At 57.5% G+C, this 115,343-nt stretch carries 102 protein-coding genes, 4 tRNA genes and 3 pseudogenes (1 of these 109 running past the window's edge); 65 read left to right on the forward strand and 44 right to left on the reverse strand.

Translation table 11 applies throughout. From position 1 onward, the window contains the following. Nucleotides 1-91: 91 nt before the first annotated feature. The 3 genes from tnpA (at nucleotide 92) to tnpC (ending at nucleotide 2,385) form a co-directional block, all read left to right on the forward strand. On the forward strand, nucleotides 92-424 hold the full coding sequence (gene tnpA / locus GNF76_RS19160) for an IS66-like element accessory protein TnpA (RefSeq protein WP_155584700.1): 333 nt from the start codon (nucleotides 92-94) through the stop codon (nucleotides 422-424). Then, nucleotides 421-756, forward strand: coding sequence for an IS66 family insertion sequence element accessory protein TnpB (tnpB, locus tag GNF76_RS29615; protein WP_155584701.1), 336 nt, complete (start codon nucleotides 421-423; stop codon nucleotides 754-756). The genes tnpA and tnpB overlap by 4 nt, the downstream gene beginning before the upstream one ends. Before the next feature lie 81 nt (nucleotides 757-837). Beyond that, nucleotides 838-2,385, forward strand: a complete 1,548-nt coding sequence (gene tnpC / locus GNF76_RS19170; protein ID WP_155584815.1) for an IS66 family transposase — start codon at nucleotides 838-840, stop codon at nucleotides 2,383-2,385. Nucleotides 2,386-2,398: 13 nt separating this feature from the next. On the opposite strand, the gene GNF76_RS19175 is transcribed toward tnpC, so the two are convergent. Beyond that, nucleotides 2,399-2,701: a putative quinol monooxygenase gene (locus GNF76_RS19175; RefSeq protein ID WP_155584702.1), complete on the reverse strand. Its 303-nt coding sequence runs from the start codon at nucleotides 2,699-2,701 to the stop codon at nucleotides 2,399-2,401. Between the two features lie 401 nt (nucleotides 2,702-3,102). On the opposite strand from GNF76_RS19175, the gene moaA reads away from it, so the two are divergent. From moaA to GNF76_RS19305, 26 genes and pseudogenes are all read left to right on the forward strand, one after another. Next, nucleotides 3,103-4,101 (forward strand): GTP 3',8-cyclase MoaA, encoded by a 999-nt coding sequence (gene moaA / locus GNF76_RS19180; RefSeq protein ID WP_178123420.1) that lies wholly within the window; start codon nucleotides 3,103-3,105, stop codon nucleotides 4,099-4,101. Nucleotides 4,102-4,131: 30 nt separating this feature from the next. Then, nucleotides 4,132-5,412 carry an aromatic amino acid transport family protein gene (locus GNF76_RS19185; protein ID WP_155584704.1) on the forward strand — a complete coding sequence of 427 codons (1,281 nt, stop codon included), beginning with the start codon at nucleotides 4,132-4,134 and terminating at the stop codon, nucleotides 5,410-5,412. 217 nt (nucleotides 5,413-5,629) lie between these two features. Next, complete coding sequence (locus GNF76_RS19190) at nucleotides 5,630-6,253, forward strand: thiol:disulfide interchange protein DsbA/DsbL (RefSeq protein WP_155584705.1); 624 nt, start codon at nucleotides 5,630-5,632, stop codon at nucleotides 6,251-6,253. A gap of 150 nt (nucleotides 6,254-6,403) precedes the next feature. Beyond that, complete coding sequence (locus tag GNF76_RS19195) at nucleotides 6,404-7,312, forward strand: fimbrial protein (RefSeq protein WP_178123422.1); 909 nt, start codon at nucleotides 6,404-6,406, stop codon at nucleotides 7,310-7,312. 116 nt (nucleotides 7,313-7,428) lie between these two features. Further along, nucleotides 7,429-10,248 (forward strand): response regulator, encoded by a 2,820-nt coding sequence (locus GNF76_RS19200; RefSeq protein WP_155584707.1) that lies wholly within the window; start codon nucleotides 7,429-7,431, stop codon nucleotides 10,246-10,248. Next, entirely contained in the window at nucleotides 10,235-11,428 is a 1,194-nt protein-coding gene (gene pvrR / locus GNF76_RS19205) for a response regulator cyclic di-GMP phosphodiesterase PvrR (RefSeq protein WP_178123434.1), read from the forward strand. The genes GNF76_RS19200 and pvrR overlap by 14 nt, the downstream gene beginning before the upstream one ends. A gap of 79 nt (nucleotides 11,429-11,507) precedes the next feature. Further along, nucleotides 11,508-14,732, forward strand: a complete 3,225-nt coding sequence (locus tag GNF76_RS19210; protein WP_155584709.1) for a hybrid sensor histidine kinase/response regulator — start codon at nucleotides 11,508-11,510, stop codon at nucleotides 14,730-14,732. Between the two features lie 54 nt (nucleotides 14,733-14,786). After that, complete coding sequence (locus GNF76_RS19215; protein WP_155584710.1) at nucleotides 14,787-15,434, forward strand: response regulator; 648 nt, start codon at nucleotides 14,787-14,789, stop codon at nucleotides 15,432-15,434. A 122-nt stretch (nucleotides 15,435-15,556) separates the two neighbouring features. Next, nucleotides 15,557-16,162 carry a fimbrial protein gene (locus GNF76_RS19220; RefSeq protein ID WP_155584711.1) on the forward strand — a complete coding sequence of 202 codons (606 nt, stop codon included), beginning with the start codon at nucleotides 15,557-15,559 and terminating at the stop codon, nucleotides 16,160-16,162. A gap of 67 nt (nucleotides 16,163-16,229) precedes the next feature. Next, entirely contained in the window at nucleotides 16,230-16,991 is a 762-nt protein-coding gene (locus tag GNF76_RS19225) for a fimbrial biogenesis chaperone (protein ID WP_155584712.1), read from the forward strand. A 177-nt stretch (nucleotides 16,992-17,168) separates the two neighbouring features. Next, nucleotides 17,169-19,685: a fimbria/pilus outer membrane usher protein gene (locus tag GNF76_RS19230; protein WP_155584816.1), complete on the forward strand. Its 2,517-nt coding sequence runs from the start codon at nucleotides 17,169-17,171 to the stop codon at nucleotides 19,683-19,685. Nucleotides 19,686-20,053: 368 nt separating this feature from the next. Continuing rightward, the gene (locus tag GNF76_RS19235) at nucleotides 20,054-21,292 is read left to right on the forward strand and encodes a molybdopterin-dependent oxidoreductase (protein WP_155584713.1); all 1,239 of its coding nucleotides are present in this window, start codon (nucleotides 20,054-20,056) and stop codon (nucleotides 21,290-21,292) included. A 1-nt stretch (nucleotide 21,293) separates the two neighbouring features. Continuing rightward, complete coding sequence (locus tag GNF76_RS19240) at nucleotides 21,294-21,656, forward strand: hypothetical protein (RefSeq protein ID WP_246211942.1); 363 nt, start codon at nucleotides 21,294-21,296, stop codon at nucleotides 21,654-21,656. Continuing rightward, nucleotides 21,653-22,159 carry a c-type cytochrome gene (locus tag GNF76_RS19245; protein WP_155584714.1) on the forward strand — a complete coding sequence of 169 codons (507 nt, stop codon included), beginning with the start codon at nucleotides 21,653-21,655 and terminating at the stop codon, nucleotides 22,157-22,159. The genes GNF76_RS19240 and GNF76_RS19245 overlap by 4 nt, the downstream gene beginning before the upstream one ends. Then, the gene (locus GNF76_RS19250) at nucleotides 22,152-23,609 is read left to right on the forward strand and encodes a cbb3-type cytochrome c oxidase subunit I (protein WP_155584715.1); all 1,458 of its coding nucleotides are present in this window, start codon (nucleotides 22,152-22,154) and stop codon (nucleotides 23,607-23,609) included. Before GNF76_RS19245 ends, GNF76_RS19250 begins: the two co-directional genes overlap by 8 nt. A 2-nt stretch (nucleotides 23,610-23,611) precedes the next feature. Then, complete coding sequence (locus GNF76_RS19255; RefSeq protein WP_155584716.1) at nucleotides 23,612-24,898, forward strand: cbb3-type cytochrome c oxidase subunit II; 1,287 nt, start codon at nucleotides 23,612-23,614, stop codon at nucleotides 24,896-24,898. 3 nt (nucleotides 24,899-24,901) lie between these two features. Beyond that, nucleotides 24,902-25,066 (forward strand): hypothetical protein, encoded by a 165-nt coding sequence (locus GNF76_RS19260; RefSeq protein WP_155584717.1) that lies wholly within the window; start codon nucleotides 24,902-24,904, stop codon nucleotides 25,064-25,066. A gap of 96 nt (nucleotides 25,067-25,162) precedes the next feature. Then, a complete protein-coding gene (locus tag GNF76_RS19265) occupies nucleotides 25,163-25,918 on the forward strand; it encodes a heme ABC transporter permease (protein ID WP_155584718.1) in 756 nt (251 codons plus the stop codon). Continuing rightward, nucleotides 25,915-26,091, forward strand: coding sequence for a heme exporter protein CcmD (gene ccmD / locus GNF76_RS19270; protein ID WP_155584719.1), 177 nt, complete (start codon nucleotides 25,915-25,917; stop codon nucleotides 26,089-26,091). Before GNF76_RS19265 ends, ccmD begins: the two co-directional genes overlap by 4 nt. Beyond that, entirely contained in the window at nucleotides 26,088-26,543 is a 456-nt protein-coding gene (ccmE, locus tag GNF76_RS19275; protein ID WP_008052305.1) for a cytochrome c maturation protein CcmE, read from the forward strand. Before ccmD ends, ccmE begins: the two co-directional genes overlap by 4 nt. Nucleotides 26,544-26,546: 3 nt before the next feature. Further along, on the forward strand, nucleotides 26,547-28,535 hold the full coding sequence (locus GNF76_RS19280; protein WP_150716473.1) for a heme lyase CcmF/NrfE family subunit: 1,989 nt from the start codon (nucleotides 26,547-26,549) through the stop codon (nucleotides 28,533-28,535). After that, nucleotides 28,532-29,068: a DsbE family thiol:disulfide interchange protein gene (locus GNF76_RS19285; protein WP_155584720.1), complete on the forward strand. Its 537-nt coding sequence runs from the start codon at nucleotides 28,532-28,534 to the stop codon at nucleotides 29,066-29,068. Before GNF76_RS19280 ends, GNF76_RS19285 begins: the two co-directional genes overlap by 4 nt. Further along, the gene (locus tag GNF76_RS19290) at nucleotides 29,065-29,532 is read left to right on the forward strand and encodes a cytochrome c-type biogenesis protein (protein WP_155584721.1); all 468 of its coding nucleotides are present in this window, start codon (nucleotides 29,065-29,067) and stop codon (nucleotides 29,530-29,532) included. Before GNF76_RS19285 ends, GNF76_RS19290 begins: the two co-directional genes overlap by 4 nt. Before the next feature lie 376 nt (nucleotides 29,533-29,908). Continuing rightward, the gene (locus GNF76_RS19295) at nucleotides 29,909-30,271 is read left to right on the forward strand and encodes a type 1 fimbrial protein (RefSeq protein ID WP_155584722.1); all 363 of its coding nucleotides are present in this window, start codon (nucleotides 29,909-29,911) and stop codon (nucleotides 30,269-30,271) included. 289 nt (nucleotides 30,272-30,560) lie between these two features. Continuing rightward, a pseudogene (gene ccmI, locus GNF76_RS19300) lies at nucleotides 30,561-31,370 on the forward strand (c-type cytochrome biogenesis protein CcmI); the annotation flags it as partial. Between the two features lie 123 nt (nucleotides 31,371-31,493). After that, a complete protein-coding gene (locus GNF76_RS19305; protein ID WP_178123424.1) occupies nucleotides 31,494-32,456 on the forward strand; it encodes a fimbrial protein in 963 nt (320 codons plus the stop codon). Between the two features lie 474 nt (nucleotides 32,457-32,930). Here GNF76_RS19305 and GNF76_RS19310 read toward each other — a convergent pair whose 3' ends face one another. Continuing rightward, nucleotides 32,931-33,263: a phage holin family protein gene (locus GNF76_RS19310; RefSeq protein ID WP_047598490.1), complete on the reverse strand. Its 333-nt coding sequence runs from the start codon at nucleotides 33,261-33,263 to the stop codon at nucleotides 32,931-32,933. Between the two features lie 425 nt (nucleotides 33,264-33,688). Between GNF76_RS19310 and GNF76_RS19315 the strand changes: the two genes are divergently transcribed. From GNF76_RS19315 to GNF76_RS19350, 10 genes and pseudogenes are all read left to right on the forward strand, one after another. Beyond that, nucleotides 33,689-34,156, forward strand: coding sequence for a hypothetical protein (locus GNF76_RS19315; RefSeq protein WP_155584724.1), 468 nt, complete (start codon nucleotides 33,689-33,691; stop codon nucleotides 34,154-34,156). Between the two features lie 284 nt (nucleotides 34,157-34,440). Then, a pseudogene (locus GNF76_RS19320) lies at nucleotides 34,441-35,635 on the forward strand (tyrosine-type recombinase/integrase). Between the two features lie 84 nt (nucleotides 35,636-35,719). Continuing rightward, nucleotides 35,720-35,842, forward strand: a pseudogene (locus GNF76_RS29620) (disulfide bond formation protein DsbA); the annotation flags it as partial. 240 nt (nucleotides 35,843-36,082) lie between these two features. Continuing rightward, the gene (locus GNF76_RS29355; protein WP_178123426.1) at nucleotides 36,083-36,256 is read left to right on the forward strand and encodes a hypothetical protein; all 174 of its coding nucleotides are present in this window, start codon (nucleotides 36,083-36,085) and stop codon (nucleotides 36,254-36,256) included. After that, nucleotides 36,256-36,861: a hypothetical protein gene (locus tag GNF76_RS19325; protein ID WP_155584725.1), complete on the forward strand. Its 606-nt coding sequence runs from the start codon at nucleotides 36,256-36,258 to the stop codon at nucleotides 36,859-36,861. The genes GNF76_RS29355 and GNF76_RS19325 overlap by 1 nt, the downstream gene beginning before the upstream one ends. Nucleotides 36,862-37,026: 165 nt before the next feature. Further along, nucleotides 37,027-37,458 carry a TIGR03757 family integrating conjugative element protein gene (locus GNF76_RS19330; RefSeq protein WP_155584726.1) on the forward strand — a complete coding sequence of 144 codons (432 nt, stop codon included), beginning with the start codon at nucleotides 37,027-37,029 and terminating at the stop codon, nucleotides 37,456-37,458. After that, on the forward strand, nucleotides 37,455-38,396 hold the full coding sequence (locus GNF76_RS19335; protein WP_155584727.1) for a TIGR03756 family integrating conjugative element protein: 942 nt from the start codon (nucleotides 37,455-37,457) through the stop codon (nucleotides 38,394-38,396). The genes GNF76_RS19330 and GNF76_RS19335 overlap by 4 nt, the downstream gene beginning before the upstream one ends. 22 nt (nucleotides 38,397-38,418) lie before the next feature. After that, nucleotides 38,419-39,780 (forward strand): integrating conjugative element protein, encoded by a 1,362-nt coding sequence (locus tag GNF76_RS19340; protein WP_155584728.1) that lies wholly within the window; start codon nucleotides 38,419-38,421, stop codon nucleotides 39,778-39,780. A gap of 79 nt (nucleotides 39,781-39,859) precedes the next feature. Continuing rightward, a complete protein-coding gene (locus GNF76_RS19345) occupies nucleotides 39,860-40,168 on the forward strand; it encodes a hypothetical protein (protein ID WP_246211943.1) in 309 nt (102 codons plus the stop codon). Further along, nucleotides 40,165-41,679, forward strand: a complete 1,515-nt coding sequence (locus tag GNF76_RS19350) for a conjugal transfer protein TraG N-terminal domain-containing protein (RefSeq protein ID WP_155584730.1) — start codon at nucleotides 40,165-40,167, stop codon at nucleotides 41,677-41,679. The genes GNF76_RS19345 and GNF76_RS19350 overlap by 4 nt, the downstream gene beginning before the upstream one ends. Nucleotides 41,680-41,713: 34 nt before the next feature. On the opposite strand, the gene GNF76_RS19355 is transcribed toward GNF76_RS19350, so the two are convergent. After that, entirely contained in the window at nucleotides 41,714-42,034 is a 321-nt protein-coding gene (locus GNF76_RS19355) for a hypothetical protein (protein WP_155584731.1), read from the reverse strand. A 324-nt stretch (nucleotides 42,035-42,358) separates the two neighbouring features. Next, nucleotides 42,359-43,735, reverse strand: coding sequence for an APC family permease (locus GNF76_RS19360; protein ID WP_155584732.1), 1,377 nt, complete (start codon nucleotides 43,733-43,735; stop codon nucleotides 42,359-42,361). A 165-nt stretch (nucleotides 43,736-43,900) separates the two neighbouring features. On the opposite strand from GNF76_RS19360, the gene GNF76_RS19365 reads away from it, so the two are divergent. The 4 genes from GNF76_RS19365 to GNF76_RS19380 all read left to right on the forward strand — a co-directional run bounded on the left by GNF76_RS19365 (nucleotide 43,901) and on the right by GNF76_RS19380 (nucleotide 49,325). Beyond that, nucleotides 43,901-44,665, forward strand: coding sequence for a LuxR family transcriptional regulator (locus GNF76_RS19365; protein WP_155584733.1), 765 nt, complete (start codon nucleotides 43,901-43,903; stop codon nucleotides 44,663-44,665). A gap of 94 nt (nucleotides 44,666-44,759) precedes the next feature. After that, complete coding sequence (locus GNF76_RS19370; protein ID WP_155584734.1) at nucleotides 44,760-45,650, forward strand: proline iminopeptidase-family hydrolase; 891 nt, start codon at nucleotides 44,760-44,762, stop codon at nucleotides 45,648-45,650. A 559-nt stretch (nucleotides 45,651-46,209) separates the two neighbouring features. Next, a complete protein-coding gene (gene mobH, locus GNF76_RS19375) occupies nucleotides 46,210-48,054 on the forward strand; it encodes a MobH family relaxase (RefSeq protein ID WP_484573249.1) in 1,845 nt (614 codons plus the stop codon). Continuing rightward, entirely contained in the window at nucleotides 48,051-49,325 is a 1,275-nt protein-coding gene (locus GNF76_RS19380) for a site-specific integrase (RefSeq protein ID WP_155584735.1), read from the forward strand. The genes mobH and GNF76_RS19380 overlap by 4 nt, the downstream gene beginning before the upstream one ends. A 205-nt stretch (nucleotides 49,326-49,530) precedes the next feature. Here GNF76_RS19380 and GNF76_RS19385 read toward each other — a convergent pair. The 7 genes from GNF76_RS19385 to rluD all read right to left on the reverse strand — a co-directional run bounded on the left by GNF76_RS19385 (nucleotide 49,531) and on the right by rluD (nucleotide 54,741). After that, nucleotides 49,531-49,607 (reverse strand) — tRNA-Pro (locus tag GNF76_RS19385). Nucleotides 49,608-49,794: 187 nt separating this feature from the next. Then, nucleotides 49,795-49,870, reverse strand: a tRNA-Lys gene (locus tag GNF76_RS19390). A 5-nt stretch (nucleotides 49,871-49,875) separates the two neighbouring features. Next, nucleotides 49,876-49,952, reverse strand: a tRNA-Pro gene (locus GNF76_RS19395). A gap of 9 nt (nucleotides 49,953-49,961) precedes the next feature. Continuing rightward, nucleotides 49,962-50,037 (reverse strand) — tRNA-Asn (locus GNF76_RS19400). 300 nt (nucleotides 50,038-50,337) lie between these two features. After that, nucleotides 50,338-52,902, reverse strand: coding sequence for an ATP-dependent chaperone ClpB (gene clpB / locus GNF76_RS19405; protein WP_155584736.1), 2,565 nt, complete (start codon nucleotides 52,900-52,902; stop codon nucleotides 50,338-50,340). 154 nt (nucleotides 52,903-53,056) lie between these two features. Beyond that, nucleotides 53,057-53,782 (reverse strand): peptidoglycan editing factor PgeF, encoded by a 726-nt coding sequence (gene pgeF / locus GNF76_RS19410; protein WP_155584737.1) that lies wholly within the window; start codon nucleotides 53,780-53,782, stop codon nucleotides 53,057-53,059. Then, nucleotides 53,779-54,741, reverse strand: coding sequence for a 23S rRNA pseudouridine(1911/1915/1917) synthase RluD (gene rluD, locus GNF76_RS19415; RefSeq protein WP_155584738.1), 963 nt, complete (start codon nucleotides 54,739-54,741; stop codon nucleotides 53,779-53,781). Before rluD ends, pgeF begins: the two co-directional genes overlap by 4 nt. Before the next feature lie 149 nt (nucleotides 54,742-54,890). Between rluD and GNF76_RS19420 the strand changes: the two genes are divergently transcribed. After that, the gene (locus GNF76_RS19420) at nucleotides 54,891-55,916 is read left to right on the forward strand and encodes an outer membrane protein assembly factor BamD (protein ID WP_155584739.1); all 1,026 of its coding nucleotides are present in this window, start codon (nucleotides 54,891-54,893) and stop codon (nucleotides 55,914-55,916) included. Between the two features lie 322 nt (nucleotides 55,917-56,238). Further along, the gene (locus GNF76_RS19425; protein WP_155584740.1) at nucleotides 56,239-56,475 is read left to right on the forward strand and encodes a PP0621 family protein; all 237 of its coding nucleotides are present in this window, start codon (nucleotides 56,239-56,241) and stop codon (nucleotides 56,473-56,475) included. A gap of 6 nt (nucleotides 56,476-56,481) precedes the next feature. Here the strand turns inward: GNF76_RS19425 and thiO are convergent, their stop codons facing one another. The 5 genes from thiO to pilV form a co-directional block, all read right to left on the reverse strand. After that, entirely contained in the window at nucleotides 56,482-57,585 is a 1,104-nt protein-coding gene (thiO, locus tag GNF76_RS19430) for a glycine oxidase ThiO (protein WP_155584741.1), read from the reverse strand. Between the two features lie 62 nt (nucleotides 57,586-57,647). Beyond that, the gene (locus GNF76_RS19435) at nucleotides 57,648-58,049 is read right to left on the reverse strand and encodes a type IV pilin protein (protein ID WP_155584742.1); all 402 of its coding nucleotides are present in this window, start codon (nucleotides 58,047-58,049) and stop codon (nucleotides 57,648-57,650) included. A 12-nt stretch (nucleotides 58,050-58,061) separates the two neighbouring features. Then, complete coding sequence (locus GNF76_RS19440; protein WP_246211944.1) at nucleotides 58,062-58,601, reverse strand: pilus assembly PilX family protein; 540 nt, start codon at nucleotides 58,599-58,601, stop codon at nucleotides 58,062-58,064. Nucleotides 58,602-58,605: 4 nt separating this feature from the next. Further along, nucleotides 58,606-59,313, reverse strand: coding sequence for a PilW family protein (locus tag GNF76_RS19445; protein ID WP_155584743.1), 708 nt, complete (start codon nucleotides 59,311-59,313; stop codon nucleotides 58,606-58,608). Further along, on the reverse strand, nucleotides 59,310-59,792 hold the full coding sequence (pilV, locus tag GNF76_RS19450) for a type IV pilus modification protein PilV (RefSeq protein WP_155584744.1): 483 nt from the start codon (nucleotides 59,790-59,792) through the stop codon (nucleotides 59,310-59,312). Before pilV ends, GNF76_RS19445 begins: the two co-directional genes overlap by 4 nt. 236 nt (nucleotides 59,793-60,028) lie before the next feature. On the opposite strand from pilV, the gene GNF76_RS19455 reads away from it, so the two are divergent. After that, a complete protein-coding gene (locus GNF76_RS19455; protein ID WP_155584745.1) occupies nucleotides 60,029-60,610 on the forward strand; it encodes a GspH/FimT family pseudopilin in 582 nt (193 codons plus the stop codon). On the opposite strand, the gene ispH is transcribed toward GNF76_RS19455, so the two are convergent. The 6 genes from ispH to murJ all read right to left on the reverse strand — a co-directional run bounded on the left by ispH (nucleotide 60,564) and on the right by murJ (nucleotide 67,969). Beyond that, nucleotides 60,564-61,511, reverse strand: coding sequence for a 4-hydroxy-3-methylbut-2-enyl diphosphate reductase (gene ispH, locus GNF76_RS19460; RefSeq protein ID WP_155584746.1), 948 nt, complete (start codon nucleotides 61,509-61,511; stop codon nucleotides 60,564-60,566). The genes GNF76_RS19455 and ispH overlap by 47 nt on opposite strands. Before the next feature lie 67 nt (nucleotides 61,512-61,578). Next, the gene (gene fkpB / locus GNF76_RS19465; protein WP_003215879.1) at nucleotides 61,579-62,016 is read right to left on the reverse strand and encodes an FKBP-type peptidyl-prolyl cis-trans isomerase; all 438 of its coding nucleotides are present in this window, start codon (nucleotides 62,014-62,016) and stop codon (nucleotides 61,579-61,581) included. Between the two features lie 7 nt (nucleotides 62,017-62,023). After that, entirely contained in the window at nucleotides 62,024-62,536 is a 513-nt protein-coding gene (gene lspA / locus GNF76_RS19470; RefSeq protein ID WP_155584747.1) for a signal peptidase II, read from the reverse strand. Continuing rightward, the gene (ileS, locus tag GNF76_RS19475) at nucleotides 62,529-65,360 is read right to left on the reverse strand and encodes an isoleucine--tRNA ligase (protein WP_155584748.1); all 2,832 of its coding nucleotides are present in this window, start codon (nucleotides 65,358-65,360) and stop codon (nucleotides 62,529-62,531) included. The genes lspA and ileS overlap by 8 nt, the downstream gene beginning before the upstream one ends. Before the next feature lie 13 nt (nucleotides 65,361-65,373). Next, nucleotides 65,374-66,312, reverse strand: coding sequence for a bifunctional riboflavin kinase/FAD synthetase (gene ribF / locus GNF76_RS19480; protein ID WP_178123428.1), 939 nt, complete (start codon nucleotides 66,310-66,312; stop codon nucleotides 65,374-65,376). A 118-nt stretch (nucleotides 66,313-66,430) separates the two neighbouring features. After that, nucleotides 66,431-67,969, reverse strand: a complete 1,539-nt coding sequence (gene murJ / locus GNF76_RS19485; RefSeq protein WP_155584750.1) for a murein biosynthesis integral membrane protein MurJ — start codon at nucleotides 67,967-67,969, stop codon at nucleotides 66,431-66,433. A gap of 253 nt (nucleotides 67,970-68,222) precedes the next feature. Between murJ and rpsT the strand changes: the two genes are divergently transcribed. Beyond that, nucleotides 68,223-68,501, forward strand: a complete 279-nt coding sequence (gene rpsT, locus GNF76_RS19490; protein ID WP_003215870.1) for a 30S ribosomal protein S20 — start codon at nucleotides 68,223-68,225, stop codon at nucleotides 68,499-68,501. Nucleotides 68,502-68,707: 206 nt separating this feature from the next. Here rpsT and GNF76_RS19495 read toward each other — a convergent pair whose 3' ends face one another. The 5 genes from GNF76_RS19495 to rplU all read right to left on the reverse strand — a co-directional run bounded on the left by GNF76_RS19495 (nucleotide 68,708) and on the right by rplU (nucleotide 72,473). After that, complete coding sequence (locus GNF76_RS19495) at nucleotides 68,708-69,172, reverse strand: CreA family protein (protein WP_155584751.1); 465 nt, start codon at nucleotides 69,170-69,172, stop codon at nucleotides 68,708-68,710. A gap of 16 nt (nucleotides 69,173-69,188) precedes the next feature. Beyond that, entirely contained in the window at nucleotides 69,189-70,307 is a 1,119-nt protein-coding gene (gene proB, locus GNF76_RS19500) for a glutamate 5-kinase (protein ID WP_155584752.1), read from the reverse strand. A gap of 123 nt (nucleotides 70,308-70,430) precedes the next feature. After that, on the reverse strand, nucleotides 70,431-71,654 hold the full coding sequence (cgtA, locus tag GNF76_RS19505; protein WP_155584753.1) for an Obg family GTPase CgtA: 1,224 nt from the start codon (nucleotides 71,652-71,654) through the stop codon (nucleotides 70,431-70,433). Between the two features lie 194 nt (nucleotides 71,655-71,848). Further along, the gene (gene rpmA, locus GNF76_RS19510) at nucleotides 71,849-72,124 is read right to left on the reverse strand and encodes a 50S ribosomal protein L27 (RefSeq protein ID WP_003215862.1); all 276 of its coding nucleotides are present in this window, start codon (nucleotides 72,122-72,124) and stop codon (nucleotides 71,849-71,851) included. A 34-nt stretch (nucleotides 72,125-72,158) separates the two neighbouring features. Further along, on the reverse strand, nucleotides 72,159-72,473 hold the full coding sequence (rplU, locus tag GNF76_RS19515) for a 50S ribosomal protein L21 (RefSeq protein WP_003176051.1): 315 nt from the start codon (nucleotides 72,471-72,473) through the stop codon (nucleotides 72,159-72,161). A gap of 240 nt (nucleotides 72,474-72,713) precedes the next feature. On the opposite strand from rplU, the gene GNF76_RS19520 reads away from it, so the two are divergent. The 3 genes from GNF76_RS19520 to GNF76_RS19530 all read left to right on the forward strand — a co-directional run bounded on the left by GNF76_RS19520 (nucleotide 72,714) and on the right by GNF76_RS19530 (nucleotide 74,661). Next, nucleotides 72,714-73,682, forward strand: coding sequence for a polyprenyl synthetase family protein (locus GNF76_RS19520; protein WP_155584754.1), 969 nt, complete (start codon nucleotides 72,714-72,716; stop codon nucleotides 73,680-73,682). Nucleotides 73,683-73,863: 181 nt separating this feature from the next. After that, entirely contained in the window at nucleotides 73,864-74,205 is a 342-nt protein-coding gene (locus tag GNF76_RS19525) for a zinc ribbon domain-containing protein YjdM (RefSeq protein ID WP_178123430.1), read from the forward strand. Between the two features lie 198 nt (nucleotides 74,206-74,403). Then, complete coding sequence (locus tag GNF76_RS19530) at nucleotides 74,404-74,661, forward strand: PA4570 family protein (RefSeq protein WP_155584756.1); 258 nt, start codon at nucleotides 74,404-74,406, stop codon at nucleotides 74,659-74,661. A gap of 147 nt (nucleotides 74,662-74,808) precedes the next feature. Here the strand turns inward: GNF76_RS19530 and bamJ are convergent, their stop codons facing one another. Further along, nucleotides 74,809-75,426, reverse strand: a complete 618-nt coding sequence (gene bamJ, locus GNF76_RS19535; protein WP_155584757.1) for a BamJ family beta-barrel-assembly machinery protein — start codon at nucleotides 75,424-75,426, stop codon at nucleotides 74,809-74,811. A gap of 115 nt (nucleotides 75,427-75,541) precedes the next feature. After that, a complete protein-coding gene (locus GNF76_RS19540) occupies nucleotides 75,542-76,030 on the reverse strand; it encodes a TIGR00645 family protein (RefSeq protein ID WP_010174946.1) in 489 nt (162 codons plus the stop codon). 166 nt (nucleotides 76,031-76,196) lie between these two features. Between GNF76_RS19540 and GNF76_RS19545 the strand changes: the two genes are divergently transcribed. Then, nucleotides 76,197-78,032 (forward strand): hypothetical protein, encoded by a 1,836-nt coding sequence (locus tag GNF76_RS19545; RefSeq protein WP_155584758.1) that lies wholly within the window; start codon nucleotides 76,197-76,199, stop codon nucleotides 78,030-78,032. A gap of 138 nt (nucleotides 78,033-78,170) precedes the next feature. Here the strand turns inward: GNF76_RS19545 and GNF76_RS19550 are convergent, their stop codons facing one another. Together GNF76_RS19550 and GNF76_RS19555 are read right to left on the reverse strand one after the other, a co-directional pair. Continuing rightward, the gene (locus GNF76_RS19550) at nucleotides 78,171-78,497 is read right to left on the reverse strand and encodes a PA4575 family protein (protein ID WP_155584759.1); all 327 of its coding nucleotides are present in this window, start codon (nucleotides 78,495-78,497) and stop codon (nucleotides 78,171-78,173) included. A 214-nt stretch (nucleotides 78,498-78,711) separates the two neighbouring features. Then, a complete protein-coding gene (locus GNF76_RS19555) occupies nucleotides 78,712-81,150 on the reverse strand; it encodes a Lon protease family protein (RefSeq protein ID WP_155584760.1) in 2,439 nt (812 codons plus the stop codon). Between the two features lie 267 nt (nucleotides 81,151-81,417). On the opposite strand from GNF76_RS19555, the gene GNF76_RS19560 reads away from it, so the two are divergent. The 4 genes from GNF76_RS19560 to GNF76_RS19575 all read left to right on the forward strand — a co-directional run bounded on the left by GNF76_RS19560 (nucleotide 81,418) and on the right by GNF76_RS19575 (nucleotide 85,011). After that, nucleotides 81,418-81,906 (forward strand): DUF3015 domain-containing protein, encoded by a 489-nt coding sequence (locus tag GNF76_RS19560; RefSeq protein ID WP_155584761.1) that lies wholly within the window; start codon nucleotides 81,418-81,420, stop codon nucleotides 81,904-81,906. 93 nt (nucleotides 81,907-81,999) lie between these two features. Next, nucleotides 82,000-83,853 carry an Lnb N-terminal periplasmic domain-containing protein gene (locus GNF76_RS19565; RefSeq protein WP_155584762.1) on the forward strand — a complete coding sequence of 618 codons (1,854 nt, stop codon included), beginning with the start codon at nucleotides 82,000-82,002 and terminating at the stop codon, nucleotides 83,851-83,853. A 233-nt stretch (nucleotides 83,854-84,086) separates the two neighbouring features. Continuing rightward, a complete protein-coding gene (locus GNF76_RS19570) occupies nucleotides 84,087-84,443 on the forward strand; it encodes a hypothetical protein (protein WP_155584763.1) in 357 nt (118 codons plus the stop codon). Between the two features lie 70 nt (nucleotides 84,444-84,513). Beyond that, complete coding sequence (locus GNF76_RS19575; RefSeq protein WP_155584764.1) at nucleotides 84,514-85,011, forward strand: GreA/GreB family elongation factor; 498 nt, start codon at nucleotides 84,514-84,516, stop codon at nucleotides 85,009-85,011. Here GNF76_RS19575 and gdhA read toward each other — a convergent pair. Then, nucleotides 85,008-86,345: an NADP-specific glutamate dehydrogenase gene (gene gdhA, locus GNF76_RS19580; protein WP_155584765.1), complete on the reverse strand. Its 1,338-nt coding sequence runs from the start codon at nucleotides 86,343-86,345 to the stop codon at nucleotides 85,008-85,010. The two genes, GNF76_RS19575 and gdhA, sit on opposite strands and share 4 nt — an antisense overlap. Nucleotides 86,346-86,693: 348 nt before the next feature. Next, nucleotides 86,694-88,358, reverse strand: coding sequence for an energy-dependent translational throttle protein EttA (gene ettA / locus GNF76_RS19585; protein WP_155584766.1), 1,665 nt, complete (start codon nucleotides 88,356-88,358; stop codon nucleotides 86,694-86,696). 285 nt (nucleotides 88,359-88,643) lie between these two features. Here ettA and GNF76_RS19590 point away from each other — a divergent pair, with 285 nt between their 5' ends. Both GNF76_RS19590 and glyA read left to right on the forward strand, forming a co-directional pair. Continuing rightward, entirely contained in the window at nucleotides 88,644-92,495 is a 3,852-nt protein-coding gene (locus tag GNF76_RS19590; protein ID WP_155584767.1) for a sensor domain-containing protein, read from the forward strand. 230 nt (nucleotides 92,496-92,725) lie between these two features. After that, nucleotides 92,726-93,979, forward strand: a complete 1,254-nt coding sequence (gene glyA / locus GNF76_RS19595; RefSeq protein ID WP_155584768.1) for a serine hydroxymethyltransferase — start codon at nucleotides 92,726-92,728, stop codon at nucleotides 93,977-93,979. Between the two features lie 178 nt (nucleotides 93,980-94,157). Here the strand turns inward: glyA and yjiA are convergent, their stop codons facing one another. The 3 genes from yjiA to GNF76_RS19610 form a co-directional block, all read right to left on the reverse strand. Beyond that, nucleotides 94,158-95,123, reverse strand: a complete 966-nt coding sequence (gene yjiA / locus GNF76_RS19600; RefSeq protein WP_155584769.1) for a GTPase — start codon at nucleotides 95,121-95,123, stop codon at nucleotides 94,158-94,160. 179 nt (nucleotides 95,124-95,302) lie between these two features. Continuing rightward, a complete protein-coding gene (locus tag GNF76_RS19605; protein ID WP_003182142.1) occupies nucleotides 95,303-95,500 on the reverse strand; it encodes a YbdD/YjiX family protein in 198 nt (65 codons plus the stop codon). A 15-nt stretch (nucleotides 95,501-95,515) separates the two neighbouring features. Beyond that, nucleotides 95,516-97,582: a carbon starvation CstA family protein gene (locus GNF76_RS19610; protein WP_155584770.1), complete on the reverse strand. Its 2,067-nt coding sequence runs from the start codon at nucleotides 97,580-97,582 to the stop codon at nucleotides 95,516-95,518. Nucleotides 97,583-97,756: 174 nt separating this feature from the next. Between GNF76_RS19610 and GNF76_RS19615 the strand changes: the two genes are divergently transcribed. Continuing rightward, nucleotides 97,757-98,125, forward strand: coding sequence for a PilZ domain-containing protein (locus GNF76_RS19615; protein ID WP_155584771.1), 369 nt, complete (start codon nucleotides 97,757-97,759; stop codon nucleotides 98,123-98,125). A gap of 205 nt (nucleotides 98,126-98,330) precedes the next feature. Here GNF76_RS19615 and radA read toward each other — a convergent pair whose 3' ends face one another. The 3 genes from radA to katB form a co-directional block, all read right to left on the reverse strand. Continuing rightward, nucleotides 98,331-99,698: a DNA repair protein RadA gene (gene radA / locus GNF76_RS19620; RefSeq protein WP_155584772.1), complete on the reverse strand. Its 1,368-nt coding sequence runs from the start codon at nucleotides 99,696-99,698 to the stop codon at nucleotides 98,331-98,333. A 35-nt stretch (nucleotides 99,699-99,733) separates the two neighbouring features. After that, nucleotides 99,734-100,273 carry an ankyrin repeat domain-containing protein gene (locus GNF76_RS19625; protein WP_155584773.1) on the reverse strand — a complete coding sequence of 180 codons (540 nt, stop codon included), beginning with the start codon at nucleotides 100,271-100,273 and terminating at the stop codon, nucleotides 99,734-99,736. Nucleotides 100,274-100,336: 63 nt separating this feature from the next. Continuing rightward, the gene (gene katB / locus GNF76_RS19630; RefSeq protein WP_155584774.1) at nucleotides 100,337-101,878 is read right to left on the reverse strand and encodes a catalase KatB; all 1,542 of its coding nucleotides are present in this window, start codon (nucleotides 101,876-101,878) and stop codon (nucleotides 100,337-100,339) included. A gap of 287 nt (nucleotides 101,879-102,165) precedes the next feature. On the opposite strand from katB, the gene mscL reads away from it, so the two are divergent. Beyond that, on the forward strand, nucleotides 102,166-102,579 hold the full coding sequence (mscL, locus tag GNF76_RS19635) for a large-conductance mechanosensitive channel protein MscL (RefSeq protein ID WP_155584775.1): 414 nt from the start codon (nucleotides 102,166-102,168) through the stop codon (nucleotides 102,577-102,579). 45 nt (nucleotides 102,580-102,624) lie between these two features. Here the strand turns inward: mscL and GNF76_RS19640 are convergent, their stop codons facing one another. Then, nucleotides 102,625-103,401: a ferredoxin--NADP reductase gene (locus GNF76_RS19640; protein WP_155584776.1), complete on the reverse strand. Its 777-nt coding sequence runs from the start codon at nucleotides 103,399-103,401 to the stop codon at nucleotides 102,625-102,627. 446 nt (nucleotides 103,402-103,847) lie between these two features. On the opposite strand from GNF76_RS19640, the gene GNF76_RS19645 reads away from it, so the two are divergent. Together GNF76_RS19645 and GNF76_RS19650 are read left to right on the forward strand one after the other, a co-directional pair. Further along, nucleotides 103,848-104,558 (forward strand): helix-turn-helix transcriptional regulator, encoded by a 711-nt coding sequence (locus GNF76_RS19645; protein ID WP_155584777.1) that lies wholly within the window; start codon nucleotides 103,848-103,850, stop codon nucleotides 104,556-104,558. A gap of 162 nt (nucleotides 104,559-104,720) precedes the next feature. Next, the gene (locus tag GNF76_RS19650) at nucleotides 104,721-105,845 is read left to right on the forward strand and encodes a methyltransferase (RefSeq protein WP_155584778.1); all 1,125 of its coding nucleotides are present in this window, start codon (nucleotides 104,721-104,723) and stop codon (nucleotides 105,843-105,845) included. A gap of 62 nt (nucleotides 105,846-105,907) precedes the next feature. Here the strand turns inward: GNF76_RS19650 and GNF76_RS19655 are convergent, their stop codons facing one another. The 3 genes from GNF76_RS19655 to GNF76_RS19665 are packed head-to-tail and all read right to left on the reverse strand — an operon-like array spanning nucleotide 105,908 to nucleotide 108,536. Further along, entirely contained in the window at nucleotides 105,908-106,075 is a 168-nt protein-coding gene (locus tag GNF76_RS19655) for a DUF2474 domain-containing protein (RefSeq protein WP_003215809.1), read from the reverse strand. Nucleotides 106,076-106,087: 12 nt separating this feature from the next. After that, entirely contained in the window at nucleotides 106,088-107,095 is a 1,008-nt protein-coding gene (gene cydB / locus GNF76_RS19660) for a cytochrome d ubiquinol oxidase subunit II (RefSeq protein WP_155584779.1), read from the reverse strand. A 1-nt stretch (nucleotide 107,096) separates the two neighbouring features. Next, nucleotides 107,097-108,536, reverse strand: coding sequence for a cytochrome ubiquinol oxidase subunit I (locus GNF76_RS19665; RefSeq protein WP_155584780.1), 1,440 nt, complete (start codon nucleotides 108,534-108,536; stop codon nucleotides 107,097-107,099). Between the two features lie 329 nt (nucleotides 108,537-108,865). On the opposite strand from GNF76_RS19665, the gene GNF76_RS19670 reads away from it, so the two are divergent. Further along, the gene (locus tag GNF76_RS19670; protein WP_155584781.1) at nucleotides 108,866-110,104 is read left to right on the forward strand and encodes an MFS transporter; all 1,239 of its coding nucleotides are present in this window, start codon (nucleotides 108,866-108,868) and stop codon (nucleotides 110,102-110,104) included. Between the two features lie 141 nt (nucleotides 110,105-110,245). Continuing rightward, the gene (locus GNF76_RS19675; RefSeq protein ID WP_246211945.1) at nucleotides 110,246-112,738 is read left to right on the forward strand and encodes a membrane-targeted effector domain-containing toxin; all 2,493 of its coding nucleotides are present in this window, start codon (nucleotides 110,246-110,248) and stop codon (nucleotides 112,736-112,738) included. Nucleotides 112,739-112,824: 86 nt separating this feature from the next. Here the strand turns inward: GNF76_RS19675 and GNF76_RS19680 are convergent, their stop codons facing one another. Further along, a complete protein-coding gene (locus GNF76_RS19680) occupies nucleotides 112,825-113,271 on the reverse strand; it encodes a DUF4879 domain-containing protein (protein ID WP_155584782.1) in 447 nt (148 codons plus the stop codon). A 209-nt stretch (nucleotides 113,272-113,480) separates the two neighbouring features. On the opposite strand from GNF76_RS19680, the gene GNF76_RS19685 reads away from it, so the two are divergent. Continuing rightward, the gene (locus GNF76_RS19685; protein ID WP_155584783.1) at nucleotides 113,481-114,776 is read left to right on the forward strand and encodes an NCS2 family permease; all 1,296 of its coding nucleotides are present in this window, start codon (nucleotides 113,481-113,483) and stop codon (nucleotides 114,774-114,776) included. After that, nucleotides 114,773-115,343: the 5' portion of a tRNA (uridine(54)-C5)-methyltransferase TrmA gene (trmA, locus tag GNF76_RS19690; RefSeq protein WP_155584784.1), read on the forward strand. It continues 509 nt past the right edge of the window; 571 of the gene's 1,080 nt are visible here — the first part of the coding sequence; its start codon is at nucleotides 114,773-114,775; the stop codon falls past the right edge of the window. The genes GNF76_RS19685 and trmA overlap by 4 nt, the downstream gene beginning before the upstream one ends.

Consider the following 115,343-nt stretch of genomic DNA (forward strand, 5'->3'; position numbering starts at 1 on the left):
CAAAGTCATCTAGTCCGCCCTGCAAAACCAAGACATGGTGTGCACTTTAATTTAAGTGGACACCAGTTCTAGCCTTTTAAGCGGGTCTTTCATGCAGCCACAACGCCGTTCCTACTCCAAATCCTTCAAGGCCCAGGTCATTCAAGAGTGCGCCCAGCCCGGGGCCTCGATAGCCAGCGTTGCGCTGAGCCACAGCCTCAACGCGAACCTCGTCCATAAATGGATTCGAGTCCAAATGCAGAAAACCATGGCGCTGCAACCTGCTTTCATTCCGCTGCCCTTGCAACCTATCGGGGCAAGGTCGGAAGCTACGTCGTCTACTATCTGCCTCGAAATCCCACACCCGCGCGGCACCGTCAAAGTGAACTGGCCGACCGAAAGCGCTGCCGCCTGCGCCACCTTTCTGCGAGATCTGCTGCGATGATCCGCATCGACGCCATCTGGCTCGCTACCGAGCCCATGGACATGCGCGCAGGCACCGAAACCGCGCTGGCGCGGGTGGTCGCGGTGTTCGGTGCGGCGCAGCCGCACTGTGCTTATCTGTTTGCCAACCGCCGCGCCAATCGCATGAAAGTGCTGGTGCACGATGGGCTGGGCATCTGGCTGGCGGCCCGCCGCCTGCATCAGGGCAAGTTCTTCTGGCCGGGTTCTCGACACGGCTCTCAGATGGAATTGGGTGCCGAACAACTACATGCCCTGGTGCTGGGTTTGCCATGGCAAAGAGTCGGGCCTGGCAACGCGATTTCCATCGTATAACACCTGCCATGACCACCCAGGCCGTGCAATTGTCCGATGAGCCTATCGTCGGTTTTCGCCTGTTCTGGCAAAATCGGCGGCATGACTTCGCTGCCCAATCTCGACCAACTAAACCCTGAACAACTGCGCGCTCTGGCGGCGCAGTTGATGCAGCGTGTCGAGAGTCTCGATCAGACAGTCGAGACAATGGACAAAAAAATCCACCGCGACCAAACGGTTATCGAGAAGCTGACCCACGAAATTGCACAGCTCAAACGTTTGAAGTTTGCCAAGCGTAGCGAACAGTTAAATCCGCAGCAGGCTAGCTTGCTGGACGATTTGATCGATACCGATATCGCGGCGATGGAGACTGAGCTTCAGGCATTGCAAACAGCTCTGCCTGCGACCGATAAAAAGCAAAAGCCCAAGCGCACGGCGTTGCCGGCGGAGTTCCCACACACGCTAATCCACCACGAACCGGACAACACTCATTGTCCTTGCGGGTGCGCACTCAAGCGTATCGGCGAGGATGTCAGCGAGAAACTCGACTACACGCCGGGCGTATTTACTGTCGAGCGCCATGTCCGTGGCAAATGGGTCTGTGATGACTGCGAAACACTGATCCAGGCGCCAGTGCCGGCGCAGGTCATCGACAAGGGCATCCCGACCGCCGGGTTGCTGGCCCACGTCATGATTGCGAAGTATGCCGACCATTTGCCTCTCTACCGTCAGGAGTCAATTTTTGGTCGAGTCGGTTTGGCCATCCCACGTTCAACTCTGGCCCAATGGGTTGGCGTAACTGGCGTGCAGTTGCAGTCTCTGGTCGATGCCTTGCGCGACGCGGTGCTTGGGCATGACGTGATCCACGCCGATGAGACGCCGGTGCAGATGCTCACCCCGGGCGCGAAGAAAACCCATCGTTCCTATGTTTGGGCCTACGCCACCAGCCAGTTCTCGGACTTGGCGGCGGTCGTTTACGACTTCAGCCCCAGCCGAGCCGGAGAACATGCCCGCAACTTCCTGCAAGACTGGAAGGGCAAGCTGGTCTGCGATGATTTTGGCAGCTATAAAGCCAGCTTTGAACTCGGCGTCATCGAGATCGGCTGCATGGCCCATGCACGGCGCAAGTTCTTCGAATTGCACGCCACCAATAAGAGCCAGCTCGCCGAACAGGCCTTGCGTTACATCCAACTACTGTACGAAATCGAGAGCGAAGTCCGAGAGCTGGAGCCGGATCTACGCCACCGAATACGGCAAGAAAAAGCGGTGCCGGTGATGGACGCCTTGCATGCCTGGATGATCACCCAGCGCCTACTTGTGCACGATGGCTCGGCTATCAGCAAAGCATTGGATTACAGCCTGAAACGCTGGACGGCGCTGTCGCGTTATCTTGATGACGGGGCCGTACCCATTGACAACAACTGGGCAGAGAACCAGATCCGGCCGTGGGCGTTAGGTCGCAAGAACTGGCTCTTTGCAGGTTCACTGCGCAGCGGCAAACGGGCAGCGGCGATCATGAGTTTGATCCAGTCGGCGCGACTCAGCGGGCATGATCCATATGCTTATTTGAAGGACGTCCTCACGCGCCTGCCGACGCATCGAGCGAATAAAATTGCCGAGCTGCTGCCACATAGGTGGCAGCCTGCGTGATGACAAATGGGATCTAAGCTGGGATCGTTGATCCAAGGTGCAAAACGGTCGCTGGGCCTGCCCTGAAGGTAGGACTGTATGCGTCAGCTGCAATCATATGAGGAGTAATATCATGAGCTTCTAGGGCTGATTTCGACGCCCATCGCTCAATCAAAACAAATTGGTCTTCATCGTCAGTGACCCTATGAAGGTCGTATTGCAGGCACCCATCTTCATTTCTGACAAGTGGGGCAAGTTTTTCAAATGCATCAATTTGCTCTTGTCCCCGCCCCGCCTGCGTAGAAATCAAAATTACCAGCTTCACTTCACTAGACATAAACATGCTCCATGCTGGTGTTCAGAAATTTGATTGCACATTGCTGTAGACCACCAGTGTGATGGTCATGGCAGGAAAGCATGATTTTGCCTCATGCCGCAAGCTAGAGCGGTTACTCGCCCTCGGTCTTGTGGGAAGGTGTGTTCGCCAGTCGCTTACGCTCATGCTTATTTGTAGCGCACCAAAGCGCGGGCAGAGCAAGCGTTTAAAGCTAATTTACGGATTTATGGGTAGGGAGCTATTTCTCTAAAAAATGACCATTCAAAGCCACCACAAACAGTTTGAATGCTACTTACCGGTTTAAGAATCGTCTGATTTTTCATGAAGATCGACATCACACACACTCCCCAACCTAAATAGGCACGCAAAACAACGAGCCTAAGCGGTAACTGGAGATAGTAGTGTCCAAACAAACTTTGATAGATAACTTTTCTCGTCAGATTGACTACCTAAGATTGTCGGTCACTGATCGGTGCGATTTGCGATGCGTCTATTGTATGGCCGAGGACATGACGTTCATACCGCGCAAGGATGTTCTGTCGCTCGAAGAACTCTATCGAGTAGCAGCACGGTTTGTCGCGCTGGGCACTCGAAAAATCCGCATAACCGGTGGCGAGCCGCTGGTTCGGCCGAATATTGTCGGTCTGTGTGAACGCCTGGCCGCACTGCCGGGACTGCGCGAGTTGTGCATGACCACTAACGGGACACAGCTCGCGAAGCTAGCGACGCCCTTGTTTGCCGCAGGCCTCAAACGGCTCAATATCAGCCTCGACAGCCTCGATGCAGAGCGCTTCAACGTACTGACTCGCAACGGCAATTTGAACGAGGTGATCGCTGGTATCGGCGCCGCGTACCGCGCAGGCTTTCAGCACACCAAACTCAATTGCGTGGTGATGAAGGGACGCAACGATCACGAGATCAACGATTTGGTGGCGTTTGCCATCGATCACGGACTGGATATTTCCTTCATCGAGGAAATGCCCCTGGGCAACATCAGCGAGCACAGGCGTGGCGATACGTTTTACTCAAGCGCCCAGGTGCGCGAGCGCATTGCCGAGCGCTACACCCTCGTCAGTTCCGACGAATCGACCCAGGGCCCGTCACGCTATTGGCGCATTGCCGAAGCGTCCCATATCCGCGTCGGCTTCATCTCACCCCACAGTCAAAACTTCTGCGCAACCTGCAACCGCGTGCGGCTCACCGTGGAGGGGCGGCTGTTGCTGTGTCTGGGCAACGAGCACAGCGTTGACCTGAAGCCGGTGCTCCGCGATTACCCCGGTGATAACCGACACCTAGAGCAGTCGATCATCGACGCGATGTTGCGCAAGCCGCAGCGCCACCACTTCGTAATCGATGACACCGTGCAACTTGTACGTTTCATGAACGCCACGGGCGGCTGACGCCCGACTGCATTGCGGAGATCCTTACAGATGAACGATCCGGTCAATACCATCGGCGAACGTGCCGGGCTGAGCACGCCCGTCGACGTCGAACGCTGGAACCATCATGATACGACCTGGATGTTGGGCCTGTTCGGCACGGCGGTGGGCGCTGGTACGCTGTTCCTGCCAATCAATGCGGGCCTGGGCGGTTTCTGGCCGCTGCTGATCCTGGCCCTGCTGGCTTTCCCCATGACGTTCTATGCGCACCGGGCGCTGTCTCGCTTTGTGCTGTCCGGCACACGGGTGGTCGATATCACCGAAGTGGTAGAGGAGCACTTCGGAATCAAAGTCGGCACGCTCGTGACGGTGCTGTACTTCTTCGCGATTTTCCCGGTGCTACTCATCTACAGCGTGGCACTCACCAACACCGCGAACAGCTTCCTCGAACATCAACTGCACGTAACGCCACCGCCCCGCGCCGTGCTGTCGTTAATACTGATCCTCGGCCTACTCTTGGTTGTCAGATGCGGTGAGCGGGTGATCGTCAAAGCCATGAGCCTGATGGTCTATCCATTCATCACTTCATTGGTGTTATTGGCGGTGTACCTGATCCCGCACTGGAATGGTGGCATCCTGTCCACCGCTGCAACGCCAGCCACGCCGTCGGCCCTGCTCCACACGCTGTGGCTGGCGATTCCGGTCATGGTGTTCTCCTTCAATCATTCACCGGTCATTTCCGCGTTTGCAGTGGATCAGAAGCGCCGTTATGGCGCGCAAGCCGAAGAACGCAGTTCGCAAATCCTGCTACGGGCTCATGTGATGATGGTGGCAACGGTGTTGCTGTTTGTCTTCAGCTGCGTGTTGACCCTGTCGCCCGTCCAACTAGCGCAGGCGAAGGCACAGAACCTGTCGATCCTTTCCTACCTGGCCAATCACTTCAGCGACCCGCTTATTGCGTTTGTGGCCCCGTTGATTGCCTTCGTGGCTATTTCCAAGTCGTTCCTGGGGCATTACATAGGTGCCAGCGAAGGCTTCAAAGGGCTGCTCTTCAACCGTGGCGGCCGCCCGGACGCGAAAACCCGGGATCGTCTGACTGCCCTGTTCATGCTTCTCGTGTGCTGGATTGTCGCCACGCTGAATCCGAGCATCCTGGGCATGATCGAAACCATCGGCGGACCGATCATCGCCGCCATCCTGTTCCTGATGCCGATGTACGCCATTCACAAAGTTCCAGCGTTGGCGAAGTATCGGGGGTACGCATCCAACGTGTTTGTTACTGCGGTGGGATTGGTAGCAATAACGGGGTTAGCCTATTTACTGGCAGCCTGAATCAATTGAATCGTTTATTCCGCCCCACGACTTTCAACAGCAAGACTTACAAAGATAATGAGTATTTTTAGAATTATTTTTTTATGTGTCGTACTCGGCTGTCTTTTAGGAGTATTACTCGGGACAGTCGTATCCTCTCTGTTTATCCGAGACTGTGCAGTACTGATCGAAAAACAACATTGAAAGCAAATTCGTATTGACTCAATAAAGGTACTCCATGAAGAAAATATTGCTTACCCTGATCGCTCCCGCGTTATTTACCGCCCCGCTGGCAATGGCGAACTCCAGCACTGCTCCAGTAGCTGGAAAGAATTACAAAATCACCGAAGAGAAATTGAGTGAGTCACCCAAAGTAATCGAGTTTTTCTCGTATTTGTGCGGGCACTGCCGGGATTTTGATCCAGCCGTGGCTGCATGGGCGGCGGGGCCTGGCAAAGATGTAGCGATCAAACAGGTTCCGGTTTCTTTTGGCAACAAACAATGGACGGGTTATGCGAAGGCGTTTTATGTTAGTGAGGCGCTGAACATGAGGGCGGTTACGCACAAGGCGCTATTTGATCTGGCAAACAACGGTGTAAAACTGGATAACGATGAAGCGATCGCTGCGTTTTTCATTGGGCTCGGCGCTGATAAAATTTTGACGAACCAAACCATCAAGTCGTTTGCTGTTAACAGCAAGATTGCCGAAGGTGATCGGCTGGCCATGCATTACAGGATTCGCGAGGTGCCTAGTTTCGTGGCGAACGATAAATTCGTCACCAGCCCAAGCATGTCGGCTTCAAATGAAGCTATGTTAGATATGCTATCCGCACTGTGCGCGCTTCACGATACAGAAAAATGAAGCCCCAAAGAATAATCACGCATCGCTACTCAACACCAAATTATTATTTAAGCATCGTGCTTTTTTCCCAAAGTTTTAAAACCTAACTCGTCGCCCACCCTTAAATCGAATAACTTAAACATGCTATTTTATAGAAATCTAATATTCCCCATGACTGCGCTACTCCTCTGCAGCTCTGGCGCGCAGGCACTTTGCCGAGTAAAATTGGTGCCGGGGCTACAACATATTAATTTCACGCCGCCAGCAAGCTTGACAATCCCACGAGACACTCCGAATGGCACTGTGCTTTATTCGGAAAAACAACAACTGCAATACACTGAATACGTATGCGATACCGATTCACCAGTAGGACTGATAGTTGACTCTTCTCGCGGTGAGCAACCTGCAAGCGGTAACGAATTTCCGCTTGGCACTGACGGACTTGCTGTACGTTTCTCGACTTTACAACTCGGGTACCACGACGCAGCACACTTAGTTCCAAAGGGTACAAGATCCAATTGGGGGCCCGAAGTCATCGAAGTTATCAAGCGCGGAAATCTTTCATCAGCGAGCACTATCAAGCCTGGAAGGCTAGCAACATATGTTTTTGGTGAGGCGGTGGTATTTACCCTTAACTTGAACAACTCGATAAATATTGTTGCTGCTTCGTGTGAAATACCAGATATATCTGTTGAAATGGGAAGCTATACACGTAGTGATTTCGACTCAGTAAATGGGAGCACCTCAAAGCCTACAAGCTTCAACATAAAACTGAACAACTGCCCTCCAGGCATTACAAAAGTATCCTACAAGCTCATGCCCTCCACCAATACGATAGATTATAGAAATGGTGTTTTCAAATTGAGTCCTGACTCGACCGCCAAAGATATCGCCCTTCAAATAAAAAAACCGGATGACACGCCTGTCGTGCTAAAAGATTATCAGCATTTCAATGGCTATGACACCAATGGTGGAAACTTTGAAATTCCCTTGACTGCCCGCTACTATCGACTTGGCAAAGAACCCATCAAGGCAGGCTCCGCAAATGGCGAGCTAACAGTAGTCATGGAGTATTTATGAACGCCTATTCGATTGAAACCTTGGAATCGGCGAAAGTTCGCCCACCTTCGCTCCCCAAATCGCGTTTAAGAATCGTCTGATACCCTTACGCCGCACCGCATAGCTAAAATCGATCGATGCGATTACGACGACACCTGCTGCAAATCAATGCCATTTCTTCCACCCCCGAGGCTGCTCGCTGGTTGCTTCGGGCATTTGCCATCGTATTATCGATCGGTATCTTGAGTGGCGTTTACAACTTTCTGTTGTTCACCTTCAACAACGACCTTTCCCAGCGACGCGGCTACATGAGCAGTGCGATCGCCGAAGCCCATACCTTTTTCACTAATCGTCAGGTACTGCTCGAGAGCCTGAGCCTCACGGCGCTTCGCACCTCCGCGCAATCCGTCCCCCAATCGCCGACGCCTGGCGACGAGGAAACCCACCTGCTGCTGAGCAGCGACCCCGCCCATGCGTGGAGCCTCTGGATGACGCGCCGGCTGGAAGATTACTTGCGTGAAAAGCAGGTCAGCCTGCTCTACGTAAACACTGGTGAACGACCGCAGATCAAACGGCTATACAACGCGGCTGCGCAAACTCCGGTCATCCCATCCGACATCCTCGATCAACTGAGGGCACTCGAGTCCCGCAACGCCCCCGTCAACGAGCTGTGGTTGAGCGGTCGGACCGGGCTCCGCGCGCATCTGTACCTTTTCACCCGTCTCGACGAGCACGACGCGCAGGCAGGTTGGCTCGGCCTGGAAATCGACAGTCACGAGGTGTCCACTGCGCTGAGCGATCAAAGTGCGGGCACTTTCCTGATGGTCACGGCCGATGGCATGCAGGTTTTCAGCAACAGTCCAGCGCCGGATCAGCAGATGTGTCGCCCGGGAAATGACGGTTTTTTCGGTTTTATCGGCAACGGCTTGCTGCCCGAACGCTTGGTGATTCGCAAAGATTTGACGTCCTCGGAATGGCAGCTAGTGTACTCAATTGACTTGCAATCGGTACTGCGCGGCCTGTGGAAACAACTGCTCGGCTCAATGGTTTTCTGCCTGCTCAGCCTGAATCTGATCCTGCTGCTGACCCGGCGCTTCGAACAGCGCTTGATCATCCCAGCCATCCAGCGCATTCAGGCGCTGGTGGAAAGTGAGGCGTTCAGCCGCGATGTGATCCAGACCGCGCCGGTCGCCCTGTGTGTATTGCGCCGCAACGACGGCCAGGTGGTCCTCGAAAACCATCTCGCACAGCAATGGCTTGGTATGGGGCCGGCGCGTGACCTGATGGGAATGAGCTGGGTTCGTGAGGCGTTCATGCCTACCGGCCGAAAGGGCGATGATCATGTCACAGTCGATGGACGACACCTGTGCCTCAGCCGGGCGACCACTCGCTACAAAGGTGAGGATGTGCTGCTCTGTGCCTTTAGCGATATCAGTACACGCAAACAAGTCGAAGCTACATTGATCGAAGCGCGGCGTTCGGCCGATGCAGCCAACGAGGCCAAGACCCTATTTCTAGCGACGATGAGCCATGAGATTCGCACTCCTTTGTATGGCGTGCTCGGCACCCTCGAGTTGTTGTCGCGCACCCGTTTGGATGCCCGGCAAACCGAATATTTGCAGGTCCTTGAAGGGGCGAGTGCGACGCTCCTGCAACTGATCTGCGACGTGCTTGATGTCTCAAAGATCGAAGCGAATCAACTCACTCTTGAGTTGAGCGAGTTCTCACCATTGGAACTGACCCAAGACGTGATTCATGCCTACAGCGCCGCGGCGATGAGTAAAGGCTTGCAACTCTATGCCTGCCTTGATCCACAGCTTCCCAAGCGGCTGATCGGTGACGTGAATCGCATCCGACAGGTGCTTAATAACCTGCTAGGCAATGCACTGAAATTCACCGATTGTGGCCGCGTGGTGCTGCGGGTGCGTGCTACGCACCTTGAGGGGGATCATTCGGAGTTGCTGTGGCAGGTATGCGACACGGGGAAAGGCATTGCCGAAGACGATCAGCCGTTAATTTTCCAACCGTTCTATCAAACCCAGGGCAACCAGTTTGCTATCGCTGGCAGCGGCCTCGGACTGCCGATCTGCCAACGCCTGACCCAGTTGATGCACGGCCAGATGCGTCTGGTCAGCGAGCGTGGACTTGGTACCAGTGTCAGCCTAACGCTACCACTGGAGGTCGTGGCCAGCACTGGTAGCACAACGCTGCCGCGCAATTTGCTGGCCGAACCGGTTTACATCGTCTCCCCCATCCGCGAGCTTGCGCAAACCCTGTCCGGTTGGTTGCATCGTTGGGGCGCCCGGCCGCATATCGGCCCTCCTCCGGACACCGCCATGCTCCACGGCCAACTTTTACTCGAACTGCATCCCGGCCCACTGCGCCGGCGCTTGGTGGAAGATTGGCACGGCCCGCAGATCCTGGCCAGTGCCGATGGCCGCAGCGAACGTTTGCCGGAAGACCGCGTGTGGCACGTAAACCTCAATAACCTCACTGCCCTGCACGAGGTGATAAGCCAGGCTCAAGGGCTTGGAGGCATACGCAAGGATGCTCAAAACCACGACAGCGACATGCGTCGACTCGACTTGCGAGTGCTGGTGGCCGAAGACAACGCCGTCAACCGAACGATCCTCAAGGACCAGCTCGAAGCCCTCGGTTGCAGCGTGGAACTGGCGGCTGACGGCGAACAGGCGCTGGGGCGCTGGCAGCCCGGCCGCTTCGATGTGGTGCTGACCGACGTGAACATGCCTGGTCTGGACGGGTACGCACTGACCAAGGCCCTGCATCAACGCGACAAAACGCTGCCAATCATCGGCGCCACGGCCAACGCGATGCGCGGCGAACTGGAGCGATGCCTGGCAGCTGGCATGAATCACTGCCTGGTCAAACCCTTCACCTTGCTCGACCTTTACAACTGCCTGGCGCCTTACCATGGAAACCGCTGTGACGCCCTATAACATCCTGATTGTCGAAGACCATCCGTTCCAGCGCATGTACTTGGTGCATCTGTTCAGCGAGCTGGGCGATTACAACCTGCATACCGCAAAAGACGGCAATGAGGCCCTGGAGTGCCTGCGGTTGAATGAGTTCAACCTGGTGCTTACCGACCTGTTGATGCCAGGCATGGACGGTGTGCAATTCATCCAGCAGTTCGCGAATCTTCGCCACAAGCCGGATCTGGCGATCATGAGTGCCGCGTCCCGGCGCATGCTGACGGGGGCCAGTCTGGTGGCGAAAAACCTCGGCATCAAGGTGGTCGGGGTGATCTCAAAACCCGTGACCCGCGCTACCCTGCGCGCTCTGATCAAACAACTGCTGACCTGCCAGCACCGCGAGTTGGGCCGGCGGCCAGAACCGACAACATTCGACGGTCGTACACTCGAACAGGCCCTGGATTCGCAAGCCTTCCAGGCCTGGTTCCAGCCGAGGATCTCGGTACAGGATGGTCGTATTGTCGCGGCGGAAACGTTGGTGCGCTGGGCCCACCCAGAGCACGGGATCCTGTTACCCAGTGCATTCCTGTCGAGCCTCGAATCCAGTGGACTGGAAGAACGCTTGCTCTGGCGAGTGTTGAAACAGACCATGACGGCCCAGGCACGCTGGCGCGAACGCTGCTACGATATTCCGGTCTCAATCAACCTGCCCACGCACCTGCTCGACCTCCCTGACCTGGCGGACCGACTACTGGATTTCGTCCTCCAGCATCAGGGTGAACTCGGCAAGTTATGCTTTGAGTTGCTGGAATCCTCGATGCCCCGGGAGCTCAGCAACTACTACGCCGGTGCCTGTCGCCTTCGCATGATGGGCTTTGGTCTGGCTCAAGATGACTTTGGCCAAGGCTACAGTTCCTACCTCAACCTGGTGTCGACCCCCTTCAGCGAACTCAAGATCGATCGAGCGCTGGTCCAGGGTAGCCAGGATAATGAATGCATGGCCTCGGCACTGAACAGTCTGATTGCCTTGGGTCGCAAACTGGGTCTCACCGTGGTAGCCGAAGGTGTTGAAACCCCGGCTCAGCTCGAGGCACTACGCGAGGCAGGTTGCAACCAGGCACAGGGGTTTCTGGTTTCCCGCGCACTGCCCGTGGATCAGTTCGAACAACTGCTCATGCGCAACTGGCCGGCTAATCTGCACTGAGGCCCCAGGCCTTATGTCGCTGACAGCGGTAGGATGTCGGTGCCGACTTCAACCCATCCATGCACTACGAGCCGTTTTTATGAAGCACAACAACGACCGCTTGAAAAACCTTGCTCGCAGCTCATCGCGCTTGAACAAGGGTATGACGTTGTTGGTAGCGATCGCCTTGTTGCTGATCGGTTTGAGCGTCTGGTCGCTGCAACGGTTGATCGAAGAAACCCAGGTCACGATGCGCCTGCACTCCGCCCGCCTGATGGATAACATCAAGGAGCAGGAGGAGTTTCTTGCAGCTCTCACCCATCACGGTGTCCAGGGCGACCTACTCAGCGACGGCAGCCATCAGGTGCGCGTGTTCACTCCCTTACCTGAAGAAGGGCCGAATATTTATCGGGGCCAGGCGTTTTCCTTTTCCATGCCGTTCAGTGTCAAGGTCGAACCGGCTGCGTTCACGTCCGGCGTGTCCTCCGGAATTCTCGGCTTGGGTGCCAACCTGGCGGATTTCTACAGTACCTTTTGGGCAGGGTCTTACTACCGCTCGCCGCAAGTGTTTCTCTTCAACCCCAAGGGCAACTACGACATCACCGTGCCGGCCGCCGGACGCGGGCGCGGTAAAGTGATGAGTACCCGCGAACGCTTCATCGATGTGTTCAATACGGTACTCGCACGACGACCGCAGGAAGGAGTGCAACCAGCCAACACAGTCATCTGGAAAAGCTACGCCGAGCAGACGGGCGGTACGACCCCAGCTCGCCTGCTGGCCTACGTCAATCTCGACCTGGAATCCGAGCAATTGACCATCAAGGGGGCTGGCACACGCGTGATCCTCGCCTTGCTGCTTGATCTGGCCCAGCTCAATGATTTCGAACGCGTCATGGACTGGTCGATCTATGACCGGTTCACACTGGTGAGCCCTACCGGTGAAGTGTTGATCGGAGCCATCGATCCTGCGTCGCCGTTGCACACGGGATTCAACCTCAGGTCGGAGGGACTGGTGTTCAAGCTGGAAAACTCCGGCTGTCATGGCTGGACGACCATCTACACCGTCGGTTTCGCGCATTTCTTCCGTACCGCGCTCGGGCCGTTGAGCGGTTTGGCGATGGCGTTCCTGGCGGTAATCGGCCTGAGCTGGCTGGCCAGTCGCTGGTATCAGAAAACAGTAATTCAGCCGGCACGCCAGGCCCATGAAAGCATCGCCGAAAGCATCGCCTTCAGCCGCGTGGTGATCGATACCGCACCCACCGGCTTGTGCGTCGTGCGCCGGGACAATCAGCAGGTGCTGATGGAGAACCCGCGCGCCCGAAACTGGCAGGGTACCGCCCGACTGATCAGTGCCCTCCAAGATCGGCACGACAACGACCGAGCTACCGAACTGCCGCTGGAGATCGACGGGCGTTATCTGGAAGTGAGTATCGTATCAGCTCGCTATCAAGGCCAGGATGTTCGCCTGTTTGCATTCAATGACATTACCCGCCACGTCGAGGATGGCCGCGCACTAGAGCAAGCCATGCGTGCTGCGGATGCAGCCAACGAAGCCAAGACTTTGTTTCTGGCAACCATGAGCCATGAGATCCGCACGCCGCTGTACGGCGTGCTCGGTACACTGGAATTGCTCGGGCTGACCCAACTGATGCCCCGTCAGCAGGCTTACCTGCAGACGATCCAGCGCTCTTCGGCCACGCTGTTTCAATTGATCAGCGACGTGCTTGACGTGTCGAAAATCGAATCCGGCCAGTTGACCATCGAACCGGTGACGTTCGCCCCGCTCGATATGATCGAGGACACCCTGCGCACCTATGCGGCCTTCGCACAAGGCAAGGGGTTGTTGCTGTATGGCTGCACCGATGCCGGCCTACCCGACCGACTGAAGGGCGATCCGTTACGGATCCGGCAGATCCTCAACAATCTGCTCAGCAATGCCATCAAGTTCACTGACGCCGGGCGGGTGGTGCTGCGTACCCGAGTGCTGGCGACAAGCGCCAACGAAGTCAGCCTTGAGTGGCAGGTCACCGATACCGGAATTGGTATCGATCAGATCGAACAGAGCCGGTTGTTCGAGTTGTTCTACCAGGCCCGCGAAGGCTCCAGCGAGGGAGGCGCCGGCCTGGGTCTACCGATTTGCGGATGGCTCAGCGAAATGATGGGCGGGCAATTGAGCGTGGTCAGTGAGTCGGGGTTGGGCAGCAGTTTTTCCCTGCGCATGAACTTGCTCGTTCTACCGCCCGGCCCCACGGCCAAAAGCGTCATCGATACTTCGCTGGCGCCGATTCAAGTTCGTGCACCGATCCTGGAACTGGCGCAAAGTCATTGCAACTGGCTCAATCGCCTGGGCATCCCGGCAACACTCGCGACGGAGTCGATGGAGCACATGCGGGACGACACCTTACTGGTGGATCTGCAGCCCGATGAGCGCGCACCCCATTGGCATGGGCCACAGGTTCGTTGCATCAACGGTGGCCCCAACCCGGCCCAGCCAATCGAGGGTGGCCTGGAGGTGGAGCTGCATGACCTGCGTGCGATAACCCACGCCATCCTCCAGACCCGGTCGGCCATGCCGCAAGCGTCCAGCAGCGCCTCGCCCGGCAACCCGGCGCTGAACCTGCACATCCTGATCGCCGAAGACAACCCGATCAACCAGGCCATACTCCAGGAGCAGATGGAGGCGCTGGGCTGCAGCGCCGTGGTCGCCGCCAACGGTGAGTTGGCCTTGCACCTTTGGCAGCCTGCGGAATTCGATCTGGTACTGACCGACGTCAACATGCCGGTCATGAACGGCTATGAACTGGCAATGGCCCTGCGCGAACACGACGTTCGGCTGCCGATCATCGGCGTCACGGCAAACGCCATGCGCGAAGAAGGCCGGCGCTGTATCGCCGCCGGGATGAACGCCTGGCTGGTCAAGCCGCTGAGTTTGCAAACCCTGCGTGAACAATTGATCAAGCTGTGCGATCCACCGCTACCCGACAAACCCGCAGTCATCCCTCGGGAAAGTCCAACGCTCGCAGCCATGCCTGATGCTGCCGACAGCGTCTTCCTGCCACCGGTGATGAAGCCGGTGTTCATCAGTACCATGCAGGACGACCTGCAACGCTTCGAAGACGCTCTGCAAAGAGGCGACGCAAAGACTCTCGGCGAACGCTTGCACAGCATTGCCGGGGCCTTGGGCGCTGTGCAGGCAGTCGACTTCGCCGACGATTGCGCACGCCTGGAGACCGATCTGGCGCGCACCGGGCTGGATGCGCGGCTGGCGCTCAAGGTGCGAGAAGTCATGGACAGGCTCTCGGCAATTCTCAGGGGCCTGACATAAAATCAACCGATCCTGAACTCTCTTCATCCTACGTAAAGGTACCACGGATTTTTTATGCAGAAACTTAAGGTCATCATTGCCGACGATCATCCCATTGTGCTGTTGGGTGTACGGGAGCTAGTTTCGCGCGATCCACGCTTTTGCATTGTTGGCGAAGCGGCCTGCTCCAACGGCCTGGTCGAGTTGCTGGAAGCACAATCGGTAGACCTCGTCATCACCGATTACAACATGCCCGCCGACTCGCCGTATGGAGACGGTCTCAAACTAGTCGACTATCTTAAGCGTCACTACCCTGCAGTCAAAGTACTGATACTAACGATGATCTCCAACTCGTTAATCCTTACTCGCCTGAATGAATTGGGAGTCGTCGGAGTTCTTCTCAAGAACCAGTTGCATACTGAAATAGAACGCGCACTCAATGCTGTAGTACAGGGGAAGCTTTACCAGCCTTTGGAAGTTGTGCGTCATTCTGTTCTGGAAAACAATACCGACCTGGATGAACGCTTGAAAAGTCTATCACCCAAGGAACTTGAAATCGTTCGCCTTTTCGTCTCTGGCACCAGTGTCGGTGATATTGCCCGTCGGCAGAACCGAAGTATAAAAACCATCAGCTCACAAAAAGTTTCCGCCATGCGCAAGCTTGACGTCGCCAGCGATCAGGACTTGCTGACTTATTGCCTGGATCGAGGCGTTTTCAACTAATATCATACTAAGGCGCCCGAAGGGTTTTCTAAGAATCGTCTGATATTTTCAGCAGGCCCGCGTCGTTATCGTGAGCTAGCTGTACTTGATGGACCTCTTATCAAATCAACGACGGGCAACACATGAAAAAGATATCTTCCGCTGTTCTGGCACTGGCAATGATCGCCTCTACTGGCTACGCATTCGCAGGAGAAGACCCACCAACACCACAACCCGTTCAGGGCGGTAGTGGCAAGATCAGCTTCACCGGCACCATTAACAATGACGCTTGCACCATTGACGGTTCCAACAATGACCGTGTGATCGCCATGGACATGGGTAACGTTGCGATCAAGGACATGGGCACCGCTGAAAATCCGGCTTCGGGTCGCGTCAGCGCTCAGGATTTCAACCTGAACGTCAACTGCAACACTGGCACCAAAGTCTCCATGCTCTTTGATGCCAACAGTGGCGGATCCGGTCTGGTGCCGGGCAAGAAAGTCCTGGCCCTGAACACCGGTAACGGCACCGCTACCAACGTCGGTATCGCCTTGCTCGACAGCAAAGGCGCCCTCATCGACCTGACCTCCAAGTCCACTGCCAAACTGCAAGGTGACTTGCACGGTACCGGCACCGGTGGCGAATCCACCCTCAGCTTCTCCGCCGCCTACGTCACCACCGGTGCTGAAGGCAGCGCCACCGCCGGTCGTGGCGACGCGACCCTGCCATTTATCCTCGAATACGAATAAGTCTTCGTAGGATCCATCGTGCGCAGCCCTTCGGGGCTGCCTTCAGGTTTTATTCAAGGGTGTTCGCATGTTGCGTCGTTCTATTCCCACCTGCCTGGGATTGCTGGGCATGCTGCTGGCTGGCCAGGCGAGTGCCAGTATTTCCCTGAGCGCTACACGGGTCGTTTTTGACGGAGCCCACAAGGAAGCCAATATCACCGTGCGCAATGGCAAGCAGGAAGTGCTTGTCCAGTCGTGGATCGACAGTGGCGAAGACTCCGCGCAAACCGCCCCGTTCGCCGTCACCCCGCCGCTGGCCAAGGTTCAGCCCAGCGAACAGCAGCTATTGCGCATTCTGTATGAAGGCAAAGGCATGCCCGCCGACAAAGAGTCCGTGGTCTGGCTGAGCGTTCAGGAAATCCCCCAGACAATTGATGCGGCCAATACCTTGCAGTTGGCCGTGCGCCAACGCATCAAGATCTTCTTCCGTCCCGCACACTTGCCGGGGGATCCCCTGAAAGCGCCCTCGCAATTGTTGTGGACATTGTCCCCAGACAATGTCGGTGGCGAATTGAGCGTGAAAAACCCCACACTCTTTCACGTTTCGATGGGTGATGTAACGCTGCAGGCTGGCGGGCAGAAGGAAGTTGCTGCCGACTCGACCATGATTGCTCCCAGTGAAACAAAAACATTTAAGTTACACAAACTCAAGGGCAACTCAACAGCGCAGTTGACCTTCAACAGCATCAATGATTATGGCGCGCAAAACAAACACCAACTGACCGTCAGTCGCGCAGGCAATAACAGTGAAGAATCCAGCCACAAAGATTCCACTCCGACGCCTAATTAAAACCCAGAAGGACGCGCGTCGCACTTTCAGTTGAAGTTTCAGGATAAAGGTCTTTGCATGCCGTTTATTTACAACAATAAGCAGATTGCCAACCCTGCTGGAGAGCTGCGCCCGTCCATATCTGACCGTAGCGCCAGTTTATTGCGACTGAACGGTTTGTACTGGCTCGTTCTCGTCATGCCCGCCAACATCACACTGGCATCCGACGAATTTGGTGACCCGCAACTTCTTGCATTTAACACGCACTTTCTACAAGGCGCACAAAGCGATGTCGACTTGCAACTTTTGCTGGCTAAAAACAGTGTTTTGCCGGGCACTTATCGAGTTGACTTGTATATCAACGAAGTGCTGAGCGGCCGCCGTGACATTACTTTCAATCGTAATCCGGCCACGGAGCGAGTTGAGCCATGCCTGAGCCTGGAGTTGCTCACGCAACTGGGCATCGACATTGGCAAACTGCAAGCAGAGGGCAAAATCGACCCGGCCGCACCTCAAGCGTGCTACGACTTGCCCGCCATGATCGAACAGGCCAGCCTGCATTACGACGCCAGCCGCTTGCGCCTGATGGTCAGCGTGCCGCAATTGGCGATGCAACGTGGTATGCGCGGCTTCGTGAACCCCGAGCTATGGGACGATGGCGTCTCGGCAGCGTTCATCAACTATCAGCTCAACGACAGTCGGAGCGCCAGCTACGGAGAGACCCGTTTCACCAACAACTTGGGTTTGCGCAACGGCATCAACCTCGGTGCATGGCGCTTACGCAACGAGTCCAACTTCAGCAACGGCACCGGTCGGCCGAGCACGTACAAGAGCAACCGCAGCTATCTGCAGCACGACGTCACACCGCTCAAGGGACAGTTCAGCGCTGGCGATATCTTCACCGACAGCGATCTGTTCGACAGCGTGCGTTATCGTGGTCTGAAACTGGCGTCCGACGAAGGAATGCGAGCGGACAGTGAGCGTGGCTATGCGCCCGTGATTCGGGGCGTGGCGCAGTCCAATGCGACTGTGGAAATCCGCCAGAACGACTATATTCTATACACCACCAACGTGCCTCCTGGCCCGTTCGAGATCAGCGATATATACCCCAGCGGTTCTAACGGCGACCTGGAGATCACCATCATTGAAGCCGATGGACGTCGCCGGGTGAGCAAGCAGGCGTTTTCCAGTTTGCCGATCATGGTTCGTAAAGGCCAGTTGAAGTACAGCGTTTCCGCCGGCCGCTATAGCAGCAACACCGAAGGCATGGCCGAACCGAAGATGCTCAGCACGACACTGGCGTACGGATTGGGCAGTAACCTGACCGGCATCCTCGGTGTGCAGACCAGCGACGACTACAAGGCGCTGGCCATGGGCTTCGGCCGCAATACGGCATTCGGCGCGGTGTCGCTTGACGTAACCCACTCAACGAGCCAGATCAACGGACTCACGACACAGGGTGACAGCGTGCGCGCCCTGTATGCTAAGACCTTCAGCGGCACCGACACCAGTTTCACCCTGGCGGCCCACCGGTATTCCACCGAGGGCTATCGCACCCTGACCGACCACGTTGAGGACCTCAGCGAAGGTACCGTTAAGCGCACCGGCAACGCGAAGACCCGGACCGACCTGACCATCAACCAGAGTCTGGGCCGCGACCGCGAATGGGGCAGCCTTTATCTCAACGCGAGCGATCAGCGCTACTGGCGCCAAGGCGGTAGCAGGAGTTTTTCCGCCGGATATGGCAACAATTGGGGCAATGTCAATTACAGCTTCGATGTCACCCGAACCGAGGATTTCAGCTACAAAGGTATGCCAAGCAGGGATACCCAGTTCAACCTGTCGCTGTCATTCCCGCTTGGGAGCCAGGCAAGGGCACCGCGTGCGTTCGTCACCACGACCTCGCAACAAGGCAGCAACAGCACTCAGATGGGCATCAATGGCTACGTTTCGCCCACCAGCGATACTTCGTATTCCTTACAGGCCGGCAATAGCAGTACGAGTGGCAACTCGGGGTCGGCGAACCTCAACTTCCGCACCGCCGTCGCGGATATCAATCTGGGCTACAGCCAGGGGCGTAGCTACGATTCGCAGAACGTCAACGTCGCTGGCTCCGTGGTCGCCCATGCCGGAGGTATCAACCTTGGTCAGTCGGTGGGTGAAACCTTTGCCTTGGCGCAGGTGCCGGGTGTCAGCGGGGCCGGCATCAGCAGCTACAGCGGTGTCGAAACCGGCTACAACGGCTATGCGATCATCCCTAGCGCGCAACCCTATCGCGTCAATTGGGTCAGCTTGGACACCCGCGAACTGGGTGGCGACATCGAAATCGAAAATGCCACCCAGCAACTGGTGCCACGGCGCGGCGCCATCGCCCTCGCCCGCTACAAGAGCAGAACCGGCCGCCGAGTCGAATTCGAATTGTTCGATGCTCAGAACAAACGGATCCCCTTCGGTGCGTCAGTGGAAGACTCCAGCGGCAAACAGCTGGCTATCTCCGACCCCAATGGCAAGGCGCTGGCGCTGGTCGAGAAGGATCAAGACCGCTTGTCAATCAAGTGGGGGCACCAGGAATGCTTGGCCACGTATTCGCTGACCGCAATCGAACCGGGCGTTAACTATGAGCGTTACCGCCTGGCGTGCACAGCCGAAACGACTACTCCCCACGAGCCCCTTGCGCCGAGAGCAGATAAGCCACAAGCGGATGGTGAACAGTGAGCGGTTGGGACTTGGCTGCACCACGGCGGGGATCGCGGTATTTGTGTTCACTGCCATGCCCCTTTCACCCGGTCGAGCCCTATAAGAATCGTCTTATTTCATCCGCAGGTCAGCCTGATTATCGTTGTCTGGCATCACTTGTTGGGCGTTTTAGCCAATCCGGCGCTCTCGCGTAAGCCATTAATGCAACCGAACCCGGCGTGGGTCGGGTCGAATAGCTCGATGCCTGCCCCCTGAGTCCCTTTGCCACCCGCGATCAACCCGAGCCTGAACGATGAGTGATATCGATTGGGGTGCATACCCCATGGACTTTTTCCGAACCAGCCTCATGCGGGGCGCCCAGACACTCCACAACCAGGTGATGAAAAATGAACGGTAATGAAGATTTCTGGAAACTGAATCGTCGTCGGCTGCTGGGCTTGGCTTCTACAGTAAGCCTGGCGAGCCTGTTACCCCGCCCCTCATTTGCCGGAAACAGCTCAGCTTCGGCCGCGCTGGACGAAATGCCCCACTCCGACCGGCGTCTGGTGCGCCTGCCGGAAAAAACCAGCCTCATTCAGCTGGCCGACCGACCGCCGCAACTGGAAACCCCACTGCATTACTTTCGTCAGGATCTGACGCCCAATGAGGCGTTTTTCGTGCGCTGGCACCTTTCCGGTTACCCGACCCATGTCGATACGCGGACATTCCGTCTGCGCCTCGATGGTCAGGTGGCGAAACCCCAATCTTTCACACTGCAGGATCTGGTCAACGATTTCGAGCCGGCAACCATGGTCGCCATGAACCAGTGTTCGGGCAATGCCCGCAGCCTCTTCACCGGTCCCACGCCGGCCGGTTTGCAGTGGCAGTTCGGCGGCATGGGCAACGCCCAGTGGACCGGCGTTCGCCTCAAGGATTTGCTCGACCGTGCGGGGGTCAAGGCCGGTGCGGTCGAGGTGGCTTTCTCGGGTCTGGACGAATCGCCGATGCCCGGCCTGCCGAAGATCGTCAAGTCGCTGAAGTTCGATCACGCCAATGCCGGCGACGTCATGGTCGCCTACGCGATGAACGGCACTGCGTTGCCCATGCTCAATGGTTTTCCGCTGCGACTGGTGGTGCCCGGCTGGTACGCCACTTACTGGATTAAGTCACTGGCGCATATCGAGGTGCTGGACAAGCGCCTCAGCAACATCTGGATGGACGAAGCCTACCGGATTCCCGACAACACCGAGATCAGCGAAGAACCGGGCAAGCTGGCCCCGCGAACTGTGCCGATCAACCGTTTCGCGACCCATTCGCTTTTCGTGCGACCAGAGCCTGAAGAGGCACTGCTGGTCAATCATCCCTACATGCTCGAAGGCCTAGCCAACGACGGAGGCGACGGTATCGCCCGGGTCGAGGTATCCCTCGATGGCGGCCGCACCTGGACCGACGCGAAACTCGATCCGGAAATCGGACGCTACTCCTGGCGGCGCTGGCGGTTCGTCTGGACCCCGACCCAAAAAGGTCGCTACACGCTGAAGGTGCGCGCCACCAACCGCGCTGGCGAAGGGCAGCTGACGAGCCAGTGGAACCGTGGCGGTCTGGCGCGCCGGGTCATCGAGCAAACCACAGGCATGGTGATCTGACATGAAGCGTTATCTGCGTTTTCCGCACCTGTTCATCCCCCTGCCGTGGGTTCTTGCTCTCGCGACGTCGAGTGGCTGGGCCGCTGAGGCGCCGAAGGTCGACTTCGGCCCTCCGATACACACAATCACGGTGCCGGCCGATGAACCTTATTTGCCGGAAGGCCCCGGACGCAATCAGTTCATGGGCTTCTGCACAATGTGTCATTCACCTCGCTTCATTACCCATCAACCGCCGTTTCCACGGGCGACCTGGACGGCTGAGGTGGCCAAAATGCGCGGCGAATACGGCGCGCCCATTCCAGAAGCGGCCGTGGAACCGATCGTTGATTACCTGATGTTCTTCAATGGCAAGGAAACACCATGAGTGACCCCACCCCTAACACGTCCGGCCACGGCGTTTCGCGAGCCGCGCTCAGCATTACGATCGGCGTGATGCTGTTGGGCACCATCATCAGCTGGACGGTCATTCGTACCCAAGCGACCGCGGACGTCACCAGGCGTGGTGACGCGCCCCCTGCGCAAATCAGCGCGGTGGTCGACAGTGCACAAGCGACGGCGCTGATCGATGTCGGCGCCGCCGTGATCCAGCGGCAATGCGCTGGCTGCCATGACGTGACCGAACGCCTTGTTGCGCCTTCCTGGAAGGCCGTGCTTGAGCGCTACAAATCAATCATCGGTACGCAGCCAATGAATGCCGATGCGCTGGCCTTGATGATCGCCGCCATCACCCACCCCCGGCCCGGTTGGGACGGGTACGCCGCAGGTCCGACGAATATTTCACTCAGTGATGAGGAGGCCACCGGCACTGCCGCGTGGGTACTCAAGAATTCCGATTCATCTGCAATAAAGGAATCGTTCCATGAATAATCCGGTCGCTGGTCCAGCGCCATCCTCCCAAACCGTTGAGCCACTCTCCCCCCTTGCGCGAATCGATTACGACCTGGTCAAGGCCCACGCCCTGGCAGCGGTCATCACCTTGTTCCTGTCTGGCGTGGCCGGACTGCTTGTCGCATTGAAGCTGACCCTGCCCGACCTGCTCGGCAGCCATGCGGCACTCACCTGGGGTCGTCTGCGCTACGATCACACTCAGGGCATTTTCTTCGGCTGGCTGGGCAACGCGTTTTTCGCTTGCTGCTATCATATGGTCCCGCGCTTGGCGGATCGCCCGATCCTCAGCCGCAAGCTCGGCTGGGCGATTTTCTTCCTGTGGAACCTCGGCGTGCTGTTGCCCGGCTGGCTGCTGGTATCCCTGGGCCTGGACAACCCATGGCTGGCCATCCAGTCGATCGAGTGGGCCGAGTTCCCGATGGCCATCGACGTACTGGTGGTGATCGGCCTGCTGCTGGTCTGCGCGCAGTTTGCCGGACCATTCCTGCTCAAGCGCCAACAAGGTGGCTTGTACATATCGGCGTGGTATCTGATTGGCGGCGCGATCTTCAGCCTGTTGGCCTACCCCATGGGCAACTTCGTTCCGGTCTTCGTACCAGGCGCCCAGGGCGCTGCGTTCAGCGGCCTGTGGATTCACGATGCTGTCGGATTGTTCGTCACACCGTTCGTACTGGCGATTGCGTATTACATCATCCCGGCCGCGACCAATCGCCCTATCTACAGCCACTTTCTGTCGATGATCGGCTTCTGGTTCCTGTTCTTCTTCTATCCCCTGAATGGCACACACCACTACGTTTACTCCGCCATTCCGATGGATGCGCAGAAGGCGGCGATCATTGCCTCGGTGTACCTGGGCATGGATGTGATCCTGGTGGTGTTCAACCAACTGATGTCACTGCGCGGGCAGTCCGCGAAAGTGGCGAGCGACGTGCCGCTCAGGTTCGTCTGGACCGGCATCGTCATGTATCTGATCGTCAGCCTGCAAGGCGCTTTCCAGGCCCTGATGCCGGTGAATAAACTCACCCACTTCTCTGACTGGGTGATCGCTCACTCTCACCTGGCGATGCTCGGTTTCGCCACCTTCGTGGCGGCCGGCGGTATCGCCCATGCCTGGCAACGGATGCCGAATGCACGCTACGACGCGGCGGCCATGAACTGGGCGTACTGGTTGATCACCACCGGACTGTTGCTGATGTTCATCACCCTGACGGCTGGTGGTCTGGTGCAGGCGCACCTGTGGGAAAGTCCTGCGCCTTGGATGGATTCGGTTCGTGCCTCGCTGACCTACTGGTGGATCAGGGACCTGAGTGCCTTGCCACTGCTGTTGGGTTTCATCGCGTTTTACCTGGGTCTGACCACCGGGCCGCGTAATCACTCGCCGGTAGTCCTGACGGCTCCCGTCACACAATCCAATTTCGCTGGAGCCTAACGATGCAAAGAATCGTCAAACATCGTCTGTTCAACAGCGCATACCTCATTATCTTCGTCGCTGGCATCGGTTTCTTCATTCTGTCATTCATGTTGCTGGGCATCCTTCCGGGCAAAGAGCTACAAAAATCCATTGATGCACGTGCCCCTGCCAACATGCGCGACTACACCGCCCAGGAGGAACGTGGTCGGGCGGTATATGGCCGCGAGGGTTGTGGTTATTGCCACACCCAGCAGGTACGGTTCGTCGAGCAGGACGTGGCTCGCTGGGGCGCGCCGACGGAGGCATGGGAGACCAAATACGATTACCCGCAACTCTGGGGTACCCGCCGTATCGGCCCTGACCTGGCCCGGGAAACCGGCGTGCGTACCAACGATTGGCAGCTGACTCACCTGTTCAACCCTAGGTACGTGGTTAGTGACTCAGTCATGCCGGGGTATCCGTGGCTGTTCGAAGGTGGCGCCGACAAACCAACGTCGGACGCCCTCGCCCTGACGGCATACCTCCAATCGCTTGGCAGAGCGAGAAAAGTCTCCGGCTACGATGATCCGAGCGCCGCCGAGCCCCCCATGCCTGACGCGCCAGCAGCGGATGCCGGCGACGCGCATGGCAGCATAATGGTCAAAGAGATGGCTGCCTCGCTCAATGCCCGCCAGAACCCTATTGCCGCCACTCCGCAACTGGATGGCGTGGTTCCGGGCCTGACCATGCCGACCAATGAGAGTGACCGTGCGATTGCATTGCGTCAGGGCGCCGCCGCGTTTGCCTTGAACTGCGCAAGCTGTCACGGCAGTGAAGGCGCCGGCAACGGACCGGCAGCGCCGTCGTTGCTGCCACGCCCAGCCAATCTGAGAGACGCGGCCTTCACCACCGAGCGCCTAGCAGATGTGCTGTGGAATGGACGACCCGCGACGTCAATGCCGGCTTGGCGTGACCTCGACAGCGCGACCCTGGCCGCACTGGCGCTGTATGTACAAAGCCTGCACGTGCCTGAGGCTGTTCCCGTGCCACCTGCCGATGTAATGCTGGGCAAATCGCTGTTTGATGCCAACTGCGCCAGCTGCCACGGGGCCAACGGCAAGGGTGATGGCCCTGCGTCCCGTGGTCTGTCGCCACGCCCCACCAACTTCCAGATCAAGCAGGGCAACACGACTTATCTGCAGGAGATCCTGCGCAACGGGGTTCCCGGAACGGCCATGCCTCCGTGGGATTCGATGCTTTCCGATGGGCAGAGAACCGCGATCGTCGCCTATCTCCGCACTCTCTACCAGCCTTCGAAAAAGGAATAGTCCATGTTCGCTGCAATGGTTATCAGCATGACCCTGATGGTGTCCGCGTTCATCGTCGCCTGGTGGTTCAGTCCCGAACTGCAACGTTGGAGCGAAGCGCCGAAACAGACAATGCTTGAGCGTGAACGCCGTTACTCGGCCGCAGCGCACACAGCGGGCCATCCTTAAGAAAAGTGCTTGGGAGCGCTGTCGTCGAGGCCAGCGGGGCATGCTCCGGCGGATCTTCGGCGATCGCACTCCGAGCTGTTTTCCAACGGAAAGAGTATGAACTGGACGTGGTTTCACAAGCTTGGCTCGCCCATATGGTTTTACGGCATCAGCGGCAGAATGCTGCCCTGGCTGAGCGTCGCGGCGTTGCTGTTGATCAGCGTTGGCGTGGTCTGGGGCCTGGCCTTCGCGCCGCCGGACTATCAGCAGGGCAACAGCTTTCGCATCATCTATATCCACGTTCCGGCCGCCATGCTGGCGCAGTCCATCTACGTGATGCTGGCCGTGTGCGGCATCGTCGGGCTGGTGTGGAAAATGAAACTGGCCGACGTCGCCCTTCAATGCGCGGCGCCCATCGGTGCCTGGATGACCGCCGTGGCGCTGGTCACCGGGGCGATCTGGGGCAAGCCGACCTGGGGCTCGTGGTGGGTCTGGGATGCACGCCTGACGTCCATGCTTATCCTGCTGTTCCTGTACTTCGGTCTCATTGCGCTGGGCAACGCGATCAGCAATCGTGACAGCGCCGCCAAGGCCTGTGCGGTGCTGGCGATCGTCGGCGTGATCAACATCCCGATCATCAAATATTCGGTGGAGTGGTGGAACACCCTGCACCAGGGCGCGACCTTCACCCTCACCGAAAAACCGGCGATGCCCGCCGAGATGTGGCTGCCATTGCTGCTGACGGCGCTGGGGTTCTACTGTTTCTTCGGCGCGGTGCTGTTGCTGCGCATGCGTCTTGAAGTGCTCAAGCGCGAAGCCCGGGCCAGTTGGGTGAAAGCGGAAGTGGAAAACAGCCTGGAGGTCGCTCGATGAGTTTTGCTTCATTCGGCGACTTCATCGGCATGGGTCATCATGGCCTGTATGTCTGGTCAGCCTATGGCATCTGCCTGGCGGTATTGGTCCTCAACGTGGCGGCGCCGATCCTGGCCCGCAAGCGGTATCTGCAACAAGAGGCGCGTCGTCTGCGCCGGGAGAACGGCAAGTGAATCCGCTGCGCAAAAAGCGTCTTATCATCATTCTCGCGATCCTGGTCGGGGTCGGCGCTGCCGTCGGCCTGGCCCTGAGCGCCCTGCAGCAGAACATCAACCTGTTTTACACACCGACCCAGATCGCCAACGGCGAAGCGCCGCAAGACACGCGCATCCGCGCCGGTGGCATGGTCGAGGCCGGTTCCTTGCAGCGTTCCGGCGACTCGCTGGACGTGAAATTCGTCGTCACCGATTTCAACAAATCCGTGACCATCACTTATCGCGGCATCCTCCCGGACCTGTTCCGCGAAGGGCAGGGCATCGTCGCCCTGGGCAAGCTCAACGCCGACGGCGTGGTGGTGGCCGATGAAGTGCTGGCCAAGCACGACGAGAAATACATGCCGCCGGAAGTGACCAAGGCGCTGAAAGACAGCGGCCAGTCGGCACCCACTCCCGCGAAAGAGGGCTAACTGATGACAGCTGGAATCTTCATCCCCGAATTGGGCCACCTGGCCATGATCCTGGCGCTGTGTTTCGCGCTGGTTCAGGCCGTGGTGCCATTGGTCGGTGCCTGGCGCGGCGACCGCTTCTGGATGAGCCTGGCCCAGCCGGCCGCGTGGGGGCAGTTCGCGTTTTTGCTGTTCGCCTTCGGCTGCCTGACCTACGCCTTCATGGTCGATGACTTCTCCGTGGCCTACGTGGCCAACAACTCCAACAGCGCCTTGCCGTGGTACTACAAGTTCAGCGCCGTGTGGGGTGCCCACGAAGGTTCCCTGCTGTTGTGGGCGTTGATTCTCGGCGGCTGGACCTTCGCGGTGTCGGTGTTTTCCCGGCAGTTGCCGCAGGTCATGCTGGCTCGCGTGCTGGCGGTGATGGGCATGATCAGCACCGGTTTCCTGCTGTTCCTGATCATGACCTCCAACCCGTTCAAGCGCATCCTGCCGCAAATGCCCACGGACGGCGCCGACCTCAACCCGCTGCTGCAGGACATCGGCCTGATCGTGCACCCGCCGATGCTGTACATGGGTTATGTCGGTTTCTCGGTGGCCTTCGCCTTCGCCATCGCTGCGCTGATGGGCGGTCGCCTGGACGCCGCGTGGGCGCGCTGGTCGCGGCCGTGGACCATCGTGGCCTGGGCGTTCCTTGGTATCGGCATCACCCTCGGCTCGTGGTGGGCTTACTACGAACTCGGCTGGGGTGGCTGGTGGTTCTGGGACCCGGTGGAAAACGCCTCGTTCATGCCATGGTTGGTAGGCACTGCACTGATTCACTCGTTGGCGGTCACGGAAAAACGTGGCGTGTTCAAGAGCTGGACCGTGCTGCTGGCCATCGCTGCGTTTTCGCTGAGCCTGCTGGGGACCTTCCTCGTGCGTTCCGGCGTGCTGACCTCGGTGCATGCCTTTGCGTCCGATCCGGAGCGCGGCGTATTCATCCTGATTTTCCTGCTGTTCGTCGTCGGCGGCTCATTGACGCTGTTCGCCCTGCGTGCGCCGGTGGTCAAGAGCCAGGTCGGCTTCAACCTCTGGTCCCGGGAAACCCTGCTGCTGGGCAACAACCTGGTGCTGGTGGTGGCCGCGTCGATGATCCTGCTCGGCACGTTGTACCCGCTGATTCTCGACGCCATGACCGGCGCCAAGCTGTCGGTCGGCCCGCCGTACTTCAACGCGCTGTTCATTCCGTTGATGGGGTTGCTGATGGTGGTGATGGCGGTCGGCATGCTCGTGCGCTGGAAAGACACCCCGGTGAAATGGCTGGTGAGCATGCTCACTCCGGTGCTGCTGGGCAGTGCGGCCATGGCCGTGGTGGCTGGCGTCGCCTACGGTGATTTCAACTGGGCCGTGCTGGCGACCTTCATGCTCGCCGCCTGGGTGTTGCTGGCCGGTGTGCGTGACATCTTCGACAAGACCCGCCACAAAGGTCTGATCAAAGGCTTGCCGACCCTGACCCGCAGCTACTGGGGCATGCAAGTCGCGCACCTGGGCATTGCCGTGTGTGCGCTGGGCGTGGTGCTGTCGAGCCAGAACAGTGCCGAGCGCGACCTGCGCCTGGCACCGGGCGAGTCCATGGACCTGGCCGGTTATCACTTCATCTTCGAAGGCGCCAAGCACTTCGAAGGCCCGAACTTCACGTCCGACAAGGGCACCGTGCGGGTGATCAAGGGCGGCAAGGAAGTCAGCGTTCTGCACCCGGAAAAACGCCTGTACACCGTGCAGAATTCGGTGATGACCGAAGCCGGCATCGACGCCGGTTTCACTCGCGATATCTACGTTGCCCTCGGCGAACCCCTGGGTGACGGCGCCTGGGCCGTGCGCGTGCACGTCAAACCGTTCGTGCGCTGGATCTGGTTCGGCGGTTTGCTGACAGGTTTCGGCGGCTTGCTGGCGGCGCTGGATCGGCGTTATCGGGTCAAGGTCAAAAGCCGTGTGCGTGAAGCACTGGGCATGTCGGGAGCCACTGCATGAAGCGTTGGTTGATGTTGTTGCCACTGGCGATTTTTCTGGTGGTCGCTGTATTCCTTTACCGTGGGTTGTACCTGGATCCGGCCGAGCTGCCTTCGGCCATGATCAACAAGCCGTTCCCGGAGTTTTCACTGCCGTCGGTGCAGGGTGACAAGACCCTGACCAAGGCGGACATTTTGGGCAAACCGGCGCTGGTCAATGTCTGGGGCACCTGGTGCATTTCCTGCCGGGTCGAACACCCGGTGTTGAACAAGCTGGCCCAGCAGGGCGTGGTGATCTACGGCATCAACTACAAGGACGTCAACGCCGATGCCTTGAAGTGGCTGGCGGACTTCCACAACCCGTATGCGCTGGACATTTGTGACGATGAAGGCTCGCTGGGCCTGAACCTCGGCGTGTACGGCGCACCGGAAACCTTCTTCGTCGATGCGAAGGGCATCATCCGTGACAAGTTCGTCGGCGTGATCGACGAGCAGGTCTGGCGGGAAAAACTGGCAGGCAAGTACCAGGCGCTGGTCGACGAGGCCAAGCCATGAAGCGCTGGTTTGCAGCCGTTGTGCTGGGCTTGAGCCTGGCCGGTGTGGCCCATGCGGCCATCGACACTTATGAGTTCGCCAAGGAAGGTGACCGCGAGCGATTCCGTGAACTGACCAAGGGTTTTCGTTGCCTCATGTGTCAAAATCAGGACATCGCCGACTCCAACTCGCCGATTGCCGCCGACCTGCGAAAAGAGGTTTTCCGCATGCTCGGCGAAGGCAAGGACAATCGGCAGATCATCGACTTCATGGTCGAGCGCTACGGTGATTTCGTCCGCTACAAACCACCCCTGAACGCCAAGACCGCCGTGCTCTGGTTGGGCCCGTCCGCCTTGTTGCTCGGCGGTTTTGGGGTGATTATGCTGGTCGTCCGTCGTCGCGGGAGGCGCACCGAAATGCCCGATTGCCTGTCCATTGACGAGACCCGGCGCCTCGACCAGTTGTTGGATAAACACCAGAGATGATTGCTTGATTCCCACTCTGCGTGCTCAGCGCGCCCAGCACAAAAAAGCTGCGGCTGCGCTGGCAATGCACCCTCACCGCCGCTCCTGACAATAGCGCAATCACTACCCTGCCCTCCGTTGCCTCTCACAGACTGCTCAGTAATTCCCATGCCCGATGCACCGGAGCTGGCGGCGACATCTGCTAATTCCTGCTCCTGTCCCTCATCCCCAATGACTCCAGACAGGGTTGATTATCCTCCGCCTGCCCCCCGCGCCCCCCAAACCACTAGACGTTGAGCCTTGAGCTACGCTGACGAAGCAATCTGCAGCATCTCGATGCAGCAGTTTCAGGCCATTCGTGCCGCCGCAATACCTACAATAAAAAAGGAATGTCCGCATGAAGATCAAACGTCTACCTGTCGCCATCAGCCTTTACTTCGTCCTCAGCGGTGCGTGCTACGCCGCTGCAACCATTGCGCATGGCGTCATTCGATTTGAAGGTAGCATCATTGATCCACCTTGCACTACAGACATAAACGCACAATCGCGAATTGCATTGAGCAACTGCCCAAATGCAACTCGCACCATGGTACTGAAGGCACACAGCGTCGCTACGAGTAGTGCTAAAGCTAAGGTCAAGGTCGAGTTGCTTTCCGATACGACTCAGGGTCATTACTATGATCAACAGTATCGGTTGGTGGACGACACAGGCTCGCCGATACGTTCCGGAATGTTTTTAATAACGATGAGTCTGCCCTGAGCGTTGACCACTGTTTTCTGTGGCAGAAAGTGCAAAACAGCCGTCAGCTTCGCGCTGACGGCTTCGCCGCTGTTCCAGTGTCCTTCATCTTCTTGATGTGAGCTAAATCCAAGGGGCTAAAGTACGACCGCGGGACTTCTAAGAATCGTCTGATTTCGCAACTAACCCCACTCAAATAACCTGCTGCACTGAATACCAATACAGAACTCCTCTGATCTAGCCCCACCGGCTTGCTGCTCGGTAGTTATTTAGATCATCGCCTCGATCAACCATTGGACAAAAATCAAGAATGATTGATTTCTGGCTCGCCGCAGGGCTGTTGCTTTTGGTCGCCCTGAGTTTTCTGCTGATCCCCGTGTTGCTTGGTCGTCGTGCCAGGCGCGAGGAGGATCGTACCGCCCTGAACATCGCGCTGTATCAGGAGCGTGTTGCCGAACTGCACTCGCAGCAGTCCGAAGGTGTCCTCAACGCCGCACAATTGGACAGCGTTCGCGCGGAAGCTGCGCGTGAGTTGCTCCTCGATACCGAAGGCGTTGCCGTGACGCGGGTTTCCCGACTTGGTAAACCCTTGCCGTTGTTGGCCGCCGCATTAGTGCCGGCATTGAGCTTGGGGCTGTACCTGCACTTCGGTGCTGCCGACGAGGTCGAACTGACCCGCGAATTCGCGCAGGCTCCGCAGTCGATGAAAGAGATGACTCAGCGTTTGGAGCGAGCGGTTGCCGCACAACCGGATTCTGCGGAAAGCCTGTATTTCCTTGGCCGTACCTACATGGATCAGCAACGTCCGGCGGACGCCGCGAAGATGTTCGAGCACACGCTGAACCTGACCGGTCGCCAACCGGCACTGCTCGGTCAGTGGGCACAGGCGCTATATTTCGCAGATGGCAAGAAGTGGTCGGCCAAGATCCAGGCGCTGACCGATGAAGCGCTGAAGGCCGATCCAAAAGAAGTCACCAGCCTCGGTCTGCTCGGTATCGCCGCGTTCGAAGGTGAGCGTTATCAGGAAGCGATCGATTACTGGAACCGTCTGCTCGCGCAACTCCCGCCGGACGACAAATCCCGCGACGCACTGCAAGGCGGGATCGATCACGCCACCGAACTTAATACCGCCGATACAAAGTTATTGCCGCACAAACAACCACGTTAATCAGCAGTTGGAGCTAAAGAACCAATGCGCCCAGTTATATATACAGCCCCCCCGCTGAACCGATTGGTGAGTTACATGACTATCGGAGTGACCGGACTGTTAATTTGTGTCCAAGCAACAGCCGGCGAACTGATTTTTCCTTGGTCCAAAACCACCACGCAACCTTTCACAAAATCAACCCTTATTGTACCGCAGCAACACTCCGTCGGTACTATATTAGACGACGCAGGACTTAACGTCGGATTAGAGCTCATTGATGTCGACTGTGCGATGCAACGTACCACCGTGATCAACAACGGGGTTCTTGTACCAGGCTATACAGATGTGTATCAGACGGGGGTCTCCGGCATCGGCGTGAAATATACTCAGACACAGGGCTATGGTAGTGGTACATGGGATACCGTACCGATCTCATATAGTCTCGCAGCCCCCTTGTCCCCCTCCAAGCTATTTGGAAGTTTCGTCAGGGCTCAACTCGTTATTACCGGGGAGATTGGGAGCGGAACCATTACCAGTGTGCCAACGATGACTCAAACCTGGAGCGGGGCTTGTATTACGCCATCAGCAGTCGGGGCGACCTTTAACTTTCCTGTCAACGCGACAGTCGAAGCCAGTAGCTGCAGGGTGACGACGCCAGCTCTTCATGTGACGCTGCCGGACACCGAGCTACACGAGATACAACCGCTCGGAACGACGAAAGGCAACACGACGTTCAACATTGGGCTGGAGTGTCAAAGTGGCTCGTCTGTATACATCACACTGAGCGACGCCAACAACCCGAACAACCGCACCGACAACCTGACGCTGAATTCGAGCTCGACAGCACGGGGCATAGCCCTACGGATCCTGAACAGCGATGGTAAAGCAGTTTCCTTTGGTCCGGAGTCGTCGGTGGCAGGTAATCCGAACCAGTGGCTTGTTGGTCCTTCTTCGGATACCAGCAATGTGCCGCTCACCGTGCAGTATGTGTCGGTGAGGAGCCCTTTGACAGCAGGCAGTGTATCGGCCGAGGCTACGTTCACGATGAGTTATCAGTAATCTAGTGAGTCTGAAATTTAAATACTGCTATTGACCTAGAGTTGTAAAACTGCCCCCCCAATGAATCGATTAATTCCTTGGGCGCAGCGCGTTGGCTCGCAGCAGTGATGAGCAAGGCAAAAACTTTTTTAGTGTGCTCGTGCATGCCCATTCTTTTTAAGTAGTTTTTCAATGACCCATTTCAAGATTTCAATGCTTGAAATTTCAGTAGGCTGGCGAGTCTGCCACTAACACGATCCCGCGGGTTTCCGACCCCGTACCCTTCGAAAGTCCCCAGGGTCCCCGGCGGTTTTCTGCCCGGTCCGGTCGATCGATTCGGCATCCGACTGCCATGCCCAGCCCCATCCCTTTGGAAAGACGGACATCCCGGCGAAGGTTTCAGCTAGAGAGATTCCGCGAGTTCGATAACCCGTGTAGGGGGGGCGGCCCTCGGGGAGGACCCGTGAAATCTGCGCCCCGTGCGGCCTCCCCGGCTCATGCCTTTGGTTCCGCCTCGTTGAGATCGAGCCGCTTGGCTACCCAGCGTTCGTACAAACCGATGGCGACATCTGCGCCGGCCATCGCGGTCAGGCAACCCAAGGCACCCGCTGTCCAGATCGACAGACCCGCGCCGAACAGCAACATCATCGCTGACACACCGCAAACGATGCAGGCACCGGACCGAAGTGCGAGGCGGCGCAGTAACGCCCAGCCTCGTGCCCCATCCTTGTCAGCGCGCCACATCTCGCCAGATACACCGCCAACCAGGGACAGGGCAATTACCAACCAGATCGGCATCTCTGCCAGTGCCTGTTGCTCGTTCGTCATTACCCTGCCCCTTAAACAAAAAGACCCGGCGCAATGGCCGGGTCTGGTGGTGGGTGGCCTGCCGCGCTTTGCGGTCGCACCCATCGAAGATGGCCCCTTTTTACAGGTCGATTCTGGTGGCAGCAAGACCGGTTTAATGCCATCCGGTGAATGTGTGGGTGATGCCCGGTGAACGGCTGACGAATGTCGGTGAATATCTCATCCCGGCTGGCTTTTGCTTCTGTTGCTTCAGTGGCGTCCCATGCGTCCCACCTTCTAAAAACAAGGTGGGACGTCTGAAAGCCTCGCAGACTGGGGCTTTGCCCCACCGTCCTACTTCTTTATCTCTTTTCTCGTGTAAAGAGAGAAATTTAATAAGCACGCGTGCGCGTGAACGCGTGTACCTGTGTCAGCACCGGCCAACAACAATCCCAGGAGCACACCACATGATGACCTCAATGCAAATAGGTGCACTCGTCATCCTGATAGTTCTAGCCGCCCTGCTGCTCTGGGGCGGTTACATCATGGGCCGCAGCGATGGCCTGGAGACCGGCCTGCGCGAGGGTGAAGACCTCCAGCGCGCAGCAAGCGCCAAAACCATCCGTGAGCTCCGGGCCTCCTTGCAATTCATCCGAGCCGATCACACGCGCCTGGCAAAAAGCTGCAAAAGCCTTGAATCGGATCCGCTCTTCGGCCCGTCCGAGCACCAGACGCTGGTCGCCATCAGCGAGCTGCTGCGGATCGCCGCAGAGACCTTCAGCGCCTTTCGCACCGGCAAGAAGCTCGAGCGTGATGCCCGATCTCTGCGCGAACAGGCACTTGCAATGGCAGCGCAGTTGCAACCAGGAATCCAGGGCAGTTTCGTAGGACAACCACCCAGCACCGCCAGCAAATTCAATGTCGAGGCTGCGTGATGCGGTTACTTTTCCCTCAATCGCAGTGGAGCGAACGTCCGGCTCCGGGCTCATTGGAAGAAGTAACTTGCTCACACAAAAGGGAAGGCTCAGGAAATGACGAATAGCAGCTTGGAATCCTTGCCTCACCCTGACGTAGACAAGGTGTCGGAAGACGTTATGGCACATTTCTTAGGCATTTCGTCTAGAGCTCTTGCGACGCGACGCGCACGCAAACAGATCCCCGAAGGGGTCTGGAACAAGCAAGGACATCGCATCATGTACAGCAAAAGAAGGTACGAGGAATGGCAAGAAGCACAATGGATTTGCCCAGTGGAGTGGAAATCTTCCGCAAATCCCTCCGGATTCGTTTTACTTGGAATGGGGTCCGAAGATGCGAAACGCTCCCCTACCCCGCAACGCCGAAAGGCATTAAAGCTGCATCCCAGCTACGCGATCAAGTAAGAAGCCTGATCAAGCTCGGCCTCTTGGATGATACCAAGTACACCGAGCTGTTCCCCGGCTCGGTCGTTCTGCTGAACAGCATTCCGACGTTTCACGAGTACGCCCAGCTTTGGCTAGATGGTCGGGTTATTACTACCGGTACGCGCAACAACTACAAAGGCGCGCTCAACCTTTACTGGATTCCGCCTCTGGCACTGATCCGTCTCGATCAAATCACCCCCACACTCCTACGCCGCATTATTGCGGCCACGGATTGGACATCGCCAGGCGTTCGGCGTAACGCCCTGGTCGAAACTGTCGACGATTCTGGAAGCGGCAGTAGCTGAAGAATTGATCAAGAAGAATCCGGCCGCAACGATAGACCGACCCAAGCGATCGCGAAAGGAGATCAGTCCATTCTCCTTGGACGAAGCGAACCGCATCATTGCCCACCTGTACCAAACAACGCACTGGCCCAGCGGGATCTACGCCGCATTCTTTGAGTTCGCATTCTTCACGGGGCTTCGGCTGTCGGAGGTCACGGCGTTGCGCTGGGATGCTGTCGACTTAGTGAAACGCCAGGTACATGTCTGCCGAACCGTCGCGCTTGGTGTGGTAGAAGAGCGCACCAAAACAGGCAAAGACCGGTTCGTACTGCTGAATGAGCGAGCGCTGCACGCGCTTGAGTTCGCCCGCCTATACGCAGCGCGTCGTGCTAACGGAATCGGCAAGATCAAAACCACGCCCTACGTGTTCCCGCCTTCGAAGAACGGCGAGTACATCAAGCAGACGTCAGACCTTCACAAACAATGGAGGCCAACGCTGGAAGCTTTAGCGATACCTTATCGTCCGCCGTACAACTGCCGTCATACTTATGCGACAATATGCTTAATGTCCAACATGAACCCCGCATTCATCGCTCAGCAGCTTGGCCACAGTGTCCAAATGTTGCTGACGACGTATGCGCGTTGGCTCAACTCAAGCTCAGACTGGGGGGAGCTGGAAAAGCTCCAGATTGGTATCAAATCGGTATCAGGCAAAAAAGACCAGCTCTAACCCATTGATAGGTAAGGTAATTGATCTCCACAGCTAACATCCACGATGCATGTTAGCCAACAAGCAGAAGAAGCCGTCAAAGCTGGGTTCAGCGCAACTCCAACCCTGCGGATTAGAGACAATACAACAGGTAGGTCTATAAAACTTGAAGACCCAGCAGATGGAGTAATGTTGCTTTCTGCTATTGACTGGTTAGTTCAGAAGTGAGGTTCTGCAAGCTTTCCTCATAAATAAGTGGAAGCGTTCACTTTATTTGTCAGGTGACGCGTCTACAGGGGCTGGAGCTGTTGATCGAACGCTTAAACGCATGCCCGAAGGTGCTGCAAATGCCCTTTCGCGGACGTTCAAATGCAGAACACTGAAAGACACCAAAAGTCAGCCTGACAAACCTTTCAATTGTCTATAAAATGATCGTGTATCCGACTCCGATCCTTCTAGGAGGTCGACATGATTGCAAAAGCCAAAAAGACCAGCAAGACTGATAATCCGCATATCGAAGCTGCTGAGCGCTTTCGTCAGCTGGCTCAGATTCTGGCTGGGGATCCCGCTGAAGCCAAGGCTTTTCGCGTAAAAACTGGCGTCTATAACGCCAAAGGCCAGCTCAAAGCTGCCTATCGCTGATGTATCAACAGCTCCCCTCATTTGTCCTGGGCTTTCACGGATGTGATCGCATAACCGGGGAAGCGGTCCTCGCTGGTGAGCATGTTGCGCAGAGCGTCAATGACTATGACTGGCTGGGCGAAGGTTCGTATTTCTGGGAAAACAGTCCAGAGCGTGCATTGAGCTATGCCAAACACATCAAAAAGCATTCCAAACGAGGAAAAGGAGCGATCAAGGATCCATTTGTCGTAGGCGCCGTCATCGATTTGGGCTTATGCCTAAATCTGACGGACGAAGGCGCTCTCGACGAACTGCGAGGCGCTTACGACATTCTGGTCGCTAGTTCCGAAGAAATACCGACGAATATTCCTGGGTTTAATGGCGATCAGGATAACCTTAAGCGTCATCTCGATTGCGCAGTGTTCCAGACCCTGCACCAAGCTCGAAAAGCTGTAGGGCTCCCAGATTATGCCTCAATCCGCTCTCCCTTCCTGGAGGGCCCGGAGCTTTACCCAGGCACTTTCTTCCGCAAGCAGACGCACGTACAGCTCTGCATACGTGACATGTCCTGCATCAAGGGCTATTTCCTTCCAAGAAACGTTGACGGCTCGCTCTTCCAGCTCTAGAGCGGCCTAAGCCGATTTTACTGCTGAGTCGAGTCAAAAGAAGGTCAGCCGCGTTGTAGCTACTTTGACTAGCCGAAATACCAGCTCTCTCTAAATCCTATTTCCTGCTGCACCCATAGCCGTCGTAAGGCTTCCTGTACCTGAACTCACTTCAGGTACGGTGCCATGACCGACATCTGCTCCAGCGTCAGTCAATTTTTACACAAGCTTTTGCTTACAAGCCTGCTAGCCGCGTCCACTGCTGTCCAAGCCGAAACCTGGGTGATCACCAATCAAGCACATCCGGTATCCGCGCCTGCCGGCGTTCGCACCATTCGTCTCGATGACCAACAACGTCTTGAAGAACAGCTGACGGCTCAGCTTCCAGCAGACCCACGTCAGGCAGAAGCAACTATTCAACGCTACTTGGCCAGCCCCGCTGGCAAGCGCCTGCAAAGCGATCTGGCTCAAGCTCAGCAAGGTGTCACGGACGCCTGGAGTCTGGGTGTGGAAAAACTCCCGGCCGTAGTGGTCGACCGCCGCTACATTGTATATGGCGAACCGGACGTAGCTAAAGCCGTCGCGCTGATTGATCGCGCACGGAGTCAGTCACGATGAGACGCTCACGGTTTGCGATCCGCCCACTGTCGCTGGCCATCGCTTTCAGCCTGTCGTTCAGCGCATCAGCTGCGATCACCTCGGCCGCAATAGTTGCCTCGACCCTTTCACCAACCTGCCTGGAGTACAAGGTCGTCGGCATTTGCTATTGGCTGCTCTGCACGCCTTTTGGCTGCAAAGTCAAAACCTCGACCAAGGTTCGCCACTACGTGCCGGACGCCGTGGTTTCGGCATACGCGAATACGGGCTCAAACCCGTGGATAGAGATGTCGCCTCTGGGCACACCGAATCCGGTGGCCCAAGCGGGTAACGACGGCACTACCAATCATGTTGCCGAGAACAACATCATCAAATTTAAGGAAGCCGATGTCATTGGCCACCCAGGTGGCGCGGCGCTGAGTCGGTTCGCCAGCGCCTCGGGCTACGTCTGCAAGGGTGCAACGTTACCGTTAGTGCCATACTTCCTCAGCACCCTTGACCCCATTGCTTGGCGATACGGCGTTCCGGAGTCCGTATACCCCGAAGCGCTGATTCCGGGTATGCGGGAAGTCGGTAGCCTGCTCTCAGCAAGTAGTTGGGGAAACGTCTACCCACGTAGCGGCTTCCTTAACCAGACTGACGACTACAAAACGGGCGCAGTTATTGCGCAGCGTGCCGGTGACGTGACTACTCGACTTGGCCAGGTTCATGTCTACCTGCCAATGCTTGCCCTCCCCCAGCCCGGTTACTGGCCGGCAGGCGCGTTGCGCGAAGGTGATGCGTCCACCGGGAAGTGGCAAGAGCTCACCCCGGTCCTCAATCCAACCTGCGCGACCTTCCCCAGTATCGGACCCAAAATCGATGCACAAGATGGCGCCTACGCGTGGGCACTTTGGCGCCCGTACTCATGCTGCCAACGCCGCGGGCAAACCTTCCTCGGCAGTACGGACTTCCAATGAATTTCAGTGATCGGAGAGCACGATGAAACTCACTACTTTAGCGATCGGACTCACCTGCTGCTTCGGCAGTACGCTGGTCCTTTCTGCTGCCCCTATCAATGTCTCATCCTCTGGAAATGTTATTGGGGACGACGTCCTGTACAGCATCGGCGGTGGCAACGCAGTGACCATGGGCAGCGCGGGCAACATGGATAGCATTTCCGTGGGTGGCGGTTGGAACAACAACTTGGTCTGCGGAAACATGAGCCTGAACCATACGCTGGAGAACCAGTTAAATGGTGCCACTTCGGGCTTCAAGAACATCATGAGTTCGGTGGTACAAAACGCGACTGGCGCCGTTGCCTCTCTGCCGGCACTGATTCTCCAACGTGCAAATCCAGCCCTGTATAACCTGATTACGAATGGCATCCTGCAGGCCCGTCTCGACTTCGACCGCTCCAAAGGCACCTGCCGCGCCATTGGTGATCGCATGGCGGATATCGCAGGCAACCAAATGGGTTGGGGCAAGCTGGCTGAGGGCCAAGCAATGAGCCAGACACTGGCCTCCAATTCGGATGCAGTATCTGCCGTTGAGCAAGTCGAAAAAAAAGGTGGCAACGATGGTGTCACGTGGGTCGGTGGTGATCGAGCGGGGGGCTCCGGCCAGAAGCCGATCCGCATCGTTGGCGATGTCACCAAGGCAGGCTACAACCTGTTGAATAAGCGTGCCACTGGCGACACGTCATCGATCAGCAAGGACACCTGCAGCAATGGCATGGTGTGCAATGTGTGGTCATCGCCCCAGGAAGCTACCGCCTTTGCCAATCGTGTATTGGGGGAACAGCAACAGCAGACCTGTGACAATTGCCCCAAAACGGTGACCGCTGCCGGGGTTGGTCTAACACCCCTGATTCAGGAAACCTACGACGTCAAACTCAAAGCGCTGAAGGAGATGTTGACCGGCAATAAATCGTTGTCGGCAGAAAATCTGGAAGCAGCCAGCAGCAGCTCACTGCCAATTACCCGAGGGGTTGTCGCAGCTCTCAAGGATGAACGCGACCAGGACGTACTCGCCCGTCGCCTGGCCTCAGAAGTTGCCCTATCCGAGGTGCTGGAGAAAGCCTTGATGCTTCAGCGTACGTTACTGGCGGGCAGTCGTGAGCCCAACGTTGCCGCGAATGATCTCGCCGTCCAGGCAGTCGATCAGCAGAGCTCCTCGCTGCAACAGGAAATTGGCAATCTCAAGATTGAGTTGGACATGCGCCAACAGCTCGCGAAGAACTCACCCATGACCATCATCGAGCGCGGTAAAGCACGTACAGAAAGCTCACGTGGCGTGCTACCGGGCGGGCCTGAAACCGACCGTTTGAATCAGTTGCAATCCCCCGCCAAAAGCAAACCGTGAGGAATAGACCATGACGAATATACAGGAGCCTGTCGTTGCACCCAATCGCTCGCTGGCTCGACGAGTCGGGAGAAGCATTATGTTGGTTCTAACCGCGTTGCTCTCAGCTATCGCCATCATGGTACTACTCAGTGCCGTCTTGATGAGCGTGTTCGACAGTGCTGAACAATGGCGAGCATGGCGTACCGACCATTACTGGACTCTCGCCACCTGGCGCCTAGTGGTTTACGCCGTCCTGGTCGCAAGCTGGCTCAAGCTCAAAGCACGATTACCTCAATCTAAACGGACTGAAGCCCGCGAGCTAAAGAGGCTGGAGATTATGGTTATCTTGCTATTCCTCATGATCGAACTGAGCAAAGCCTTTATCCCCAGTGGAGGCATCCAATGACGCTCTACACCAATGACTACCTGGAGTACTACCTCACGCTGGTGGGCTGGATCATCAACAACGGCATCTGGGACATGATTTCTGACACCGGCCTGTACGCCCTGCCCTTCTGCATCATCGTTATTCGAGAGTGGCTGAAGGTTCGTGGAGAAGGCGCTGATGAGGGCAACAAGGGTGTGCTCTCACTCGCCCGCATCGAGACCCACATCTATGTGGGTTACATCGTCGTCGCATTCTTCGCAGTCCCTGCCGTCAATGTGAGCTTCGATACCTTGGCCTTTGATCAAAGCAGAGCTCAGCAATGTCAGTACACCCTGCCTAAACCTTCGGACACAGGCTGGAATACTTCATTCAGTTCACTGGCTGGAAAAAGTGCCCAGATGCCCATGTGGTGGGCCTTTATGCATGCGCTGTCAAAAGGATTGACCAGTGGCGCTGTAGCAGCCATTCCATGTGGCACCGACCTACGGCAAGTGCGCATGGAAGTGAGTAACACCAAGATCAATAACCCCCTGCTGGCTCAGGAAATCGGGGACTTTACCCATGATTGTTATGGGCCGTCTCGGGCTCGATTATTTATGCGTCAGCCCGACTTGGGAGCGAAAGCCGATGATCCAAAGTTTGTTCAGGACCTTAGCTGGATCGGTTCGCATTTTTTCCTGAACAGCTCGGGGTACTACGACACCGACTACTCCAAAACACCTCGAACATCCTGGCCATATGACGCAGGCCGAGATGTGGGTTTGCCCCAAGTCAGCGGAGGTGGTGGATACCCGACCTGCAAGCAATGGTGGTCCGATAGCGGAGTGGGCTTACGAGATCGCATCAAGGCCCAGGTGTCACCCGACCTGATGACCAGAATGCTCGGCTGGGCCAAATGGCTGTCACCGGAAGACGTAACCGACTCGCTTGTTCGGCAACTGGTCTCTCCATCCAACCAGGTTAAAGGGGACGTTTATACGGACTACGGTGGACAAATCAATGGGACCGTCTGGAACGGTGCCGCCCGCGTAACAGGCACCCTTGGCGTGGCACTGGGCTCATTGGCGTACTTTCCAGCCATGGACATGGTTCGCCAGGCACTCCCAATGGTCATGGCGTTCTTGAAGATGGCATTGGTGATTTGCATCCCGCTGGTTTTGATCGTCGGGGCATATCAACTGCAGGTGGCCATGACACTGACGGTTGTGTTTTTTGCGCTGATCTTCGTGGACTTCTGGTTCCAGTTGGCGAGATGGATTGATACCACGATCTTGGACGCCTTGTATGGCTCAGGCTCACCGCATTTGTCATTTGACCCAGTGATGGGACTGAACGCTACGGCTCAGGATGCGATCTTGAACTTCGTCATGGGGGCAATGTTCATCATCCTGCCAGTGTTCTGGATAGGAGCGCTGGGATGGGCAGGGATTAGTGCGGGGAAAGTGCTGGAAGGGCTTACCAGTGGAACGAAAGATGTAAATCAAGCAGGTCAAGAGGCTGCAGACACTCTAAAGCGTAAAATACTCTAAAATGTAATGGATGAGTTACTTATAGCTGAGCTATTTAGTCATCTACACGCCTACCGGCTTTGTAGTAACCATAACCTTGCGAGCCATAACCTCGCCCATATTCGACCCGCTTACTTGGCGGTTCTGAAATACGGCTGCTCAACACCCAGAGCCCGCCACCAAAAGCCAGTGCAAAAACTGCAACGCTGACAATCCCGCTGAGGATATCTGCAGAAAAATATAGCAGTACTAATGCCAGGACCAGACGCTTTGCCAAACGCAGTGTGCGGTTCTGACTGAACCAAACGAGACGCACGATCTTACCGAGCCCATAGCCCAAGCGGCTCGCTATTCGCTGAGAGGTCTGTGCGGTCATTGTGCGTCTCCTTCCCGCCCGATCAAAAGGCGATTTGACATTATTTATAATCCTGATTTCGCTCTGCCGCAAGATCACAGTACAAACCGCTTCGAACCGCAAGCAACTTTCAGCGACAAGGACAACATCCCGGATTGGTGAGCGTTATAAGCTAGGAGACATTGCCTAGTTATTACTGTCCTGGCTCAGGAATTTCGTCCAAGCAGAATACGCTCAGATGTCCGACCACACCGTCGGATATCAGAAGTCTGCCATCGGTGGGATTAATATTGCTTGCACCCACCGTGATGCGGCTACTGACACAGTCACTCGCAGTGTTTCAGTTTAACGCGTCGTCACCTTGAACTCGGTAGAACGGCCGGTAATCTTGAAAAACACCACGACAGCGAGCCCTAGAACCGTCCAGCAGGCGCCTCCGACCTTGGCGTATAAGTCGGCGTTGATTAATACATAGCCGATTATGACGCAGCCAATCAGCGGCACCGCTCCATGTACAATGCGGCGACCGGCATGGCGGTAGTGCCAAATGACTGCAACATGAAGGAGCATGAAAGCCGAAAGCGCTCCAAAATTGCACATCGATGCAAGCAAATTGATCTGACCAACGAAAAACAGGCCCAGCACTAGGCTCAACCCCGCTACAAGTAAGATCGCCCGTTGCGGCACCCGATTAACCGGATGGATCTGCCGTAGAAACTTTGGTAACTGCCGGTCGCGTGCCATCGCAAACAACAGGCGCGAGGTAGCTGCCTGGGCCACCAGAGAGTTTGCTATAGCGGAACTGATGGCGACGGCCAGCGCAATGACCACCTGCAACCACGGCCCAGCGACTAGGCGACCAATTTCGTAGAAAGCGTTATTGGATGCATCGGCGTCAGGATACTGGACAAGGTTCGGTTGTAGCAGCGCTGCCAGCCAAGTCTGCAGAATAAACAAAACCGCGACTAAGGCTAAAGACAACAATGTCGCTCGGCCGACGACGTGACTGCCACCCTGAGTTTCTTCTGAAAGGGTGGAGATGGCGTCGAACCCCAGGAATGACAGGACTGCAACCGACAGGGCACTAAAAATCATCGGTAAGGAAAACTCATGCGGATTGTATAGCGGCCTCAAGCTCCAGGTAGCACCGTTAACACCTTGATTGATGGCGATACTGGCCAGCACAACAAATACAAGCAATACAGAAAGTTGAGCATATAAAAATAGACGACTTGCACGAGCGGTTGTCTGAATGCCTCGCAGATTCACATGGGTGTTCAGTATCACAAAAAACACAATCCAAAACGGCTGGGAGATGCTGGGCAAAACGTTAGCCATGGCATTGGCGCCGATGACATAGAGCAACGTAGGCACCAGTAGATAATCAAGTAAAATCGCCCAGCCGGCGAGAAACCCCAAACTGCTATTCAGACCACGACCAACATACGTATAGACCGAGCCAGACATAGGGAAAGCTCGGGACATTTGCTGGTAACTTACAGCAGTGAACAGCATGCCGACAAAACCGATCATATAGGTCAAGGGAACCATGCCATGGCTCGCATCGAACACGCCACCGAAGATGGAGAACGGTGCAATCGGAACCATAAATACCATACCGTAGATCAGCAGATCCGTAACGTTTAGCTGTCGCTTGAATTCCTGCTTATAGCCGAAATGTGCAAGTTCAGCATCTTGGCTGAGAGTGGAGGTATCAATCATGGCGCGCACTCCAAAAAAAGGCAGGAGCCTTGACTCTAGAATGTGCCGCTTCAGGACTCCACCCTAAAAAGTAATAGGGCTTTGTCTTACTCTCTGAATAATCACCTTAGTGGCATAGGCTTTGCTCAAATACTTTGAGATTTTTAATCTTTCTGGAGACATCTGATGCGGATCGACTTGATGACGCTCAGCGACGAACTCGCTCGCTTGGCCAGCCTTGATGATTGTGTGGATTATATCCAAACAATGACCGATACGCTCGGTTTCCAAACACTGATCTATGATTATGTGCCGGTCCCTCTAAGCCATGAAGGAGCCCTGATTAACCCGTCGGTATTCAAGGCCCGCAATGTGCCCAGCGACATGCGCGCCTTCTGGTTTGAGCGAGGCTACTGTCAAATAGACCCCGTTCAACAATGCGCTGTGCGTCGGACCGCCCCCTTCGCCTGGTCATATCGTCCCAACACCTGCAGTGTTTTACACGGGTGTTTAGGTGAGCCTTACAAACCAGTGATCGACTACATACTAGATAACGGACTAACCACAGGCTTGACGGTACCGCTGCACTTACCGGGAGGCGCTTTTGCCACACTAACCAGTATTATTACAACTACTGAGCGTGATGCCGAGCAGCACGCCCAGACAAGCCTGGGAGATCTGATGCTACTCGCGCATGCCTTCCAAACACGAGCGAGTGAGTTATTGGCCCCTACCGAATGCTTTTGCAACCATGCCCACCTGACTCGCCGAGAACGTGAATGCCTACAGTACTCAGCTGAGGGATTGACGGCCAAAGGTATTGCAGCAGCCCTCAACCGTTCCCAGGCCACTGTAAACCTGCACTTGAGCAGTGCCATCCGCAAACTCGGAGCCCGTAATCGCGTGGAGGCAATAGTGAAAGGATTGCATTACCGCTTGCTGAAATTCTGACGCTAATGGCAAAAACCTATTATTTTCACCAGTGATTCCTTCGGTATTTTCCAAGTTAGCCTGCCCTCATCTATTCACGGCGAGGAACAACATCATGCAGGTTCACGAAGGTTATGCCGATTTTCGCGATTATCGCACTTGGTACAGGGTCACCGGCGACCTGCACACCGGGCGATTACCCTTGATTGTTGCCCACGGCGGCCCTGGTTGTACCCACGACTATGTGGATAGTTTCAAGGACCTAGCCGAAACCGGACGGGCAGTGATTCACTACGACCAGCTCGGTAACGGCCGCTCTACCCACTTACCTTCTGCCACCCTCGAGTTTTGGGCCGTTAGCCTGTTTCTTGAGGAGTTGACCAATCTGGTGAACCATCTAGGCGTCGCTAAATACGCGCTGCTCGGCCAATCCTGGGGCGGTATGCTCAGTGCTGAGCATGCCGTGCGCCAACCCTCCGCGCTCAAAGCGCTGATCATTGCTAATTCTCCCGCCTCGATGACCTTGTGGCGAGCAGCAGCACAATCGCTACGTGAAGCACTGCCGGCTGACGTGCAGGCAATACTCAAACGACACGAAGCCACCGGCACCACCGACAGCGTGGAATATCGCTCCGCCTCCGACGTGTACTACGCCCGCCATGTCTGCCGAGTGCAACCCATTCCGCCAGAGGTAGCTAGAAGCTTCGCGGCAATCGATGATGATCCTACTGTCTACCACGCCATGAACGGCCCCACTGAATTCCACGTCATCGGCAGTCTGAGGGACTGGAGCATCGTTGATCGTTTGCCACGCATTCAAATACCTACCCTCTTGATTTCCGGCCATTTCGACGAGGCCACTCCAGCCACTGTACAGCCGTACGCCGATCTAATTCCAAACGTGCGCTGGCGCATTTTCGAACATTCCAGCCACATGCCTCACATTGAGGAGCGCGAAGCTTGCATAGCTGAAGTGGCGGCTTTTTTAGAAAAGTGCGAAGAGTAAAATTTCGAAAGATGTGACCAACGTAGGCCTCTTGCATTGAACATGAGAGGCCTTGCTGAGTTATAGCCCACGTCGACAGTATTAAGTAGGCTGGTTTCTCTTTTCAAATCAAGGAATCAAACCAAACACCCGCTTCTCGCAAAGAATAGGGGATGCACTCATGTGGTTTGCCTCAGAAACGCCGAGTTACTTAACCAGATGGAACCTGCACCAGTGCCATGGTGCCCGGCTGCTTCTCGACGCAAGCAAGTTTTTTATTTTCCTCTCGAAAATGGCCCAAAAGGAAAAGGGGTCGCAAAGACAATGGAAGGGGATCATAAGAGTAAAAGCCTTATCTGAAAGGGCCGCCTGGCGGCGGAAAAAGGCTGTGGTGGCGCACCGTTGCGACAAACCGAACCACACGCCTGCTACCTCTAAAAAGGCGAATCACCATCGGCTTACCCTGTGGCCCAAAAACCCGTACCGCGGTGCCATCAAAAAAATACATGCGCGCACCATTACTGTTTTTCCCTTGTGCTTCAAACCCTTGATACTGGAAAAGACCGCCCATGAATCCCTCATGGAGCATGCTATGTTTTCCTTTCTGCGCCGGCCATCCCAGGCAGCGCCCAACCCACCCGATACGCCCAGCGGTGACTACCTGTTACCACTGTCCTGTCAGAGGCTGCTGTCACCGCCACGACGTCAGCTGCTTCTGGAGAACATCTGGCAGCGCGCATCGCTATCCCGCGCACAGTTTGTGGAGCTTTACCGGCGGCCACTTAAGCGCTACGCAGAGTTGGTCCAGCAGCTCCCTGCCTCGCAGAACCACCACCATGCACACTTGGGCGGCATGCTGGATCACGGACTTGAAATCGTCGCCTATGCCTTGAAGATCCGACAAACCTACCTGCTCCCCATAGGCGCACCACCAGAGTCTCAATCGGCACAGGCCGAAGCGTGGACTGCCGCAGCAGCTTATGGCGCGCTAATCCACGACCTCGGCAAGATTGCCGTCGACGTACATGTCGAGCTGGAGGGAGGGAGGACCTGGCACCCTTGGAATGGCCCGATCAAATGCCCCTATCGTTTTCGTTATGTGAAAGGACGTAACTATCAGCTGCACGGTGCCGCCGCCGCACTGATCTATGCGCAGATCCTCTCCCCGGAAATTTTAGACTGGCTCAGTGACTTCCCTGAAGCCTGGTCACAGTTGATCTTCATCTTGGCTGGTCAGTACGAACACGCCGGCATATTGGGTGAGATCGTGATCAAGGCTGACCAAGCCTCCGTCGCGCACGAGCTCGGCGGAAATCCAGCCCGCGCACTGTCCGCCCCCAAACAATCTTTGCAGCGGCAATTGGCAGATGGTTTGCGCTACTTGGTACGTGACACTTTCAAGTTGAATCAGCCCGATGGACCGTCGGATGGATGGCTGACACATGACGCTCTGTGGCTGGTGAGCAAACCCATCTCGGACCAGCTACGGGCGTATTTGTTGAACCAGGGGGTTGATGGGATACCCAGTACAAATGCGCCTTTCTTCAACATGCTGCAGGACCAAGGTGTTATCCAGACCAATGCCCAGGACAGGGCCATCTGGAAGGCCACGATAGACAACGGTCGAGGCTGGCGAAATACCCTCACCCTACTCAAACTCTCGCCGGCGCTCATCTGGAACGATCCCAACGACCGGCCTGAGGCTTACTCAGGCACCGTCGAAATGGAGATCAGTGATTCAGAAGACACCGTTCCAGACATCACGCCATTTACCACACCCGGTCCCGCAATCAGTCAAGGGGAAGAGCCTGGTGCTACCTCTGTAGTCGCCCCCTTTGTCCAGTCACCTGCGCAGGTCACCGGCGGTGACGCTGGCAACTTCGATGACTTGCTGGCATTGCTGGGCAACATTAATGAACCGTCACAACCAGAAGATCTGCCGCGCACTCACGCTCACAGCGGCAACGATCAGGCGCAAGCAATCGTCGAAAAAATTGACCCAATGCCTAGCACCACAACGGAACTAGGTCAGGCATTTATGCAATGGCTCAAAGACGGTATCGCCGCACGCAAGATCGTGATTAACGACACCAAAGCGCTGGTCCACACAGTGGCGGGCACCGCGATGCTGGTAACCCCCGGTATCTTCAAACGCTACATCCAGGAATTTCCTCACATAGAGCGGCTGGCCAAAGCGCAGCAGGTGAATGCTTGGCAATTGGTCCAACGCAGTTTCGAAAAACAGAAGCTTCATCAAAAAACGCAAAAGAGTTTGAACATCTGGACTTGTGATGTCGTTGGGCCTCGGAAATCGAAGCAGCTTAAGGGCTACTTACTTTTGGACCCGCATACGATTTTCCCCGAGCCACCCTTTGACAACACCAGCTTATCGCTGAGATCCGAAACTATGGAGTCCTCTCAATGACTATGCCGCTCAAACTCACTGAGGACTACATCCTTGCGCGCGATTTACGAGCCGCCAGTGCGAAAATCTACAACGCGTCGACCAAGGCTTTGGTTAAGCATTTTGGAGCGACCCCGATTGAAGAGATCGATCACAGGGCCATACTGGCATGGCGCAGGGAGTTTCTGACTACGAACAAATCCAAACGTAGCTGGAACACGTATTCGAGTCACCTGCGTACTGTATGGGGGTATGCCATAAAACATGGCATGTTGACTCATACAGAAATTAACCCGTTTGCAGAAACCTGCGTGACGCCCGCAAAGCGAGCACACAAGACCGTTCAGGGCAGGGCTATCCAGCAAGCACGTACGTGGCTCAACGCTCTGGAGGGAGAAGAACGCTGCACTCACGAGCGTAGCCACATAACTCCGGCGTGGTTCTGGCTTGCTGTGTTCGAGATGTTTTATTACACCGGCATTCGGCTCAATGCCTTATTACACATACGTTACAAAGATGTGGATTGGGACGAGCAAGTGATACTGATACGGGGAGAAACGGAAAAAACCCACCGAGAATTCTCAGTCCCCATCATGGAGGGTCTGGCTCCTCACATACAACTCATCCTGGGCAAAGCCGAACGTGCGGGCTTCTGCGCGGACGATCAGCTGTTCAATGTCAACCGTTTCTCAAGGTACTACCGAGGAAAGGAGATGACTCTGGACCAGGTCGAAGCGATGTACCGCAAACTCACAAAAAAGGTGGGCGTACGTGTCACCCCGCACCGCTTTCGACATACGTTGGCCACCGATCTGATGAAACTACCAGACCGCAACATCCACCTGACCAAATACCTGCTAAACCATACGAACCTCTCGACGACAATGGAATACATCGAAGTCGACTACGACCATATGCGAACCGTTTTGCATGAGCGCAGCGTCGTACAAGGGGCCTTGAAGCGTATCAGGCGTGAAGATACGAGTAGCGCCTCAGCCCAGCCAGAACCTTATAGATTAACGAATGACACTCAGAGGCCTATACCAGCGCCCAAAGCGCTGGATCAGATCTCAAGGGCCATGGGCTTATCCTGCGGCCAGGAGCTGGAACAGGTATTCAATTATGTAGCGGGTATTTTTGGTCGTCCGCACGAGCCGAAAAGTAGCGAAGTGCTGCCGCCGGGGGAACTAAACGCTATCACCACCCTGTTGGCTTCATCGTTTAAAAACACAGCGATGAGAACGTCAGGAGGAAAGGTCTATGGGGCAGGGACAAAAAACGGCCGACGATGACCGCTCGTCGGATTTACAAAAATATTCCTCAGTACCAAAGAGATTTCGCGTGCGTCACTGCAAAGATTGAAACACTGACCACGGAGACTGCACGGTTTTTTTGAATAATGGACGCCTTAATACGCCGAATGCGCATCCCCACCGCGCATTAAGTAATTGTGCGCAAACAAAAAAAGACGCCCGAGGGCGTCTTTTTTCTTGAAGCTGGTCGGGGTAGGGGGATTCGAACTCCCGACATCCTGCTCCCAAAGCAGGCGCGCTACCGGACTGCGCTATACCCCGGAATACGCACCAAAAATCAATGCATATTGACATCATGCGGCAGCGAAACTAATGTTTGCTGCAGACGGCTGCATGTCTACGAAGATATCTATGTAAGCAAAATCTTCAAAAACCGTTCCGCCTTCCTCGATCAGAGCTTTTGCCTCTGACCTTAAGATTCGATTCCAGCGTTAACTGGTCTCAAAAATGGTGGGTCGTGTGGGATTCGAACCTACGACCAATTGGTTAAAAGCCAACTGCTCTACCAACTGAGCTAACGACCCAAATATGGTCGGGGTAAGGGGATTCGAACTCCTGACATCCTGCTCCCAAAGCAGGCGCGCTACCGGACTGCGCTATACCCCGGTTTGAAATTGGCTCCGTGACCAGGACTCGAACCTGGGACCCAATGATTAACAGTCATTTGCTCTACCGACTGAGCTATCACGGAACTACATATTTCAAAGTACAACTTTACTGCTTGTTACCCTCTCTTCAACCCGTCCGTATCGCTACGTTCGCGTCTCTGAGGCGCGCTATTCTACAATCTTAAAAACCCCTGTCAACCCTTTAAATTGCTTTTAAGACAATGATTTGCGCTTCTTTCTGATTTCTTCTTGGGGAGAAGAAACCCGTGGGCTGACGTTGCTGCGGGGCGCACTTTACAAGCCTTTGCCTTACAGTTCAACGCCCTATCGAAAAAAAAGGCCCCGCAATGCGGGGCCTCTTCTTATAACGGCACAACCTGGGCTCAATGAAAGACGATTTCGTCGTTCTCCACGGTCGCCATGACACTGGTGCCAGGCATAAAGCTGCCCGACAGGATCAACTGCGCCAACGGGTTTTCGATCCAGCGCTGAATCGCACGCTTCAACGGCCGCGCGCCATATACCGGATCGTAACCCACAGCAATCAGCTTGTCCAAGGCCTCGCTGCTCAGTTCCAGCGACAGCTCGCGTTCGGCCAGACGACTACGCAGACGACCCAATTGGATCTCAGTGATGCCGGCGATCTGATCCCGCGCCAGAGGCTCGAAGATCACCACTTCATCCACCCGGTTGATGAACTCCGGCCGGAAGTGGCTGGTCAACGCATCCATCACCGCCGCCCGCTGGGCTTCACGATCCCCTACCAGTTCCTGGATCTGCGACGAGCCCAGGTTGGAGGTCATCACGATCACCGTATTACGGAAGTCCACGGTACGTCCGTGACTGTCAGTCAGGCGGCCGTCTTCCAGCACTTGCAGCAACACGTTGAACACATCCGGGTGTGCCTTCTCGACCTCGTCCAGAAGAATCACCGAGTAGGGCTTGCGTCGTACGGCTTCGGTCAGGTAACCGCCCTCTTCGTAGCCCACGTAGCCTGGCGGCGCCCCGATCAAGCGAGCCACGGAGTGTTTCTCCATGAACTCGGACATATCGATTCGCACCATGGCCTCTTCAGTATCAAAGAGGAACTCGGCCAACGCCTTGCACAGCTCGGTTTTACCGACACCAGTCGGGCCGAGGAACATGAACGAGCCGCTCGGACGGTTCGGGTCAGACAGCCCGGCCCGGGATCGCCGTACCGCATTGGACACCGCAACCACCGCCTCTTCCTGGCCGATGACACGCTGGTGCAACAGGCTTTCCATCTTCAGCAGCTTGTCGCGCTCGCCCTCGAGCATTTTCGACACGGGAATACCGGTCCACTTCGACACGACTTCGGCTATTTCTTCCTCGGTCACTTTACTGCGCAGCAACTGGTTCTCGCTTTTACCGTGCTGATCAACCATTTGCAGGCTGCGCTCCAGGTCCGGGATCACCCCATACTGCAACTCCGCCATGCGGCTCAGGTCGCCCTTGCGGCGCGCAGCTTCCAACTCCTGACGGGACTGCTCGATCTTTTGCTGGATCTGCGCCGAGCCCTGGACTTCGGCTTTTTCCGAGGTCCATATTTCTTCGAGGTCCGAGTATTCACGCTCCAGGCGAACAATTTCTTCCTGAAGTTTTTCCAGGCGCTTGATTGCCGCCTCATCCTTTTCTTTTTTCAGGGCCTGGGATTCGACTTTCAGTTGAATCAGGCGCCGCTCCAGACGATCCAGCACTTCCGGCTTGGAGTCGATTTCCATACGAATACGGCTGGCCGCTTCGTCGATCAAGTCGATAGCCTTGTCCGGCAGCTGACGATCGGTGATGTAACGATGGCTCAATTTGGCCGCCGCAATGATCGCGCCGTCAGTGATCGCTACCTTATGGTGGACCTCGTACCGCTCTTTCAGGCCCCGCAGGATCGCGATGGTGTCTTCTTCGCTCGGTTCTTCCACCAGCACTTTCTGGAAACGTCGCTCAAGGGCCGCATCTTTCTCGATGTACTGACGATATTCGTTGAGCGTGGTGGCGCCGACGCAATGCAACTCACCCCGTGCCAATGCCGGCTTGAGCATGTTGCCCGCATCCATCGAGCCTTCGCCTTTACCGGCGCCGACCATGGTGTGCAGTTCGTCGATAAACAGAATGATCTGCCCTTCCTGCTTCGACAGTTCATTCAGCAGGGATTTGAGGCGTTCTTCGAACTCACCACGGAACTTGGCGCCGGCAATCAGAGACCCCATGTCCAGGGACAACAGACGCTTGCCCTTGAGGCCATCCGGCACTTCACCATTGATGATGCGCTGGGCCAGGCCTTCGGCAATCGCAGTTTTACCCACGCCAGGCTCGCCGATCAGTACCGGGTTGTTCTTGGTACGGCGTTGCAGTACCTGGATGGTGCGACGAATCTCGTCGTCACGGCCGATCACCGGGTCCAGCTTGCCTTCTTCGGCACGCTTGGTCAGGTCGACGGTGTATTTATCCAGTGCCTGGCGGGACTCTTCATGGTTGGGGTCGTTCACCGCTTCGCCGCCACGCAGATTGTTGATGGCGTTTTCCAGGGCTTTCTTGCTCACGCCCTGACCCAGCAACAATTTGCCAAGCTTGCTGTTGTCGTCCATGGCCGCGAGCAACACCAGTTCGCTGGAGATGAACTGATCACCCTTTTGCTGAGCCAGGCGGTCGGCCTGATTGAGCAAGCGCGCCAAGTCCTGGGACATATTCACGTCACCAGTGGGGTTCTGGATTTTCGGCAGTTGGTCGAGCTCTTTGCTCAACTCCTTGCGCAGGCTGTTGATATCAAAGCCCACCTGCATCAGCAAAGGCTTGATGGAGCCGCCCTGCTGCTCCAGGAGTGCCTGCATCAAGTGAGCAGGCTCAATGGCCGGATGGTCGAGGCCAACCGCCAGGGATTGAGCATCCGATAATGCCAACTGTAATTTGCTGGTTAAACGATCAATACGCATTAGTCACCTTCCTTTTGAGCAGGCCGGAGCTATGTATGAGCGAGCTTGCTCGCGAGTAACACATCCTGAATGATGAAACCTGCCAGATGCCCCTATAGATGCGGTCGATTCTGGAAGATTCAAGCAGTCAACGATTGATGCAGGTCAGAAGAGTCTAGCGTTCGAGCCAGATAAGGGAAGCAAACCGCCCCGTGCGCGGGCTGCGCCGGTAGGAATAGAAGCGGGGATCGGTCACCGTGCAAAAACCACCACCGTATACGGCGGTGACACCACGCGCAGCCAGGCGCAGACGTGCCAACTGATAGATGTCGGCCATGAATTTGCCCGGATTGTGGCTGGGAACAAACGCTTGCGCCGCTACCGAGTGTTGCTGCGTAAAGGCTTCACGCACTTCCGGGCCAACCTCAAAGGTTTGCGGGCCGATGGCCGGCCCCAGCCAGACAAGTACGTCGGCCGGCGCAACATCCAGGCTTTCGAAGGCCGCTTCCAACACGCCAGCTGCCAACCCACGCCAACCGGCATGGGCTGCGGCAACGCGCGTACCGTCCCGATTGCAAAACAAGGCAGGTAAACAATCAGCCGTCATCGCCGTGCAGGCGATGCCAGGAGTGCTGGTCCAACTGCCATCAGCTTCGGCAATCCGACCTGGATCAGCCTCGACCACGGTCACACCGTGGACTTGGCGCAGCCAGGCTGGCTGGATGTTGAAGGCATCGGTCAAGCGTCGGCGATTTTCGCTGACAGCTTCAGGGCTGTCCTCGACATGATCGCCAAGATTGAGGCTGTCGAACGGCGCCAGACTGACGCCGCCCGCACGTGTTGTGACGCAGGCTTTCACCCCGGCCGGCGCGGGCCAGTCAGGAATCAGCCAGTCACTCATCCGATAAATGCCTCGCGATCTTGCTTGAGCAACGACAACAACCAGACAAAATCGTCTGGAAGTGGCGATTCCCAGCTCATCCGCTTACCGCTCGTCGGATGATCCAGCTCCAGGAAGCGTGCATGCAGCGCCTGACGCGGGAAAGTTTTCAGGGATTCGACCATCGTTACACTGGCCGCCGGCGGAATACGGAAGCGACCACCGTAGGCCGGATCTCCGACCAACGGGAAGTTGATGTGCGCCATGTGCACCCGAATCTGGTGGGTACGGCCGGTTTCCAGCTTGACCCGCACGTGAGTGTGGGACCGGAAACGCTCCAGCACACGGTAGTGGCTGACGGCCTGCTTGCCGCCTTCCATAACCGCCATGCGCTGGCGCTGCTGGCCGTGGCGACCGATGGGTGCATTGATCTTGCCACCCGCCACTACCACACCGATCACGATACATTCATAGATGCGGCTGACACTGCGGCTCTGCAACTGTGTGACCAGTTGCGTCTGCGCCTGAATGGTCTTGGCCACCACCATCAAGCCGGTGGTGTCCTTGTCCAGACGGTGCACGATGCCGCAGCGCGGGACATTGATGATGTCCGGCACATGGTGCAGCAGGGCATTGAGCAAGGTGCCATCAGCGTGCCCGGCCGCCGGGTGAACCACCAGGCCTGCGGGTTTGTTGATCACCAGGATGTCGTCGTCTTCATAGACGATGTCCAGTTCAATGTCCTGGGCGATCCATTCTCCCTGGGCTTCCTGCTCGGCAGTCAGCTCAAGAATCGCACCGCCATGGACTATGTCTCGCGGGCGGATAACCGCTCCATCCACAGTCAGGCGGCCGTCTTTGATCCAGGCGGAAAGGCGCGAGCGCGAGTGCTCAGCGAATAATTGTGCGGCGACTTGATCGAGGCGTTGGCCGCCCAATTCGGACGGCACCTCTGCGCGAAGTTCAATTTTATCGGACATGCTCAGACTAGGCGTGGCACAGCCTTTGGTTTCGGCTGCGCGCTTGTGGTTAAATACGGCGTCTTTTGCCCCGAGGCTTTCAACGGGGCGCTCATCATAACAGGACGGCCCCGCCCAAGACAGCGGCCGTCATAGGGACGCAAGCCGCCATGCAAGTGAAACACCTGCTGCTGATCGCCATCCTCGCCATGACTGCTGCTTGCTCGTCAACAAAGGAAGTCGTCGACGAAAACCTGAGCGAAGTCGAGCTGTACCAACAAGCTCAGACCGACTTGGACAACCACAGCTACACCAGCGCCACAGCGAAGCTGAAGGCACTGGAGTCGCGGTATCCGTTCGGCCGCTATGCCGACCAGGCCCAGCTCGAACTGATCTACGCCAACTACAAGAACGCCGAGCCGGAAGCTGCCAAGTCCGCCGCCGAGCGTTTTATCCGCCTGCACCCGCAGCACCCGAACGTGGACTACGCCTACTACCTCAAGGGCCTGACCTCGTTTGACCAGGACGTAGGCCTGCTGGCGCGCTTCCTGCCACTGGACATGACCAAGCGTGACCCGGGCGCTGCCCGCGACTCCTACAACGAGTTCGCCCAGTTGACCAGCCGCTACCCCAACAGCCGCTACGCGCCGGACGCCAAGCAGCGCATGATTTACCTGCGCAACCTGCTGGCCTCCTACGAAATCCACGTGGCTCACTACTACCTGACCCGTCAGGCCTATGTAGCAGCCGCCAACCGTGGTCGCTACGTGGTGGAGAACTTCCAGGAAACCCCATCGGTAGGTGATGGTCTGGCGGTGATGACTGAGGCCTACCAGCGCCTGCACCTGGACGCCCTCGCCGCCACCAGCCTGGAAACCCTGAAGTTGAACTACCCGAACCATCCAAGCCTGGTGGACGGTCAGTTCGTGCCAACCGTTGCCGAAGCGGATAACCGCTCGTGGCTGAGCAAGTACACTCTGGGTCTGATCGAGTCCCGTCCACCGCTGCCGCCGGGCGAAACCCGCGCCAACCAGGACGTGATCAAGCAGTACCAGGATGCCAAGGACGCCATTCCTTCGGACCTCAAGCCTCATGACGAGAACGGTGACGTGATCGAAGAGCAGGCTCCTCAAGCCTTGGGCAACAACGAAGATCGTTCGTGGTTCAGCTACATGACCTTCGGTATTTTTGACTGATGGGTTGATGCGGCACAAAAAAGGAGCCCCTCGGGCTAATGCCGATCAGTTAAGGAGTGGGGATCCAGCAACCGAAGCAGATTCAGTGTGGGAGCTGGCTTGCCTGCGATGCAGACACCTCGATACTTCAGGTATATCGAGTTGATCCAATCGCAGGCAAGCCAGCTCCCACATTCGTTCTTCTCTGCCTTGAGCACCGCGTTCGCTTAACTGACTGGCATTAGCCCCTCGGGCTCCTTTTTTATTGCACGCCTTTATTCCGCTGTGCGCCTGTCATGTCCTTGGCTAAACTGCCCTATTCCTTGTCGAGAAGCTGCCCACCATGGTTCGTTTACTGTTCTGGATTGCCCTGATTGCTGCCGCCGTATGGCTCTGGCGCAAATTCAAACGCCCTGTGCCGACACAACAGCGTCCCAGTGAGCAAGGTGCAACCCCTATGGTTCGCTGTGCCCACTGTGGCGTGCACTTGCCACAGGATCGCGCCCTGAGTTCACGTCAGGAATGGTATTGCACACAGGCGCACCTCGAGCAGGGGCCGACGCCTATCGAGCGTCGGTAACTGCCGCTAAATCCGTCCTGCCGGCGCATAAGGCGCCGGATCAATGATCGGCTCACGCTCCAGCAACAAATCGGCAAACAACTGACAGGATGCGGGGGCTAGAACCAGCCCATTGCGATAATGCCCGCAGTTAAGCCACAACCCTTCAAACCCGGGCACTTTACCAATATACGGAATGCCTTCGGGCGACCCAGGTCGCAACCCCGCCCAGTGCCCCACCACTTGTGCATCCGCCAACGCCGGAATCAGCTCCACAGCCGAGGCTTTCAGGCTTTCCAGTGCCGACTCGGTAGGCGTCTTGTCAAAACCCTCATGCTCCAAGGTGCTACCAATCAGAATATGCCCGTCTCGCCGGGGAATCGCATAGCGGCCTTTGGCCAAGACCATGCTCGACAAAAAGTCCGAAGCACATTTGTACAAGATCATCTGGCCCTTGACCGGCTCCACGGGCAGCACCAAACCCAGATTACCCAGTAACTCGCCGCTCCAGGCACCGGCGGCGAGCACCACATGATCACCACGGACCGGGCCAAGTGCAGTATTTACGCCGACAACCTTTCCGTCTTCCTGAATGAAACCTTCTACTGCGCACTGCTCATGAACCGTCACACTGGGTAAAGCCAGCAAGGCTGCCTTGAGGGACTTGACCAGGCGCGGATTGCGCACGTTGGCCACATCGGCCATGTAAATGGCCTGGGAAAAACCGGAGCCCAGTACGGGGACCGCGTCATGGGCTGCAGAAACGTCCACCTTGCTCAATGGACGACCTTCGCGGGCAGCCCAGGCAAGCGCTTCGGCTTCATCATCCAGGTCCAGCCAAAACAGGCCGGTGGTATAAACCTCGGGGTCGACCCCGGTAGCGGCAAATAAACGCTCGCCCAACTGCGGGTAGAAATCCTGGGACCAATGGGCCAGCGCGGTAACTGCAGGGCTGTAGCGCCACGGATAGAGCGGCGACACAATGCCACCGCCAGCCCAGGAGGACTCCTGCCCCACCGCCGAACGGTCCAGCAGCACCACCGCCTGCCCTTGGGTTGCCAGGTTGAAGGCAGTCAACAAGCCGATCACCCCGCCGCCGACAATCACTACTGTCTGTTGCTGATTAGCCATCTTTCGATCCAGCCGATAAAAAGAAAAAGACGCATCTGGAGCCCAATCGCTCACGATCCTCATCATCGCCCCCAGCAGGCCTTGCGCGACATCTCGGGCGCAGCCGTCGGATTACTTCCAACACCGCTACTGGTCAGCCTGAAGTCACCACACAAATCCCCCATCATCACTGAGCCAATGATGGGCGTAGCCACCAGATTGAAATCCTGAGGGTTCAGTACCACCGCGATTCTATAGTGATCATTGCCCGCACTGACGCCACCTGCATCAATAAAGGTACCGTTCCTCGCGTAATAACGCTCAAGGTACTGGGCCTGCTCTGTCAGCAAACTGGCTATTTCCGTGCGATACACCCTTTTCATATGGTTGGTGTATCCGGGATACGCAACACCGGCCAAGGTGGCGACGATCGCCACTGCGATCAATAACTCGATCAGGGTAAAGCCTTTACTGCATCTGCTCATCGCGCCGCTCGCCTACAGAAGTTGTCGCCACATGATTCGTCGGAAGCGGACCCCCTGCCCGTCACCCAGCGCCACTCGCGCATACACCGCCTCCAGCACCGTCCGTGAGTGACCACTGATGCCCACTGCGGTCACCCGGTACAACGTCGCCGAGATGTCGGGTGGCAGATGAGCCAATCCAACACCACTCCCCAGGTTTTGAATGCCATAGACGCCATCCTTCATGCCTATCCAAGTGATCGTTGAGGCAGGATCAGTCCCTGGAACTGTCACCCAAATGGACTCACGTGGAGGACCGCACGTCGCAACGGAGCCGCATAGTCGCAAATCAAAACCCGGAGTCTGCACCGCAGACTCGCCCAGCCTCAGGCCACTTTCAGCACTTTGAAATGACTGGTTGCGTAACCGGACGCCGCCGGCGATCTTTTCCTGGGAGATTGCTCCCTGCATCGAAGACAGCCCAATGAGTGCCAACAGCAGCAGGAACACCAGACTGATCGGCAGCACCATACCGGCCTGCCACGAATGAAGCCGAAATTGACGTCGCGACATGAGGCTACTCCAGACGATTACGCAACGCCGCTACGACGCTGTACGTCTGATCCCTCACCCGCCCGCCGGGATCCTGGAGCGTCAGGAGGATGCGCACGCTGCGTATCAAGGCTTCGTCAGCGGGGCTGGCGTCATACCGTGTCACAACGCTTGACTCCGCCTTCCCGGCCACCCCGAAACTGAGGTCGAATTCCCGCACGTTATCCACCAGGACCGCCTTGGCCGGAGCGGCTGGTGTGCTCAGCCGTAACTGCCCACCTTCAAAGGTGTATGTCAGCTTGCGAACAGGGAAGCGGGTATGTCCCTGCGCAGGCTCCGGAGCGGTTCCGGCATAGGCCTGGGCAACGCTGATGCAATCGGAAAGCACCATCCAATCGGCTTTACTGCCACTGTTTCCAGTATCCGCAGTGACCAGTGTCAGCGTCTTTGAACTCCCGCTGGCGCTCCAGCCAACAGGTCGCGCAAAGTCCGTCGGCGCGTTGACGATAGACTCAACGGACAGGCAACCAAACATGCCCGCGAGGCGGATTTCCTGAATCATCTTACCCAGGATAAACCGCGCGTCGTCCTGCAACAGCGCAGACGCATTCTGGCTGGCATATGTACTGCGAGCGCTGATAGATATCTGGACCAGCCCTATCACCAGCACCAACCCAAGGGTCAACGCCAACAGCATCTCGACCATCCCGAAACCGCGATCACGGCGAGTCATTGCAACGCCCTATCGACTGCAACGCGACTGGTCAGCGTGAACGTTTCTCGGGCACCGCTGGCATTCGCCCCCCGGGAGTCGTCCCAACTGATACTGACGGTCACCTCTCGCTGATTGATAGAGACTGAGCCTTTGGCGCTTTCACCAGCAAAACCGAGGATATTGGCCTCAAAATCATGCAGGTCCTGGTCACGAACACTGGCCATTACGGTATTGGCAGGAGCACTTTCCAGCTGCCCCCATGAATAGTCGGCTCCCGAATTGGCGCGAATTCGGTCCAGCATGTCATAGGCGATAAAGCTGGCCTGGCTGGTCATCCTTGAGCTGTCGGTGTACTTCAAGGCCTTGAGTTGGATCAGCGCCGCTCCCAGCAAGCCAACGGCGAGGATCAACACCGAAACCAGGACCTCGATCAAGGTCATACCGATTTGCGATGCTGGGGAGGGTTGGGCGTAAGACGTCATTGGGCCGGCGTGCATACCATCGTCATCCGTGTCGAAGGGTGTCAAAAGGCAGGAAGGAATCTCCTCTGCGGCCCAAGACTAGCGCCTGTCCTGAAGCTGCGCCGCACCTCGGAACAAAGCGAAATACTTTGGACAGGAAGGCCACCATTCATCACTTCGAAGCCGACGCTATAACTATGCCTGCCAACTGGCCGCCTGAGTTCCGGCGAGTGGGGCCAGCCACGACAATAACGTCCACGGAGGGGCGACATATGAAACAGCATGGTTTTACATTGATCGAGCTATTGTTCGGCCTGATCCTGAGCGGCGTCCTGGCCCAGTTGGCGATGCCCAGTTTCAAGGGACTGCTTGAGTCGCAGCGCCGTCAGAGCGCCGCCGAGTCCCTGGCTGGAGGACTGCGCTATGCCCGCACCGAAGCCATCGCGCGCAATCGTTCGGTCATCATCCACGCACTGGACGATGACTGGAGCCTGGGGTGGAGGGTCATACTCGACCTGAGCGGCCGCGGTCATCTGGATAACAGCAATCCAGTGCTGCTGGAGCGCCAGGACAGCGGACAGATACCGATTGTGGGCAATACACCCGTCAAAACCCAGATACGCTTCAGCGGACTGGGCGAACCATTGCTGTCAGCAGGTGGTTTTCGGGCCGGCACCGTACACGTCTGCGCAACAGACCAGCAACTGAGCGTGCACCAAGTGGTGCTGGCACCCACCGGGCGCATCAGCCTGCGCAGTGACAAGACCGAACAGGCACTATGCCGGGGTTACACCGGCACGTTGGGGCTTAGAGCAGCGAACGAACCCGCAGCTCCTTGGGCATGGAGAAAGTAATGTTTTCTTCACGACCGGCCAACTCATCCGCGCCGGTGGCGCCCCAGGCTTGCAGTTGCTGAATCACGCCACGCACCAGGACTTCCGGGGCCGAAGCGCCAGCGGTGATGCCGATGCGCTCGACACCATCGAACCAGCTGCGCTGCAAGTCTTCGGCACCATCGATCAGGTACGCCGGGGTGGCCATACGCTCGGCCAGCTCCCGCAGACGGTTGGAGTTGGAACTGTTGGGGCTACCGACCACCAGCACCACGTCGCATTCGTCGGCCAATTGCTTGACGGCGTCCTGACGGTTTTGCGTGGCGTAGCAGATATCGTCCTTGCGTGGCCCGCCAATCGCCGGGAAACGTGTGCGCAAGGCATCGATGACACGACTGGTATCGTCCATGGACAAAGTGGTCTGGGTGACGAAGGCCAGCTTCTCCGGGTTGTGCACCTGAAGCGCGGCCACATCTTTTTCGTCTTCCACCAGATAGATCGCGCCGCCATTACTGGCATCGTACTGACCCATGGTGCCTTCGACTTCCGGATGACCGGCGTGGCCGATCAGAATGCACTCACGACCGTCACGACTGTAGCGCGCGACTTCGATATGAACCTTGGTCACCAGCGGGCAGGTGGCGTCGAACACTTTCAAGCCACGGCCGGCCGCTTCGGTACGAACAGCCTGGGAAACACCGTGAGCACTGAAAATGACAATGACGTCATCCGGAACCTGATCCAGCTCTTCGACGAAAATAGCACCGCGCGCGCGCAAGTCTTCAACCACGAATTTGTTGTGGACCACTTCATGGCGCACGTAAATCGGCGGCCCAAAGACTTCCAGGGCGCGGTTGACGATTTCAATCGCCCGGTCCACGCCGGCGCAGAAGCCACGGGGGTTGGCGAGTTTGATTTGCATGCTGTGCCTCGTGTCTTGCCCTGTAGGAGCGAGCTTTCTCGCTCCTACAGTAGGCCGGTTTCGTTAGTTACAACGCTTTAACGTCGATGATTTCAACATCAAAGGTCAAGGTTTTACCGGCCAACGGATGATTGAAGTCAATAGTCACTTGCGCATCATCAAAGGCTTTGACCACACCCGGCAGCTCGGTATTCGCCGCATCGTTGAAGATCACCAGCAGGCCTTCCGACAACTCCATGTCCTGGAACTGCGAACGCGGGATGATCTGTACGTTTTGCGGGTTTGGCTGACCAAAAGCGTTTTCCGGCAGGATCTGCAGGTTGCGCTTGTCGCCAGCCTTGAAACCGAACAGTGCCGCTTCGAAACCCGGTAGCAGGTTGCCATCGCCAACCTTGAAGGTCGCTGGGGCCTTGTCGAAGGTGCTGTCGACCGTGTCGCCGTTCTCCAGGCGCAGTGCGAAATGCAAGGTGACTTCCGTGTTCTGGCCGATGCGTTGCTCAGCCAATACCTGTTCAGTCATGAACGGTCTCTCCGGTTTTCTTGCTTTTGAACATATCCAGCGCCAGCATGATTGCACCGACGCTGATGGCGCTGTCGGCAAAGTTGAACGCCGGGAAATACCAGCGGTTTTGCCAATGCACCAAAATGAAGTCGATCACATGGCCCAGGGCGATGCGGTCGTACAGATTGCCCAGCGCGCCACCGAGCACCAGAGCCAGCGCAACCGCCAGCCAGGTATCGTTACGCCCCAGGCGCTTGAGCCAGACCACCAGAACCGCGCTGACGACTACTGCAATCAGGGCAAACAGCCAGCGCTGCCAGCCGGAGCTGTCAGCCAGAAAGCTGAAGGCAGCACCGGTGTTGTAGGCCAAGGTCCAGCTGAAGTAGTCAGGAATGACCACAATCTGCTGATACATCGACAACGAGCCCTCGAAGTGAGCCTTGCTGAGCTGGTCAATGACCAGCACCAGCACGCTCAGTACGAGCCAGCCCAGGCGTCCGAAACGACCGGCTGCATTAGGCATAGTGACGAACCTCGCCTGCGCCGCTGATGTTGTCGACGCAACGGCCACAGATTTCCGGGTGCTCCGGGTTCACGCCGACGTCTTCACGGCAGTGCCAGCAACGGGCGCACTTGGCGAAGGCCGACTTGACCACCTTGAGCTTCAAGCCCGGCACTTCGGTAGCCACTGCATCGGCCGGAGCCTGGACGAATGGTGCCAGGCTGGCAGTCGAGGTAATCAAGACGAAGCGCAGCTCGTTGCTCAGCTTGGCCAGGTCGGCGGTCAGGCCTTCTTCGGCAAACAACGTGACTTCGGCCTGCAGGTTGCCACCCACGGCCTTGGCCGCACGCTGGTTCTCCAGTTCCTTGTTCACGGCAACCTTGACGGCCATGACACCTTCCCAGTACTCGCGGCCTAGCTCGAAGTCAGCCGGCAGTTCGGTCAGGCCTTCATACCAGGTATTGAGCATGACGGACTCGTTACGCTCGCCCGGCAGGTATTCCCACAGCTCATCGGCGGTGAAGGCCAGAATCGGAGCGATCCAGCGCACCAGCGCTTCAGAGATGTGGTACAGCGCGGTTTGCGCCGAACGGCGGGCCTTGCTGTTGGCACCGGTGGTGTACTGGCGATCCTTGATGATATCGAGGTAGAAACCACCCAGCTCCTGCACGCAGAAATTGTGGATCTTCGAGTAGACGTTCCAGAAACGGTATTCGCCGTAGTGCTCTTGCAACTCGCGCTGCAACAACAAAGTACGGTCCACGGCCCAACGATCCAGGGCGAGCATGTCCTCGGCCGGCAGGATGTCGGTGGCCGGGTTGAAGCCGGTCAGGTTCGACAGCATGAAGCGCGCGGTGTTGCGGATACGGCGGTAAGCGTCAGCGCTACGCTGCAGGATCTGCTCGGACACGGCCATCTCGCCCGAGTAATCGGTGGAGGCAACCCATAGGCGCATGATGTCAGCGCCCAGCGTGTCATTGACCTTCTGCGGAGCGATCACGTTGCCCAGGGACTTGGACATCTTGCGACCGTTCTCGTCGACGGTGAAACCGTGCGTCAGCAGCTCACGGTACGGTGCGTGATCGTCGATGGCGCAACCCGTCAGCAAGGACGAGTGGAACCAGCCACGGTGCTGGTCCGAACCTTCCAGGTACAGGTCGGCACGAGGACCAGTCTCGTGGCCCATTGGGTGCGAACCGCGCAGTACATGCCAATGCGTGGTACCCGAGTCGAACCAGACGTCCAGTGTGTCGCTGATCTTGTCGTACAGCGGCGCTTCGTCGCCGAGCAGCTCAGCAGCGTCCAGTTTGAACCAGGCTTCGATACCTTCCTGTTCAACACGCTGGGCCACAACTTCCATCAGTTCGACGGTGCGCGGGTGCAGTTCACCGCTTTCCTTGTTCAGGAAGAACGGGATCGGCACACCCCAGTTGCGCTGGCGGGAAATGCACCAGTCCGGACGGTTGGCAATCATCGAGTGCAGGCGCGCCTGGCCCCAGGCCGGGACAAACTGGGTATCTTCGATGGCCTTGAGCGCGCGTTTGCGCAGGGTTTCACCACTGGTCGGCTGTTTGTCCATACCGATAAACCACTGCGCGGTGGCGCGGTAGATCAACGGAGTCTTGTGACGCCAGCAGTGCATGTAGCTGTGGGTGATGGTTTCGGTGTGCAACAGCGCACCGACTTCGGTCAGCTTGTCGATGATCGCCGGGTTGGCCTTGAAGATGAACTGGCCGCCAAAGAACTCCAGCGATGGCACGTACACGCCATTGCTCTGCACCGGGTTAAGGATGTCATCGTTGACCATGCCGTAAGCCTTGCAGGTCACAAAGTCGTCCACGCCGTAGGCAGGCGAGGAGTGAACCACACCGGTACCCGCACCCAGTTCGACGTAATCAGCCAGGTACACCGGCGACAAACGGTCATAAAACGGATGGCGGAAGTTGATCAGCTCCAGGGCCGAGCCGGTAGTGGTCGCAATCACCGAACCTTGCAGGTTGTAGCGGCTCAGGCACGACTCAACCATCTCTTCAGCCAGCACCAGCAGCTTGTCACCGACATCCACCAGGGCATAGGTGAATTCCGGGTGCACGTTCAGCGCCTGGTTGGCCGGAATGGTCCACGGGGTGGTGGTCCAGATCACGATAGAGGCTGGCTTGGCCAGGCTCGCCAGGCCGAATGCGCCCGCCAGCTTGGCTTCATCGGCAATCGGGAAGGCAACATCGATGGTCGAGGACTTCTTGTCTTCGTACTCGACTTCCGCTTCCGCCAGGGCCGAACCACAGTCAAAGCACCAGTTCACGGGTTTCAAGCCCTTGAACACGAAACCGCCCTTGACGATTTCGGCCAAGGCACGGATTTCACCGGCCTCGTTTTTGAAGTTCATGGTTTTATACGGGTTGGCCCAGTCGCCCAAAACACCCAGGCGGATGAATTCGGACTTCTGCCCTTCGATTTGCTCGGTGGCGTAGGCACGGCACAGTTCGCGGGTTTTGTCCGCGCCCAGGTTCTTGCCGTAGGTCACTTCGACTTTGTGTTCGATCGGCAGGCCGTGGCAGTCCCAGCCCGGAACATAAGGCGCGTCGAAACCCGAAAGGGTTTTCGAGCGGATGATCATGTCCTTGAGAATTTTATTCAGCGCATGACCGATGTGAATCGTGCCGTTGGCATAAGGAGGGCCGTCGTGCAGGACGAATTTCGGACGATCCTTGCCAATCTCGCGCAACTTTCCGTACAGGCCAATACTGTCCCAGCGCTGCAGAATCTGCGGTTCGCGCTGTGGCAGGCCGGCCTTCATTGGGAAGGCGGTGTCCGGAAGGTTTAGCGTGGCTTTATAGTCGGTCATTTAAGGCTCTTCATTAGCGATGGGCGCTAGGTGCGGCTAGTGCACGGGCGGCGGCGACATCCGCATTGATCGCCGTTTTCAACGCCTCAAGCGAGGCGAAACGCTGCTCTTCACGCAGCTTTTGGTGGAAAACCACCGTCAAACGCCGGTCATACAAATCCCCGGCAAAATCCAAAAGGTGAACCTCCAGGTGGGCCTTGCCATCACCTGCAACCGTGGGTCTGACGCCTATATTGGCGACTCCTGGCCACGATTGGCCGTCGATGTCGACACTCACCAGGTAAACCCCGGTCAGTGGCACGCGACGGCGCTTGAGTTGCACGTTGGCCGTTGGCGTGCCCAATTGGCGCGCCAGCTTCTGACCGTGCAAGACCCGCCCGGCAATCCGGAACGGGCGACCGAGCAGTCGCTCGGCCAAGGCGAAGTCGGCAGCGGCCAGTGCATTACGCACCTGAGTACTGCTCACGCGCAGGCCGTCCAGTTCAACGGTTTGCGCGGCTTCGACAGTAAAACCTTGAGTAACGCCAGCCTGCTGCAGGAAATCAAAGTCCCCTACCCGATCGCACCCGAAGCGGAAATCGTCTCCGACCTCCAGATGCTGCACACCAAGGCCATCCACCAAAATACGGTCAACAAACTCGCAGGCACTGAGACTGCGTAAACGCTGGTTGAAGGCCAGGCACAGGACACGGTCCACGCCCTCTTCTGCCAGCAACTGCAGTTTGTCTCGCAAGCGGGCCAAACGTGCCGGCGCGGTCTCCGGGGTGAAGAATTCACGGGGTTGTGGCTCAAAAATCACCACGCAGCTGGGCACGCCCAACTCAACCGCACGCTCGCGCAGCCGGGCCAGGATAGCCTGGTGGCCACGGTGAACACCGTCAAAGTTGCCAATAGTGGCGACGCAGCCCCGATGCTCAGGGCGCAGGTTGTGGAGACCTCGAACCAGCTGCATAACGCGCTTCTTGCTCATAAAGTGGTCGATTATAACCACACCCGGCCCCGGACGACAGGCAACAGCGCAGGCCAATTGCTCGAATCGATAAAACAACCGCCTTATCGACGAAAACTCCTTAACTCAGCGACTTGCGATTGAAATCCCGCAGACGGAAACCCATCAGCAGCAACATCCCGAAGTACACCACTACCCCGGCGACTACCAATGCCCCCAACCGCATGAATCGCTCCAGCATATGGCCCTGATCCCATGCAGGCATCAGGTGCATCAACCCCAGCAGCACGGCCGACATCATCGCCACCGCCACCAGGAGCTTAAGGGCAAACAGACCCCAACCCGGCTGGGGCTGGAACATCTGCTGTTTACGCAATTGATAAAACAGCAAGCCCGCGTTGATGCAGGCGCCAACACTGATGGCCAATGCCAGGCCGGCATGGGCCAGAGGACCAATAAACACCAGGTTGAGCAGTTGCGTGACAATCAACGTGAAGATGGCGATTTTCACCGGAGTGCGAATGTTTTGCTGGGCATAAAAGCCCGGAGCCAAGACCTTGATCACGATGATCCCCAGCAGACCGACAGAATAAGCAATCAGGGCACGCTGGGTCATTGAGGCATCAAATGCGCTGAATTGACCGTACTGGAACAACGAAACGGTCAACGGCTCGGCCAGGATTCCCAGGGCCAGGGAGCATGGCAGCACCAGCACGAAACAAAGGCGCAGGCCCCAATCGAGGATTCGAGAATACTCGTGGCGATCTTTACTGGCGTAAGTGCGGGCCAAGGTCGGCAGCAAAATAGTGCCCAAGGCCACGCCCAGCACGCCGGATGGCAGCTCCATCAGGCGATCGGCGTAGTACATCCAGGACACCGAGCCCGAAACCAGCAGAGAGGCGAAAGCCGTGTTGATGATCAGTGAAATCTGACTGACGGAAACACCGAGAATCGCCGGCAGCATGTTTCTCATCACGCGCCAGACCCCAGTGTCTTTGAGGTTCAGGCGCGGCAGTACGAGCATGCCGATCTTTTTCAGGTGCGGCAGCTGGTACAACAACTGCGCCAGACCACCGGCCAGTACCGCCCAACCCAGGGCCATGACCGGCGGATCAAAGTACGGCGTAAGGAACAGGGCAAAAATAATCATGCTGACGTTGAGCAAGGTCGGCACGAATGCCGGTACCGAAAAACGGTTCCAGGTATTGAGGATCGCGCCTGCCAGGGACGACAGGGATATCAACAAGATATAAGGAAACGTCACCCGCAACAGGTCGGTAGTCAGCGCAAATTTTTCCGGCGTATTGGCAAAACCGGGAGCTGTTGCCCAGATCACCCAGGGCGCCGCGAGCATGCCGGCAATCGTCACCAGCATCAGCACGAGGGTCAACAAACCTGAAACGTAGGCAATAAAGGTACGGGTCGCCTCCTCGCCCTGCTGGGTCTTGTACTCCGCCAGAATTGGCACGAAAGCCTGTGAAAATGCGCCTTCGGCGAAGATCCGCCGCAGCAGGTTGGGCAATTTGAAGGCAATGAAGAAGGCATCCGTGGCCATGCTGGCGCCGAAAATACGCGCCAACAGCGTGTCACGCACAAACCCCAGAACCCGGGAAATCATGGTGATGGAGCTGACAGCGGCCAACGATTTGAGCAGATTCATTGAAAGAGTTTTTGCCTATAGATAAAGAGCAGGCGAACAAAGCGCCCACATATGCGATACTCCGCGCCTGCAACAGCACAGAGCCAAAGCTCGCGAGTTTACAGGTCAAGCGCCGGAAATAAATCACCCGCCTCTTAAGATCGACCACTCAGCAGTTCGCATCAGCCGCCCTTGACAAGACTTCAACTCATCGGCATGATTCGCGGCCTATTTTGTTTGCTATTTCCTAAAAAGTCTTTCGAGGAGCTCGACGGTGGCCAACACACCTTCCGCCAAAAAACGTGCAAAACAGGCTGAGAAGCGTCGCAGCCACAACGCCAGCCTGCGTTCCATGGTTCGTACCTACATCAAGAATGTAGTTAAGGCCATTGACGCAAAAGACGCTGAAAAAGCTCAAGCTGCTTACGTTCTGGCCGTGCCAGTTATCGACCGTATGGCCGATAAAGGCATCATCCACAAGAACAAAGCTGCTCGCCATAAAGGTCGTCTGAATGGCCACATCAAGGCTCTGAACCTTGCTGCTGCAGCCTAAGCGATAAGCTTGTTAAAAAACCGACCCCAGGGTCGGTTTTTTATTGCCTGCGATTTGAGCCACACGCAACCCACCAGGCACTACAAACAACTGTGGGAGCTGGCTCGCCTGCGATAGCGACCGACAGTCAACATATAGGCCGACTGTCACGCCGTCATCGCAGGCAAGCCAGCTCCCACATATAAAGCAGAGCGGCATTGTCGAGCTTATTGCGCAGTCGGCCACGGCAAGATCGGAATCGCCGTCACCGCATTCTGCGGGCTACCTTCAATCAAACGGTCGCTGTAGACCAGATACACCAGAGTATTGCGCTTCTTGTCGAGGAAACGCACCACCTGCATGGTCTTGAATACCAGTGACGTGCGCTCCTTGAACACCTCGTCACCGTCCTTCAATTCACCCCTGAAGCGAATCGGCCCCACCTGACGACAAGCAATCGACGCCTCAGCACGATCTTCAGCCAGGCCGAGACCACCCTTCACCCCGCCCGTCTTGGCACGAGACAAGTAACAGGTCACACCATCAACCTTCGGATCATCAAACGCCTCAACGACGATCCGATCATTGGGACCGACGAACTTGAACACCGTCGACACGCGACCAATCTCTTCAGCAGACGCCAGCAACGGCACCGCCAACAGCAACCCGAGCAACCCCTTCATTACGCGCATCCAGACGTCCCTTCACTTAAACCAGAATCAGGTTATCCCGGTGAACCAACTCTGGCTCAGCCATATACCCCAACAAACTGACAATCGCCTCGGACGACTGACCAATGATCTTCTGCGCCTCGAGCGCACTGTAGTTGGCCAGTCCACGAGCAATCTCACGACCGTCCGGCGCCACACACACCACCATTTCGCCACGACGAAAGCTGCCCTGGACCAACTTTACACCTACCGGCAGCAAGCTTTTGTTGCCCTGAGACAACGCCGACACAGCCCCCTCATCCAGCACTAAAGTGCCGCGCGTCTGAAGATGACCGGCCAACCACTGCTTGCGCGCCGCCAGCATGCCGCGCTCAGGTGACAGCAAGGTGCCAATACGCTCGCCGGCCTTGAGGCGATCCAAAACCCGCTCGATGCGACCACCCACAATGATGGTGTGAGCCCCAGAACGTGCCGCCAGCCGCGCCGCGCGCAGCTTGGTCTGCATACCACCACGCCCCAGCGCACCACCAACACTGCCAGCCACCGCATCCAGCGCAGGATCATCGGCACGCGCTTCGTAAATCAGCCGGGCATCAGGATTATTGCGCGGATCAGCATCGAACATGCCGTCGCGATCCGTGAGGATCACCAGCAAATCAGCCTCGACAAGGTTGGCCACCAGCGCCGCCAGAGTGTCGTTATCGCCAAAACGGATTTCGTCAGTGACCACAGTGTCGTTCTCGTTGATCACCGGAATCACTTTCAGCTCGACCAAGGCACGCAAGGTACTGCGAGCATTGAGGTAGCGCTTGCGGTCGGACAGGTCATCATGGGTCAGCAGAATTTGTGCCGTATGACGACCGTGCTCGGCAAAGCTGGACTCCCAAGCCTGCACCAACCCCATCTGACCAATGGCTGCAGCAGCCTGCAATTCATGCATCGCGCTGGGTCGCGCGGTCCAGCCGAGGCGGCTCATCCCGGCAGCAACCGCCCCGGACGACACCAACACCAACTCGACGCCAGCCTCATGCAAGGCCACCATCTGGTCTACCCAGACACTCATGGCTGCACGATCCAACCCTTTGCCATCTGCCGTCAGCAGCGCACTACCGATCTTAACGACCCAACGCTGCGCACCTGTCACCTTGCTCCGCATCATCTTCAACCTTAGATAGAGGGCCGCGCGACCCAGCGCCGCCCAAAACGTTATTCGTGACTACCGATTTCCAGATACCAAAACGCCGCTCAATTGAGCGGCGCTTAAGTTTACTGCAACGAATCAGTCGCGCACGTAAATGATTTCCGGACCATCTTCATCATCCACGTCTTCTTCATCCCAATCATCGTCACCGATATCATGGACCGACTTGACGCCACTGCGACGCAGGGCACGCTGATCATCCAGCGCCTGCAACTGAGCACGCGCTTCGTCTTCGATGCGCTGATCCAGCTCCGCCAGCTCCGCCTTGAAGACAGGGTCAGCAGCCAGGCGATCAGCGCGATCTTCCAGATAGCGCATGATGTCGCGAGTCAGGCGCTCGGTGCCTTCTTTGGCAATGGCCGAGATCACGTAGACCGGACCCGTCCATTCCAGACGGTCAACGATCTCCTTGACGCGCGCTTCGTGCTCTTCTTCAAGGATCTGGTCGCACTTGTTCAACACCAGCCAACGATCACGCTCAGCCAAAGACGGGCTGAACTTGCCCAACTCGCTGACGATCACTTCAGCAGCGTCGGGAGCACTGGTGTCATCCAGCGGCGCCATGTCGACGAGATGCAACAACAGACGAGTACGGGACAAGTGCTTGAGGAAGCGAATACCCAGGCCGGCACCATCGGAAGCACCTTCGATCAGACCCGGAATGTCGGCAACCACAAAGCTTTTCCAGCGATCCACACTGACGACGCCCAGGTTCGGAACCAGGGTAGTGAACGGATAATCGGCGACTTTCGGCTTGGCAGCAGAGACCGAGCGAATGAAAGTGCTCTTGCCAGCGTTCGGCAGGCCCAACAGGCCAACATCAGCCAGAACCTTCATTTCCAATTTCAGGTCACGCTGCTCACCCGGCTTGCCCGGCGTGGTCTGACGCGGCGCACGGTTGGTACTGGACTTGAATCGGGTGTTACCCAGACCGTGCCAGCCACCCTGAACCACCATCAAGCGCTGGCCAGCCTTGGTCAGGTCGCCGATGACTTCCTGGGTAGCGGAGTCGATGATCGTGGTACCCACCGGCACCCGCAGGACCAGGTCTTCCCCTTTTTTACCGGTGCAATCGGTGCTGCCACCGTTGGAGCCACGCTCGGCATCGAAGTGCCGGGTGTAACGGTAGTCCACCAGGGTGTTGAGGTTTTCGTCGGCCATCATGTAGATGGAACCGCCGTCACCACCGTCGCCGCCGTTAGGACCACCGTTTTCGATGAATTTTTCCCGACGGAAACTCATGCAACCATTACCGCCGTCGCCAGCTTTTACTCGGATCGAAACTTCATCAACGAACTTCATAACAAAACGCCTCTCGTCGCACGGACGAGCTTAAGAAACCAAGACATAAGACTCTTGCAAAAATGAGCGCAGCGACCTCAAGCAACGACCGCAAATCCAGCTGCTTTCGCCCATCACAAACAGCTTTGCAAGAGACTCACCCCACAAACGAAAAAGCCCCGTCGCGAGACAGGGCTTTTCCAGCAACTACGTAATTATGCCGCGACGACTTCAGTCTTCGGGACAATGCTCACGTAACGGCGGTTGAAAGCGCCTTTTACTTCAAACTTGATCACGCCGTCGATTTTAGCGAACAGAGTGTGATCTTTACCCATGCCAACACCGTAACCGGCGTGGAATTGGGTGCCGCGCTGACGCACGATGATGTTGCCCGGAATGATAACCTGGCCGCCATACATCTTCACGCCAAGGCGTTTGGCTTCTGAGTCGCGACCGTTACGGGTACTACCACCAGCTTTTTTGTGTGCCATGAGTCAATTCTCCTAGTGAGGAATTAGGCTGAAATTAAGCCTGAATACCGGTGATTTTGATCTCGGTGTACCACTGGCGGTGGCCCATACGCTTCATGTGGTGCTTACGACGACGGAACTTGATGATGCGGACTTTATCGTGACGACCTTGGGAGATCACTTCAGCCACAACGGTAGCGCCAGCAACAACTGGAGCGCCGATGTTCACGTCATCGCCATTGGCGACCAACAGAACGCGATCAAAAGTAACGGATTCGCCGGTAGCGATTTCCAGTTTTTCGATCTTCAGGTATTCACCTGGGGCGACCTTGTATTGCTTGCCACCAGTAACAATTACTGCGTACGACATGGTATTTCTCCGATAATCCTGCTCACCCAGCGCTTTATAAGAAGAGGTATTGGCTGGCATGGCTGCATAGGGCTGGAAGGCCTGATTGCAATTGCGTAAGGCAGGTGCTGCCCAGGAAGTTCAGGGTGCGCGATTGTACGCAAGCTAAAGAGGTGTTGCAAGTAGCCGTCTATCGCGCCTTGACACTGCGGGACGTGGGTCCTAGCATGCCGCGCAACCCTTCTGGAGCGACTGTCGCTGATGCAACCCCAAGCTTTCTACCGCGCGGTGGCGGACGATTTTAGCGCCGTCGACGGCATCATCAAGAAGCAGCTGACTTCTAAAGTGCCGCTGGTCTCCAAAATTGGCGACTATATTACCTCGGCGGGCGGCAAGCGCCTGCGTCCTTTATTAGTGCTGCTGTGTGGCAAGGCCCTGGGCCGCGAAGGCGATGACCTGCGCCTGCTGGCCGCCACCATCGAATTCCTGCACACCGCCACCCTGCTGCATGACGACGTGGTCGACATGTCCGGTATGCGCCGTGGCCGGGAAACGGCCAACGCCATGTGGGGCAACGCGCCAAGCGTGCTGGTGGGCGATTTCCTGTACTCGCGCTCGTTCGAAATGATGGTCGAACTGGGTTCGATGCCGGTGATGAAGATTCTTTCACAGGCCACTCGCATCATCGCCGAAGGCGAAGTGCTGCAACTGTCGAAAGTACGCGACGCCAGCACCACCGAAGAAACCTACATGGAAGTGATCCGCGGCAAGACCGCCATGCTCTTCGAAGCCTCGACCCACAGCGCTGCGGCCCTGTGTGAGGCGACACCCGAGCAAAGCGAAGCCCTGCGCACCTTCGGTGATCATCTGGGCGTGGCGTTCCAACTGGTCGACGACCTGCTGGACTATCGCGGCGATGCCGAGACCCTGGGCAAGAACGTCGGTGATGACCTGGCCGAAGGCAAACCGACACTGCCGCTGATCTACACCATGCGTGAAGGTACGCCGGAACAGGCTGCCCTGGTGCGCAAGGCGATCCAGAAAGGCGGGATCGAAGACCTGGAAAGCATCCGCGAAGCCGTGGAAGCCTCCGGCTCACTGGAATACACCGCCCAACTGGCCCGTGACTACGTGGCCCGTGCCATCAAATGCCTGGAAGCCCTTCCAGCCAGCGAATACCGGGACGCCCTGGTTGAGCTGAGTGAGTTCGCGGTCGCGCGCACTCACTAAAGCCACTTTATGTGGGAGCTGGCTTGCCTGCGATAACCTCGCCTCGGTATCCCTGAAATACCGAGTCGCCTGCATCGCGGGCAAGCCCGGCGCCCACAGAGTTCCGGCTAGCCCGCCCTTCCTGCGTTAAAACCCTATACAATGTGCGCTTTTTAGCCATCCTGAAACTCAAGGAGCCTTAGTGAGCATGTTGCCACCCTGCCCGAAATGCAATTCCGAATACACCTACGAAGACGGCGCCCAGCTGATCTGCCCGGAATGCGCCCATGAGTGGGCCATCGGTGGCGAAGCCGAAGCTGCCAGCGATGAAACCGTGAAGAAAGACTCCGTGGGCAATGTCCTGCAGGACGGCGACACCATCACCGTGATCAAGGACCTCAAGGTCAAGGGCACGTCTCTGGTGGTCAAGGTCGGCACCAAGGTCAAGAACATTCGCCTGTGTGATGGCGACCACGATATCGATTGCAAGATCGACGGTATCGGCCCAATGAAGCTCAAGTCCGAGTTCGTCCGGAAAGTCTGATAGAGCTGCCGCCATCTCGTGCCTTGCACGAGATGGCGCTTCACCCTCCCCGCGCCAACCCCTCCCCCGATAGCAAAAGGCCAGCCCTTTTGACCGAAAACAATATCCACACAGAAAAAACCGGAAACCGCCAATAGGCACTTGCTATTCTACGAATAAGAATTATTCTCATTGAAACCCATCAAGGAGATGCGACCCATGACTTATTTGATCGATGCCTGGCTGGACCGCCCACACCCTTACCTGCGGATCCTTCATCGGGAAACCGGAGAAGTTTGCGCTGTGCTGGAAGAAGAAGCCTTGAATGAACTGCAGGATCAGGGCGACCTGGACGTCAATGGCTTGAGTTCCAGTGAGCCTGGGGTGCTGAAGGAGGTGGTCCGTAACTTGTTTCTGTTTTGCTATGCCCGGGCGTTGCGCCCGGTGACGGATCTCAATGGCAAGTTTCATCCATGAAATACCAGCAGACCCTGGCTGCACCGGCCTCACGTGAGAGCTGGCTTGCCTGCGATAGCATCACCTCGGTATGACTTCAGACCGAGTCGTCTGCATCGCGAGCAAGCCCGACTCCTACATGAAAGCCGGTGCAACAGTCAGCAGATCTTACAGAACGTCGAGCAACTCGACGTCGAACACCAGAACGCTGTGCGGCGGAATGCTGCCAACGCCTTGTGCGCCGTAAGCCAATTCGCTCGGCACATACAGACGCCATTTGCTGCCGGCATTCATCAGTTGCAGGGCTTCGGTCCAGCCCGCGATCACGCCGCCAACCGGAAACTCTGCAGGCTGGCCGCGCTCGTAAGAGCTGTCGAACACAGTGCCGTCGATCAGGGTGCCGTGGTAATGGGTACGTACCTGATCTTCACGGGTAGGCTTGGCGCCTTCGCCTTGGGTCAACACTTCGAACTGCAGACCGGAAGCCAGAGTGGTAATGCCGTCACGCTTGGCGTTATCCGCCAGGAAAGCCAGGCCTTCGCCCGCCGCCGCTTCAGCCTTTGCAGCTGCTTCGGCTTGCATGATTTCACGGATCACTTTAAAGCTGGCAGCCATTTGCTCTTGGTCAACACGGCTTGGCTTACCGGCGAAAGCGTCGGTCAGGCCGGCCAGGATGGCGTCAAGGCTCACGCCCGGCGGCGGGTTGTCGCGCAGTTGGTCGCCCAACTGACGGCCAATGCCGTAGCTCACGCGGGTTTCGTCGGTGGACAAGTTAACTTCGGACATGGAACTGCTCCGCTATAGGACGACAACACACGCCGTCCAAACTAAAAGGGCGAGCAGCCTAGCACACAAGCCGTGCCCTTGATGAGCCCCGCGCGGGAGAGCGCCAGGGGGGTAATTAATGCTTGGTGACTTTGTCCAGGTAGCCCATGGCAAACGCCGACACCACAAAAGTCATGTGAATGATCACATACCATTTCAGGTGCTCGGGATCGACGTTCTTGGCGTCCATGAAGACCCGCAGCAAATGGATCGACGAAATCGCCACGATGGACGCCGCGACCTTCATCTTCAGCGACGAGGAGTCCATGGTCCCCAGCCAGTTGAGCTTCTCCTTGCTTTCGTCGATGTCCAGTTGGGAGACGAAGTTCTCGTAGCCGCTGATCATCACCATCACCAGCAAGCCGCCCACCAGCGCCATGTCGATCAACGACAGCAGCACCAGGATCACATCCGACTCACTCATGGAGAACACCATGGGAATCACATGGAACACTTCCTGGAAGAACTTCAGCCCCAGCGCCAACAGCCCCAGGGACAACCCGAAATAGATCGGCGCCAGCAGCCAGCGTGAGGCGTACATTGCATTTTCGATAAAACGTTCCATTGAATCTCACACAGCTTGGCCAGAAATGGCGGCGAGTATATCAGCCGTGCCCAAAGGCCAGAAACCACTGAGAAAACTGATCTGCACCGCATCTGTTAAAGACTTTTTCTGCTAGTGTCGAGGTCATCAACTCGGCTCGATGATGTCGGACAGGAAGACTCAGATAATGGATGTACGATCTCCTTTGGCCAGCTTTGGCCTGTTTGCGGCGTTGCTGATGGGCGGCGGCTGCTCCCCCAGCGAAGAGCAGAAACAGACCAGCCTCGAAGAACGAACTGCAAAATTCGAACAATCCCTGGACACGATTCAGGACCCCAGGCTCAAGGACGCCGTGGCTGACCTTGGTGGCTCGCTGCTATTACTGGAGCGTGCGCGGGTCAAGCTCAGCACCAAGCCCATCGAGACCGAGTACGGCGAAGACTCCCTGGCGTTGCTCAAGCACTACCCCACGCCCCAGGCACTGGTGGACACCTACATCAACGGTCTGTTTGTCCTGCGCAAGGCATCCCATTCGGACTACCTGACGGATCTGCAGCCGGTCTTCCCCTTCAGCTTCAACATGCCCGACCAGTTTCCCTTCCCCCACGGCCTGGAATGGCAGTCGGTGACCTTGAGCAACAATAAGATCATCCCCTTTCAGCCGGAATGGTCAGAAACCGATCCCGGCATCCAGTTGAGCCCCACCAGCTCCAACCTGACCAACCCGGATGACCTGACGGTGACCTACCCGTTCATCGAAGGCATCGAGACCGAAAACAAGAGTCAGCCGCAACCTGTCACCCTCAAGGGCAAGATTGAAGTGATTGCCCCGCGCAAGGTCTTCACTTTCGATCTGTCGAAAAAGGACGTGGGACGCAAACGCACCGAAGAAAACGTCACCGTCACCCTGCTGACCCTGGAAAAGAACTACGCCGAGATCGAGCTGACCAATAGCGCACCCTTGGCGCCGGACGTCGGAGAAGAGTCCCCCAACCCGCTGCTGGTGCAAGCCCAGGACACCACAGGGCAATTCCTGTCGCGCTCGGGCTCGATCAACGAGAACGCCGCCCAATTGGCGTTCTATGAGAAACAACTGGCCGAGATGCAGAAGCAGAAAGCCTGGTCCGACGCGTTTGAGAAGCAGCTGGAAGATGAACAGAAAGCCTTCGAACACAAGCAAAGCAGTCATTACACCAAGGTGTACTTCAACGGCCAGATCGACAATGTGCAGGTCAGCGTCCTCGATTTCTCCCAAGCCACAGTAACCCGCAAGGACCTGGAGCTGCCGATCCGCCGCTTTGAAAAGAACAGCCTGGAAAAAACCGTACAAAGCCTGCCCATGCCGGTAACGGTGTATGACGACCAGATGCCCGACTGGCTCAAGGATGCCACGCTGTCCGAAGATCAGTTGAAAAACAGCGTCAGCGTCAACCAGTCTGTGGAAGACGCCAGCGCCGCACGCATCGAGTTCGATCACCCCTTCACCTTCAACGACGACCTGCTGGGCAACTCGCGCAATGGCGGCGACGCACCGATCACCTTCTTTACCGCCGATGACGCGGGCAAGCGTGGAGAGCCGATCGAATTGCCCACCGAGGCCTTCGAAGTCGATCCGGGCCGCGGCACGATCACCTACGACCTCAACCTGTTTCCCGAAAACCCGGCCTTTGTGGTGGGTTCAATACCGCTATTCCTGGCCAATATCGAGAAAGGCACCCTCAACGCCGGGCAACTGCCCAAAGGCCTGGAACTGCAAGGCAATGCATTGATTGTCGATCAGAAGCTGTTCCCCTCCGATAGCTGGCGCTTCTTTGCCAAGGACGCCAGCGGTAACTACTTGAAGGAGATTCTTGCTGTCAGCCACCGTGCCGAGGAATACGGCACCGAGTTGTTTGACGTGCATTACTTCTACGGCCAGCCGACTACCCTGGAAACCTACCAGCGCACCGATTTGAATACCGTGGAGTATGGCTTTGAGGTCAAGCTGGATAAACCTGAGGCAGCGCCCGTTGCCAAGCCATAGGCCCGACAGCGGGACTGTGTCGATCACCTGTAGCCGCTGGCGCAGCCTGCAATCGGCTGCGCAGCAGTCGCCAGGATCTTGAAGCTGGCGAAGGTCCTTCGGCCCTTATCGCAGCCTCGTGCCTCGGCAGCGGCGTGCTTATCGAATATCGCTGAGCACCTGATGACGCCCACCATTGAGCTGACGCAGATGCGCCTGCAAGTGCAAGCACCAGATTTGCGGGTCATCAGCCAACTGATAGCCATGCAACGTCAGGCTTTCAACGATGGATTCAAGGATGGTTTCAGCGACGAAGGGCCCATGAAACGGGCCTTGGGACTTGACGGTCGAGGGTTGCTCGCCGTTCATTCCGGCGGCAAACAATAAGGTCCACATCCCGGTATCCCCCGCAAGCGGGCGAATGGAGCATTCGATGCGGGTCACCAGGCCCAGGCACTGGCGGGTGAGGCAAAGGTTGCGCGTCATGGCGGCGCCCCTCGGTAGATCGGTGTTCAGCCTCAAGAAGGCGAGACTGTTTCTATCCAGCGACTCCTGTTGATATCCCTTGAGCTGAGAATAGAAGAAAACCGCTACAAACCAAGGCGGCAGGGACCAACGGGCATTTGCCCCTGATCGCTGAGTCAAAATTGTGGCAAGGGGCTTGCCCCCTCGCCACAAAAGCCCCCTTACACCATCAGGATCAGCTCGGCTTGGCCTCGGCCAACGCCTGTTGTGCCAGCTCCTTCTCCGCTTCCTTGAGATCATCCTCGCTGATCATCTCGGCAATTACCCGCAGGCGCTCCACCACCCGTGCATTGACGCTGCCTTCCGGGAATTGCCCCTCCTCGTCGGGCGCACCGGCCGGCTCGCCCACCAGCAGGCTCAGGGCCTCGTCAGCCTGGCGCACGGCGTAGACATGGAACATCCCATCCCGCACCGCCTGCAACACCTTCTCGTCGAGCATCAGCGTCGCGACGTTGGCCTGGGGAATGATCGCCCCTTGCTCCCCCGTCAAACCACGGGCCTCGCAAAGGCGGAAGAAGCCTTCGATCTTCTCGTTGACCCCACCCACCGCCTGCACTTCACCAAACTGGTTGATGGAGCCGGTGATGGCAAAGCATTGCTTGAGCGGCGTCTTCGACAGGGCCGAGATCAAGGTGCAGGCCTCGCCCAGAGACGCGCTGTCACCGTCGACATAACCGTAGGACTGCTCCAGGGCGATACTCGCCGAGATCGCCAACGGGAATTCCTGGGCATAACGGCTGCCCAAATAACCCGTGAGGATCATCACACCCTTGGAGTGAATCGGCTGCCCGAGGTTAACTTCACGCTCGATGTCGACGATGCCGCTGCCGCCCGGGTACACCGTGGCGGAAATCCGCGCGGGCACGCCGAACGCCGAATCACCGACCTCCAGCACCGTCAGCCCGTTGCACTTGCCCACGGCCGCGCCGGCGGTGTCGATCAGGATCACGCCGGCCAGCATGTCATCGAGAATCCGCGCCGATACCCGCCCGGTGCGCGTGGCCTTGGCCTTGAGCGCACGCTCGATATGCCCGGCATCGGTCCGCTCATCGCCCGCCAGGTGACGAATGAAATCCGCCTCACTGACCAGTTGGAACAGATCACCGATGCGCGCCGACAGACGCCCCTGGTTCTCCGCCAGCCGCGCGCTGTAGGTCGCCAGACGCGCGACGGCATCAGAGGTCAGTGGCGCCATGCCTTCTTCCGAGGTACGGGTTTTGAGCAACTGGGCGAACTGCTCCAGGCTTTCATCGACCATTGGGATGTCTTCATCGAAGTCCACCAGCACCCGGAACATCTCCTGGAAGTCCGGATCAGCGTCTTGCAGGGCGTAATACAACTGACGGGAACCAATGATGATGACTTTGAGCTGCAACGGGATCACTTGCGGGTTCAGCGTCACGGTAGCCAGGCGGCCCATCTCGCCCAGCGGTGACTCCATCTTCAGTTTGCGCGACTGCAGGGCACGCTTGAGGGCATCCCAGACAAACGGCTCGCTGAGCATTTTCTCTGCTTCAAGGATCAGGAACCCCCCATTGGCACGGTGCAAGGCACCCGGGCGCAGCTGCCGGTAGGTGGTGTACAGCGCCCCTTGGTCGGTGCTGTATTCGATCCGGCCGAACAGATTGTCGTAGGTCGGATGAGGCTCGAACACCACCGGCGCGCCGCCATTGACCGGATGACCGACGACCAGGCTCGGGCAGTATTGTTCTTCCAGCAACTTGCGGGCCTGAGCATCGGTTTTTGCATCGTCCACCAACTGCTCAACCACGGTTTTCAGCATGTAGACCTGCATCGCCTGCAGGTAACCGCAGACGGCAGCGTTCTCTGCGTACTTCTCGGACAACGGCGCCAACAGAGGCTGCAAGGCCAGCGTGATGGTTTCTTCGTTGAACTGGCGCATCTGGTTATTCGACTCGCGCTTCCACTGGGGCAAGCTGGCGAGCTCTTCGTTAAGGCGTTCTTCCAGTTCGGAAATATCGGTGTGGAAGCGCTCACGGTCGGCTTCCGGCAGTTGCGAAAACTCGGCTTCGTCCAGCGCCTTGCCATCGAGCATCGGCGTAAACGCAATGTTGGTGCTGTCGCGGTACAGCGCCACGTCTTTTTCCAGGGCCAGGCGTTCAATCACGTCCAGGGCACGGTCGTAACGCTGGTTAAAAGCGCGGTCGATGGCGCTTTTACGCTGTTGATAAGTCGGGTGTTCAAACACCGCCGGGAAAGTCGCTACCAGGTTGTCGATCAGACCGTTGATATCGCTGATGAACGCCGCTGCGCCACTCGCGGGCAACTCCAACGCACGAGGCTCTCGCGGCTCATCGAAATTATTGACGTAGACCCAGTCTGCCGGGGTCTGCAGGCGTTTGCCTTCGGCCTTGAGGTAGCGTTTGACGAACGAAAAGCGCCCGGTACCGGGTTCGCCCATGACAAAAACGTTGTAACCGGGGCGTGGCATGGCCACACCGAACTGCAAGGCTTCGACCGCACGCTCCTGGCCAAGCACACCGCGAAAAGGCTCCAAATCATTGGTGGTCGAGAAGCTGAACTGTTCAGCGGAAAAAGGACGAGTCAGCGCTTCAGGCGCTAGACGCAAGCTGGCAGCAACAGGATCAGGCATCGGGCTTCCTTACATCAGGCGGGGCAGATGACGGCATTCTGGCGCCGGGTATGGCTGGCTGGCAAGGCACGGCTTAGGGAAAGCATAGACACAGGTTCAGGCTTGCCAAAAAACCTCACCGTTCTCGATTGTTTTACAAAAACCCACGGAACCCTTGGATCGTGCCTAAACTCCAAACTGCGCGGGTTGGATTAATAACCGACTCCTAGGGTGCTGTGAGGCACCTGAACCCTTGTCCATTGGTTTGCACACAAAGAGAACAAAGCTATGAAACGGATCCTTCTCGGTACTCTCTTCACCGTCGTCTCCCTCAATGCAATGGCAGAAGCGCCAGGTGGCCCGAACTGCGGTTGGGGCAACATGCTGTTCGAAGGCCAGCGCGGCACACCCGCTCACTTCCTGGCCTCCACCACCAACGGCACCTCCGGTAACGCCACCTTCGGCATGACCTCGGGCACCAACGGCTGCAGCACCAACAGCAAGCTGACCTACGGCGGCAAGTCCTGGATTGCCATGAATGGCATGATGAACGAGCTGTCTGAAGACATGGCCAAAGGTAACGGCGAAGCGCTGACCACCTATGCCGTGGTACTGGGCGTTGCGCCTGAAGACCGCGAGCACTTTGCTGCCGTGACTCACGAGCACTTCCAGCAAATCTTCAGCAAGGCTGACGTCACCGCCGAAGATGTGCACACCAATACCCTCGCCGTACTGAAAAGCGACACCCGCCTGGCGAAATACGTTACCCAGGCTTAAGCTCGGCCCGCCCGTGCCTTTCGAGGCACGGGTTTTATATTTTTGGACCCGCCTCTTCCTTGGGTCTTTTTTATTTCGACTTAAGTTGCCCACATGCTCAAACGCCTTGCCTGGATGGCTCTCTTCGCCTGCGCCCCGCTGTACGCGGCCCCGCACCTTGATGATCAACGTTTGCAGCAATTGGCCAACGACCCGTTCTGGTTGTCCCTGGGCCATTACGAATCAGGCAAGTTCGAAGGCTGGCGCAGCTATGTCAGCGACAAGAAGTTCTTCCTTGCCGAAGATGGCGCCCATCACCCCGACGCCGAACTCAAGGCCACCGTACAGGCACTCTATGCCCCGGCCAGCCTCGGTGAGCAACACGCCCAATGCGTTTACCCGGCCCGTACCCGCTGGCTCAAGGATCAGTTGCACCTGACTGACTTGCCGGCCCCGGACTGCAAAGAATTCAAGCAATGGTTCAAGGACGTCGCGCCCCACAGCGCGGTGATGATCTTCCCGGCGGCCTACCTCAACAGCCCGTCATCGATGTTTGGCCATACCCTGCTGCGTATCGATCAAGCTGACGTGCAGAGCAACAACACCGCCCTGCTCAGCTACGCCATCAACTTCGGCGCCTATATCGAGGGCTCGGACAACAGCATCCTCTACGCCTGGAAAGGCTTGATGGGCGGCTACCCGGGCCTGTTTGCACTGGTGCCGTACCAGGAAAAACTCTCGGAATACCGCAGCCTGGAAAACCGCGACCTGTGGGAATACCGACTGAACCTGACTCAGGTGGAAACCGAGCGCATGGTCGAGCACGTCTGGGAGCTCAAGCAGATCCAGTTCGACTACTTCTTCTTCGACGAAAACTGCTCCTATCGTCTGCTCGAGCTGCTGCAAGTCGCCCGCCCGGGCCTGCGCCTGACCGAACAGTTCCCACTGACCGCCATTCCGACCGACACGGTAAAAGCCGTAAAAGACGCAGGTCTGGTAGAGAAAATCGACTACCGCCCCTCCCGCGAACGTGAGTTGCTGGAGCGCGCCAAGCCGCTGGACAGCGATGAGCAGCAATGGGTGCTGAAGATCAGCGACGACCAGAAACAACTGCAAGAACCAACCTTCAAGGCCATCGCCAAAGACCGCCAGGCCCTGATCATTGATGCCGCCTACCGCCTTGGCCGCTACCGTGCGAACGGTCTGGAACGCGATACCGAGCGTTCTCAACGCAGTTTCGAACTGCTACGGGCGATCAACCAGAACCCGCCGCCGGAGCTGAAGATCGAACAGCCCGGCCTTCCGGAGAACGGCCACGAGTCCCGCACCTGGCAAGCCGGAGTCGGTACTCGGGGTGATAAGGCGTTCGGCGAATATGGCCTGCGCATGGCCTACCACGACCTCAACGACAACGCCGAAGGTTTCCCCCTGGGCGCTCAGATCGAAATCCTGCAAATGAAACTGCGCCAGTACGAAGGCAATCACTGGCAATTGCAGCAACTGGACCTGGCGACCATTCGCTCACTGACCCCGCGTAACGAGCTGCTGCAACCCTGGTCCTGGCAAGTCACCGGTGGCCTTGAGCGCGTGCCGGGTAAACATGACGACCAGACCCTGGTCAGCCACGTCAACGGCGGCGCCGGCGGGACCTGGCAACTGCGCGACGACATGCTCGGCTTCGCCCTGGGCACAGTGCGGGTGGAACATAACAGCGACTTCGACGAATTCATCTCCCCCGCTGCCGGCTTTAATACCGGCGTGTTGTGGAAAAATCCGCTGGGGAATCTGAGCCTGGAAGCCAAGGGCGACTTCTTCACCAATGGCGAAGTGCGGCGCAGTATCAGCCTCAACCAGCAGTGGGAATTGTCGCGCAACCTTGGGCTGCGCCTGAGCGCACAGCGCGAATTCAGCCATTTGGCCACGCCAGTGAATGAGGTGATGCTTGAGGTGAAGTGGTATCACTATTGATCCGTCGCTAAAGACCAAATGTGCGAGCTGGCTTGCCTGCGATGACAGTCTGTCTGTTAATACAGCTGTAGCTGACCCACCGCTATCGCAGGCAAGCCAGCTCCCACATTTTTGACCGTATTTCCTCAGGTCCATCGGCGGCGACACATTTCTCACACTCCTTTCACATCTCCCCGACGAATCCACTCCTAGACTTCTCATATCAGCCATTCCATGGCCAATGGAGTCTTCAGATGCGGCGGTGCGTGGTGATATTAGGTGTGTTGGTACTGTTGGCGGGTTGCCAATCAACCCACGAAGAGTTACTGGCCAAGGGTTATCCACCGGCCTTTGCCGATGGTTTCGACGACGGTTGCAGCAGCGGCCGCCAAGCAGCAGGCGTGATCACCGGAGCATTTCGCAAGAACGTCCCCCGTTATCTGAAAGACCGCACATACGCCGAAGGTTGGGATGATGGTTTCCGCCAGTGCAAGGCCATGCGCGAAAACGAAGAACTCAATGACTACAAGGACCACCACTGGGACGAACGCGAGCGCGCCTGGCAACAGGAGAAGGACCGCGACGCGGCCAAGGCTTATCGCTCGCAATAGGTCGTTTTCAGACATCCATCGAAACTAAAAGGCGGCGACCATGACCTAAACTCCATAGCAGGAGAGTGTCATGAGCCGAGCTTTCGTCAACGAAGACAGCGCCGCTGCCCAGGCCAGCCAGCCGGTGGAGCGCCTGGTCAGTGCGCAACCCAACCGCCTCACAGCCCAAGGCCTTGCACAGCTGCAAGCCAAGGTTGCCCAGCTTCAGCAGGAGTACAGCGACGAATCTGCCAAGGGCGAGCAGGCGGACAAACAGCGCCAGGCCGATCTTGAGCGGGATTTGCGCTACTTCAACCAGCGCCTGCAAAGTGCCCAGGTGGTGGCACCGGCAACCTCTACCGACAAGGCGCAGATCGGCAGTTGGGTGACCTTTGCCAATGAGCAGGACCAAGAGCGGCGCGTTCAATTGGTGGGTGAAGACCAGGCAGATGCCAACGCAGGCCTGATCAACTGGGGCTCACCTCTGGGGCGGGCGTTGCTGGGTGCTCAGGTGGGCGACGAGGTGCTGTGGAGGCGCCCCGCCGGTGATCAGTTGATCGAAGTCCTGCGCATTGAGCCCGAGGTTTAGACGATGCCCTGGGCCAGCATCGCGTCCGCTACCTTCACGAAGCCTGCGATATTCGCGCCCTTCACGTAATTGACCCGGCCGTTCTCTTCACCGTAATGCACACAGGCGTGATGGATCGACTGCATGATGTTATGCAACTTGCTGTCCACCTCACCGGCGGTCCACAGCAAGCGCATGGCGTTCTGCGACATTTCCAACCCGCTCACTGCCACGCCGCCGGCGTTGGAGGCCTTGCCTGGGGCGAACAGGATGCCTGCATCGATAAAGATATCCACAGCCTCAAGGGTGGTGGGCATGTTGGCGCCTTCGGCCACGCACACACAGCCATTGCGCAACAGCGTGCGCGCCGCGTCGGCGTCCAGTTCGTTCTGGGTAGCGCATGGCAGGGCGATGTCGCAAGCCAGCTCCCAGGGTGTTTTGCCGGCACGGAATTCCAGACCGAAGCGCCCGGCCAATTCACTGATACGACCGCGCTGGACGTTTTTCAGCTCCAGCAGCGCCGACCATTGCGCCTCGCTCAAACCGCTTTCGCAGTACAGGGTGCCTTCGGAGTCAGACAGGGAAATCACCTTGCCGCCCAGGTCCATGACCTTGCGGGCAGCGTATTGGGCAACGTTGCCGGAACCCGAGATGGCCACGCGCTTGCCTTCGACACGCTGATTCTGACGCTTGAGCATTTCTTCGGCGAAGTATACACAACCGAAACCGGTGGCCTCCGGGCGAATCAGGCTGCCACCGTAGCTCATGCCCTTGCCGGTCAGCACCGAGGTGAATTGGTTGCTCAGGCGTTTGTACTGGCCGAACAGAAAGCCAATCTCCCGGGCGCCGACGCCAATATCCCCGGCCGGCACGTCCACATCCGCGCCGATGTGGCGGTACAGCTCACTCATGAACGCCTGGCAGAAACGCATGACCTCGGCGTCACTCTTGCCCTTGGGATCAAAGTCCGAGCCGCCTTTGCCGCCGCCCATGGGCAGCGAGGTCAGGGAGTTCTTGAAGGTCTGCTCGAAGGCGAGGAATTTCAGGACACCCAGGTTCACCGACGGGTGGAAGCGCAGGCCGCCTTTGTAGGGGCCGATGGCACTGTTCATCTGGATACGGAACCCGCGATTGACCTGAACCTTGCCGTGATCATCAACCCACGACACCCGAAACACGATGGCGCGCTCCGGCTCGCAGATGCGCTCCAGAATGCCTGAGGTCAGATAGTGCGGATTGGCTTCAAGAAACGGCCACAGACTGCGCAGGACTTCTTCCACGGCCTGGTGGAATTCCGGTTGGTCCGGGTCGCGTTTTTTGAGGCGGGCAAGAAAGGATTCGACGGATTCGATCATGAAAAGTCTCGGCAAATTTATTGTCGTTAAAGGAGATTTGAGCCGGACTTTAACAATTCATGTTGCACCGTGACAGGGCAAAATGTCGCATTTGTGAATTTAAATGGTGCGATAGATATAAATAAATGACTTTTTTGCACCTGAATGGGGATTTAAACCAAAATTTTGCACCCATAGATAAACCGTCATCGCAGGCAAGCCAGCTCCCACCTTCAACCGCATTGCCACGGATGCACTCGGTCAAATGTGGGAGCTGGCTTGCCTGCGATGGGGCCTACTCGGCCCATAGAAAAAGGCGCAAAAAAAACGGAGCCCGAAGGCTCCGCTCTTTCAAACCACCAACCCGAATCAGGCCAGTTTCTTGTGCCGTACACGGTGCGGCTGGGCAGCCGCTTCACCCAAACGCTTCTTGCGATCAGCTTCGTACTCGGTGTAGTTACCTTCGAAGAACACCGCTTGGGAATCGTCTTCGTACGCCAGGATGTGCGTGGCCACGCGGTCAAGGAACCACCGATCGTGAGAGATCACAATGGCGGCGCCGGGGAAGTCCAGCAAGGCTTCTTCCAGGGAACGCAGGGTTTCAACGTCGAGGTCGTTGGACGGTTCGTCGAGCAGCAGGACGTTGCCGCCCTCTTTCAGGGTCAGGGCCAGGTGCAAGCGGCCACGTTCACCGCCGGACAGGTCCTTGACGAACTTCTGCTGGTCGCCGCCCTTGAAGTTGAAACGGCCAACGTAGGTGCGCGACGGAATCTCGTAGTTGCCGATGCGGATCTGGTCGGAACCGTCGGAAATCTGCTGGAACACGGTCTTGCTGCCGTCGAGGTCGTCGCGACTTTGGTCAACGCACGCCAGTTGCACGGTTTCGCCAACTTCAATGCTGCCCGAATCCGGTTGTTCCTTGCCCATCAGCATGCGGAACAGCGTGGACTTACCCGCACCGTTACCGCCGATCACGCCAACGATTGCGCCTTTAGGCATGGAGAACGACAGATTGTCGATCAGCACGCGATCGCCGTAGCCCTTGGAGACGTTCTTGAATTCGATAACCTTGTCACCCAGCCGCGGACCGGCCGGGATATAGATTTCGTTGGTTTCGCTGCGCTTCTGGAATTCCTGGGATTGCATCTCCTCGAAGCGTTGCAGACGGGCCTTGGATTTCGACTGACGTGCCTTGGCGCCTTTTCGTACCCATTCCAGCTCGTCTTTCATAGCCTTTTCATGGGCCGACTGTTGCTTGGATTCGGCAGCCAGACGGTCGGACTTGGCTTCCAGCCAACCGGAGTAGTTACCCTCGTAAGGGATACCCGCGCCACGGTCGAGTTCCAGAATCCAGCCTGCGACGTTGTCCAGGAAGTAACGGTCGTGCGTGATCGCGACCACAGTGCCTGGGAAGTCATGGAGGAAATGTTCCAGCCAGGCGACGGAATCGGCGTCCAGGTGGTTGGTAGGTTCGTCGAGCAGCAGCATGTCGGGGGCCGACAGCAGCAGGCGGCACAGGGCCACACGACGCTTCTCACCACCGGACAGGTGTTCGATCTTGGCGTCCCACGCTGGCAGGCGCAGCGCATCGGCGGCGACTTCCAGCTGGCGATCGAGGTTGTGACCGTCGCCGGCTTGCAGGATGGCTTCGAGCTTGGCTTGTTCGGCGGCCAGCTTGTCGAAGTCGGCGTCAGGGTCGGCGTATTCGGCGTAGACCTGATCCAGGCGAGCCTGAGCGTCCTTGATTACGCTGACCGCCTCTTCGACCACTTCACGCACGGTCTTGGTCGGGTCCAGGATCGGCTCTTGCGGCAGGTAGCCGATGTTCAGGTCGGGCATCGGGCGGGCTTCGCCTTCGAACTCGGTGTCGACGCCAGCCATGATCTTCAGCAGCGTGGACTTACCCGAACCGTTGAGGCCGAGCACGCCGATCTTGGCGCCAGGGAAGAAAGACAGCGAAATGTTTTTCAGGATTTCCCGCTTCGGCGGAACTACTTTTCCCAGCCGATGCATGGTGAAGACGTATTGAGCCATGGTGAACCTAGCGTCAGTGACTGATGAATTAAGCGGGCGAAGCCCGTGCCAGGCCATGCGCGGCGCGGGCCGTTGATCATGATCAATGCCTGCGTGCGGAAAAAGCCTGATTGTCTGGGGCTGGAACGCCCTCGCGTAACCGGCAAAGCTACCTGAATGCGTGTGGGCAGTCCAGCCAAGCAGGGCTGGCACTTTGCCACAACACAAGGCATGCTAGCCGCCCTCCGGGCGTCCGGCTTATAGTGCACGTCGCGCGCCAGTCCAGCCAAACCGCAGGATCACAGCTTGTCCAACGTCACAACGCCCACTCCCCTGCGCGCCGCGAACATTGCGCCGGGAGCGCCCCTGCACGGTACCCTCAAGGGCGCATTGGCGACGCTGGTCCTGATGCTGCTTGCATTATTGTTCTGGCAACTGCTGGACCAACTGCAACAGAACCAGAAGAACCAGCAGCAATACACCATCGACTACAGCGCCGACCTGGCCGAACAAATCAGCCTGAACATGGCCTTGAGTGCGCAGATCGCCCTCAACCTGCTGCCCATCGTCGAACAGCCGCGCAGTACTGAACAGCAACAAGCGCTGATGCGCACCCTTCAACGCTCCCTGCCGGAGCTGCGCAGTGTCGCCCTCCTCGCCCCCAGCGGCGCGATGCTCAGTGACAGCGCCAACGACAGTCAGGACAGTGCCTGGCTGGCGGAGCTGGTCAAGCGCAGCCACGCCCAGTCCTATTATTTGAGCAACAACAACGACGGCGCCGTCATCTACCTGCTGCTCAATCAGCCAAGCGGCGGCGCCAAGGCGTACTGGGCCTTGCGCCTGGCGCCCAACTACCTGGCCAACCTGACCCGTCAGGATGGCCAGGGCCAGCGGCCGATGTGGGTCATTGAAAATCGCCTGAACCACCGGGTCGTCAGCCGCGACAGTGGCATGCCGGCCCAGTGGGCTGCGGCGCTGACCCCGGACGAGTTGAACAAGAGCGTATTGGTCACACCCCTGAGCAAAAGCGACTGGCAGTTACGCGGCCTGTTTGATCGCGCTGCCGTGCTGGAGCAACTGCTGCCGGCCTTTATTGGCAAATGCCTGCTGGGCCTGGCGTTTTCCCTGATTCCGTTGATCGTCCTGCTGAACATGCGGCGCCGCCAGCGCCAGGTCCATGAGGGGCGCCGCCGCTATCAGGATATTTTCGAAGGCACCGGCGTGGCGTTGTGCGTGCTTGACCTCTCAGGCCTGCCGGTCTGCTTCGACAAGGCCCGCGTGCAAACGCGCGAGCAACTGCAGGATTGGCTGCAAGACAGCCCCGAACAACGCCAGCCACTGCTCAAGGAACTGCGCATCACCGAAATCAACCAGGTGGCGGTGCGTCTGCTCAATGTGATGTCTTGCGAACAGGCCTGGGAGCGCCTGATCGATGGCTCCCCGCTGAATTCCACCGCTATCGGCTATCAACTGCTCGAGGCGGTACTGACCCAGCAGAAACAGCTGGAGCTGGAGATCCAGCTCAACGACCTCGACGGCAACGATCAGTACCTGTGGCTGGTGATGCGCCTGCCGGAAGAACAGCACGACTATAAAGCGGTCATCCTCAGTATCAGCGACATCACCAGCCGCAAGCTGATCGAGTTGTCGCTGGTCGAACGCGAAGGATTCTGGTCGAACGTGGTGCGCACCGTGCCCGATCACCTGTACGTACAAGACGTGATCAGCCAACGGATGATTTTCAGCAACCACCATCTGGGGCACACGTTGGGCTACAACAAGCCCGAGTTGCAGCAGATGGGCGAGTACTTCTGGGAAATCCTGCTGCACCCCGAAGATGCCCAGCACTACCACGACCTGCGCCAGCAGCAGCGTGAAAACGGCTACTTCAGCCAACTGCAATGCCAACTGCGTTTTCGCCACCGCAACAATCAATGGCGGCGCTTCGATATCCGTGAACAAGCCCTGGCCCGAGACAAGTCCGACCAGGTCACACGCATTATTGGCGTGGCCAAGGACGTCACTGACCAGATCGAAGCCAGCGAATCCCTGCGCGACAGCGAACAACGCTACCGCATGCTCGCAGAAAGCATCAGCGACGTGATTTGCTCCACCGACAGTCAATTGGCCCTCAACTACGTCAGCCCCTCGGTCAATGCAGTGCTGGGCTATGACGTGGATTGGATCTTCAAGAACGGTTGGCAATCGATCATCGCCAACCCCCAGCAACTGACGGGCATCTACACCCTGGTGGAACACGTCAGCCGCGCTCTGGGCGATCCCAAGGCACTGGCCAAACTACGCGATGAGGTGCAGACCCAGCTGTTTCTGTTCGACTGCCTGCGGGCCGATGGGCGCAAGGTGCCCATCGAGCTGCGCCTGGTGCTGGTGTGGGATGAGCATGGCGCCTTCGAAGGCGTCCTTGGCGTCGGCCGTGATATCAGCCAGCAACGCCGCGCCGAGAAAGACTTGCGCATGGCGGCCACGGTATTCGAGCACTCCACGTCGGCGATCCTGATCACCGACCCGGCCGGGTATATCGTCCAGGCCAACGAAGCCTTCAGCCGCGTCAGCGGGTATGCCGTGACGGATGTGCTCGATCAACTGCCAAACATGCTCACCGTCGACGAGCAGCAAGAGGCCCATCTGCGTTACGTGCTCAAGCAGTTGCACCAGCACAGCACCTGGGAAGGGGAGGTCTGGCTCAAACGCCGTAACGGCGAGCATTACCCGGCCTGGGTCGGCATCACCGCCGTATTCGATGACGAAGGCGACCTGGCCAGCTATGTGTGTTTCTTCAGTGATATCAGCGAACGCAAAGCCAGCGAGCAACGCATCCATCGCCTGGCCTACTACGATGCCCTGACCCACCTGCCCAACCGCACACTGTTCCAGGACCGCCTGCATACCGCCTTGCAGTCGGCGGAACGACAAAAGTCCTGGGTAGTGTTGATGTTCCTCGACCTGGACCGCTTCAAACCGATCAACGACTCCCTGGGCCACGCCGCCGGCGACCGCATGCTCAAGGAAATGGCCACCCGCTTGCTGGGTTGTGTGGCCGAAGACGACACCGTGGCGCGCATGGGCGGCGACGAGTTCACCTTGCTCCTGCAACCGCGAGTCAGCCGCGAAATGGCGCTGAACCGGGCGATTCATGTGGCCGAGCAGATTCTTGCCAGCCTGGTGACGCCATTTGTGCTGGAAGGCCGCGAGTTCTTCGTCACCGCCAGCATCGGCATTGCCTTGAGCCCTCAGGACGGCAACGAACTGAGCCAACTGATGAAAAACGCCGACACCGCGATGTACCACGCCAAGGAGCGCGGCAAGAACAATTTCCAGTTCTACCAAGCCGACATGAACGCCAGCGCCCTGGAGCGCCTGGAACTGGAAAGCGACCTGCGTCATGCCCTGGACCAGAACGAATTCGTGCTCTACTACCAGCCGCAATTCAGCGGCGACGGCAAACGCCTGACCGGCGCCGAAGCCTTGCTGCGCTGGCGCCATCCACGTCGCGGGCTGGTGCCGCCGGGGGATTTCATTCCGGTACTGGAGGAACTGGGGCTGGTGGTAGACGTGGGCGACTGGGTGATCAGCGAAGCCTGTCGCCAGCTAAAGACCTGGCATCAGAACAAGGTGCGGGTGCCCAAGGTCTCGGTGAACATTTCCGCCCGGCAGTTCTCCGACGGCCAACTGGGTACACGCATCGCCACCATCCTCAAGGACACCGGCCTGCCGCCCGCGTGCCTGGAGCTGGAACTGACCGAAAGTATCCTGATGCGCGAAGTCAACGAAGCGATGCAGATCCTCGCCAGCCTGAAAAACCTTGGCCTGAGCATTGCGGTCGACGACTTTGGCACCGGCTATTCATCGCTGAACTACCTCAAGCAGTTCCCGATCGACGTACTGAAGATTGACCGCACCTTTGTCGATGGCCTGCCGTCCGGCGAACAGGACGCGCAGATCGCTCGGGCAATTATTGCCATGGCCCATAGCCTGAACCTTGCCGTGATCGCCGAAGGCGTGGAAACCCATGAGCAGTTGGACTTCCTGCGCGAGCATGGTTGCGACGAAGTGCAGGGCTACCTGTTCGGGCGGCCGATGCCGGCGAATCGGTTTGAGGTGCAGTTCAGTAATGATGCGTTGTTCATGTTTGACTGAGATTCTGTAGCGATGCTGTTGGCCTCATCGCAGGCAAGCCTGCTCCCACACTTGAATGTGTTCGCCAATCAAAATGTGGGAGCAGGCTTGCCTGCGATGAGGCCCGCGCAAACACCACTTATCCGCAGATGAGCCCCGCTTGTCCGCGACATGATGTCCTTTCATATGCCATCTAAAACCCATTGGGTTAGAATGCGCTTCTTTTCTGCCCCCGATCCTTGAGGACCGCCATGTTCAGCCGTGATTTGACTATTGCCAAGTACGACGCCGATCTCTTTGCCGCCATGGAGCAAGAAGCTCAGCGCCAGGAAGAGCACATTGAGCTGATCGCTTCGGAAAACTACACCAGCCCCGCCGTGATGGAGGCTCAAGGTTCGGTTCTGACCAACAAGTACGCCGAAGGTTATCCAGGCAAGCGTTACTACGGCGGTTGCGAGTTCGTCGATATCGTTGAGCAGCTTGCAATCGACCGCGCCAAGGAACTGTTCGGCGCCGATTACGCCAACGTTCAGCCACACGCCGGCTCCCAAGCCAACAGCGCCGTTTACCTGGCCCTGCTGCAAGGCGGCGACACCATCCTGGGCATGAGCCTGGCCCACGGCGGTCACCTGACCCACGGTGCTGGCGTTTCCTCCTCCGGCAAGCTGTACAACGCCGTTCAATACGGTATCGATGCCAACGGCCTGATCGACTACGACGAAGTCGAGCGCCTGGCAGTCGAGCACAAGCCGAAAATGATCGTGGCCGGTTTCTCTGCCTACTCGCAGATCCTCGACTTCCCACGCTTCCGTGAAATCGCTGACAAGGTTGGCGCTTATCTCTTTGTTGATATGGCTCACGTGGCTGGTCTGGTTGCCGCTGGTGTCTACCCGAACCCGGTGCCATTCGCTGACGTGGTGACCACCACCACCCACAAGACCCTGCGCGGTCCACGTGGCGGCCTGATCCTGGCTCGTGCCAACGCCGAGATCGAGAAGAAGCTGAACTCCGCCGTATTCCCGGGTGCCCAGGGTGGCCCGCTGGAGCACGTCATCGCCGCTAAAGCGATCTGCTTCAAGGAAGCACTGCAGCCTGAGTTCAAGACCTACCAGCAACAAGTGGTGAAAAACGCCAAGGCCATGGCCGGTGTATTCATCGAGCGCGGTTTTGACGTGGTCTCCGGTGGTACTGAGAACCACCTGTTCCTGCTGTCGCTGATCAAGCAGGACATCTCCGGTAAAGACGCTGACGCCGCTTTGGGCAAAGCTTTCATCACCGTGAACAAGAACTCGGTCCCGAACGACCCACGTTCGCCGTTCGTCACCTCCGGCCTGCGCTTCGGCACCCCGGCTGTGACCACTCGTGGCTTCAAGGAAGCAGAGTGCAAGGAACTGGCTGGCTGGATCTGCGACATCCTGGCTGACCTGAATAACGAAGCAGTGATCGATGCTGTTCGTGAGAAGGTCAAGACCATCTGCAAGAAGCTGCCGGTGTACGGCGCTTGATTGCAGTTGCTTGAATGAAAAGCCCGGCTCAAGAGCCGGGCTTTTTTATGGCGATTCCAAATTGAAATGCTATCAACTGTGGGAGCTGGCTTGCCTGCGATAGCGGTGGTTCAGTCACAACTGCATCGACTGACAGTCCGCCATCGCAGGCAAGCCAGCTCCCACACTGATCCGTATTTCAAGTCAGGATTTGGTAGACCCGCTCGAAGCCTGCGCGAATCTTCTCTTCCGGCAATTCATCGGCGATAAACACAATCACACTTTCCCGCGTCTCACCCTCAGCCCACTCAGTGTCCCAGTCAAACCCGTAAAGCTTCAGCACCCCCTGGAACACCATGCGCCGCTCTTCCCCGGCGATATTCAGCACGCCCTTGTAGCGCAGCAGCTGTTTACCGTGGTCTTCCAGCAGTTCGTTCATGAACTCGCTGAGCTTGTCGATATCCAGCGGCTGCTCGGTGCGCAGCACCAGGCTGGAAATCCGGTCGATGGACGGCGCCTTGCTCACCGGCCGCAGGCTCATGCCGGCGTTCAGGTTGAAACCGCGTACGTCCAGCAACTCGGCCAGGTCGATCTTGCCGTGCTCCACCACCCGAATCGGCGCCCGGCGGTTGATGCGGGTCAAGCGCTCGCAGAGGGCATCGAAGGTGGCGTCGTCCACCAGGTCGCGCTTGCTCACCAGCAGGCGATCGGCAAAACCGATCTGCGCCTGGGCGATGGTCTGGGTCAGGTGGTGTTCGGCGTGGGCCGCGTCCACCAGGGTGATGATGCCGTCGAGGATATAGCGCTCGCGCAGTTCCTCATCAATGAAAAAGGTCTGGGCCACCGGAGCCGGGTCGGCCAGGCCTGTGCATTCGATCACCAGGCGGTCGAAGGCGATCTCACCGCTGTCCAGGCGCTCCAGCAACAGGTACAGGGCCTTGGTCAGGTCGGTGTGAATCGTGCAGCAGACGCAGCCGTTGGACAGCGTCATGACTTGCACCGGCTCGTCACCCAACAGTTGGGTGTCGATACCGGCGTCGCTGAATTCGTTTTCGATCACGGCGATTTTCAAGCCATGCTCGGCCTTGAGCAGGTGGCGCAACAAGGTGGTCTTGCCTGCGCCGAGAAAGCCGCTGAGGACGGTGACGGGAATGGGAGAGGACAAAAAAGAAGTCTCCTTTCTGATGAAATAACTGAAGGAACACAAAACAAATGTGGGAGCTGGCTTGCCTGCGATGCAGACAACCCGGTCTTTCAGTCAGACCGAGGTGATGCTATCGCAGGCAAGCCAGCTCCCACATAAAGCCCTGCTACCACAGAACTGCGTTAACCCGACTTATCGGCTCAACAGCACTTGGGCCCACCCTTGCCACCGTAACGGGCTTCCTGGCGTTCCCGAAAGAACGCCTCGTAGTCCATCATCGGCTTGTCCGGGTGTTTGGTTTGCATATGCTCGACGTAGTTGTCGTAGTCGGGCATGCCGACCATCAGGCGCGCGGCCTGACCGAGGTATTTACCGAGGCGACTCAGGTCATTGAACATGATTGCAATCCTCGATCAAGCATCCGGCACAGGCTGGAATGGCGATTCTTTATCCGTACGTTCCTTGTTGCCCCAGGCGGCGACGCCGACCTTGAGTGCATAGAACAGAATGCTGAATACCACGAACAGGAACAGCGCCGTCAGCGTTGCGTTGGTATAGGCGTTCCAGATCACATGTTGCATCTGGTCGATGCTCTTGGCCGGAGCCAGGATCTGGCCGCTGGCCAGGGCATCGCTGTACTTCTTCGCCAGCGACAGGAAGCCGATCGCCGGGTTGGCATCGAACAGCTTGATGAAGCCGGCGGTGGTGGTGCAGATCAGCAGCCAGACCGCTGGCAGCATGGTCACCCAGATGTAGCGTTGGCGTTTCATTTTGATCAGCACAACGGTGGCGAGCATCAGCGCGATACCCGCCAGCATCTGGTTGGAGATGCCGAACAACGGCCACAACGTGTTGATACCGCCCAGTGGGTCGATCACGCCTTGGTACAGCAGATAACCCCACATCGCCACACAACCTGCGGTAGCGATCAGGTTCGCGGTCCAGGACTCGGTGCGCTTCAACGCCGGGACAAAAGAGCCAAGCAAATCCTGCAGCATGAAACGACCGGCACGGGTACCGGCGTCAACCGCGGTCAGGATAAACAGCGCTTCGAACAGGATCGCAAAGTGGTACCAGAACGCCATGGTGTTTTCACCCGGCAGGACACTGTGCAGGATCTGCGCGATACCCACCGCGAGCGTAGGCGCGCCACCGGCACGGGCGAGGATGGTGGTTTCACCGATGTCCTTGGCCACTGCCTGCAACGCTTCCGGAGTAATCGCAAAGCCCCAGCTGCTGACGGTTTGCGCCACGGTCACCACGTCACCGCCGACAATCGCGGCCGGGCTGTTCATGGCGAAGTACACGCCTGGCTCGATCACCGAAGCCGCAACCATCGCCATGATGGCCACGAACGACTCCATCAGCATGCCGCCATAACCGATATAACGCGCATGCCCTTCACTGGCCAGCAACTTGGGCGTGGTGCCCGAGGAGATCAGTGCGTGGAAACCCGATACAGCGCCACACGCAATAGTGATGAACAGGAACGGGAACAGGCCGCCCTTCCACACCGGGCCGGTGCCATCGATAAACTGGGTCAGTGCCGGCATTTTCAGGTCGGGCATGGTGACCAGGATGCCAATCGCCAGGGCGATGATGGTACCGATCTTCAAGAACGTTGAGAGATAGTCACGCGGCGCGAGGATCAGCCACACCGGCAGCACAGCGGCGACAAAGCCATAACCGATCAGCATCCAGGTAATCTGGATCCCGGTGAAGGTGAAGGCCTTGGCCCAGACCGGATCAGCGGCAATCTGCCCGCCCAGCCAGATCGAACCCAGCAGCAACAGCACGCCGACAATCGAGATCTCGCCGATACGGCCCGGGCGGATGTAGCGCATGTAGATGCCCATGAACATCGCGATCGGGATGGTCGCCATCACGGTGAAGATGCCCCACGGGCTTTCGGCCAGGGCCTTGACCACGATCAGCGCCAGCACCGCGAGGATGATGATCATGATCAGGAAGCAGCCGAATAGCGCGATGGTCCCGGGAATGCGGCCCATTTCTTCGCGGACCATGTCCCCCAGGGAACGGCCATTGCGACGGGTGGACAGGAACAGGACCATAAAGTCTTGCACCGCACCGGCCAGCACCACGCCGGCAATCAGCCATAGCGTGCCCGGCAGATACCCCATCTGCGCCGCCAATACCGGCCCGACCAAAGGCCCTGCACCGGCAATCGCCGCGAAGTGGTGACCGAAAAGAATGTGTTTGTTGGTCGGCACATAGTCCAGACCGTCGTTGTTGACGACTGCGGGGGTGGCCCGCATAGGATCGAGCTGCATCACATTGTTAGCGATGAACAGGCTGTAGTAACGGTACGCAACCAGATAAATGGCCACTGCCGCGACCACAATCCACAAGGCGTTGATCGCCTCCCCGCGACGCAATGCCACTACGCCAAGGGCGCACGCTCCTACGATTGCCAGCAGCAGCCAGGGTAAATGGCGTAGCAGGCTATTATTATTTTTCATTTTTATATTCCAGCCAGGGTGGACAGAAAGAAAGCCATCCCGAGTTTAGCGCTACTGGCTTTAAAGACCACCCCCCTACGTTGGTCTAGAGCCTTGCAGGGGGCAAAAAAAGCAGAAAAAAACGCCCAATGATGGCGCAGGGCTACAATTCCTTTATCCACAGAGGGTTTCACCATGAGCGAGCAGCCTTCAGACCGTCGTCGTTTCCGGCGCATCGCCTTCGATGCCAGGACCGAACTTGGGCAGAGCGGCCATGTGTGGACGGTGCAATTAGTGGATTTGTCGCTCAAGGGTTTGTTGGTGCGCAAGCCCCAGCCATGGCTGGGTGATGCTGCGGAGCCGTTCGATGTGGATATTCATCTCGACGAGAGCACCGACGTGAAGTTGCAGGTACGGCTGACCCACGATGATCATGGGCAGTTGGGGTTTGTTTGCGAACATATCGACCTGGACTCGATCAGCCATTTGCGGCGGCTGATCGAGCTGAACCTCGGCGATCAGGCAGAACTTGAGCGAGAGTTGGGTGCCTTGCTGGAGACTTAAAATCAATGTGGGAGTCGGGCTTGCCTGCGATAGCCATATGCGCAGGGCTTGATTTCTGTAGCCGCTGCCGAGGCACGAGGCTGCGATGCGGGCCGCAGGACCGCCCTTGGGGCAGCTACGCAGCCCATCGCAGCCTCATTCTTCGGCAGCGGCTACAACCAGCCCGACTCCCACACTAGATGTGCATTGCTTGCAAGATCACCGATTACTCGAACAAGGCATCCAACGCCTGTTCCAGGCGCGTCACTCCGATCACCTGCAGCCCCGGTGGCGATTCCTTGGGTGCATTGCCCTTTGGCACAATGGCCCGCTTGAAACCGTGCTTGGCCGCTTCCTTCAAACGCTCCTGGCCACTGGGCACGGGGCGTACTTCGCCAGACAGCCCCACTTCACCAAACACCAGCAAGTCATGGGGCAGCGGCCGGTTGCGCAGGCTGGACATGACCGCCGCCATCAACGCCAGGTCGGAGGCGGTTTCCAGTACCTTGACCCCACCCACCACGTTGAGGAATACGTCCTGGTCATGAGTGGGAATTCCGCCGTGACGGTGCAAGACCGCCAGCAGCATGGCCAGTCGGTTCTGATCCAGACCCAAGGTCACCCGGCGGGGATTGGCCATATGGCTGTCATCCACCAGGGCCTGGACTTCCACCAGCATCGGCCGGGTGCCTTCCCAGGTTGCCATCACCACACTGCCCGGTACTTCTTCCTGGGCGCGGGTAAGAAAGATCGCCGAAGGGTTGGAGACTTCTTTCAACCCCCTGTCAGTCATGGCGAACACGCCCAGTTCATTGACGGCACCAAAACGGTTTTTCACCGCCCGCAGCAAGCGCAACCGCCCGTCGGACTCACCTTCGAAATACAGCACGGTGTCGACCATGTGCTCCAGCACTCGTGGCCCGGCCAGCGCACCTTCTTTGGTCACATGGCCCACCAGGAAAATCGCCGTACCGCTCTGTTTCGCATAACGCACCAGCAATGCCGCACTTTCCCGCACCTGGGACACGCCACCCGGTGCCGATTGCAGCTGCTCGGTGAAAATCGTCTGGATCGAGTCAATTACCATGACCTTGGGTTTTTCCAGGCGGGCCGTGGCGATGATGCTTTCGATGCAGGTTTCGGTCATGACCCGCAGTTGGTCCTGGGGCAAGCCCAGGCGCCGGGCACGCATGGCCACTTGTTGCTGGGATTCTTCGCCCGTGACGTATAGCGCAGGCATGCGGCTGGCAATGCTGCACAGGGTTTGCAGCAGGATGGTCGATTTACCGATACCCGGGTCGCCGCCGATCAGCACCACCGACCCGTCCACCAGCCCGCCGCCTAGCACCCGATCCAACTCGCTGGAGGCCGTGGAGAAACGCGGGATCTCCTCGACGCTGACTTCGGCCAGGGTCTTGATCTGGGTTTGTTGCCCGGTCCAGCCCGAACGACCACTGGGCGCGGCCGCGCCACCGCTTTCCACCATGGTCTCGGTCAGCGTGTTCCACGCACCGCACTCACTGCACTGGCCGGCCCACTTGGGAAAGGTCGCGCCGCAGTCCGTGCAGCCGTACATGCGCTTGGCCTTTGCCATCCGAGAACCTCCAACCGAAAAACCGCGATGATAGCTCAGCGCGGCGCGGCGGTACGGATTTCACCACTGGCCAAGCGTGAGGCACTGTTACCCACCGGGTCTTCGGCGTTGAGGTCCGCGCCTTTGGCCTTCAGCTCATCCAGTAGCTCGACCCGTTTGAACAGCCCGGCGTACATGGCCGCCGTCTGCCCGGCACCGTTACGCTGATCTGGATTGCAATCGGTGGACAACAAACGCTGGGCGATTTTCAACTCGCCTTTGAAAATCGCACCCATCAGCGCAGTGTTACCTCTTTTGTCCTGCACGCAGGCATCGGCGCCGGCTGCCAGCAGGCGCTCCACGAATGGCGCCTGACCGTGATAGGCCGCCAGGATCAGCGCCGTGTAGCCCTTTTCATCCTGGGCATTGAGGGCATAGCCGGCGTCGATAAAAGTGTTGAGCATTTCCACGTCGCCCCGGCGGGCAGCGTCGAAGTAGTAGTCCCGCAGTTGCGCTTTGACCGCGTCCGGATCGGGTGTCTCGGCGTGGGCGGCAAAGGCCAGCCACGTCATGAATAAACCGATGTAAATACGCATGGAATCACTCCTTCCCAGTATCGACGCCCGGCCCAATCGCCAGGCGTCGACCGGGTCAAACCATCAGTCAGTCAACTTTTCCGCCAGCGCTTTCACACGCGTCAGGTCGCCCTTGGCTACCTTGGTCACGCCGGTGCCGTACTCGGGATCAGCCTTGTAGAGGAACGACAGGATGATGTGCTTGCTCTCATCATCGGTGGTGGCCAGGGAGCCGCCGAAGTTGTCGATCAGGTCCTGACGCTCTTTCTTGCTGTAGGAGCGGTACAGATCACCGGCCTGCTTGAAGTTCTGCTCACGCTGGATCTTCGCCTGCTGGGTGCTGCCTGACAGGGCCATCTGGCTGTAACGGGCGCTTTGCGGTTCCTCTCGTGGCAGCAGGCGGCTTGGCTGGTAGTTGACGCCGCTGGTGGTCTTGCCGAAGTTCATCGCACCGTCCTGGTTACCGTTGTTGACGGTTACCCGTGGCGCGTTGATCGGCAACTGCAACGCATTGGCACCCAGACGGTACATCTGCGTATCGGCGTAGGAGAATACCCGGCCTTGCAACAGGCGATCTTCCGACGGTTCGATACCCGGCACCAGATTGGCCGGGGCCATGGCCACCTGCTCGGTTTCCTGGAAGACGTTGGCCGGGTTGCGGTTCAGCACCATTTGTCCGACTTTGCGCTCAGGCACATCTGGCCAGATCTTGGTGGCGTCCAGTGGGTCGAAATCAAACTTGGCCAGGTCTTCCGGCTTGAGAACTTGCACGTACAAGTCCCACTTGGGGAAGTCGCCTTTGTTGATATGGGTGACCAAGTCATTAGTCATATGGCTGTAATCACGTCCCTGGACTTCAGTGACTTGTTTAGGGTCCAGATTCTTGATGCCTTGCAGGCTCTTCCAGTGAAACTTGACGTAATGCACTTCACCCTTGGCATTAATCAACTTGTAAGCGTGAACACCGTTGCCGTCCATTTCCCGATAACTGGCCGGAGTGCCGGAGTCCGAATACAACTCGGTCAGTGTGCGAGTGGATTCTGGAACATGGGAGAAGAAGTCGAAACGACGGGAGTCATCGTCCAGATTAGTGCGCGGATCAGGCTTGAAGGCATGCACCATGTCCGGAAACTTGATGGCATCACGAATAAAGAAAGTCGGGAAGTTATTGCCTACCAGGTCCCAATTACCTTCGGCGGTATAGAACTTAGTGGCAAAACCACGAGGGTCGCGCAGCGTTTCAGGGGAGTGATTACCGTGAACGACGGCCGAAAAACGTACAAAAACGGGCGTTGCCTCACCGGCCGCGAAAACCTTGGCTTTGGTCAGGTCACTCAAGTTATCGGTAACGGTGAAGGTGCCATGGGCGCCGGTACCCCGAGCATGGACCACACGCTCTGGAATACGCTCACGGTCAAAGCGCTGCAGTTTCTGGATCAGTTGCACGTCTTGAAGTAATACCGGGCCTGTCGCGCCAGCGGTTTGGGAGTTCTGATTGTCGCCGACTGCCGCGCCATTATCGCGGGTGAGGTTAGCCGCTTGTACCGACAGCGAAAGCAGGCTGGCGGTGACGATGAACAGTACATGTCGTGCAGCAGTAGGCCCGCGGTTAATAGGGTCTTTCATCGGGGTGTCCTCTAGTTTTTTTAATGCACATTGAGTTGTGCTTGCTAGAGGCTAGTGACCCGGGAGTCAGAATATAAATAGAAAACCCGTACCGACCCGATTAAGAAAATAGCATGGCAAATCCCTGAAATAGCGGGTATTTCGCGCGCGATTGATGGCACTTTGAAAACTATTTGCGATTTGATGTGTCGATAAATTCGAACAATGTTAGCGGTTGTGTCGCGCAAGCCGTGCAAGACTGACTTACACTGTTCCCACCTCATCTCAACTGTAACAAGGAATAACCTATGGGCGTGATCAGTGAGTTCAAGGCCTTCGCGGTCAAAGGTAATGTGGTCGACATGGCCGTCGGTATTATCATCGGCGCCGCCTTCGGCAAAGTTGTATCTTCCTTTGTCGGCGACGTGGTGATGCCCCCGATCGGTCTGCTGATCGGCGGGGTGAATTTTGGCGATCTGGCGGTGACGCTCAAGGCAGCCCAAGGCGATGTGCCTGCGGTGGTCCTGGCGTACGGCAAGTTCATCCAGAGCATCATCGACTTTTTGATCATCGCATTTGCGATCTTCATGGGGATCAAGGCCATCAACCGCCTCAAGCGTGAAGAAGCCGTGGCGCCTAGCGAGCCGCCGGCTCCGACCAAGGAAGAAGTGCTGCTGGGGGAGATCCGCGATCTGCTCAAGGCACAGAACAGCAAGCCCTGATAAACGGGCAAGCAGAAAGAAGGCGCCTCTCGGGGCGCCTTTTTCTTACCAGTAGTTTTCCACGGCCACCTGCCCTGGGCGTCGGGTCAAACTCAACTGCATGTCCCGTTGTTTGAGCATCTGGCGCGTGTCATCAATCATTTGCGGATTACCGCAGATCATCACCCGAGAATGTTCGGGCGTCAGTGCAACACCGGCGGCCTGCTCCAACTCACCCTTTTCGATCAAGGCAGTGATCCGCTCGTTCAGCGCTCCTGGGTACTGTTCACGGGTAACAATCGGAATGTAAGTGAGTTTATGGGCGTGCTCGGCCAAGTATTCACGCTCACTCAGCTCATGGATGAGCGATTGATACGCCAACTCTCTCGCTTCCCGCGCGCTGTAGACCAGGATGATTCGCTCGAATTTTTCCCAGACCTCAAAGTCCTGCAGGATCGACAGAAAAGGTGCAATTCCGGTACCCGTCCCCAGCATCCACAGATCTCGCCCGTCGACAAACCGATCCAGAGTCAGGAATCCGGTAGCCTGGCGTTCCACCAGCAAGGTATCGCCTTCGCGCAGGCGGCTCAGTTCACTGGTGAACTCCCCACCGGGTACGACGATAGAGAAGAAATCCAGGTGTTCATCAAAAGGCGAGGACACCACGGAGTAGGCCCGCCACACAATATTGCCATCAGCCTTGGTCACGCCCAGTCGCACAAACTGGCCGGCCCGAAAGCGAAAGCCCGGGTCCCGGGTAGTGCGCAGGGTAAACAGGCTGGGGGTGAGCGATTGCACATCGAGCAAGGTCTGGCGTGTGTATTTTTCAGCACTGGCCGTCATGGGGGACTCCGTTTTACAGATGCCCCTAGTGTCCCTCAAAGCGACGCCTGGAAACACCGGCGGTTTGTAGTGACATCGACCTGAGCAAAACCTGACCCAGCTGTCACTTTTAACTGATTCAGCAAATTTGCTGGAGTGGCCATTTAATTGCACCACTAACTATTTAGCTATGAAGCAGGCTTCAAGCAAGTTATTAGACGAGGAAATCAGCCGTCCATTAGGACTTATTGATTAATACCAAATAATTGAAAAACAAACGAAAAATCACTCACCTTCAAATTTTATCTATACAGTCTACCCAAAGATGTACAACAAAACACACCGCCTATCACTAAAGGTGGAGATTTTTTTACTTTCGCAAAGTAGTCCATGCCCTACACTATTTTCCGTACTGAATCGGGATCCGGACGTACCCGCGATACAGCAAGACTCACGGAGATTTACCGATGGTCAACTGGCGAAACACCCATCTACCCAAGCTGGAAGGTGAAAGCGAAATAACCAGCACCTTTGAAGCAGCCCTTAATCTTACTTATGAGCTCGGTTTCCAATACTGTGCGTTTGCGATGAGCTCTCACCACCCTCAAAATCAAATAAAACCTGTCTACATTAACAACTACCCAAATGAATGGAACACACTTTACAAACAAGAACATTACTTCGAGATGGACCCTGTAGTTGCTCATTGCAAGCGTTGCGTATTACCGATTATCTGGGAAGAAAAAACGTTTTCTGCCGTCCCGGACTTATGGTGCCATGCCCAATCCCACGGACTGAATTTCGGCTGGACCCAGGCAGTCCATGATTTCCAGGGTGTGTTCAGCATGTTGACCCTGGGGCGTAAGTCCGGCGCCGTCAGCCCGCAAGAACTCTACGAAAAAGCAGGTCAAGTCCTTTGGTTATGCCACGCCCTGCATGCGGTGGTGGCACAAAAGTTCGCCGAAAAGCCTCCTGTTCGCCCAGCCAGCACACTGACACCACGCGAAACTGAAGTCCTGCAATGGTCGGCACTGGGCAAAACCGCAGCCGATATCGCCCAGATTCTTTGCCTGTCCGAACGCACCGTCGGCTTCCATATCAGCAGCGCGATGAAAAAATTGGGCGTCAATAACAAGATCGCGGCAGTGATGACGGCGGTAAGAGCTGGACTGTTTTAAGTCAGGTAAAAACACCGAATGTAATCCACCGGAAAAAAAAGTAACATTTACGACCCGTTCTGAATGATGACGCGGGCCTTCACCGTCCGCACCGCCGTTCATTCAGATGGTTCCTCATGTCACCTGTGGAACCCCCCTCGATTACCCAGAGCCTCCCCTGCCATGCCCCTGCTCGACAGCCCCTTCGCCCAACTCGATCTGATCCGCCAGCCTGAGCAACAAAATGAGCCGTTGCAAGCCTTTGACGCGGCCGATGAGTACTTGCTCAACCACTTGGCGGAGCAACAGCCCTCCCTCGCAGCCCGCGTGTTGGTGCTCAATGACAGTTTTGGTGCCCTCGCGGCCAGCCTCGAAGGGCGGGTACAGGTGACCTCCAGCGGCGATTCGTTCCTCGGTGCTCAGGCCCTGGAGAAGAATCTGGTGCGCAACGGCAAGGCGTTCGACGCCGTGTCGATGGTACCGGCCAGCCAGACGCCCACCGGGCCCTTCGACCGCGTACTGATCCGCGTACCGAAAACCCTGGCGTTGCTGGAAGAACAACTGATTCGTCTGCAAGGCCAACTGGCACCTGGCGCCGAAGTGATTGCCGCAGCCATGGTCAAGCACCTGCCCCGAGCCGCCGGTGAGTTACTGGAACGTTACATCGGCCCGATGCATGCCTCTCTGGCAGTGAAAAAAGCTCGCCTGCTGATCGCCACCCAGGCGGACCGGCCACAGGCGGTGTCGCCCTACCCCACCCGCTATCACCTGGAAACACCCGCCATTGAGTTACTCAACCACGCCAACGTGTTTTGCCGCGAAGGACTGGACATCGGCACCCGGGCCTTCTTGCCGCACCTGCCACAAAACCTGGGCAGCGCCCGGGTAGCGGACCTGGGCTGCGGCAATGGTGTACTGGCAATTGCCAGTGCGCTGCAAAACACCGAGGCGCACTACACCTTGGTGGATGAGTCATTCATGGCTGTGCAATCGGCCGCCGAAAACTGGCAGGTGGCGCTGGGTCAACGAGAAGTGGTGATTCGTCCCGGCGATGGCCTGGCAGACCAGGAGCCGCAATCGCTGGACGTCATCCTGTGCAACCCACCGTTCCACCAACAACAGGTGGTGGGCGACTTCCTCGCCTGGCGTATGTTCCAGCAGGCCCGCGAAGCCTTGGTGGTGGGCGGCGCGTTGTATATCGTCGGCAACCGCCACCTGGGTTATCACAGCAAGTTGGCGCGGCTGTTCCGGGGCGTGGAACAAGTGGCCGCCACCCCGAAGTTCGTGATTCTCAAAGCGCGAAAATAAAGCAAAAAAAACCCTCCGTGAGGAGGGTCATAAAGCCGTGCCGCAGGCGACGGGATGGGATATCAGTGGGTGGTCAGGCCTGCGGCATTCATGAACATGCGCATCAGGCTGGCCACCACGAACAGGGCCAGGACACTGCCGGTCCAGATCATCGCCAACCAGCCCAAGCGCTGCCAGAGCGGCTTTTTCTCAGCCTGTTCGATGTCGTGCAACGAAGGTTTGCCGGACATGGATCAATCCTCCTAGTGATAACCGTCTTCGTGGGTGACCTTGCCGCGGAACACGTAATAGCTCCAGAAGGTGTAACCCAGGATGAACGGGATGATGAACAGCGTGCCCACCAGCATAAAGCCCTGGCTTTGCGGTGGTGCGGCAGCGTCCCAGATCGAGATCGACGGTGGCACGATGTTCGGCCACAGGCTGATGCCCAAGCCGCTGTAGCCGAGGAAGATCAGCACCAGCGTCAGCAGGAACGGCGTGTAGTGGGCGTTGCGGGCCACGGCGCGAATCAGTCCGTACAGGGTCACCAACACCAGGATCGGCACCGGCAGGAACCAGAACAGGTTCGGCAAGGTGAACCAGCGCGAGGCGATTTCCGGGTGGGCCAGTGGCGTCCAGATACTGACGATGCCAATCACCGCCAACAAGACGAACGACAACGGACGCGCCAGGTCATGCATCTGCAGTTGCAACTTGCCTTCGGTCTTCATGATCAGCCAGGTGCAACCCAGCAACGCATACGCCACGATCAGCGCCACGCCGCAAAACAGGGTAAACGGTGTGAGCCAGTCCAGAGAGCCACCGGCAAACTGGCGGTTAACCACCGGTATGCCGTCGATAAACGCCCCCAGTGCCACGCCCTGGAAGAACGTCGCCGCCAGCGAGCCGCCGATAAAGGCCTTGTCCCACAGGTGACGTTTGTCGTCCTTGGCCTTGAAACGGAACTCGAAGGCCACGCCCCGGAAGATCAGCCCGATCAACATCAGGATCAGCGGCAGGTACAGCGCCGACAGCACGACCGAGTAAGCCAGCGGGAAGGCGCCGAACAGTGCCGCGCCCCCCAGTACCAGCCAGGTTTCGTTGCCGTCCCAGACGGGAGCAACAGTGTTCATCATCACGTCACGGTCGGTCTTGCCCGGGATAAACGGAAAGAGAATGCCGATTCCCAGGTCAAAACCGTCCATGACCACGTACATCATGATGCCGAAGATGATGATCACGGCCCAGATCAGTGGAAGATCAATACCCATCTCAATTCCCCTTGTTCAGGCTGTCGCCGTGATCGGCGTCATGGCTGTCACCGGCCGCAGACAACGGACGAGCCGGTGTGCGTTTCCGGCCAGGGCCACCGTGGCTGACTTCCGCACCTTCATTGATGACAGGACCTTTGCGCACCAGGCGCATCATGTAACCCAGGCCGGCGCCGAACAGCGCGAAGTACACCACCACAAACAGCACCAACGTAATGCTCATCTGCGCGAAGCTGTGGTTGGAAGACGCATCCGCCGTGCGCATCAAGCCGTAGACCACCCACGGCTGACGACCGATTTCGGTGGTGAACCAACCGGCGAGGATCGCGATCAGGCCGGACGGGCCCATCCACAGCGCCAGATACAGGAACGGCCGCGAGGTGTACAACTTGTCGCCCTTACGCAGCCAGAGGCTGAACAGGCCGGTGAAGATCATCAGGAAGCCCAGGCCGACCATGACCCGGAACGACCAGAACACGATGGTCGAGTTGGGGCGATCCTCAGGCGGGAACTCCTTGAGGGCCGGTACCTGCTTGTCCAGGGAATGAGTCAGGATCAAGCTGCCCAGGTAAGGAATTTCCACGGCGAACCTGGTCTTTTCGGCTTTCATATCCGGCCAGCCGAACAGGATCAACGGCGTCGGCTCGTTACCGATATTTTCCCAGTGACCTTCAATCGCGGCGATTTTCGCCGGCTGGTGCTTCAAGGTATTGAGCCCGTGGAAGTCACCGATGACGGCCTGGATCGGCGCCACGATCAACGCCATCCACATCGCCATCGAGAGCATGGTGCGAATCGCCGGATTGTCCTTGCCCCGTAGCAGGTGCCAGGCCGCCGATGAGCCGACGAAGAACGCCGTGGCCACAAAGGCTGCGGTCGCCATGTGCATCAGGCGGTAAGGGAACGACGGGTTGAAGATCACCGCCAGCCAATCCACCGGGATCACTCGGCCATCAATGATTTCAAAGCCCTGAGGCGTTTGCATCCAGCTGTTGGAAGCAAGAATCCAGAAGGTGGAGATCAACGTACCGACGGCCACCATCACCGTGGCAAAGAAGTGCAGCTTGCGTCCGACCTTGTTCCAGCCAAACAGCATCACCCCCAGGAAACCGGCTTCGAGGAAGAAGGCCGTAAGTACTTCATAGGTCAGCAACGGGCCCGTGACGGCGCCGGCAAAGTCCGAGAAGCGACTCCAGTTGGTGCCGAACTGATAGGCCATGACCAACCCGGACACCACACCCATGCCGAAGTTGACGGCAAAGATCTTCGACCAGAAATGGTAAAGGTCACGGTAGGTATCGTTGTGGGTCTTCAGCCACAGGCCTTCCAGCACCGCGAGGTAACTGGCCAGGCCGATGGTGATGGCCGGGAACAGGATGTGGAACGAGATGGTGAATGCGAACTGAATTCGGGCGAGATCTAGCGCCTCCAAACCGAACATAAGTCTTCCTCTGTCAGGTAATACCGAATGCCGGCTGCCAGCTCAGCATCCACTGGCCCCACGGATATGGAGTGTGGCGAATTCAAATTCGTTTCTTTTTTTAACCAGCCACGCAGGGAGTCTGGCCTTGCGGCCGCCAGACCAATTCCCGCAAAGGTTTTGATCTGGATCAAGCATTGCTGAAAGAGTAGTCCCATTTTCGGCATTGGCCTGTGTGGTCTTTTGCCGCGTGACAGGTTGCCTCAGCCCGGGGCCTTGGGATTACCGCAACTATTGGTTACAACTTGGTGATAACCTCGCTTTTCCCCGAGCCAGACCTGTCTCCCCTCATGCCCAGTGAACCCGCGCTGCTATTACGCCATCACCGCCCTTTCATCGCGTTCTGGCTGGCGCGAATCTTCACCGCCAGTGGCTTCCAGATGCTTACCGTGGCCATCGGCTGGAACCTCTACCAACTCACCGGTAACGTGCTCGACCTAGGATTGGTCGGCCTGGTCGAATTCGCACCTCGAGTCTTGTTCATGCTTCACACCGGTCACGTGGCCGATCGCTATGAACGGCGCAAAGTCGCGGCCATTTGCCAGACGGTGCAGGCGCTGATCGCGCTCGCCCTGGCCATCGGCGGCCTGACCGGCAACGTCACCCGCGAGCTGATCTTCATTCTCGCCTTCCTGCTGGGTGCGGCGCGCTCCTTTGAAATGCCCACGACCCAGGCGCTGCTACCCAGCATCGTACCCAGCGGGCTATTTCCCCGCGCCGTGGCCTCGTCACAAGCGGCCCAGCAATTGGCGACCATCGTCGCCCCGGCCTTGGGCGGCCTGCTCTACGCCTTCGGTAGCGTCTGGGTATATGGCCCGACAGTGCTGTTGTACCTGATCGCCTGCGTGCTGACCCTGAACCTCCCCGCTCGACAAACTCCGCTGAACAAAGCCCCGGCAACCATGGACTCACTGCTGGCCGGGATTCGTTTTATCCGCAGTCGACAGGACATCCTCGGGGCGATTTCCCTGGATCTGTTCGCCGTGCTGTTGGGCGGCGCTACGGCATTACTGCCCGTGTTTGCCAAGGACATTCTGCTGACCGGTCCCTGGGGCTTGGGGCTGCTGCGTTCGGCGCCGGCAGTGGGCGCGTTGTTAATGTCGTTGTGGCTGGCGCGGTTTGCCGTGGAGCGTAAGGTCGGGCGGATCATGTTCACCGCCGTCGGTGTGTTCGGCGTGGCGACCATTGCCTTCGGGCTGTCCACCTCGTTCTGGTTTTCCCTGGCGGTGCTGGTGGTATTGGGCGCGGCGGACATGATCAGCATGGTGATCCGGGCATCCTTCGTGCAGTTGGAAACACCCGATGAGATGCGTGGCCGGGTCAGCGCGGTCAACGGGCTGTTTATCGGTGCGTCGAATCAGTTGGGCGAGTTTGAATCGGGGATCACCGCCCATTGGTTCGGCACAGTACCGGCGGTGGTAATGGGCGGGATCGGCACGCTGGTGGTGACCGGGGTCTGGATCAAACTGTTCCCCAGCCTGGCCAATCGCGACCGTATGCATGAGCCGGTGGAAGAGACAAGCGCTTAAGCACTGTGTCTGTTGAATCAACTTATATCGGCTGGAGACGGAACGAATTCGTACACCGGGGTCACGTAAGCGTTAGGGCATTGCTGGAAAATTCCCGCGATATCCGAATACCTTTCAACATACTCTCGGCCGGTGATAGATATGAACACTGCTAGCGTATCCATTCGGACAACTCCCCCCCATCCATTGCCGGCTACCTCCTGGGATACCCCCAACGAAAACTACACGCTGCTGACCACCAAGGATCAGTTCACGGCAAGCATCACAAAAGATATGAACAGCGGGCTCATGAGGCCCGAAGTTAACCAGATGGTCGATGCCGTGATGTGGCCGGGTAAAAACAAAAGCCCTCAAGTGCAAGTCAAAACCTTTGCCGTGGACGGTATTCAAGCCAAGGACATCATTTTCATTCAACGTGTACCGCCTGTGCCTGACGGGCCCAATATCGTGCTTTTTATTCCAGAAAAAGAAGGGAGCTCATTTCAATCGTTCAAGACTGTCGAAGAAATGAATACGTGGTTAAAAACCCAGGCCAACGACCCCAATCGACTGGAGAGATTCAGCCAGCACTTTGCAGAGGGTGGCTCTCCCGCAAAAAAGGCGCGCGTCATCGATACGATGACTCGGTTCAGAAACAATGATATCAACGCCATCGTCGGCCCCTATGCCAACGAAGGAGGCGATATTTTCGGGCGTTTGGATAAAACCCCCTCCGCGCCGCCCACGTCGGTCAATGGCTTGACCAATATTAAAGAGGAACGTTCTTCACCTGAAGGGCGGGTACTTTATTCAGGGCAGCGACCTGATGGGGGAAAAGTCTTATTTGAATATGACGCCTACGGAAACCTTCTAGGCCAAGACAAACAGCGCAACTTCTATTTCGTTAAAGATGGCTTGAACAGTCACAAACCACTCGTGCCAATGACAGCCAGCGAGTTCAGGCACAAGGTTCAGCATGAAGCGGCCAACAATGTCGGGGCGAACAATATCAGGGGGCTCTACGATGAGCTTCTGACTCACCTTGAGCACCCCTCTGCCGGTATCGGGGATGCCTTGCAAGTTTTCGGCGTGAATAAAAGCACCGCGGACACTGTAGAGCGATATCTGGACAACCCATTCAGCGCGCTGTTGGTTGATTTGAACACCAACAATCAGATCGGCAAGGTATTCGGTCTCGACAAATCGACCATGGATTCAGAGCTCAAAGGCGTCGGCGATTTCGCCCAGGGATTTGTCCCGGTTTATGGCCAAGCCAGAGCGCTCTCATCGCTACTGGCGAAGGCTATTCGAAATGAGCCGCTGAGCGATCAGGAGACAAGGGATCTGGCAGATGGGCTTGCGCTTAAACCGAACAGTCCCGCCAGGAAAAACGGGCCAGGACCGCAAGCGCCACGCGAGCCTTACAACCTGGCAAATGATCGTAAGCCCGCAGCTCCTGAGGTCAAGCAGGTAGAGACGATACCACGTGAGGAGCCTGCGCCGAGCAGCGCCAAGCCAGACTCCGCAGCGCCCGCCGAACCGGAGGTAAATCGCCTGCGCCCCTCCCAGTGGCCCGATATCAGCCGTCACGCCATAGCGGAGGGTGAGCAGCTGATCGAAGGTGCCAAGACTAACGCCAAAGGCATGTATCAAGTCAAAGGACCACAGGGCGAAGACCGATGGTTTATACGGTTGACCGACGACAAGGGGACCAACCGGGTATATGAGATCGACGGCCGATTCAAACTCAGTGACGGTTATGTCCAGATTATCGACCCACACACCCACAAGCCTGTGATGACAGTACATTCCACCCGGGATGGCGGCTGGGAACCGGTCACCGGGCCTGGGGGCATGCCATGGCCATGGCAATCAGGAAGCTCAGCAGGTCAACCGTTTGACCCCGGCGCATATGACTATCCGGCTGAAGGAGAATCTTCAGCGTCGAGGACGAACGAAAAAATAGATAAAAAGTTGAAGAAGGACGCTAACAACTATCATAAAAAAGCAAAATCGAAGGCGATGCCCGTTCATCCGCAGATACCACGCAATGCGTCGCCAACAGAGGTCATCAACGTCGTATTCCAAAAATCACTCGGTATGATTATCGGCGAGGACCATTCGCAATCCGCCGGGTTACGACTGCTTATTGATAACGCAGGCGAGTTCAAGAAAAACAATGTAACCACGTTGTATTCGGAGGGATTCGACCACTCGCTGCAACCTGATCTGGATAATTTTTTCGACACGGGTGAGTTCTCTCCCGCGTTAAGGAACAATTTAAGACTCATTGACCGCGCCCATAGCGCACACGGCCCCTATACCAATAGAGAACTTCTTTTAAGCATGCGACAGCATGGCATTCGGGTTAAAGCGATTGATGTGCCCTCTGTGGAACCAAAATCCACGCGGCTTAAAAACATGAACTACTACGCAGCCAAGCTGATCGAGAGCGATCAGGCGGCTAACCCCCAAGCAAAATGGATTGCAAGAGTCGGCAGCGACCATGTGTTCACCTATGACGGTGAACCTCCTATTCGAGGTATTTCTAATCTGACAGGCGCAACAGGGGTTTCCGTCGACGATGCGGTTCCAAATAGAGGAACCTCTGTCATTCAATCTCCAGACAAAACAGAACTCTATATTGACCTGTAAATGCTCCCCCCGAAGGGGGGGGTGTACCCTGATCTGATACTTGCCGACGGCGTAGCGGTTGAGGATGTCCGTTTGCAGCTCAGTGATCAGCGGATATCGAGCAGCGTCTTCAAGGTATTCTGCGGGCCGTTAATCGACGAGTTGCTGTATTCGAACCAGCCCTGGGCTTCGACATTCAGGTCAAACACATAGATGTAGCCCATCAAGGTGCCCGCACCATTGCAGGCCTGGCTGATGTTACCGACCTGGCACACGCTCGTACGCTGCCCGTCCAGTTTTGCGCCATTGAAGCGGCCCATGGGGTTGTTACCCAGGCCGACTTCCATCACATACACCTTGGTCAGCCCGCGATGTTCGCATTGCCGGGTGCTGTCAGCTCGCTCGGGGATGGATTCCGTGCAACTCGCCGACTCGACCTTGAACACCCGCACCTCGCTCAAGGCCGGTGCAGGCGCGCTCCAGGCCGGTGCAGCCGCCAACCACAAGCCCGTACAACCGAGCAGACCCAGGCTCAAGGCGATGGCTTTTTTCATGCTGTTGATAACTCCCCACGAATCGTCGGCAAAGTATGACTCAAGCCTTCGCCAACCAGAACTATACTCGACAGCCACTAAGCCTCGGCTGCTGGTATGATGCGCCGCTTTTTCCGAACCTCTGCGAAAATGCACGGCGCTTGGCGCAGTTTGTGCTTTGACTTAGAGGTCAACAATTCACGGCGCCGAATGCGCCACAGGGAGCAGAAATGCTGGAAAAGCTGTTTCAACTCAAAGCACACAACACCAACGTGCGCACCGAGATTCTCGCTGGTATCACGACCTTCCTGGCCATGGCCTACATCCTGTTCGTCAACCCGAGCATTCTCGGCGAGACCGGCATGGACAAGGGCGCGGTGTTTGTCGCCACCTGTCTGGCAGCGGCCATCGGCTCCACCGTGATGGGTTTGATCGCCAACTACCCGATTGCCCTGGCACCGGGCATGGGCCTGAATGCCTTCTTTACCTACACCGTGGTCCTGCACATGGGCCATACCTGGCAAGTGGCGCTGGGCGCGGTATTCATCTCGGCAGTGCTGTTCTTCCTGTTGTCGATCTTCCGCATCCGTGAATGGATCATCAATAGCATCCCGCTGCCCCTGCGTTCGGCCATTGCCGCCGGTATCGGCCTGTTCCTGGCGCTGATCGCCCTGCACAACGCCGGTATCGTGGTCAGTAACCCGGCCACCATGGTTGGCCTGGGTGACCTGAAACAACCGGCACCGATCCTCGCCACCCTTGGTTTCGCGCTGATCGTAGCGCTGGAAGCCCTGAAAGTGCGTGGCGCGGTGTTGATCGGCATCCTCGTGGTCACCATCGCGTCCATCGCCTTGGGTTTCACCCCGTTCGGCGGCGTGATGTCGATGCCACCTTCCCTGGCCCCAACCTTCCTGCAACTGGATATCAAGGGCGCCCTGGATATCGGCTTGGTGAGCGTAATCTTCGCCTTCCTGTTCGTTGACCTGTTCGACAACTCCGGCACCCTGATCGGCGTCGCCAAGCGCGCCGGCCTGATGGGCAAGGATGGCCATATGCCAAAAATGGGCCGTGCGCTGATTGCTGACAGCACCGCCGCCATGGCCGGTTCCTTGCTGGGTACCTCGACCACCACCAGCTACATCGAATCCGCAGCCGGCGTCAGTGCCGGTGGTCGTACCGGCTTGACCGCCGTCGTGGTTGCGATCCTGTTCCTGCTGGCGCTGTTCTTCTCGCCACTGGCTGCCAGCGTACCGGCCTTCGCCACCGCACCGGCGTTGCTGTTCGTTGCCGTGCTGATGACATCGGGCCTTGCTGAAATCGACTGGGACGACATCACCGTCGCCGCACCTGTGGTCATCACCGCCCTGGCCATGCCATTCACCTATTCCATCGCCAACGGCATTGCCTTCGGTTTCATCGCCTGGACCGCCATCAAGCTGCTCTCGGGCCGCTACCGTGAGCTGAACCCCGCGCTGGTGATTCTGTCGATTCTGTTTGTGATCAAGCTGGGCTGGTTCAACGCATGACTTTTGACGCCGCACACTACACCGTCCAACTGGAAGAAAAAGTCACGCGCTTGCGTGACCTGCTGGCGCCGTTTGACGCGCCCCAGCCTCAGGTCTTCGATTCGCCACTGCAGAACTTCCGCCTGCGCGCCGAGTTCCGCCTGTGGCGCGAAGAGGGTCAGCGCCACTACGCGATGTTCTCCCAGGACGACAAGCGCACGCCGATCCTCATCGAGGAGTTCCCCATCGCCAGCCTGCGCATCAACCAGTTGATGCCGCAGCTCAAGGCCGCCTGGCAAGCCAGCGCTGCCCTGAGCCACAAGCTGTTCCAGGTGGAATTCCTGACCACCTTGGCCGGCGATGCGATGATCACGCTGTGCTATCACCGTCCGCTGGACGAGCATTGGCACACGGCGGCAAACAAGCTGGCAGCCGACCTGAACGTCAGCATCATCGGCCGCTCCAAAGGCAAACGTGACGTGATCGGCCGCGATTACGTGGTTGAAAAACTCGACGTTGGCGGTCGTACCTTCAGTTACCGCCAACCGGAAGGCGCCTTCACCCAGCCCAACGGCACGGTAAACCAGA

It is taken from the genome of Pseudomonas spelaei (assembly GCF_009724245.1).
Taxonomy (GTDB): Bacteria; Pseudomonadota; Gammaproteobacteria; order Pseudomonadales; family Pseudomonadaceae; genus Aquipseudomonas; species Aquipseudomonas spelaei.

Coding starts and splice junctions, on each gene's coding strand:
- tnpA (WP_155584700.1), top strand. CDS start 92: ATGCAGCCACAACGCCGTTCCTACTCCAAATCCTTCAAGGCCCAGGTC.
- tnpB (WP_155584701.1), top strand. CDS start 421: ATGATCCGCATCGACGCCATCTGGCTCGCTACCGAGCCCATGGACATG.
- tnpC (WP_155584815.1), top strand. CDS start 838: ATGACTTCGCTGCCCAATCTCGACCAACTAAACCCTGAACAACTGCGC.
- GNF76_RS19175 (WP_155584702.1), bottom strand. CDS start 2,701: ATGTCTAGTGAAGTGAAGCTGGTAATTTTGATTTCTACGCAGGCGGGG.
- GNF76_RS19185 (WP_155584704.1), top strand. CDS start 4,132: ATGAACGATCCGGTCAATACCATCGGCGAACGTGCCGGGCTGAGCACG.
- GNF76_RS19190 (WP_155584705.1), top strand. CDS start 5,630: ATGAAGAAAATATTGCTTACCCTGATCGCTCCCGCGTTATTTACCGCC.
- GNF76_RS19195 (WP_178123422.1), top strand. CDS start 6,404: ATGACTGCGCTACTCCTCTGCAGCTCTGGCGCGCAGGCACTTTGCCGA.
- GNF76_RS19200 (WP_155584707.1), top strand. CDS start 7,429: ATGCGATTACGACGACACCTGCTGCAAATCAATGCCATTTCTTCCACC.
- GNF76_RS19210 (WP_155584709.1), top strand. CDS start 11,508: ATGAAGCACAACAACGACCGCTTGAAAAACCTTGCTCGCAGCTCATCG.
- GNF76_RS19215 (WP_155584710.1), top strand. CDS start 14,787: ATGCAGAAACTTAAGGTCATCATTGCCGACGATCATCCCATTGTGCTG.
- GNF76_RS19220 (WP_155584711.1), top strand. CDS start 15,557: ATGAAAAAGATATCTTCCGCTGTTCTGGCACTGGCAATGATCGCCTCT.
- GNF76_RS19225 (WP_155584712.1), top strand. CDS start 16,230: ATGTTGCGTCGTTCTATTCCCACCTGCCTGGGATTGCTGGGCATGCTG.
- GNF76_RS19230 (WP_155584816.1), top strand. CDS start 17,169: ATGCCCGCCAACATCACACTGGCATCCGACGAATTTGGTGACCCGCAA.
- GNF76_RS19235 (WP_155584713.1), top strand. CDS start 20,054: ATGAACGGTAATGAAGATTTCTGGAAACTGAATCGTCGTCGGCTGCTG.
- GNF76_RS19240 (WP_246211942.1), top strand. CDS start 21,294: ATGAAGCGTTATCTGCGTTTTCCGCACCTGTTCATCCCCCTGCCGTGG.
- GNF76_RS19245 (WP_155584714.1), top strand. CDS start 21,653: ATGAGTGACCCCACCCCTAACACGTCCGGCCACGGCGTTTCGCGAGCC.
- GNF76_RS19250 (WP_155584715.1), top strand. CDS start 22,152: ATGAATAATCCGGTCGCTGGTCCAGCGCCATCCTCCCAAACCGTTGAG.
- GNF76_RS19255 (WP_155584716.1), top strand. CDS start 23,612: ATGCAAAGAATCGTCAAACATCGTCTGTTCAACAGCGCATACCTCATT.
- GNF76_RS19260 (WP_155584717.1), top strand. CDS start 24,902: ATGTTCGCTGCAATGGTTATCAGCATGACCCTGATGGTGTCCGCGTTC.
- GNF76_RS19265 (WP_155584718.1), top strand. CDS start 25,163: ATGAACTGGACGTGGTTTCACAAGCTTGGCTCGCCCATATGGTTTTAC.
- ccmD (WP_155584719.1), top strand. CDS start 25,915: ATGAGTTTTGCTTCATTCGGCGACTTCATCGGCATGGGTCATCATGGC.
- GNF76_RS19280 (WP_150716473.1), top strand. CDS start 26,547: ATGACAGCTGGAATCTTCATCCCCGAATTGGGCCACCTGGCCATGATC.
- GNF76_RS19285 (WP_155584720.1), top strand. CDS start 28,532: ATGAAGCGTTGGTTGATGTTGTTGCCACTGGCGATTTTTCTGGTGGTC.
- GNF76_RS19290 (WP_155584721.1), top strand. CDS start 29,065: ATGAAGCGCTGGTTTGCAGCCGTTGTGCTGGGCTTGAGCCTGGCCGGT.
- GNF76_RS19295 (WP_155584722.1), top strand. CDS start 29,909: ATGAAGATCAAACGTCTACCTGTCGCCATCAGCCTTTACTTCGTCCTC.
- GNF76_RS19305 (WP_178123424.1), top strand. CDS start 31,494: ATGACTATCGGAGTGACCGGACTGTTAATTTGTGTCCAAGCAACAGCC.
- GNF76_RS19310 (WP_047598490.1), bottom strand. CDS start 33,263: ATGACGAACGAGCAACAGGCACTGGCAGAGATGCCGATCTGGTTGGTA.
- GNF76_RS19315 (WP_155584724.1), top strand. CDS start 33,689: ATGATGACCTCAATGCAAATAGGTGCACTCGTCATCCTGATAGTTCTA.
- GNF76_RS29355 (WP_178123426.1), top strand. CDS start 36,083: ATGATTGCAAAAGCCAAAAAGACCAGCAAGACTGATAATCCGCATATC.
- GNF76_RS19325 (WP_155584725.1), top strand. CDS start 36,256: ATGTATCAACAGCTCCCCTCATTTGTCCTGGGCTTTCACGGATGTGAT.
- GNF76_RS19330 (WP_155584726.1), top strand. CDS start 37,027: ATGACCGACATCTGCTCCAGCGTCAGTCAATTTTTACACAAGCTTTTG.
- GNF76_RS19335 (WP_155584727.1), top strand. CDS start 37,455: ATGAGACGCTCACGGTTTGCGATCCGCCCACTGTCGCTGGCCATCGCT.
- GNF76_RS19340 (WP_155584728.1), top strand. CDS start 38,419: ATGAAACTCACTACTTTAGCGATCGGACTCACCTGCTGCTTCGGCAGT.
- GNF76_RS19345 (WP_246211943.1), top strand. CDS start 39,860: ATGTTGGTTCTAACCGCGTTGCTCTCAGCTATCGCCATCATGGTACTA.
- GNF76_RS19350 (WP_155584730.1), top strand. CDS start 40,165: ATGACGCTCTACACCAATGACTACCTGGAGTACTACCTCACGCTGGTG.
- GNF76_RS19355 (WP_155584731.1), bottom strand. CDS start 42,034: ATGACCGCACAGACCTCTCAGCGAATAGCGAGCCGCTTGGGCTATGGG.
- GNF76_RS19360 (WP_155584732.1), bottom strand. CDS start 43,735: ATGATTGATACCTCCACTCTCAGCCAAGATGCTGAACTTGCACATTTC.
- GNF76_RS19365 (WP_155584733.1), top strand. CDS start 43,901: ATGCGGATCGACTTGATGACGCTCAGCGACGAACTCGCTCGCTTGGCC.
- GNF76_RS19370 (WP_155584734.1), top strand. CDS start 44,760: ATGCAGGTTCACGAAGGTTATGCCGATTTTCGCGATTATCGCACTTGG.
- mobH (WP_484573249.1), top strand. CDS start 46,210: ATGGAGCATGCTATGTTTTCCTTTCTGCGCCGGCCATCCCAGGCAGCG.
- GNF76_RS19380 (WP_155584735.1), top strand. CDS start 48,051: ATGACTATGCCGCTCAAACTCACTGAGGACTACATCCTTGCGCGCGAT.
- clpB (WP_155584736.1), bottom strand. CDS start 52,902: ATGCGTATTGATCGTTTAACCAGCAAATTACAGTTGGCATTATCGGAT.
- pgeF (WP_155584737.1), bottom strand. CDS start 53,782: ATGAGTGACTGGCTGATTCCTGACTGGCCCGCGCCGGCCGGGGTGAAA.
- rluD (WP_155584738.1), bottom strand. CDS start 54,741: ATGTCCGATAAAATTGAACTTCGCGCAGAGGTGCCGTCCGAATTGGGC.
- GNF76_RS19420 (WP_155584739.1), top strand. CDS start 54,891: ATGCAAGTGAAACACCTGCTGCTGATCGCCATCCTCGCCATGACTGCT.
- GNF76_RS19425 (WP_155584740.1), top strand. CDS start 56,239: ATGGTTCGTTTACTGTTCTGGATTGCCCTGATTGCTGCCGCCGTATGG.
- thiO (WP_155584741.1), bottom strand. CDS start 57,585: ATGGCTAATCAGCAACAGACAGTAGTGATTGTCGGCGGCGGGGTGATC.
- GNF76_RS19435 (WP_155584742.1), bottom strand. CDS start 58,049: ATGAGCAGATGCAGTAAAGGCTTTACCCTGATCGAGTTATTGATCGCA.
- GNF76_RS19440 (WP_246211944.1), bottom strand. CDS start 58,601: ATGTCGCGACGTCAATTTCGGCTTCATTCGTGGCAGGCCGGTATGGTG.
- GNF76_RS19445 (WP_155584743.1), bottom strand. CDS start 59,313: ATGACTCGCCGTGATCGCGGTTTCGGGATGGTCGAGATGCTGTTGGCG.
- pilV (WP_155584744.1), bottom strand. CDS start 59,792: ATGCACGCCGGCCCAATGACGTCTTACGCCCAACCCTCCCCAGCATCG.
- GNF76_RS19455 (WP_155584745.1), top strand. CDS start 60,029: ATGAAACAGCATGGTTTTACATTGATCGAGCTATTGTTCGGCCTGATC.
- ispH (WP_155584746.1), bottom strand. CDS start 61,511: ATGCAAATCAAACTCGCCAACCCCCGTGGCTTCTGCGCCGGCGTGGAC.
- lspA (WP_155584747.1), bottom strand. CDS start 62,536: ATGCCTAATGCAGCCGGTCGTTTCGGACGCCTGGGCTGGCTCGTACTG.
- ileS (WP_155584748.1), bottom strand. CDS start 65,360: ATGACCGACTATAAAGCCACGCTAAACCTTCCGGACACCGCCTTCCCA.
- ribF (WP_178123428.1), bottom strand. CDS start 66,312: ATGCAGCTGGTTCGAGGTCTCCACAACCTGCGCCCTGAGCATCGGGGC.
- murJ (WP_155584750.1), bottom strand. CDS start 67,969: ATGAATCTGCTCAAATCGTTGGCCGCTGTCAGCTCCATCACCATGATT.
- GNF76_RS19495 (WP_155584751.1), bottom strand. CDS start 69,172: ATGCGCGTAATGAAGGGGTTGCTCGGGTTGCTGTTGGCGGTGCCGTTG.
- proB (WP_155584752.1), bottom strand. CDS start 70,307: ATGCGGAGCAAGGTGACAGGTGCGCAGCGTTGGGTCGTTAAGATCGGT.
- cgtA (WP_155584753.1), bottom strand. CDS start 71,654: ATGAAGTTCGTTGATGAAGTTTCGATCCGAGTAAAAGCTGGCGACGGC.
- rpmA (WP_003215862.1), bottom strand. CDS start 72,124: ATGGCACACAAAAAAGCTGGTGGTAGTACCCGTAACGGTCGCGACTCA.
- rplU (WP_003176051.1), bottom strand. CDS start 72,473: ATGTCGTACGCAGTAATTGTTACTGGTGGCAAGCAATACAAGGTCGCC.
- GNF76_RS19520 (WP_155584754.1), top strand. CDS start 72,714: ATGCAACCCCAAGCTTTCTACCGCGCGGTGGCGGACGATTTTAGCGCC.
- GNF76_RS19530 (WP_155584756.1), top strand. CDS start 74,404: ATGACTTATTTGATCGATGCCTGGCTGGACCGCCCACACCCTTACCTG.
- bamJ (WP_155584757.1), bottom strand. CDS start 75,426: ATGTCCGAAGTTAACTTGTCCACCGACGAAACCCGCGTGAGCTACGGC.
- GNF76_RS19540 (WP_010174946.1), bottom strand. CDS start 76,030: ATGGAACGTTTTATCGAAAATGCAATGTACGCCTCACGCTGGCTGCTG.
- GNF76_RS19545 (WP_155584758.1), top strand. CDS start 76,197: ATGGATGTACGATCTCCTTTGGCCAGCTTTGGCCTGTTTGCGGCGTTG.
- GNF76_RS19550 (WP_155584759.1), bottom strand. CDS start 78,497: ATGACGCGCAACCTTTGCCTCACCCGCCAGTGCCTGGGCCTGGTGACC.
- GNF76_RS19555 (WP_155584760.1), bottom strand. CDS start 81,150: ATGCCTGATCCTGTTGCTGCCAGCTTGCGTCTAGCGCCTGAAGCGCTG.
- GNF76_RS19560 (WP_155584761.1), top strand. CDS start 81,418: ATGAAACGGATCCTTCTCGGTACTCTCTTCACCGTCGTCTCCCTCAAT.
- GNF76_RS19565 (WP_155584762.1), top strand. CDS start 82,000: ATGCTCAAACGCCTTGCCTGGATGGCTCTCTTCGCCTGCGCCCCGCTG.
- GNF76_RS19570 (WP_155584763.1), top strand. CDS start 84,087: ATGCGGCGGTGCGTGGTGATATTAGGTGTGTTGGTACTGTTGGCGGGT.
- GNF76_RS19575 (WP_155584764.1), top strand. CDS start 84,514: ATGAGCCGAGCTTTCGTCAACGAAGACAGCGCCGCTGCCCAGGCCAGC.
- gdhA (WP_155584765.1), bottom strand. CDS start 86,345: ATGATCGAATCCGTCGAATCCTTTCTTGCCCGCCTCAAAAAACGCGAC.
- ettA (WP_155584766.1), bottom strand. CDS start 88,358: ATGGCTCAATACGTCTTCACCATGCATCGGCTGGGAAAAGTAGTTCCG.
- glyA (WP_155584768.1), top strand. CDS start 92,726: ATGTTCAGCCGTGATTTGACTATTGCCAAGTACGACGCCGATCTCTTT.
- GNF76_RS19605 (WP_003182142.1), bottom strand. CDS start 95,500: ATGTTCAATGACCTGAGTCGCCTCGGTAAATACCTCGGTCAGGCCGCG.
- GNF76_RS19610 (WP_155584770.1), bottom strand. CDS start 97,582: ATGAAAAATAATAATAGCCTGCTACGCCATTTACCCTGGCTGCTGCTG.
- GNF76_RS19615 (WP_155584771.1), top strand. CDS start 97,757: ATGAGCGAGCAGCCTTCAGACCGTCGTCGTTTCCGGCGCATCGCCTTC.
- radA (WP_155584772.1), bottom strand. CDS start 99,698: ATGGCAAAGGCCAAGCGCATGTACGGCTGCACGGACTGCGGCGCGACC.
- GNF76_RS19625 (WP_155584773.1), bottom strand. CDS start 100,273: ATGCGTATTTACATCGGTTTATTCATGACGTGGCTGGCCTTTGCCGCC.
- katB (WP_155584774.1), bottom strand. CDS start 101,878: ATGAAAGACCCTATTAACCGCGGGCCTACTGCTGCACGACATGTACTG.
- mscL (WP_155584775.1), top strand. CDS start 102,166: ATGGGCGTGATCAGTGAGTTCAAGGCCTTCGCGGTCAAAGGTAATGTG.
- GNF76_RS19640 (WP_155584776.1), bottom strand. CDS start 103,401: ATGACGGCCAGTGCTGAAAAATACACACGCCAGACCTTGCTCGATGTG.
- GNF76_RS19645 (WP_155584777.1), top strand. CDS start 103,848: ATGGTCAACTGGCGAAACACCCATCTACCCAAGCTGGAAGGTGAAAGC.
- GNF76_RS19650 (WP_155584778.1), top strand. CDS start 104,721: ATGCCCCTGCTCGACAGCCCCTTCGCCCAACTCGATCTGATCCGCCAG.
- GNF76_RS19655 (WP_003215809.1), bottom strand. CDS start 106,075: ATGTCCGGCAAACCTTCGTTGCACGACATCGAACAGGCTGAGAAAAAG.
- cydB (WP_155584779.1), bottom strand. CDS start 107,095: ATGGGTATTGATCTTCCACTGATCTGGGCCGTGATCATCATCTTCGGC.
- GNF76_RS19665 (WP_155584780.1), bottom strand. CDS start 108,536: ATGTTCGGTTTGGAGGCGCTAGATCTCGCCCGAATTCAGTTCGCATTC.
- GNF76_RS19670 (WP_155584781.1), top strand. CDS start 108,866: ATGCCCAGTGAACCCGCGCTGCTATTACGCCATCACCGCCCTTTCATC.
- GNF76_RS19675 (WP_246211945.1), top strand. CDS start 110,246: ATGAACACTGCTAGCGTATCCATTCGGACAACTCCCCCCCATCCATTG.
- GNF76_RS19680 (WP_155584782.1), bottom strand. CDS start 113,271: ATGAAAAAAGCCATCGCCTTGAGCCTGGGTCTGCTCGGTTGTACGGGC.
- GNF76_RS19685 (WP_155584783.1), top strand. CDS start 113,481: ATGCTGGAAAAGCTGTTTCAACTCAAAGCACACAACACCAACGTGCGC.